This window comes from Mesorhizobium hawassense (assembly GCF_003289945.1).
In the GTDB taxonomy this organism is placed as follows: domain Bacteria; phylum Pseudomonadota; class Alphaproteobacteria; order Rhizobiales; family Rhizobiaceae; genus Mesorhizobium; species Mesorhizobium hawassense.
In genome coordinates, this window is the sequence record NZ_QMBP01000002.1 from 115,344 (window position 1) to 230,686 (window position 115,343).

At 62.3% G+C, this 115,343-nt stretch carries 100 protein-coding genes and 2 pseudogenes (2 of these 102 cut by a window edge); 47 read left to right on the top strand and 55 right to left on the bottom strand.

Going from position 1 to position 115,343, the window contains the following annotated elements; translation table 11 throughout:
- The 5 genes from DPM33_RS04790 to DPM33_RS37380 form a co-directional block, all read right to left on the bottom strand.
- Nucleotides 1-1,322, bottom strand: partial view of a xanthine dehydrogenase family protein molybdopterin-binding subunit gene (locus DPM33_RS04790; RefSeq protein ID WP_112096149.1) — the 5' portion only. The gene continues 886 nt to the left of window position 1, outside the view; only the first 1,322 of its 2,208 coding nucleotides appear in the window; the start codon lies at nt 1,320-1,322; the stop codon falls past the left edge of the window.
- Between the two features lie 4 nt (nt 1,323-1,326).
- Entirely contained in the window at nt 1,327-1,782 is a 456-nt protein-coding gene (locus DPM33_RS04795) for a (2Fe-2S)-binding protein (protein ID WP_112096150.1), read from the bottom strand.
- Nucleotides 1,783-1,869: 87 nt separating this feature from the next.
- Nucleotides 1,870-2,787 (bottom strand): NADP-dependent oxidoreductase, encoded by a 918-nt coding sequence (locus DPM33_RS04800; protein WP_112096714.1) that lies wholly within the window; start codon nt 2,785-2,787, stop codon nt 1,870-1,872.
- Nucleotides 2,788-2,851: 64 nt separating this feature from the next.
- Nucleotides 2,852-3,769 carry an NADP-dependent oxidoreductase gene (locus tag DPM33_RS04805; RefSeq protein ID WP_112096715.1) on the bottom strand — a complete coding sequence of 306 codons (918 nt, stop codon included), beginning with the start codon at nt 3,767-3,769 and terminating at the stop codon, nt 2,852-2,854.
- Between the two features lie 220 nt (nt 3,770-3,989).
- Complete coding sequence (locus DPM33_RS37380; protein WP_281004780.1) at nt 3,990-4,121, bottom strand: hypothetical protein; 132 nt, start codon at nt 4,119-4,121, stop codon at nt 3,990-3,992.
- A gap of 466 nt (nt 4,122-4,587) precedes the next feature.
- Between DPM33_RS37380 and DPM33_RS37720 the strand changes: the two are divergent.
- The 4 genes and pseudogenes from DPM33_RS37720 to DPM33_RS04825 all read left to right on the top strand — a co-directional run.
- A pseudogene (locus tag DPM33_RS37720) lies at nt 4,588-4,806 on the top strand (hypothetical protein); the annotation flags it as partial.
- An 89-nt stretch (nt 4,807-4,895) separates the two neighbouring features.
- Nucleotides 4,896-6,833 (top strand): FUSC family protein, encoded by a 1,938-nt coding sequence (locus DPM33_RS04815; RefSeq protein ID WP_112096153.1) that lies wholly within the window; start codon nt 4,896-4,898, stop codon nt 6,831-6,833.
- Nucleotides 6,833-7,036: a DUF1656 domain-containing protein gene (locus tag DPM33_RS04820; protein WP_112096155.1), complete on the top strand. Its 204-nt coding sequence runs from the start codon at nt 6,833-6,835 to the stop codon at nt 7,034-7,036. Before DPM33_RS04815 ends, DPM33_RS04820 begins: the two co-directional genes overlap by 1 nt.
- A gap of 10 nt (nt 7,037-7,046) precedes the next feature.
- The gene (locus tag DPM33_RS04825) at nt 7,047-8,216 is read left to right on the top strand and encodes an HlyD family secretion protein (RefSeq protein ID WP_112096157.1); all 1,170 of its coding nucleotides are present in this window, start codon (nt 7,047-7,049) and stop codon (nt 8,214-8,216) included.
- A 233-nt stretch (nt 8,217-8,449) separates the two neighbouring features.
- Here the strand turns inward: DPM33_RS04825 and DPM33_RS36105 are convergent, their stop codons facing one another.
- Nucleotides 8,450-8,596, bottom strand: a complete 147-nt coding sequence (locus DPM33_RS36105; RefSeq protein WP_167448948.1) for a cytochrome c family protein — start codon at nt 8,594-8,596, stop codon at nt 8,450-8,452.
- 412 nt (nt 8,597-9,008) lie between these two features.
- On the opposite strand from DPM33_RS36105, the gene DPM33_RS04835 reads away from it, so the two are divergent.
- The 6 genes from DPM33_RS04835 to DPM33_RS04865 all read left to right on the top strand — a co-directional run bounded on the left by DPM33_RS04835 (nt 9,009) and on the right by DPM33_RS04865 (nt 14,169).
- The gene (locus tag DPM33_RS04835) at nt 9,009-9,965 is read left to right on the top strand and encodes a LysR family transcriptional regulator (protein ID WP_112096160.1); all 957 of its coding nucleotides are present in this window, start codon (nt 9,009-9,011) and stop codon (nt 9,963-9,965) included.
- 368 nt (nt 9,966-10,333) lie between these two features.
- Entirely contained in the window at nt 10,334-10,786 is a 453-nt protein-coding gene (msrB, locus tag DPM33_RS04845) for a peptide-methionine (R)-S-oxide reductase MsrB (protein ID WP_112096162.1), read from the top strand.
- Nucleotides 10,787-10,788: 2 nt separating this feature from the next.
- Entirely contained in the window at nt 10,789-11,301 is a 513-nt protein-coding gene (msrA, locus tag DPM33_RS04850; RefSeq protein WP_112096164.1) for a peptide-methionine (S)-S-oxide reductase MsrA, read from the top strand.
- A 245-nt stretch (nt 11,302-11,546) separates the two neighbouring features.
- The gene (gene egtB / locus DPM33_RS04855; RefSeq protein ID WP_245442003.1) at nt 11,547-12,815 is read left to right on the top strand and encodes an ergothioneine biosynthesis protein EgtB; all 1,269 of its coding nucleotides are present in this window, start codon (nt 11,547-11,549) and stop codon (nt 12,813-12,815) included.
- A gap of 37 nt (nt 12,816-12,852) precedes the next feature.
- The gene (locus tag DPM33_RS04860; RefSeq protein WP_112096168.1) at nt 12,853-13,107 is read left to right on the top strand and encodes a DUF2171 domain-containing protein; all 255 of its coding nucleotides are present in this window, start codon (nt 12,853-12,855) and stop codon (nt 13,105-13,107) included.
- 15 nt (nt 13,108-13,122) lie between these two features.
- The gene (locus tag DPM33_RS04865) at nt 13,123-14,169 is read left to right on the top strand and encodes a transaldolase (protein WP_112096170.1); all 1,047 of its coding nucleotides are present in this window, start codon (nt 13,123-13,125) and stop codon (nt 14,167-14,169) included.
- Between the two features lie 184 nt (nt 14,170-14,353).
- On the opposite strand, the gene DPM33_RS04870 is transcribed toward DPM33_RS04865, so the two are convergent.
- From DPM33_RS04870 to DPM33_RS04880, 3 genes are all read right to left on the bottom strand, one after another.
- Nucleotides 14,354-15,358, bottom strand: coding sequence for a helix-turn-helix domain-containing protein (locus DPM33_RS04870; RefSeq protein WP_112096172.1), 1,005 nt, complete (start codon nt 15,356-15,358; stop codon nt 14,354-14,356).
- A 221-nt stretch (nt 15,359-15,579) separates the two neighbouring features.
- Nucleotides 15,580-15,759 (bottom strand): hypothetical protein, encoded by a 180-nt coding sequence (locus DPM33_RS36835; RefSeq protein ID WP_112096174.1) that lies wholly within the window; start codon nt 15,757-15,759, stop codon nt 15,580-15,582.
- A gap of 30 nt (nt 15,760-15,789) precedes the next feature.
- On the bottom strand, nt 15,790-16,593 hold the full coding sequence (locus DPM33_RS04880; protein ID WP_112096177.1) for a sensor histidine kinase: 804 nt from the start codon (nt 16,591-16,593) through the stop codon (nt 15,790-15,792).
- A 497-nt stretch (nt 16,594-17,090) separates the two neighbouring features.
- Between DPM33_RS04880 and DPM33_RS04885 the strand changes: the two genes are divergently transcribed.
- Nucleotides 17,091-17,294, top strand: coding sequence for a hypothetical protein (locus DPM33_RS04885; protein WP_112096178.1), 204 nt, complete (start codon nt 17,091-17,093; stop codon nt 17,292-17,294).
- A 535-nt stretch (nt 17,295-17,829) separates the two neighbouring features.
- On the opposite strand, the gene DPM33_RS04890 is transcribed toward DPM33_RS04885, so the two are convergent.
- Nucleotides 17,830-18,465 carry a response regulator transcription factor gene (locus DPM33_RS04890; protein WP_112096716.1) on the bottom strand — a complete coding sequence of 212 codons (636 nt, stop codon included), beginning with the start codon at nt 18,463-18,465 and terminating at the stop codon, nt 17,830-17,832.
- Between the two features lie 329 nt (nt 18,466-18,794).
- Between DPM33_RS04890 and DPM33_RS04895 the strand changes: the two genes are divergently transcribed.
- Nucleotides 18,795-19,184: a response regulator transcription factor gene (locus DPM33_RS04895; protein WP_112096180.1), complete on the top strand. Its 390-nt coding sequence runs from the start codon at nt 18,795-18,797 to the stop codon at nt 19,182-19,184.
- Here the strand turns inward: DPM33_RS04895 and DPM33_RS04900 are convergent.
- From DPM33_RS04900 to DPM33_RS04915, 3 genes are all read right to left on the bottom strand, one after another.
- Entirely contained in the window at nt 19,179-20,735 is a 1,557-nt protein-coding gene (locus tag DPM33_RS04900) for a PAS domain-containing sensor histidine kinase (protein ID WP_112096182.1), read from the bottom strand. The genes DPM33_RS04895 and DPM33_RS04900 overlap by 6 nt on opposite strands.
- A 40-nt stretch (nt 20,736-20,775) precedes the next feature.
- On the bottom strand, nt 20,776-20,964 hold the full coding sequence (locus tag DPM33_RS04905; RefSeq protein ID WP_245442004.1) for an IS3 family transposase: 189 nt from the start codon (nt 20,962-20,964) through the stop codon (nt 20,776-20,778).
- A 658-nt stretch (nt 20,965-21,622) separates the two neighbouring features.
- On the bottom strand, nt 21,623-22,000 hold the full coding sequence (locus DPM33_RS04915; RefSeq protein ID WP_112096186.1) for a c-type cytochrome: 378 nt from the start codon (nt 21,998-22,000) through the stop codon (nt 21,623-21,625).
- A 1,253-nt stretch (nt 22,001-23,253) separates the two neighbouring features.
- Here DPM33_RS04915 and DPM33_RS04920 point away from each other — a divergent pair.
- From DPM33_RS04920 to DPM33_RS04930, 4 genes are all read left to right on the top strand, one after another.
- Nucleotides 23,254-23,655, top strand: coding sequence for an SPW repeat domain-containing protein (locus DPM33_RS04920; protein WP_112096188.1), 402 nt, complete (start codon nt 23,254-23,256; stop codon nt 23,653-23,655).
- Nucleotides 23,656-23,794: 139 nt separating this feature from the next.
- Nucleotides 23,795-23,920 (top strand): thioredoxin domain-containing protein, encoded by a 126-nt coding sequence (locus DPM33_RS37385; protein ID WP_281004781.1) that lies wholly within the window; start codon nt 23,795-23,797, stop codon nt 23,918-23,920.
- A gap of 46 nt (nt 23,921-23,966) precedes the next feature.
- Nucleotides 23,967-25,265 carry an MFS transporter gene (locus DPM33_RS04925; protein ID WP_245442005.1) on the top strand — a complete coding sequence of 433 codons (1,299 nt, stop codon included), beginning with the start codon at nt 23,967-23,969 and terminating at the stop codon, nt 25,263-25,265.
- Nucleotides 25,266-25,382: 117 nt separating this feature from the next.
- Nucleotides 25,383-26,078: a glutathione S-transferase N-terminal domain-containing protein gene (locus tag DPM33_RS04930; protein WP_112096192.1), complete on the top strand. Its 696-nt coding sequence runs from the start codon at nt 25,383-25,385 to the stop codon at nt 26,076-26,078.
- A 199-nt stretch (nt 26,079-26,277) separates the two neighbouring features.
- Here DPM33_RS04930 and DPM33_RS37725 read toward each other — a convergent pair whose 3' ends face one another.
- Nucleotides 26,278-26,613 carry an MEDS domain-containing protein gene (locus DPM33_RS37725; RefSeq protein WP_112096194.1) on the bottom strand — a complete coding sequence of 112 codons (336 nt, stop codon included), beginning with the start codon at nt 26,611-26,613 and terminating at the stop codon, nt 26,278-26,280.
- A gap of 684 nt (nt 26,614-27,297) precedes the next feature.
- On the opposite strand from DPM33_RS37725, the gene DPM33_RS04940 reads away from it, so the two are divergent.
- The 3 genes from DPM33_RS04940 (at nt 27,298) to DPM33_RS04950 (ending at nt 31,775) form a co-directional block, all read left to right on the top strand.
- Nucleotides 27,298-28,992, top strand: a complete 1,695-nt coding sequence (locus DPM33_RS04940) for a thiamine pyrophosphate-binding protein (protein ID WP_112096196.1) — start codon at nt 27,298-27,300, stop codon at nt 28,990-28,992.
- A gap of 343 nt (nt 28,993-29,335) precedes the next feature.
- A complete protein-coding gene (gorA, locus tag DPM33_RS04945; RefSeq protein ID WP_112096198.1) occupies nt 29,336-30,838 on the top strand; it encodes a glutathione-disulfide reductase in 1,503 nt (500 codons plus the stop codon).
- Between the two features lie 229 nt (nt 30,839-31,067).
- On the top strand, nt 31,068-31,775 hold the full coding sequence (locus DPM33_RS04950; protein WP_112096717.1) for a glutathione S-transferase family protein: 708 nt from the start codon (nt 31,068-31,070) through the stop codon (nt 31,773-31,775).
- A gap of 1,030 nt (nt 31,776-32,805) precedes the next feature.
- Here DPM33_RS04950 and DPM33_RS04965 read toward each other — a convergent pair.
- Entirely contained in the window at nt 32,806-33,996 is a 1,191-nt protein-coding gene (locus DPM33_RS04965; protein WP_112096199.1) for an NADH-quinone oxidoreductase subunit D, read from the bottom strand.
- A gap of 869 nt (nt 33,997-34,865) precedes the next feature.
- On the opposite strand from DPM33_RS04965, the gene DPM33_RS04970 reads away from it, so the two are divergent.
- From DPM33_RS04970 to DPM33_RS04980, 3 genes are all read left to right on the top strand, one after another.
- Nucleotides 34,866-37,487: a bifunctional diguanylate cyclase/phosphodiesterase gene (locus DPM33_RS04970; RefSeq protein ID WP_112096201.1), complete on the top strand. Its 2,622-nt coding sequence runs from the start codon at nt 34,866-34,868 to the stop codon at nt 37,485-37,487.
- 676 nt (nt 37,488-38,163) lie between these two features.
- Nucleotides 38,164-38,373: a cold-shock protein gene (locus DPM33_RS04975; protein ID WP_112096203.1), complete on the top strand. Its 210-nt coding sequence runs from the start codon at nt 38,164-38,166 to the stop codon at nt 38,371-38,373.
- Nucleotides 38,374-38,480: 107 nt separating this feature from the next.
- Nucleotides 38,481-38,702, top strand: a complete 222-nt coding sequence (locus DPM33_RS04980; protein WP_167448960.1) for a hypothetical protein — start codon at nt 38,481-38,483, stop codon at nt 38,700-38,702.
- Nucleotides 38,703-38,802: 100 nt separating this feature from the next.
- Here the strand turns inward: DPM33_RS04980 and DPM33_RS35760 are convergent, their stop codons facing one another.
- The 4 genes from DPM33_RS35760 to DPM33_RS04995 form a co-directional block, all read right to left on the bottom strand.
- Nucleotides 38,803-39,504 carry a hypothetical protein gene (locus DPM33_RS35760; RefSeq protein WP_167448961.1) on the bottom strand — a complete coding sequence of 234 codons (702 nt, stop codon included), beginning with the start codon at nt 39,502-39,504 and terminating at the stop codon, nt 38,803-38,805.
- Between the two features lie 779 nt (nt 39,505-40,283).
- Nucleotides 40,284-41,225, bottom strand: coding sequence for a S1/P1 nuclease (locus DPM33_RS04985; RefSeq protein WP_112096205.1), 942 nt, complete (start codon nt 41,223-41,225; stop codon nt 40,284-40,286).
- 171 nt (nt 41,226-41,396) lie between these two features.
- On the bottom strand, nt 41,397-44,492 hold the full coding sequence (locus DPM33_RS04990) for an ATP-binding protein (protein WP_112096207.1): 3,096 nt from the start codon (nt 44,490-44,492) through the stop codon (nt 41,397-41,399).
- A 283-nt stretch (nt 44,493-44,775) separates the two neighbouring features.
- Nucleotides 44,776-45,042: a hypothetical protein gene (locus DPM33_RS04995; RefSeq protein WP_112096209.1), complete on the bottom strand. Its 267-nt coding sequence runs from the start codon at nt 45,040-45,042 to the stop codon at nt 44,776-44,778.
- A gap of 650 nt (nt 45,043-45,692) precedes the next feature.
- On the opposite strand from DPM33_RS04995, the gene DPM33_RS05000 reads away from it, so the two are divergent.
- Complete coding sequence (locus DPM33_RS05000) at nt 45,693-47,066, top strand: hypothetical protein (protein ID WP_112096211.1); 1,374 nt, start codon at nt 45,693-45,695, stop codon at nt 47,064-47,066.
- Between the two features lie 345 nt (nt 47,067-47,411).
- A complete protein-coding gene (locus DPM33_RS05005; RefSeq protein ID WP_112096213.1) occupies nt 47,412-48,851 on the top strand; it encodes an FAD-binding oxidoreductase in 1,440 nt (479 codons plus the stop codon).
- Nucleotides 48,852-49,172: 321 nt separating this feature from the next.
- Here DPM33_RS05005 and DPM33_RS05010 read toward each other — a convergent pair whose 3' ends face one another.
- Nucleotides 49,173-50,519 (bottom strand): IS5 family transposase, encoded by a 1,347-nt coding sequence (locus tag DPM33_RS05010; RefSeq protein ID WP_112096214.1) that lies wholly within the window; start codon nt 50,517-50,519, stop codon nt 49,173-49,175.
- 267 nt (nt 50,520-50,786) lie between these two features.
- Here DPM33_RS05010 and DPM33_RS36625 point away from each other — a divergent pair, with 267 nt between their 5' ends.
- Nucleotides 50,787-50,951: a hypothetical protein gene (locus DPM33_RS36625; RefSeq protein ID WP_208648364.1), complete on the top strand. Its 165-nt coding sequence runs from the start codon at nt 50,787-50,789 to the stop codon at nt 50,949-50,951.
- Here DPM33_RS36625 and DPM33_RS36630 read toward each other — a convergent pair.
- The 6 genes from DPM33_RS36630 to DPM33_RS05040 all read right to left on the bottom strand — a co-directional run bounded on the left by DPM33_RS36630 (nt 50,948) and on the right by DPM33_RS05040 (nt 58,626).
- Complete coding sequence (locus DPM33_RS36630; protein ID WP_112096217.1) at nt 50,948-51,613, bottom strand: hypothetical protein; 666 nt, start codon at nt 51,611-51,613, stop codon at nt 50,948-50,950. The two genes, DPM33_RS36625 and DPM33_RS36630, sit on opposite strands and share 4 nt — an antisense overlap.
- Nucleotides 51,614-51,686: 73 nt before the next feature.
- Nucleotides 51,687-52,373 (bottom strand): hypothetical protein, encoded by a 687-nt coding sequence (locus DPM33_RS05020; RefSeq protein ID WP_146770206.1) that lies wholly within the window; start codon nt 52,371-52,373, stop codon nt 51,687-51,689.
- 279 nt (nt 52,374-52,652) lie between these two features.
- Nucleotides 52,653-53,174 (bottom strand): hypothetical protein, encoded by a 522-nt coding sequence (locus tag DPM33_RS05025; protein WP_112096222.1) that lies wholly within the window; start codon nt 53,172-53,174, stop codon nt 52,653-52,655.
- 470 nt (nt 53,175-53,644) lie between these two features.
- Complete coding sequence (locus tag DPM33_RS05030; RefSeq protein WP_112096224.1) at nt 53,645-54,259, bottom strand: TetR/AcrR family transcriptional regulator; 615 nt, start codon at nt 54,257-54,259, stop codon at nt 53,645-53,647.
- A gap of 135 nt (nt 54,260-54,394) precedes the next feature.
- Nucleotides 54,395-57,511 (bottom strand): efflux RND transporter permease subunit, encoded by a 3,117-nt coding sequence (locus tag DPM33_RS05035; protein WP_112096226.1) that lies wholly within the window; start codon nt 57,509-57,511, stop codon nt 54,395-54,397.
- Between the two features lie 2 nt (nt 57,512-57,513).
- Nucleotides 57,514-58,626: an efflux RND transporter periplasmic adaptor subunit gene (locus DPM33_RS05040; protein ID WP_112096719.1), complete on the bottom strand. Its 1,113-nt coding sequence runs from the start codon at nt 58,624-58,626 to the stop codon at nt 57,514-57,516.
- Nucleotides 58,627-58,711: 85 nt separating this feature from the next.
- On the opposite strand from DPM33_RS05040, the gene DPM33_RS05045 reads away from it, so the two are divergent.
- From DPM33_RS05045 to DPM33_RS05060, 4 genes and pseudogenes are all read left to right on the top strand, one after another.
- Nucleotides 58,712-59,314 (top strand): TetR/AcrR family transcriptional regulator, encoded by a 603-nt coding sequence (locus DPM33_RS05045; RefSeq protein WP_112096227.1) that lies wholly within the window; start codon nt 58,712-58,714, stop codon nt 59,312-59,314.
- A gap of 349 nt (nt 59,315-59,663) precedes the next feature.
- Nucleotides 59,664-60,953 (top strand): beta-ketoacyl-ACP synthase II, encoded by a 1,290-nt coding sequence (fabF, locus tag DPM33_RS05050; protein WP_112096229.1) that lies wholly within the window; start codon nt 59,664-59,666, stop codon nt 60,951-60,953.
- Between the two features lie 104 nt (nt 60,954-61,057).
- Nucleotides 61,058-61,849 (top strand): alpha/beta fold hydrolase, encoded by a 792-nt coding sequence (locus DPM33_RS05055; RefSeq protein WP_245442006.1) that lies wholly within the window; start codon nt 61,058-61,060, stop codon nt 61,847-61,849.
- A gap of 75 nt (nt 61,850-61,924) precedes the next feature.
- A pseudogene (locus DPM33_RS05060) lies at nt 61,925-62,737 on the top strand (NADPH-dependent F420 reductase); the annotation flags it as partial.
- Nucleotides 62,738-62,785: 48 nt separating this feature from the next.
- Here the strand turns inward: DPM33_RS05060 and DPM33_RS05065 are convergent.
- The 3 genes from DPM33_RS05065 to DPM33_RS05075 all read right to left on the bottom strand — a co-directional run bounded on the left by DPM33_RS05065 (nt 62,786) and on the right by DPM33_RS05075 (nt 65,283).
- Nucleotides 62,786-63,541 (bottom strand): SDR family oxidoreductase, encoded by a 756-nt coding sequence (locus tag DPM33_RS05065; protein ID WP_245442007.1) that lies wholly within the window; start codon nt 63,539-63,541, stop codon nt 62,786-62,788.
- A gap of 22 nt (nt 63,542-63,563) precedes the next feature.
- Nucleotides 63,564-64,334, bottom strand: coding sequence for an SDR family NAD(P)-dependent oxidoreductase (locus DPM33_RS05070; protein ID WP_112096237.1), 771 nt, complete (start codon nt 64,332-64,334; stop codon nt 63,564-63,566).
- 115 nt (nt 64,335-64,449) lie between these two features.
- The gene (locus DPM33_RS05075) at nt 64,450-65,283 is read right to left on the bottom strand and encodes a GNAT family N-acetyltransferase (RefSeq protein WP_112096239.1); all 834 of its coding nucleotides are present in this window, start codon (nt 65,281-65,283) and stop codon (nt 64,450-64,452) included.
- Between the two features lie 419 nt (nt 65,284-65,702).
- Between DPM33_RS05075 and DPM33_RS05080 the strand changes: the two genes are divergently transcribed.
- Together DPM33_RS05080 and DPM33_RS05085 are read left to right on the top strand one after the other, a co-directional pair.
- Entirely contained in the window at nt 65,703-66,569 is an 867-nt protein-coding gene (locus tag DPM33_RS05080; RefSeq protein WP_112096241.1) for a hypothetical protein, read from the top strand.
- A gap of 121 nt (nt 66,570-66,690) precedes the next feature.
- Entirely contained in the window at nt 66,691-67,542 is an 852-nt protein-coding gene (locus DPM33_RS05085) for a hypothetical protein (RefSeq protein ID WP_245442008.1), read from the top strand.
- 15 nt (nt 67,543-67,557) lie between these two features.
- On the opposite strand, the gene DPM33_RS05090 is transcribed toward DPM33_RS05085, so the two are convergent.
- Nucleotides 67,558-68,760, bottom strand: a complete 1,203-nt coding sequence (locus DPM33_RS05090; RefSeq protein ID WP_112096245.1) for an ROK family transcriptional regulator — start codon at nt 68,758-68,760, stop codon at nt 67,558-67,560.
- A gap of 225 nt (nt 68,761-68,985) precedes the next feature.
- On the opposite strand from DPM33_RS05090, the gene DPM33_RS05095 reads away from it, so the two are divergent.
- From DPM33_RS05095 to DPM33_RS05120, 6 genes are all read left to right on the top strand, one after another.
- Nucleotides 68,986-70,224, top strand: a complete 1,239-nt coding sequence (locus DPM33_RS05095) for an extracellular solute-binding protein (RefSeq protein WP_112096246.1) — start codon at nt 68,986-68,988, stop codon at nt 70,222-70,224.
- A gap of 85 nt (nt 70,225-70,309) precedes the next feature.
- Complete coding sequence (locus DPM33_RS05100) at nt 70,310-71,194, top strand: carbohydrate ABC transporter permease (RefSeq protein ID WP_112096248.1); 885 nt, start codon at nt 70,310-70,312, stop codon at nt 71,192-71,194.
- The gene (locus DPM33_RS05105; RefSeq protein ID WP_112096250.1) at nt 71,194-72,039 is read left to right on the top strand and encodes a carbohydrate ABC transporter permease; all 846 of its coding nucleotides are present in this window, start codon (nt 71,194-71,196) and stop codon (nt 72,037-72,039) included. The genes DPM33_RS05100 and DPM33_RS05105 overlap by 1 nt, the downstream gene beginning before the upstream one ends.
- A 2-nt stretch (nt 72,040-72,041) precedes the next feature.
- Nucleotides 72,042-73,058 (top strand): SIS domain-containing protein, encoded by a 1,017-nt coding sequence (locus DPM33_RS05110; protein ID WP_112096720.1) that lies wholly within the window; start codon nt 72,042-72,044, stop codon nt 73,056-73,058.
- Nucleotides 73,058-73,996: a PfkB family carbohydrate kinase gene (locus DPM33_RS05115; protein WP_112096721.1), complete on the top strand. Its 939-nt coding sequence runs from the start codon at nt 73,058-73,060 to the stop codon at nt 73,994-73,996. The genes DPM33_RS05110 and DPM33_RS05115 overlap by 1 nt, the downstream gene beginning before the upstream one ends.
- The gene (locus DPM33_RS05120) at nt 73,983-75,059 is read left to right on the top strand and encodes an ABC transporter ATP-binding protein (RefSeq protein ID WP_112096252.1); all 1,077 of its coding nucleotides are present in this window, start codon (nt 73,983-73,985) and stop codon (nt 75,057-75,059) included. Before DPM33_RS05115 ends, DPM33_RS05120 begins: the two co-directional genes overlap by 14 nt.
- A 57-nt stretch (nt 75,060-75,116) precedes the next feature.
- Here DPM33_RS05120 and amaB read toward each other — a convergent pair whose 3' ends face one another.
- The 11 genes from amaB to DPM33_RS05175 all read right to left on the bottom strand — a co-directional run bounded on the left by amaB (nt 75,117) and on the right by DPM33_RS05175 (nt 90,416).
- Nucleotides 75,117-76,631, bottom strand: a complete 1,515-nt coding sequence (gene amaB, locus DPM33_RS05125; RefSeq protein ID WP_112096254.1) for an L-piperidine-6-carboxylate dehydrogenase — start codon at nt 76,629-76,631, stop codon at nt 75,117-75,119.
- A 186-nt stretch (nt 76,632-76,817) separates the two neighbouring features.
- The gene (locus tag DPM33_RS05130) at nt 76,818-78,092 is read right to left on the bottom strand and encodes an RNA polymerase sigma factor (RefSeq protein WP_112096256.1); all 1,275 of its coding nucleotides are present in this window, start codon (nt 78,090-78,092) and stop codon (nt 76,818-76,820) included.
- Nucleotides 78,089-78,463 (bottom strand): YciI family protein, encoded by a 375-nt coding sequence (locus DPM33_RS05135; protein WP_112096258.1) that lies wholly within the window; start codon nt 78,461-78,463, stop codon nt 78,089-78,091. The genes DPM33_RS05130 and DPM33_RS05135 overlap by 4 nt, the downstream gene beginning before the upstream one ends.
- Before the next feature lie 111 nt (nt 78,464-78,574).
- The gene (locus DPM33_RS05140) at nt 78,575-79,666 is read right to left on the bottom strand and encodes a DNA topoisomerase IB (RefSeq protein WP_112096260.1); all 1,092 of its coding nucleotides are present in this window, start codon (nt 79,664-79,666) and stop codon (nt 78,575-78,577) included.
- 63 nt (nt 79,667-79,729) lie between these two features.
- Complete coding sequence (locus tag DPM33_RS05145; protein ID WP_112096262.1) at nt 79,730-80,473, bottom strand: hypothetical protein; 744 nt, start codon at nt 80,471-80,473, stop codon at nt 79,730-79,732.
- Nucleotides 80,470-81,342 (bottom strand): glycosyltransferase family 2 protein, encoded by an 873-nt coding sequence (locus DPM33_RS05150; protein WP_112096263.1) that lies wholly within the window; start codon nt 81,340-81,342, stop codon nt 80,470-80,472. Before DPM33_RS05150 ends, DPM33_RS05145 begins: the two co-directional genes overlap by 4 nt.
- Nucleotides 81,342-82,277 carry a glycosyltransferase family 2 protein gene (locus DPM33_RS05155; RefSeq protein WP_112096265.1) on the bottom strand — a complete coding sequence of 312 codons (936 nt, stop codon included), beginning with the start codon at nt 82,275-82,277 and terminating at the stop codon, nt 81,342-81,344. The genes DPM33_RS05150 and DPM33_RS05155 overlap by 1 nt, the downstream gene beginning before the upstream one ends.
- A 112-nt stretch (nt 82,278-82,389) precedes the next feature.
- Nucleotides 82,390-83,274, bottom strand: coding sequence for a transglutaminase family protein (locus DPM33_RS05160; RefSeq protein WP_112096267.1), 885 nt, complete (start codon nt 83,272-83,274; stop codon nt 82,390-82,392).
- A 63-nt stretch (nt 83,275-83,337) separates the two neighbouring features.
- Nucleotides 83,338-85,749, bottom strand: coding sequence for a circularly permuted type 2 ATP-grasp protein (locus DPM33_RS05165; protein WP_112096269.1), 2,412 nt, complete (start codon nt 85,747-85,749; stop codon nt 83,338-83,340).
- Nucleotides 85,750-85,755: 6 nt separating this feature from the next.
- Nucleotides 85,756-89,115 carry a transglutaminase family protein gene (locus DPM33_RS05170; RefSeq protein ID WP_112096271.1) on the bottom strand — a complete coding sequence of 1,120 codons (3,360 nt, stop codon included), beginning with the start codon at nt 89,113-89,115 and terminating at the stop codon, nt 85,756-85,758.
- A 104-nt stretch (nt 89,116-89,219) separates the two neighbouring features.
- Nucleotides 89,220-90,416: an acyl-CoA dehydrogenase gene (locus DPM33_RS05175; protein WP_112096273.1), complete on the bottom strand. Its 1,197-nt coding sequence runs from the start codon at nt 90,414-90,416 to the stop codon at nt 89,220-89,222.
- Between the two features lie 107 nt (nt 90,417-90,523).
- On the opposite strand from DPM33_RS05175, the gene DPM33_RS05180 reads away from it, so the two are divergent.
- Nucleotides 90,524-91,435, top strand: a complete 912-nt coding sequence (locus DPM33_RS05180; protein WP_112096722.1) for a LysR family transcriptional regulator — start codon at nt 90,524-90,526, stop codon at nt 91,433-91,435.
- On the opposite strand, the gene DPM33_RS05185 is transcribed toward DPM33_RS05180, so the two are convergent.
- The 8 genes from DPM33_RS05185 to DPM33_RS05220 form a co-directional block, all read right to left on the bottom strand.
- A complete protein-coding gene (locus tag DPM33_RS05185) occupies nt 91,436-93,754 on the bottom strand; it encodes a Tex family protein (RefSeq protein ID WP_112096274.1) in 2,319 nt (772 codons plus the stop codon). It lies immediately after the preceding gene.
- Nucleotides 93,755-93,876: 122 nt separating this feature from the next.
- On the bottom strand, nt 93,877-95,055 hold the full coding sequence (locus DPM33_RS05190) for a serine hydrolase domain-containing protein (RefSeq protein ID WP_112096723.1): 1,179 nt from the start codon (nt 95,053-95,055) through the stop codon (nt 93,877-93,879).
- A gap of 25 nt (nt 95,056-95,080) precedes the next feature.
- The gene (locus DPM33_RS05195) at nt 95,081-96,277 is read right to left on the bottom strand and encodes a serine hydrolase domain-containing protein (protein ID WP_112096276.1); all 1,197 of its coding nucleotides are present in this window, start codon (nt 96,275-96,277) and stop codon (nt 95,081-95,083) included.
- A gap of 67 nt (nt 96,278-96,344) precedes the next feature.
- Nucleotides 96,345-97,373 (bottom strand): extracellular solute-binding protein, encoded by a 1,029-nt coding sequence (locus DPM33_RS05200; RefSeq protein WP_167448963.1) that lies wholly within the window; start codon nt 97,371-97,373, stop codon nt 96,345-96,347.
- Between the two features lie 40 nt (nt 97,374-97,413).
- Entirely contained in the window at nt 97,414-98,226 is an 813-nt protein-coding gene (locus tag DPM33_RS05205; protein ID WP_112096279.1) for an ABC transporter permease, read from the bottom strand.
- Nucleotides 98,219-99,166, bottom strand: a complete 948-nt coding sequence (locus DPM33_RS05210; RefSeq protein WP_112096280.1) for an ABC transporter permease — start codon at nt 99,164-99,166, stop codon at nt 98,219-98,221. Before DPM33_RS05210 ends, DPM33_RS05205 begins: the two co-directional genes overlap by 8 nt.
- Nucleotides 99,166-100,266 carry an ABC transporter ATP-binding protein gene (locus tag DPM33_RS05215; RefSeq protein WP_112096282.1) on the bottom strand — a complete coding sequence of 367 codons (1,101 nt, stop codon included), beginning with the start codon at nt 100,264-100,266 and terminating at the stop codon, nt 99,166-99,168. The genes DPM33_RS05210 and DPM33_RS05215 overlap by 1 nt, the downstream gene beginning before the upstream one ends.
- A gap of 143 nt (nt 100,267-100,409) precedes the next feature.
- On the bottom strand, nt 100,410-102,077 hold the full coding sequence (locus tag DPM33_RS05220; protein ID WP_112096284.1) for an amidohydrolase: 1,668 nt from the start codon (nt 102,075-102,077) through the stop codon (nt 100,410-100,412).
- Between the two features lie 146 nt (nt 102,078-102,223).
- Between DPM33_RS05220 and DPM33_RS05225 the strand changes: the two genes are divergently transcribed.
- The 4 genes from DPM33_RS05225 (at nt 102,224) to DPM33_RS05240 (ending at nt 105,971) form a co-directional block, all read left to right on the top strand.
- On the top strand, nt 102,224-102,982 hold the full coding sequence (locus DPM33_RS05225) for a TetR/AcrR family transcriptional regulator (protein WP_245442009.1): 759 nt from the start codon (nt 102,224-102,226) through the stop codon (nt 102,980-102,982).
- 41 nt (nt 102,983-103,023) lie between these two features.
- Nucleotides 103,024-104,055 carry a histone deacetylase family protein gene (locus DPM33_RS05230; RefSeq protein ID WP_112096288.1) on the top strand — a complete coding sequence of 344 codons (1,032 nt, stop codon included), beginning with the start codon at nt 103,024-103,026 and terminating at the stop codon, nt 104,053-104,055.
- Nucleotides 104,056-104,493: 438 nt separating this feature from the next.
- Nucleotides 104,494-105,204: a helix-turn-helix transcriptional regulator gene (locus DPM33_RS05235; protein WP_112096290.1), complete on the top strand. Its 711-nt coding sequence runs from the start codon at nt 104,494-104,496 to the stop codon at nt 105,202-105,204.
- On the top strand, nt 105,201-105,971 hold the full coding sequence (locus DPM33_RS05240; protein WP_112096292.1) for a helix-turn-helix transcriptional regulator: 771 nt from the start codon (nt 105,201-105,203) through the stop codon (nt 105,969-105,971). The genes DPM33_RS05235 and DPM33_RS05240 overlap by 4 nt, the downstream gene beginning before the upstream one ends.
- 63 nt (nt 105,972-106,034) lie before the next feature.
- On the opposite strand, the gene DPM33_RS05245 is transcribed toward DPM33_RS05240, so the two are convergent.
- The 6 genes from DPM33_RS05245 to motA are packed head-to-tail and all read right to left on the bottom strand — an operon-like array spanning nt 106,035 to nt 110,925.
- Nucleotides 106,035-106,472, bottom strand: coding sequence for a hypothetical protein (locus tag DPM33_RS05245; RefSeq protein ID WP_112096294.1), 438 nt, complete (start codon nt 106,470-106,472; stop codon nt 106,035-106,037).
- A 17-nt stretch (nt 106,473-106,489) separates the two neighbouring features.
- Nucleotides 106,490-107,572: a flagellar biosynthesis protein FlhB gene (gene flhB / locus DPM33_RS05250; RefSeq protein ID WP_112096296.1), complete on the bottom strand. Its 1,083-nt coding sequence runs from the start codon at nt 107,570-107,572 to the stop codon at nt 106,490-106,492.
- Nucleotides 107,573-107,596: 24 nt separating this feature from the next.
- Entirely contained in the window at nt 107,597-108,622 is a 1,026-nt protein-coding gene (locus DPM33_RS05255) for a flagellar motor switch protein FliG (RefSeq protein WP_112096297.1), read from the bottom strand.
- Between the two features lie 43 nt (nt 108,623-108,665).
- Nucleotides 108,666-109,046: a flagellar motor switch protein FliN gene (gene fliN / locus DPM33_RS05260; RefSeq protein ID WP_112096299.1), complete on the bottom strand. Its 381-nt coding sequence runs from the start codon at nt 109,044-109,046 to the stop codon at nt 108,666-108,668.
- Nucleotides 109,047-109,076: 30 nt separating this feature from the next.
- Entirely contained in the window at nt 109,077-110,015 is a 939-nt protein-coding gene (locus tag DPM33_RS05265) for a FliM/FliN family flagellar motor switch protein (protein ID WP_112096301.1), read from the bottom strand.
- 34 nt (nt 110,016-110,049) lie between these two features.
- On the bottom strand, nt 110,050-110,925 hold the full coding sequence (gene motA / locus DPM33_RS05270; RefSeq protein WP_112096303.1) for a flagellar motor stator protein MotA: 876 nt from the start codon (nt 110,923-110,925) through the stop codon (nt 110,050-110,052).
- A 147-nt stretch (nt 110,926-111,072) separates the two neighbouring features.
- Here motA and DPM33_RS05275 point away from each other — a divergent pair, with 147 nt between their 5' ends.
- The 5 genes from DPM33_RS05275 to flgB all read left to right on the top strand — a co-directional run.
- The gene (locus tag DPM33_RS05275) at nt 111,073-112,194 is read left to right on the top strand and encodes a DUF1217 domain-containing protein (RefSeq protein WP_112096304.1); all 1,122 of its coding nucleotides are present in this window, start codon (nt 111,073-111,075) and stop codon (nt 112,192-112,194) included.
- Between the two features lie 7 nt (nt 112,195-112,201).
- Entirely contained in the window at nt 112,202-112,924 is a 723-nt protein-coding gene (gene flgF, locus DPM33_RS05280) for a flagellar basal-body rod protein FlgF (protein WP_112096306.1), read from the top strand.
- A 4-nt stretch (nt 112,925-112,928) separates the two neighbouring features.
- A complete protein-coding gene (gene fliI, locus DPM33_RS05285) occupies nt 112,929-114,335 on the top strand; it encodes a flagellar protein export ATPase FliI (protein WP_112096308.1) in 1,407 nt (468 codons plus the stop codon).
- Complete coding sequence (locus DPM33_RS05290) at nt 114,316-115,113, top strand: hypothetical protein (protein ID WP_112096310.1); 798 nt, start codon at nt 114,316-114,318, stop codon at nt 115,111-115,113. The genes fliI and DPM33_RS05290 overlap by 20 nt, the downstream gene beginning before the upstream one ends.
- Before the next feature lie 86 nt (nt 115,114-115,199).
- A protein-coding gene (gene flgB, locus DPM33_RS05295) for a flagellar basal body rod protein FlgB (RefSeq protein WP_112096312.1) crosses the window boundary here: on the top strand, nt 115,200-115,343 show its 5' portion. It continues 237 nt past the right edge of the window; only the first 144 of its 381 coding nucleotides appear in the window; its start codon is at nt 115,200-115,202; the stop codon falls past the right edge of the window.

Genomic DNA, 115,343 nt, shown 5'->3' on the forward strand with positions numbered 1-115,343 from the left:
TCGCGGCTCCAGATCACCTTCACTGGGCCATCGACGTGCTTGGCGATCTTGACGGCCAGCACCGTGCCATCGGCCTCCAGCCTTCGGCCGAAGCCACCACCAATCAAATGATTGTGAATTTTGATCGCATCCTTTGACAGACCTGTGAGTTCGACCACCAGAGACTGCGTGCGCCCCATCGCCTGGGTCCCGACCCAAACGTCGCAACGATCCTTCTGCAGATGAACGGTGCAGTTCATCGGCTCCATCGCCGCATGGGCTAGGAAAGGCACCTGATAGATGGCGTCAAGCCGTTGCGCCGCTTCCGCGAGAGCCTTCCCCGCATCACCGTCGCTACGGGCAACCGCGCCCGGCTTTTTGGATTCCTGCTCCAATTGCTTGACAATATCGACGTTGCTGACCCTGCCATTCGGTCCGTCGTCCCATGTGATCGCGGCTGCCTCGAGCCCCTTCTTGGCCGCACCCATGTGATCCGCGACCACGGCAACAGCCTCGTCGATATTAACCACCTGCCGGACGCCCTTCACTGCCAGTGCGGCCTTCTCGTCGACCGTTTTCGCCTTGCCACCGAGCACAGGCGAGATAGCAACCGCCGCAACCTTCATACCCGGCAGTCGTGCGTCGATGCCGTAGAGCACGCGCCCATCGATCTTTATCGAAGAATCCACGCGCTTGGCACGCGTGCCGATCAGGGTGAAATCCTTCGGTTCTTTGAGTTTGACGTTTGCTGCGGGTGGCACAGGCAATTTCGCCGCAGCCTTCGCAAGTTCGCCGTAGCTCAGATGCTTCGAGCCTGACGCATCGAACACGACGCCGTTCTTGGCTTGGCAGGTTGCTGGATCAACATTCCACCGCTTGGCGGCAGCCGCAATCAGCAGATTACGACCTACTGCCCCTGCCTGGCGCAGTGGCGTCCAGAAGGCACGTACAGAGGAGGAAGCACCTGTAGTTTGAATGTGCAGGAACGAGTTGGCGTAAAGCACATCATTTGCGGGCGCATGCTGAACCTGAATCTGGTCAAGCCCCACTTCCAGTTCTTCAGCAAGAAGCATCGAGAGCGACGTGTAAACCCCCTGCCCCATCTCGGCCATCGGCATCACCAGGGTCACGGCGCCGGATGGATTAATCCGTATAAATCCATTCGGCGCGAAAGTACCCGCGACCTCGTTTTCGATCACCCGCGAAGCAGGCGCCGCGAAGACGGAGTCCGTGCTTGCACCGGTGAGCGCAAAACCAAGCAGCAAACCTGTGCCCTGAAGAAAGGCGCGCCGCGACACCGCTTTTTCATCGGCGATCTGCCCTCTCAGAATAGGCCCATCCATGATCTCAAACTCCCGCAGCGTGCTTGATCGCAGCGCGGATGCGCTGGTACGTGCCGCATCGGCAGACATTGCCCGACATGGCGGCATCGATGTCGTCATCCGTCGGCTTCGGCGTGTCCTTCAGCAGCGCCGCCGCCGACATGATCTGGCCGGACTGGCAGTAGCCGCACTGCACCACCTCCAGCTCCAGCCACGCCTTCTGCAAGGCCGCGCCCTGCGGCGCTTGGCCGATCGCCTCGATTGTGGTGATCGCACTATCACCGACGGAGTCGACCGGCGTCTGGCAGGAGCGGACCGCATGGCCGTCGACGTGCACAGTGCAGGCGCCGCACAGCCCCTGGCCGCAGCCGAACTTGGTCCCGGTCATACCGAGCACGTCGCGCAGCACCCACAGCAGCGGGATGTCGCCGTCGACATCGACCTCATGAGGTGTGCCGTTGATCTTTAGCGTGAAAGCCATGCATGCCTCTTTGTGGCTGGGGCTGATAGGACGCAGCCGGCCGATCTGGATAGCCGGCCAGCCGCGTGCATCACGGGCGCGTGTCGCTCACGGACGAACGCGGATGACAGTCTTCCCCGCGCGTCGCTCGGTCGCGTTGAAGGTGGCGACCGCACCCTCAAGGGCCGAGACTTTGCCGATGTTCGTGCGCACTCGTCCATCCCGCACCCGCTGGACGATCTCGCTCAGTTGGGCACGATCGGACTCGACCACAAAGTCGACCGCCAGGCCATCTGCGGGCCGCGCCTCGGCCGGTCCGACGACGGTCACCAGTGTTCCTCCGGCTCTAATCAGGGCTACGGACCGCTTCTGGATGTCGCCGCCGATGACATCGAACACCAGATCGATGCCGCCGACGTCTTCCAGGGCGTCCTTGTCGAGATCGACGAACTCGTTCGCGCCGAAGTCGAGCGCCTTCTGACGGTCGGCGGCGCGCCCGGTGCCGATGACGTAGGCGCCGGCCTCTCGTGCGAGTTGCGTCACCATCGACCCGACTGCGCCGGCCGCACCATGCGCGAGGACGCTCTGCCCCGCCTGAAGGCGGCCGTGCTGAAACAGTCCCTGCCATGCGGTCAGGCCTGAGATTGGCAGGCTCGCGGCCACCGTGAAGTCGACGTCGCCCGGCAGTGGCGCGAGGTTGCGTGCCTCCATGGCTATATACTCCGCGAGCGTGCCGTCGCGATACCAATCCGCGAGACCGAACACCCGCTGTCCGACCGACAGACCCGTCGTACCGTAGCCGAGGGCGGTGACCACTCCGGCCAGTTCGTGCCCGGGAATAACCGGCGTCCGGTCACAATCGCGGCGGTCGGCCCAGGTCGAGGGCCACGTCAGCTCAGTCGGGACGAATCCCGACGCATGAACCTGAACGACGACGTCATTTATCGCTGCCTGCGGCTCGGGCCGCTCTACCAGCTTCATCCCAGTCGTTCCCGCGGCCTGGTCCGTCACCACGATTGCTTTCATGATAATTATCTCCTCGGTCATTTGTCTGTTTGGTGGAAATGTTGCATCGATGGGCGCGTGTCGCTCACGGGCGAACGCGGATGATCGTCTTCCCCGCGCGTCGCTCGGTCGCGTTGAAGGTGGCGACCGCACCCTCAAGGGCCGAGACGTTGCCGATGTTCGTCCGCAGTCGTCCGTCCCGCACCCGCTGGACGATCTCATTCAGTTGGGCACGATCGGACACGACGACGAAATCGACCGCCAGGCCGTCGCCGGGCCGCGCCTCGGTCGGCCCGGCGATGGTCACCAGTGTTCCTCCGGCTCGAATCAGGGCTGCGGACCGCTTTTGGATGTCACCGCCGAAGACATCGAACACCAGATCGACTTCGCCAACGTCTTCCAGGGCGTCGTTCTCGAGGTCGACGAATTCTTTCGCGCCGAAGTCGAGCGCCGCCTGACGGTGAGCAGCGCGTCCGGTGCCAATGACGTGGCCACCGGCCTCACGTGCGAGCTGGGTTACCATCGAACCGACCGCGCCGGCCGCGCCATGCACAAGGACGCTCTGCCCCGCCTGAAGGCGGCCGTGCTCGAACAGTCCCTGCCACGCGGTCAGGCCCGGCATCGCCACGCTCGCGCCCACCGTGAAGTCGACATCGCCCGGCAACGGCGCGAGATTGCGTGCCTCGACGGCCACATACTCGGCCAAGGTGCCGCCGCGATACGAGTCCGTGACGCCGAACACCCGCTGTCCCACTGACAGCCCCCTCGTGCCATAGCCAAGGGCCGTGACCACTCCCGCCAGCTCTTGCCCGGGAATAACCGGCGTCCGGTCACGGCCGAGGCGATCGATCCAGGTTGAGGGCCACGTCAGCTCATCCCATGTGAATCCCGAAGCATGAACCTGAACAACGACGTCATTTATCGCTGCCGGCGGCTCGGGCCGCTCCACCAGCTTCATCCCGGCCGTTCCCGCCGCCTGGTCCGTCACGACGATTGCTTTCATGATAGTCATCTCCTCGGTCATTTGTTTCTTGGGCGGAAATATTGCGGGGACCGAAAGCCTTCGACATCTAATGCCAGCGGCAATCGCTGGTTTCCGAAAGCGAAGGTAGAACAGTGAGATCTCGCTTCCAGAACTGCTTGGTGCAGGGCAGCGGCTTGACGAGTGGCACATCAGTGTCCTCTACGTTCGCGGTCGGGCCGGCTAGAACCGCTGCGCTCATCTACGCGAGCGCCGCCGCGGTGACGGCGACCAGCGAGACGGTGACGCCCAGGCCGACAGTCTTCGGTGATTTCATTGTGGCGTCTCCTATGTTGCCCGCCCGCGGCACGGTGGCTCGGCGCAATATGTTCATTCAATGTCGTGGCGGCCGCGCCCGCCCGGTGGATCTCAGGATCGGACGCAGCCAACGGAATTAGAAATTCCCTTTGGACATGCTTTCGATAGGCGTGAGGTATCGTCGCCTAGCAGCGCTGTGCGCATTGTCGCCAAGGCGCATTTCAAACCGGTTCATTGCCGGTTTTGTCCTGGATACGATCGCGACAAGCGGGGCGAGCCGTGTGTGTCTGGACGAACGGCGACGGATTGTGGATTCGCGGTCCGATCCACGGAACTATCTTGCCACCACGGCGACGTGCGGCCCGCAGCACGCCCGTTCGGGACATTTGAGGAAACGCGTGTCGATGTACGATATGACTGCACCGCTGTCCTATGTCGTCTGCCTGGGCGCGCAGCGGATGCGGGTAGTCGATTCCATTCCCGGCACGCCATTCCTGACCGCCGCCGCGCTCGAAATCTCTGAACCAGCCAGGAGCTCAGCCAAGACCAAGGCGACGTTCGACGAGAGACAGTGCAGGGCAGCCCTTCACAAGCAGATGCCGACGATCCAGCGGGAGCTGGGGGAGGAGGACGGCAAGGCCGCCCAAGAGGTAGCAGAGCTGGCTGAGGCGATCGCGAAAGCGAACATGCCGGAAGAGGCGGAGGGCCAGGCGCTGAAGGAACGCCGGCGTTACGGGCGCGTGCCCGAGGTCGCTGCCGAAACTAAGAAAAACTTGCATTACAGAAGCGACCAACAGCGCTTCCTCTTCTTTCGTCGAGACGGGCAGTGGACATCGGGGAGTAGGTTTGTTTGACGCTGCCTAAACGACAAGTGACGTTCCGTCCGTCGGGTCTCCCCCTTACTTCCTGGGCTTTCGCAATCCGGACTTGGCTGGCTGCGATTCTGGCTTTGTATGTAAGCTTCTGGCTTTCAATCGAAATGCCGTCGATAGCGATAATTACGGTTGCGATCATCGCCGAACCAACCCGCGGCCAGGCGCTTGATAAGGCAGTCTTTCGTGTCCTGGCGACGGTCATCGGCGTTGCGGCTTCCATTGCCATAACAGGACTTTTCTCCCAGACGCGGGATCTTTCCCTGTTTGGCTATGCTGGCTGGATAGGTCTGTCTGTGTATGCCGCAGGAATGCTCGACGGGAATCGTGCTTACGCAGCGGTCCTCTCTGGCGCCACGGTGGGGTTTGCTTCGATCCAGGAGATCGACAATCCGGGGCACGTGTTCGAGACGGGTATGATGAGAGGTGCAGGAATCCTCATTGGAATCGCAGCACTTGCGATTGTCAATGATCTGCTATTGGCGCCCGACCGTCATACGAGGCTCGCAACGCAACTGACTGACATCCGTCGCCGGGTCGGCAAGTACGCGACATCGGCTATCCTTGGTGAGACCACGCAGCCAATGGAATCCGCCGCTCTGCTTGCCGAAATTTCTTCGCTTCACCCGGAAACCTCGAGCCTGGCCTTTGAGTCGAGCAGCGGCCAAGCCAGAAGCGTAGCCGGCCAAAACGCGGCCGCCGCGCTTGTGGCGCAGCTTCATGCTGCGCGTAGCCTCAATGTGCTTCCGGTCGCCGCCGATGAGGCGACATCGTTAAGGATTGTACGCGCGCTTGAGAACGAAAGTGAGATCCCTCCGCCGACGGTCGTGTGGCGTGTCGATCCGCAAGGGGTCCCAGGTACGACCGACTCGCTGGCCTGGACACTCAAGGAATTACTCGCAAGAGATGAGCAAGTTAGACAGAACCTTGTCGCCCTACGCACTGATGGACGTCCTCCATGGCATTGGCGCGGGCTGATCTATCGATCCCATCGAGCTGCTGTTGAGGCCGGTGTTCGAGCAGCGATCTGGGTTGCGTTATCGGGGTTATTCCTTGTGCATGCGGGCTGGCCCGCAGCGAACACTTCACTTGCCCTCATCGGAGCCTTCGTCGGGCTTGGAGCAATAACGCCCAATTCGCGCGCGACGACCGCCCTGGCGCTGATCGCGGCGCCCATCGCCGGTGTTCTCGCTGGGGTTCTTGAGTTTGTCGCCCTCGATGGCGTTGACGCCTTCCCGTTGCTCGCGATCGGACTTGCTCCCCTCGTGATCGGGGCCGGACTACTGATAGCGTCGTCCAATCGCATAGTGTCAGCCCTCGGTCGATTTATCCTTATCTACGCTGTGATAATAATCTCGCCGGCCAATCCGCAGACCTATGACGGACAGTCGTATCTTATTTACTTCCTTATTTCTTGTATTGCACCCGCCTTGTTGTTGGCGACGCAATTTCTTGTTTCTCCAGTCTCCCGAGAGCGGCAGAGACGATGGATTTTATCGTCGTCTCGCGACGACTTTACTCACGCGCCGCTCCGTGGTCGGCGGCATGCGGCCGAGGAGGAGATGTTTCGCGACGCGGTTAGGATTGGTCAGATCCTTTCCACTGGAGCGAACGCTTCGAACAACCCCGAAGCGGTCGACGAGGTTCTTTCCCATTTTGACCAATCTTCGATCATCCGGTTGTGCGACGACAAGCTGAAGATGCTCGCGGGCGGACCTTTAGCTGTACTGGTTGAGGAGGTCCGCGCGGCTTTCAAGACGCGCGAGCCGCAGGCAATTCGCGCGGCGGCCCACCTATTAAGCAAAGCGTCACCGTCGGATCATGTTGTGGCCGATCTCCGTGCCGCGCTGATGGTCGCGAGCTACCATATCGAGGCGGCGTTTGGACGACGTGTTCATTTTGGCGAGGCGGCGTGATGGCACACAGCTTCCGCGAATTGGTCATTGGCGGTGTCTTGGTCGCTCCATTTATGGCCTATGCGGTTGCGGCTCTATTCGTCGTGCTTCTGATCCGGCCGCTCTTAAGTTTTGTCGGCTTTTTGCGACTCTTCAGCAACGCTGCGATTGCCGAACTCAGCCTCTACGTCGCAATTCTGGGCCTGATTGCCTTGTTTTTCTGAGGAATATTTGATGCATGGCGCCACTCAAGACAAGGTGATCGATCAAGAAGAACTGGGGTCGGCCTCCTTGTCGGGATCGACCGAGAATAAAGTGTCGGTCGAGCTACGCGCGGTTGCGCGTGCGAAATCCGAGCCGCCTCAATCACGCGAGCAGAAACCATCCGCGGCGTTCACCTCACCACCCGTTGAATGGCGAACGGCCCTCGCGCAGGTTCTATTGTCGTTGTGGCGGAAACTTGCGACGTTGGCGATCTTTCTTGTCGCTGTGCTCATCTCACTCGTGGTGTGGGACCAGTACGTCGTTGCGCCCTGGACCCGCGACGGACGCGTACGTGTCCAGGTTGCGAGCGTCGCACCTCGAGTGTCTGGCCAGATTACACAGCTGCGAGTCGCGGACAATCAATTCGTCCGTAAGGGAGATGTACTCTATCAGATTGAGCCCTTTGATTTCGACGTTACATTGCGCTTGAGCAAAGCGCTGTTGGAGCAAAGGGAAGCCGACAGTTACGTGAAAAAGTTGCAGTCCGAACGCCGGAAGCAGCTGTCGGAACTATCCACCTCGCGAGAACAGCAACAGATATTCGAAGGCAGCTCCCGACAGGCAAAAGCCGCGGTCGACGCGGCTCGCGAACAGGTCGCCCAGGCAGACATTAATCTGAAGAGAACGGAGGTTCGTAGCCCGGCAAACGGCTATGTCACGAATCTTCTGCTGCGAGTGGGCGACTACGCCCACGAGGGGGTTAGCAACATTTCGATCGTCGATACCGATAGCTTCTGGGTGGACGGCTATTTCGAGGAGACAAAGTTGGCGCAGGTCTGCATCGGGGATCGTGCCGACGTCACGTTGATGGGTTATTCTGCGCCGCTCATCGGCCATGTGACGACGATAACCCGAGGCGTTAGCGTGTCCAACGCGGCGGCCGGCGCTCAGGGGCTCCCCAATGTTGACCCCGTCTACACGTGGGTACGGCTGGCGCAACGTGTCCCGGTCAGGATCGCCATTGATAGGGTGCCCCTCGGCATGCCGCTCGTCTCCGGCATGACGGCAACCGTAACGTTACGCGACGATTCCCGTCCCGAGGAGAAAACATGGTTATATCGCGCGAAGGCTGCGGTCGGGACGAGCCTCTCCCACATAATAAATGGAGTATCGCAGCGACCTCGCTGCGTCACATCCTAGAATTCGATGAGAACACATTTCAGTGGTGATATTTTTGGGGCGTGATCCAGTTCTACGGAGACGTTGATACGCACCAGGTGTGTATATCACCGAAACATAGTCTCGAGACGCTTCCGCACGGGACGGGAAGCGCATCGCGCAACCCCCGCTGCACTCGACGCGCACAGGCAGTCGCTCGTAACGGGCATCGCGATGAGGATGCCACAGAAAGGACCACGCGATTCGGCGCCTGATTAGCGCAAAGTAGCAAGATAGGCGACTTGGTCCGTCCACTCCGTCGGGTTCTTCAGCCTTGCGTAGGGCATGCTGTCTCGGCGAACCACCTCCGGCCACGATTCCAGATACGCGTCGAATATCTCCGACACGATGGCGTAGCTCAAGCTCGCGCGGGCTTTCGGACTGCGTTGGAAGGCGTCTGACGAACTGCGCGCCGTCGAGGCGGGCTGCGTTGATCTCGCGGCCTTCAACGGCGATCCGAGCTGGACGTTGACCATGCCCGCCCGATACGTCTTGGCGCCTAGCGGGACGATCGAGTACGCCGACATCAGCGTCGACTACACGCGGCGGGCGACCCGTCGGAACTGATCCCGGTCCTCGCTCATATCGCCGCGCGCCAGCCCGGCTCTCAGAGGCTCCAGAAAGCGTGTCCGTGCGTCCAAACCAATAGACCGGGCCATTCCAACGCATGCCTGCAAGTGGCATCCATGCGCCTCGATTACGGCGTGCGCCCTCACGCCGTCGAGTGCACGGCCTCGTCAGTATGGTCGGCGGCAACTTGACGGAGAAAAACACATGGAGCTTCATCAAGTTCGTTACTTCCTCGCCCTCGCGTCCACGCTCAATTTCACCCGCGCCGCCGAGCAGTGCAATGTCACGCAGCCCGCCCTGACCAAGGGGGTGCAGAAGCTTGAGGAGGAGCTCGGCGGCCAGTTGATCTACCGCGAGCGCCAGTTGACGCAGCTCACCGACCTTGGAAAAGAAGTCCTTCCGATGCTGGAACGCACACTGGCCTCGGCACAGGCGGTGCGTCGCAGAGCCCAGGAATTCCAACGCAAGGAGGTCGCGCCACTGAAGATCGGCCTCGCTCCCTCCATTTCGGCGTCGCTCGTCCTCGATCCGATCGCGGAGATCGCAAAGTTCGTCCCTGGCCTTCACGTCGAGCTGCGCGAGGGCTCGGCGGAGAAGCTCGTCGGCCTCTTGCTTGAAGGAGAGATCAACGCCGCAATGGTCGGAGACGTGCAGGACATACCCGCCCGCATCGACGACTGGTTGCTGTTCGAGGAGCGCTACGTCGCGGTTCTCGCGCCGACACACCAGCTTGCAAACCGCCCCTCGATCTCAATCGACGACCTCCGCGAGACCGTCTTGCTGGAACGCGCCGGATGCGACGTCGGCCCGAAGATCCTACGCTCGTATTTTCCCGAGGAGCCGCCCCCCCGCGGGCACCGCAGCGCTAACGACTTGCACCTGCAGCACATGGCCGCGGCGGGCTTCGGCTTGATGCTCGCGCCCGAGCACATGCCGCGCCTTCCGACACTCAAGACCATTCCCCTCGAAGGCAATCCGGTTTCGCGGGAGGTGCGGTTGCTGGCCGTGCAGGGGCGCCGCTACTCGCCGGCGCTGGACGCTTTCGTCAAGGTCGCGCGGCTTCGCGACTGGACGCTCGAAGTCCCCCACCAGGGCATACATTTGGAAAGTCGGACATACTCGAGAACAAACGCGACGACCTTCTCGATCGGCATTTCGTAGGGCCGCAAAAGAGCACCTCACCGGACCTCAGTCGGTGAAGGTTGAAGCTGACCACGTCGCCGCCGGCGAGCGCTCGCGCGAACAGGCTGGTCCGCTTTCCGTCGCGAGGCTTCCGCACGCTGACGCCGTACCGCAGCCCCGTACACGCCTTCTCGGTAACCACTCGTATCGCGGCGAGCGCCGTTTCGAAGTCGGGCTCCAGCAATCTCTGACCCCGTCGCTTCTACGGCAAGTGAATCCGCCCCCGCCAGATGCAAACACCTCGAGCGGCGGCGATCCACGTGGCATCGTTTCGATAGACGGAGGTGATTGGACGCTCGCCCGGCCCGTGCCTATCTTCAATGCAGAACAAAAAAGGAGCTCCGCGAATGCCGGCCTACAGGAAGAATCCAGAAGCGGTCTCGAAGTTGACTCCCGAGCAGTACCGCGTCACGCAAACTGACGGAACCGAGCGCCCATTCGCCAATGAATACTGGGACAACAAGGAACCTGGGCTCTACGTCGACGTGGTTTCCGGCGAGCCGCTCTTCGCGTCGTTCGACAAGTTCGACAGCGGCACAGGCTGGCCAAGTTTCACGCGGCCCCTCGAGGCAGCGAATGTCGTCGAGAACGTGGACAGCTCGCACGGCATGACGCGGACCGAGGTCCGCTCCAAGCACGGCGACAGCCACTTGGGCCACCTTTTCCCCGACGGGCCGCGCGACAAGGGCGGGTTGAGATACTGCATGAACTCGGCCTCCCTGCGTTTCATTCACCGTGACCAACTAGAGAGCGAAGGGTACGGCGAGTACGCAAAGCTTTTTGCGAAGCAAGAGGCCTGACGATGGCAACGACTACAGAGCACGCGATCCTGGCAGGGGGCTGCTTCTGGGGAATGCAGCAACTGGTGCGGCGCCTCCCCGGCGTCGTATCGACGCGGGTCGGATACTCCGGCGGTGACGTCAAGAATGCCACATACCGCAACCACGGGACGCACGCGGAAGCGATCGACATCACCTTCGATCCGAGCAAGACGAGCTTCCGCGATCTGCTGGAGTTCTTCTTCCAGATCCACGATCCGACAACTCCCAACCGGCAGGGAAACGACCGCGGCGCGAGCTACAGATCTGCGATCTTCTACGTCAGCGAGGAGCAGCACCGCGTTGCGCAAGACACGATCGCCGACGTCGAAGCCTCGGGGCTGTGGCCGGGCAAGGTGGTGACGGAGGTCTCGCCCGCTGGCGACTTCTGGGAGGCTGAGCCTGAGCACCAGGACTACCTGGAGCGCCACCCGAGTGGCTACACCTGCCACTTCGCCCGCCCGCAGTGGAAGCTTCCGCGCAGAAGCGCCGCCTGAGGGCGGCGCAGGGACGCGTCGACGGCGGTGCCCTGAGCTTTACTTCGCTTCCGTGAGACGGGTACTGCGACGCATCCTCGCAGTATCCCTGGAGCTACTCGGGTGTGGCCAGCTGGTGGGTTTGGACGGCCGGACACGGTTTCGAGATTCGCGAGCCAGGAATGTCCCATATCGTCGTGGATGCGCGGCGCCTAGCCCGTGCGGCTGCAGATCGGAAAGTCCCGTGAGGAATTGCAATGGTCCCTTTGCACCTTTTCCAGTCCGCGCTCGGGCTTAAAGACCTAGAGCGCTTTTATCTCGAGGTGCGGCAAACCAGCGAGGCCCTCGGCGAGCCCCTGTCAGACGCGGACGCAACGGTGCAGTCGATGCCGGACGCGAGCCCCGCAAAGTGGCACCTCGCACATACCACCTGGTTTTTCGAGGCGATGGTGCTCTCGCGCCACCTAGAGGGCTACAAGCCGTTCGACGAGAAGTTCACGTTCCTGTTCAACTCCTACTACGAGACGATGGGGGCGCGGCAGCCGCGTCCAAGGCGTGGCATGGTCACGCGGCCGGCGTTGGACGACATCTACGCGTACCGGGCCTATGTCGACCAGGCGGTCGCGAGGCTGCTCACCTCTCGCCCGACCCGTGACGCCGCCGAGCTGATCGAGCTTGGATGCCACCACGAGCAGCAGCACCAAGAGCTCTTGCTCACGGACATCCTTCATCTGTTCGCGCAAAATCCGATCCGGCCATCCTACCGCGCCCCTGCCCCGGTGTCGGCGGAGACCGCGGCGCTGCCTGCGCTCTCCTTCACCGACTTCGAAGGAGGAATCGTCGAGATCGGCCACGGCGGTGCGGGCTTTGCCTTCGACAGCGAGGGACCGCGACACCGCGTGTTGACGGAGCCGTTCCGGCTCGCCGACCGCTTGGTGACCAACGCCGAGTGGATGGAGTTCATTGAGGACGGTGGCTACACCACGCCCCTGCTGTGGCTGTCCGAGGGCTGGACGAAAGCCCTCGCTGAGGGCTGGTCGCGGCCGCTCTACTGGGAGACGCGCGACGGACAGCACTGGACCATGACGCTGAGGGGCTTCCAATCGCTCGACCCCACCACACCGGTCGCGCACGTCAGCTACTTCGAGGCTGATGCGTTCGCCACGTGGTCTGGAAAGAGGCTGCCGAGCGAGGCGGAGTGGGAGGTGGCCGCGCAAAGTCTCGACGTCGACGGCAACTTCCTCGACCTCAATCGCCTCAGTCCCGAGCCCGCGTCCCCGCGGAAAGTCGGGGTGCAGCAGATGTTCGGCGACGTCTGGGAGTGGACACGCAGCCCGTTCTCGCCCTACCCGCGCTTCCGCGCAGTCGCGGGCGCGGTCGGCGAGTACAACGGCAAGTTCATGTCCGGGCAGTTCGTTTTGCGAGGCGGCTCTTGCGCGACGCCGCCGGGACACGTCCGCGCGAGCTACCGGAATTTCTTCCCGGCGCACACGCGTTGGCAATTCGCGGGACTTCGCCTGGCGGACGACGCCTAGCTCCGCCGCAATCGGCGAAACCACAAGGAGAGACGAGATGGCCACGGACAAGATCGTTCAGAATATGGAAGTAATCGGCGCGGACGGCGTCCACGTCGGCACCGTCGACGGTGTCGCCGACGGGCGCATCAGGCTGGCGAAGCGCGACAGCGGCGAGGGCCAGCACAAGGGCCACACACACTTCATCGACCTCGGACTAGTCGCCGACGTCGAGGGCCAGAGGGTTCGCCTTTCTGCGAACGCGGCTGTGGCGGTGACATTCGAGGAAGAGAAGTCGGGAAAGCCCGTCTAAAGAAAGGAGGGGCCGATGACCCTGACCACACGTAAGGCGTCGAAGCTGGATCAACTACGCGCAATAACGACCATCGTGGCCGACACGGGCGATCTCGGAGCAGTGGCGCGTCTCAAGCCGGTGGACTGCACGACGAATCCGACGATCGTCCTGAAGGCGATCGATACTCCCGAGTACAGCGATGTCGTCGATGAGGCATTGGCATGGGGACGGAAGCAGAGCGGCGATGATGCACACTTGGCAGCTGCGACGGCCGACCGACTCGCAGTCTCCGTCGGCGTCGAACTCTTGCGACTCGTACCAGGGTTCGTTTCCACCGAGGTGGACGCGAACCTGTCGTTCAACATCAGAGCATCGGTCGCGAGGGCACGCCAAATTATCCACGCCTACAAGCTGCGAGGCATCGGGCCCGAGCGCGTGCTCATCAAACTCGCTTCGACGTGGGAGGGAATTCGCGCTGCGGAGATCCTCCAACGCGAGGGCGTGAAGTGCAACATGACGTTGCTGCTGAACCGAGCCCAGGCGATTGCGAGCGCTGAGGCGCACGCCTTCTTGATATCGCCATTTGTGGGCCGCATCTACGACTGGTACATGAAGTCTGGTGAAAGGGACTTCACCGCCGAGGAGGATCCAGGTGTCCGCTTCGTGCGGGACATCTACGGGCACTACAAGTCGAATGGCATCGAGACGATCGTCATGGGCGCGTCGTTCCGCAACACCGGCCAGATCGAGGCACTGGCCGGATGCGATCGGCTTACGATCGCACCATCCCTTATGGACGCGCTTGCGTCCGAGGGGGGCGATCTCAAACGCGTCTTGGCGCCAGCCGCCGCAGAGCCGCGCTCGCTCCGGACCGCGGAAGACGGGATCTGCCACTGGTTCGTGAGCGAAGACGCTGTCGACGTGAAACACCCGGACCCTGCGGGTCCGATGGACGAGACAATTTTTCGGTGGATCATGAACGAGGACGCGATGGCGACCGAGAAGCTGGCCGAAGGCATCCGCGTGTTCGCGAACGACCTGAAGACGCTCCGCCGCAGGATCGCCAAACGCCTCCAGTGAATTCCGCGCCATCGTCACTGAAAGCAACGCAGAGCCGTGCTGATGTTTGTGTACCGCCTAAACAACTCGAGGTCTCAAAGCGTCCCGTAACTGCTCGAGGAGCCGGGGGGCGCAAGTGCGTCCAGCGCACCTTACCGCGGTCGCGCGCGGCGGCGCCTGCGCTCTCGTGGAGTGATGACCTGAGTCAGGCTGCAGCGGATTCCTCGATCGCATCCTCGGCCGGTGCGGCGCTTGAGGACGCGGTGCGCTGCGCCCTGGCACGGTATTCTGACGGATCGCTGCCGTAGTACCTGCGGAAAGTGCGCGTGAAGCTGCTCCGGCTCTGGTAGCCGGCGCTGAGGGCGACCTGGTCGATAGACAGCGCGTTGGCTGCGAGCAGGTCCGCTGCATGGCGCATCCTCACCCGGCGGAGCAATGACATCGGGGACTCTCCGAAGGCGGCGGAAAACCGCGCCATGAAAGCCGAGCGGCTGAGGCCGACGGCGTGCGACAGACTCTGGACGGTGTGAGGCTCGGACGGGCGCGAGGCCATCTCGGCGAAAGCCCGTGCGATCGGCGGATCGCTCAAGATCGAAAAGCGCTCCACCCACGCATTCGTCGAGACCAGGCAGCGCCGGAGCAATGCGAGCAGAACGAGTTTCAGCAACGCCGCCGACATCGGCCCTCCACCAACGTCCTGGGCTGCGAGCTCGGCCATTGCGTAGGCCATCACCTGGTCAAGCTGGTCGTGCACGTCGAACCTCTCGACGATGGGCATTGCCAGGGAGGCGAACAAGTCGAGCGCCGGACCGTAGTTGGCCCGGAAGGACCCGCACGCAAGGACCAGTGTCGGCTCACCGTCTCCGACGGTGTGCCGCTGCGACGACCCGGCCGTGAAGCCGTCATTGTTGTGTTTGCGAGTGTTCCGTAGCGTGGTCGGGCGCTCCGTCGCGGTGATTGTCATCGCCCGCCCAGGCGGGATGATCACCAGCGTGTGGGGTGTCAGGCGTATGGGCGTTTCATCGTCAAGGAGGATGAACCCGGCGCCTCGAAGGCAGTAGTGGATGGTGGAGGCTGCAGCACGGGCAACCGCCAAGTGAGCATTCGCCGCGAGCGCGCACTCCGACAGCCTGACGAAGGTGACGTCCAACGTGGTCATCAACTTGTCGAGGTCTTGTTGCGATATACGCCAGATCGGGTCGCCTGCCATGTCCAGAAGCCTCTATAGTGCTCAGGCCCACATCAGCTCGCCCCGGGACAGCGGGGCGACGCCATCGGCGCGCAAGCAGCACATGACGTTCTCCGGCGAGGGGCCAGTCACCAGTCGGCCTGATGATGTTTATGGCCTTCGCGCATCTATCTGTCGGCATTCCGATGTGACCGACTGTACAGTACAAGGCACGTTCGGCCGGCGCGCCTGTCTCGCGAAGATCAACGATGTCGGGGCCGCGCACGCAGGATCTGCATCTCGCCTCTCGATTGGACCATCACAGGGCGTCGTGCGAAGGCTGGACCCGGACCGCGCATGTAGTGAAGCTCGGGTCGGTATCGCGGAGCCACGAAATCGCGAACCGCGGATACCCAGCCTACGATTAAAGCGCGGAGTTTCATCGTAATTGTTCCTTTCCTGTCTAGGCTGCGTCAGTCCGCAAAGCAGGCCAACGTTGCCGGCAACCAAAGATCGATCTTCGTGCCCCGGCTAGGAGCGCTTGTTATTGAGAGTCCACCACCCAAGCTTTCCATCAGTTGCCTGACGATCGCGAGGCCAAGACCGGTGCCATTGGTCCTCGTCGAGAAATTGGATTGTCCCGCCATCTTCAGCGTCTGGTGGTCCATCCCCACCCCGCAGTCGGCGACAGAAAGGCGGATCATCCGCTCGTGCCCGCCGGGGTGAGAGGCAGGCGGAAACTCCAACGCCGCTGTGATGGTGACGTCGCCGCCTTCGGGCATAGCGTCGCGCGCATTGAGAACCAGGTTGAGCAGAGCGCGCTCGACGAGCTGGCGGTCGATGAAGGCAGGCGGAAGCTCTTCGGCGCTGTCTAATTTGAGCTTGATATCTGGAGAGAGGACACTGGCGAGAGCCGGCTCGAGTAGCTCAAGTAGCTGGCGAATCAGCACAGGTTCAGGGCGCACCGGCCGCGGATTGGCGAAATCGAGAAGCTGGCGAGCGAGCACCTTGGCTTGAAATGCGCAGTATATTGCGCCATCGATCTTCTTCAGCTGCCTGGACGTAGCTAGGTGTCGAGCTTGCAGTTCCTCAAGAATAGTGACGATTGGCGTCAGTAGGTTGTTGAAATCGTGAACGATGGACGAAAGATGCAGCCGCGGGTCAGTCGCTGTAACGGTTGGGACCGCCTCCGAGCCGCGATAGCCTGATGTCAAAGGCGCTGGGGCCTGGTGGGCGGGCAAGCGACCCAAAGCCGTCTGGGATTCTGATGCGCGCATGCCAACCTCGCGAGATTGGAAGAGCCATTCGAGGCTACTTCGTTACTCGCAATTTGATGGTTTTGCATGCCGTGAGCTATTGCACGTGGGTGGTGCGCAATGATCGATACGTTGCAGCAAGTAAACCTAGATTTAGTACGAACGTGTAGGGCTTTCATGTTCGCACGTCGCGTCTGCCCCGGAAGCCTTGGCCGAGGCAAATCAGAGAAAGTCGGGTGGCGAATGTAGCTCGCCGGCATCTGAGCCGCGTCGAGTCGACACACGAAGGATTTGCTTCGATGCGAACGTATGAGTTCCCCGATTCCCCCCTGGGTAACGCTTCAATTTCGAAATCCCAGAGGCGCCCTTTTGCAACGTATGCCGTTGTGTGGAAGGTCCGGTCGAGTTCATGCAAAGTGAGGCCGGTGTGCATCAGGAAGACGTTGCTGGCGCCGTCGTCACGTGCATCTCGTGATAAGTCTTGCCCGCCGCCGTGACTTCAGCGGAAAGATGCCGGGATGGACGTGGACGCTGGGACCCGTTACGGCGCGATCGGCATCGAGGTTGGTTGTCCTGATGAACAGCCGTTGGCTTTTGACCGGCTCCTGCGCAGTCTACGCCAGAACGTCATTGGTGATTTATTTGTCCTCATTTTCGCGAGCGGTGCGTTGCTGGTGAAGTATCCGCTCGACAGTGCGCCAAGGAGGCTGTGGTTCCTGTAGATGTTAGCGTCCTTGACGGTGGTGGAGGCTTGTTTGAGCTGATCGTCATATGCCGGTCCGAGAAAGGCGAACGGCGCAATCAACGCACCGTCACCGATCCCAGTCCCTTTCACGATGTCGAACGCGGGCTTGGTTCCGGGCCTTCCCAGCCGGCAAGAAGGCTCTGGCGCCGAACGCCGCTGCTGCCGCCACCGGACAGGGTGAGTGTGTTGAAATTTTCAACTTTATGGATGGATCAGTCCTGGCCGCCTCCAAGCGCTAGGCGCGAAAAGCGACAAGCCGGCGAGCGGGATAGCCGGCATAGGAGTAGCCCCAAACGCGGATGTCGCCGCAATAGCCGCGAACCTTGGAGGCGGAGATCAATTGCGTAAGGACGCCGTCGCGCGGGGGTGCGGCAATGCACGCACTCAGCTGGGCCGCGTACACGCCAAGAAGGATCGTCTCCGCAAGACCTTTGCCATACCGTTGATGGCGGCGGACAATGACCTAACCAATCTGATGGACAGGAATAGTGCCTCGCCAAAAGCTATAGAGCTCAGGAGGTTTGCGGCTTGTCAGGCACCAGCTTGAGCTTGTCCGCCATTCGGCCCAGCTCGGGAAGCGAACCGGCCTTCATCTTCTGCATACCCCTGCTCCGATGCACCTTCACCGTGGCTTCGGCGATGCCGATATCATGGGCAATCTGTTTGCTCAGGCGGCCGCGAGCGACCTGAATCATTATCTCGCGCTCTCTCGGACTGAGCGAGCCGAAGCGCTCCCTAAGGTCGACCAATTCCTTCTCGTTTTCCCGGCGTGCGCGATCACGGAAAAGGCCGAGTTGAATGGCTTCGAGGAGATCCTGATCGCGATACGGCTTGGTCAGGAATTCGATGGCACCTCTTTTCATCGCCTGCACGGACATCGGGATGTCGCCGTGCCCGGTGACGAAGATGATAGGTAGTTCCCTGTTTGCCTCAGCGAGTTCGCGCTGCAAATCAAGACCGCTTTGCCCCGGCAATCTGACGTCGAGCACAAGGCAGGTCGGCCCATCCGGTGGATCGGACCTGAGAAATTCGGCAATAGACCCAAACAGCTGGACGGTGAGACCGACCGATCGCAATAACCGCCCGACCGAGGCTCGAAGCTCCGCATCGTCGTCGATGACCAAAACAGTGGAGCTTGCGTCAGGTATCGGTGTCCCATGGATCACGGCAGTGAGCCTTTTGTCTCGGTTTGCAGATTTGGCCCGACGCGCACAAATCTAGTCCGAATCCCTTTACCTGAACAGCCCTCCGTCTCTGAGGGCTGGACGGGATAGACCCGGGTTAGGTGCACTGGAAGAGTTCCCCGGCCATCTTCGGTGCCCAGCCTTCGCAATTCTCGCCCGGAGATAAACCAAAGTTTATGGGGCATCGTTGTTGGACCCGTGGCATTCTTCACGAGATCACGTAGTCCCCCACGGGGCGACGGCATCGTTGGGCTGCTTACACGGCAGTTCGAGCGAACCGCCAAAGGCGGCAGATGAAGAAATTATTGGTTTCGATCGTTGAAGATGATCGCTTTTTTCGCGAGTCCATGCGAAGGTTCATGAGGTCGCTCGGCTACACGGTCGAGGCATTTCCATCGGCCGCCGATTTCCTCGCGTCCCCTCATCTCGCCGAGACGACCTGTCTCATCGCCGACATCCATATGCCTGTGATGACCGGGCTCGAACTCTACCGACACCTTGTCGATGAAGGGCGAGCGATCCCGACAATCCTCGTTACGGCCTACCCCAATGATGCTGACCGGGCTCGCGCGCTGAACAACGGTGTCGTCTGCTATCTGCGCAAGCCGGTGGACGAGCACGATCTGAAAAGGTGTCTCGGCGCAGCTTTCACGTCCGCTGGAACGACACGAGGAGTTTCATGATCTCGCTTCTGCGCCGTGCAAGATGAACCGAAATACGGCACCACGAGGCTCGTTTGCCTGCACCCATAGCCGGCCCCCATGGGCATCGATGATGGACCGGCATATTGATAGCCCCATCCCAGTCCCGCTGGGCTTGGTGGTGTAGAACGCCTCGAAAACGTGCTTCAGATGCGTCGGATCGATTCCTGGCCCAAAGTCACTGACTGCCACCCCGATTTCTTTGCCGACTTGTTCCGTGCTAATCAGCAGGTCTCGTGATCCCATCTCGACCGCCTCGATCGCTTCGACCGCGTTCAGGATCAGGTTGAGGATGACTTGCTGTAATTGAACTCGATCCCCCTCAACGAGACACAATCCGTCGGCAAACCGGGTCTGGACCGACACCCCGTTTCTGTTGGTTACGCTTCGCGTCAATGCGATCACTTCCTCGACAGCAGCGTTGAGATCGAAGCGCTCTTTTCGCGGCGGTGCTTTCTTGATGTGCTCACGAATGCGGTCGATGATGTCCCCTGCTCGGTCGGCATCGGCGACAACGCAGGCGAGCGCTTCTCTGACCTCGCCCAAGTCTGGCTGCAGTACGTCAAGGAAATTCAGGGCAGCGCGGGCATTGTTCCGAGCACTGGCGATCGGTTGCGTGATTTCGTGAGACAGCGAAGCAGCCAATTCTCCCATCGTGCTTACCCGGTTCATGTGAGCGAAATCCGATTGCATCTGGTGCAATTGCGACAGCGCCTCTTCGGCACGCATCTGATCATCTATGTCGTGACAGAGGCCGTACCACTGGACGATGCGCCCGTCCTGATCCCGCAATGGCTCGGCGCGGCTCGACATCCAGCGATAGACGCCGTCAGCGCGGCGCAGCCGATACCGCATGGCGAAACTCTCGCCGGTGACGAGGCAGCGGTTGAGGGCGTCCCTAAACTTCGCTGCGTCGTCCAGATGGACGGTCTCTATGATCGCGTCCAGCCGGCTCATCCCCGGCCTGTCCGTATCCGCTAAGTCCAGGCCGAGGAAATCAGTCATGCGCCTGTTGAAGAAGGTCGGCTCGCCGTCCGGCGTCAGCCGCCAAAGGTGGCTCGGAACCAAGTCGACAAGCTGCGAGAGCTCCCGCTCCCGGTCGCGCAGCGCCGCCTCGGCCCGCTTCTGTTCGTCAATGTCTATTGTCGTGCCGTACCATTGGGTGATACGCCCCTGACTATCGCGTGAGGGGCGTCCCGAGTTTCGAAACCAGCGATACACACCATCGGCGCGGCGCAGGCGATGCTCTGTGTCATAGTGAGCGCCGGTTTCGAGGCAATGCCGCCATTTGGCGGCGACCCGATCATAATCGTCGGGATGGACGACCCGACGCCAGCCGAACTCATCCTCGTTGTCGGAAGTATTAAGATCTTCGCGCGCGTTACCGAGGAAAGCCAGGGTGCTTGGACTGACATACGTGAACCTTCCGGCGGCATCGGCCGACCATGCGTGGCCGGGCATGCTCTCGATAATTTGCAGCGCGCGCGTCGCTTCGGAGTCGGTTTGGCTAGGTGAATTGGAAAATGTCGTCATTGGCTACTCCATGGAGTGCGCCCCTGAGGGTGGACCGGGTTCAGGCTGCTGATTTGCCAGTCCGCCGGATGTGTTGATCCTCGAACTGCTGCGGGCTCGGATAGCCAACCGCCGAATGGAGCCTGCGCTTATTGTAAATCACCTCGACGAAGTGAGGAAGGTGGTCAGCGACGCCCTCGAAGCTCGCGAAGGCCGCGGGATAGACCGCCTCGACCTTCAACGCCTTCATAGAGTTCTCCACCTTGGCGTGGTCGTCTGGGTTGCCTCTGCAGCCCATCGCACCAGGCACGTTCAGGCTCCGTTTCCGGTGCGGTGGGCACGCCAGCCACCAGAACGACGTCGAAGCCGTCCGCAGCCTCCTCGAAGGTTAGGTCAGCCACCATTCGTATGCCGTTCGACGCGCGTTGCGAATTGCGGTGAGCGGCGGCCAATGCCGTTTCATAGCGATCCGTGCTTGTCGAGATAGCTGTTGGCCTCGCTGCACACGTCCGCCTGGCCCAGGGCTTCGACACCCTCATAGACCACAATCGCGACAGCTTGTAACGGCATTTCGCGCCGCCCCGCTGGGCCCGGGGATATTCCGCACGAACACGATCCGCTATTTGTTGACGACCTCCACGCCATAATCGGCAAGATCGATATGCACGAGGAAAGGCCGCTTGCCAGACAGCAGGCTATATGACCGAAAGCGGCCTTCGTCAGCGGTTCGATAGGCACGCAAGCGACCGCTGCAGCGCTCCAAGCGCGGGCAGCACACTCGTAAAGGGCATGGCGGTGTGGATGTCCGAAAGAGGATCAGGCAGTTCGGACGTCATACACATTAGCCGGCATTTCAGGTGCGAAAAGATGGCGTCCTGCTGACACCTCGCTCAACGAGGAACGAGCCGCTACTTCAACGTAGCAAGATAGCCAACTAGGTCCGCCCGGTCTGTCGGGTTCTTCAGTCCTGCGTAGGGCATTCTGTTTCCGGGAACTACCTTCTGTGGCGATTCCAGATACGCATCAACAATCTTCGCATCCCAGACAATGCCGGACTTCTTCATCGCATCGCTGTAGCGGAAGCCGGGAACCGTCCCGGCCGTCCTGCCGATGATACCTCCCAGGCCGGGCCCAACGCGATTGGCATGATCTGTCGCGTGGCATGCAGCGCAAGCTTTGAAGACGGTTTTTCCGTGCTCGGCGTCCTGTGCGTAGCCGGGATTTGCGGTTGTTCCCGCAAGTACAAGCATCGCGATCAACGCGCCAATCTTTCTCGGGTCTTTCATTGGGAACGTCCTTTCTTAGATTGGGATCAGAGGTGGCGTGGCCTTGCAACGCCAAGCCCCGCCTTGAAAAACTGCTCGGGGGTGAGGGCCGATCGATAGCCCAGTTCAGGCTTACCCTCTCGCCAAGGGCCGCGCATATAAAGGCGAGCGCCCTTACCGAAATCGCCTGCCAGTTGTCGGTCGATGTAGGCTGCAAGCCCGCAATGGACGCCGCCTGGTGTCAGCGCATCCGCAGGACACATAACGTTGACCAATTACCTCGACGAAGCCGGCTTCGTCCTGGCCGAATGATAGATAGCCCGGCCTCGGCGATGGCAACTTGGCGGCGATAGCACTCGCGGAAGCTTCTGCGGATTGGGAGGAGACCGGTCGGGATGCGTCCGCGAGAGCCTCAGTCGTTGCGGCGGTTCCTACCAGGACGCCCCGAGCCAGCGAAGCAGCGCCCGTGGCGGCGGCAACGCCGAGAAAGCCTCGACGGCTCGGATGGAAGGTCTTATCAGCCGGATCATTGGTCATCGGAGTTGCAGTCCACTTTTTTGGTCGTGGCAAAATCGCGTGAATCCACGGGGCTCCTTTGCGGCCAGGCGGGGCACGGCGGCACGCGCAATTGCTTCAATCAATGTCAAGGCGGCCGCGTGTGCTCGGCCGGCCCAACCAGACCCAAAGATCGGACGCAGCGGGCGAAATTAGAAATTCCCTTTGGACATGCTTTCGATAGGCGTGAGGTATCATCGTCCAAAAGCGCTGTGCGCACCGCCGCCCGGAGGCATTTCAAACCGGCTCATTTGCCGGATCGTCCGGGATACGGCGGCGGCAACCGGAGGCGCGCCGTTTGTCTGGACCAACGGCGACGGATTGTGGATTCGCGGCGCGATCCCAGGACCTACTTTTCCGCCGCGGCGGCGTGCGACCCGCGACACTCCCGTCTGGACCATCCAAGGAAACACGCGTCGATGCAACAGTCGGTCGTGCGCCTGAAGTTCACTCCGCCCTTGGACCGGCGGTAGACGATCGACGCCACGCTAACCAACCCCCTTCCATGGCGCGCCGGGGAGTGGAATGGAAACGATAACAAGCCGGCATTTCTAGTGGTTGGCCTATCAGCATAGCTTTTCTGTGCGACTAACCGGGCTGACCCGTGAAGGTTGTATGGAGTGCCTACCAGCATAGGGGCGGCTTGAACGCCCTCTTACATGGATGCGCTTTCCACGTCGCAATGACCCGCCGAAGCAAACAAATATATAGGAGTCATCATGTCGTTCCGCTTCATCACCAAGTCTATGCACGCCTACCTCATCGATTATCCGGTCGCTGTCGTCTTGATCGCAGCACCGTTCCTGTTGAAGCTCGGCCAGAGCGGGCCAATCGCACTGTGGCTTTCGGTCCTTGTCGGTGTCGCGGCGCTCCTCTTGCCCATCCTGACCGACCATCCCACCGGGCTCGTCCGTATCATTCCCTACTGGCTGCATCTTTGGGTCGATCGCGCCGTCGGGGTACTGTTTGTCATCGCACCGTTCGCCTTCAGATTCGCTGGGCTCGACGCCTGGTACTACTGGGTCCTGGCTGCCGCTGTCCTGCTCACGACGTCAGTCTTTAACGCGCCTGAGGAGCCGGCCGCTAGGCGTTTGGGATTGGACAAGCGCACAGCGGGTTGAAGGCGGCGACGGCGTCGTCGAGGATCGAGACGTTGCCGATGTTCGTCCGTGAGGACTCGGGGAGGGCGAGCGGTTCCGCCCTCCGTTACATCACCCATTGCGTAGCCATCGATGCCCTGCCCCCCTTTAGGATCAGGTGATGATCGTCGTCCGCCACCTGAACGAGTCGGGGTCGCAGCGCATCCTGTGGCTTCTGGACGCGGTGTGGGCCCCTTACAAGGTTGCGCTCTATCAGCGCGACGCAAACTGGGACGGATATTGCTGAATTACGTGGAACAAAAAGGCGGGGCTCGATGCAAAACGTGGCACCAGTGATCAACGAAGCTCGCCGGAGCGGAACGCTCCGGCTGGAATTCATATCCGCCGTGGTCTCGCTGGTGGCCTCTTTTGCTACTTCAGCCTCGCCGATCCCCCTGTACAACATCTACCGGGCAGAGGAAGGGTTCTCTAACTTCGGCATCTCGATGGCCATCGTCAGCTACTCCGTCGGCACCATCGCCTCACTGTTGGTACTGGGACGTCTGTCCAATCATCTGGGCCGGCGGCTCACTGCGATCACTAGCCTCGGCCTGCTCCTGCTGGGTTGTCTGCTGTTGCTGGATGTGCACGACATCAACATCCTGCTGGCCGGTCGGCTCCTGGTGGGCCTCGGTACTGGGTTGGCCAGCAGTAGCCTTACCTCCTACATTGTCGACGCCGCACCTGATAAGCCGGAATGGTTGGCCTCCGTCGCCTCCAGCCAAGGACCAATGCTCGGCCTCACCGTCGGGGCCATCGCCTCCGGCGCCCTGGTCCAGTTCGGCCCCTGGCCACGTGATCTCATCTACCTGGTTTGCGTCGGCTTCCTATTACTGTCTGCCGCACTCATCGCCATCAGCCCGGAAACCGCAACTCCGGCGCAAGGCGCTTGGCGATCACTGCTACCGCGAGTTCGCGTGCCGGCCCGGGTCAGGCATCTGCTCCCTGTCGCGGCAGCGGTGTTCTTGGCTACCTGGGCAACCGGTGCCTTCTACCAAGCCTTCGTGCCTGCGCTGGTCGAAGATCAACTCCACACCCGCAGCCCGCTCATCCTCGGATTGGTGTTCTCCGCCTATATGGCCCCCAGCGTTTTCGGCGCTCCCATCGGCGGCCGGTTCACATCCGCGGTAGCCCAACGCGTCGGCATGATCACCTTCCTGGCCGGAATGATCGGCATCATCACAGCGATCAACTCCGGCACACTCGCGTTGTTTATCATCGCAACCATAGTCGCCGGCGCCGGCCAAGGCATCGCTATCAGCGCCGCCACCCGTGGTCTGCTGCACGGCAGCACGTTAGCCGACCGCGCACCGATCTTCAGCGCGATCTACCTGCTCTGCTACAGCGGTGCCGCCTTCCCCAGCCTCATCTCCGGCGAACTTTCCAACACCTTCTCGCTGCCACAGATAGCCTTTGGATATGGGGTACTTGCCCTAGTCGCCACCCTGTTCACTGTCCTCGGTGCACGCAATCCGCACACTGGCGCGACCGGGAACAGCACCTGCGGCAGCTCTTCGACCTTCGACGATGCCGCCGCCTTCAACCCGGCCGAGCGACGCGCGGGGGAGACGATCGTCCGTGTTCGTCGGTGATGACTCAGGGGCACGACCGGTTCTCCCCTCCCCGTGGATCATCGTCGCCGCCCACATTCAGGTGGAAGATTCGACCATGTCCTGGCGCAGCTCGGCCAGCTTTTCTAGGAGAAGAAAGTGATACTCAATCATCCAATTTTTACGCGCTGGCCGGTGCAGTACCCTGATCGGCTGCAACTCTTTTCCCTCCCGACGCCCAATGGGGTGAAGGTCGGCATTATGCTTGAGGAAACGAGCCTCGCTTACGAGCCGCACCGGATCGACATCATGGCGGACGAAAGCCACGACCCGGCCTTTCTCGCGCTCAACCCCAACGGCAAGATTCCAGCAATCTACGACCCCGACGGGCCGAGCGGCACGCCGCTCGCGCTGTTCGAATCAGGCGCGATCCTCCTCTATCTTGCCGACAAGACAGGACAATTTATCTCGGCCGATCCGAACACCCGCTACGAAACATTACAGTGGTTGATGTGGCAGATGGGCGGAGTCGGGCCGATGTTCGGCCAGGTCGGCTTCTTCAACAAGTTCGCCGGCAAGGCCTATGAGGATAAGCGCCCGCGCGACCGCTACGCAACCGAGTCAGCGCGGTTGCTCGGTGTCCTCGACGAACGGCTCGCGGGCCGTGACTGGGTGATGGGCGCTGACTACAGCATCGCTGATATTTCGCTGCTCGGCTGGGTGCGCAACCTGATCGGGTTTTACGAAGCGCGCGAGCTCGTCGGCTTCGACCGCTTTGTTCATGTGCAGGCATGGCTGGACCGCGGGCTGGCGCGTCCGGCGGTGCAGCGCGGGCTGCAAGTGACGGCGGCCTAGGTGAGAATAATCGGCGTCGGCTACCTTGCAGTGCGGGTGATCGAATTCCCTCGGCCCTCCCACGTGGGTGTCCGCGAGCGCACAGTCCCGCCACAAACGCATTTCCGAGGCTTTGCATCGCTGATGCACGGCGGGCAATCAGCCGAGAGCATTTAGCGGCCGCGTTCGTCGCGGCCGCGCCGAGCAAAGGCACGAGCGCCTAGGGTCCACATTGCGTGTCCGGGAATATCCCGCAAATCGCGGGACTTTCTGATCTGCCGGACCGAGGTTGCCGGACACGAGCGGTCAGTAGTCTGAACTCTGGCGTGAAATCACGAGTGGCACCGATCACGTTTACTGGCACCGTTTCAGATTGGGGAGCTCCGCACGCCGCAAGCGGATAGGTGCATAGTACGGCGAGACGCCGATTGCCGATAACCTCGTTGAGACCGCCTTCGTAGTGGCAAAAGTGTCCCCAGTCCTCCTTTGCCAACCAGATCGTATCCCCCGTCAGTCTCATGCCGGGGTAACCTCGACACGAGCGCGAGCTTCTCATGCCAACCGCGTGTCACTCTCTCGCCATCAAACGTATCACCCTGGAGAAACCAGTCGCGGGCCGACGTAATCCGGTTCTTATCTTCTTACCCCATTCGAGAAGAACAGCTGCAAAACAGCCCCCCCTTGAAATCACCGGAGACTGTCGGCCTGGCTGTCACCGTCTCCCTGGTCGCCGTCACCATGGCGGCGCCCGCGTAGATGAGCGGAGCGGCTCCGCGCGGGCCGACCGCGAACGTGGTGGACGCTGATGGTGAGCGTCAAGCCGCAGCCCTGCACCAAGCAGTTCTGGAAGCGAGGTCACACGGTTCTACGCGCTGCTCCAGGCGGATGCCCTTCCTGTCCGACCGATATGATCCGCGGAGCACGAGTATTTTGAGCGGCACAGCGTTGACTCCCGCGATCGCGGCCGTCGGGGGCGACACGTCTCGGTTTACGGCACGCTCCGTTGTCGGCGTGTCCGGCGTCGTGCTGTGCACGGCGACTGAGTATATCCACCCGGCGCGCCAGACCCGAATACACAGGGCATGCTATTCATAACTCCCGGTTATCACCGTGCGGGCAAATCCTGCTGTACAACGAGCCACTTAGTGCCAAGAGCGCAAGGCTTTGGCAGTGACGTCGCGGGATTGGCTCGGACCCGGCGTGCATTTGGATGAAAGCGGGCCAACCGCGGAAGTGATCCATGTCTCGTACTGTCGCAGAAGCCCTCGTCGACGTCCTCGAGGAGGTCGGCGTAAGGCAGATCTTTGGCCTGATCGGCGACTCGCTGAACCCGTTGGGCGATGCCGTGCGGCAGAGCAAGATAGAATGGGTCGGCGTACGGCACGAAGAAGGCGCGGCGCTGGCCGCGGCGGGCCAAGCCAAGCTGACCGGCCAGCTTGCAGTGTGCGCCGGAACCACGGGGCCCGGCAGCACGCACCTCGTCGCCGGTCTCTACGAAGCCGCGCGCGACCACGCTCCCGTCCTGGCTTTATCGGGGGAAATGCCGCGACGCCTGAAGGGCATCGACTACCACCAGTCGACTGAGCCGGACCTGCTCTTTCGGGACGTGTCGCTTTACACCCAGACGATCACAGCGCCAGCGCAGGCGCCCGGCGTGATTCACCAGTCGATAGCGTCTGCGTATGCGGGACCCGGGGTCGCGCACCTGACCCTCCCCCAGGATGTGCTGTCCAGCAGGGTCGAGCACGCCGTTCCGAGCGTGGCGACTCTACGCGTGCGCGGCGAGATCGCGCCGGATGAGCACGAGATCGACGCGGTCGCCTGCCGCATCGACGCGGCAGACTCGGTTGCCATCCTCTGCGGGGCGGGGTGCCGAGGGTCGGCCGAGTTGCTCCGCGACCTGTCGGACCGTCTGAAGGCGCCGCTCGTCCACACGGTCCGCGGTAAAGAGATCATCGCCTACGATGACCCGCGCTGGATGGGCGGGCTCGGCATGATCGGTAGCAAGCCGGCCTACAATGCAGTGCAGGATTGCGACCTGCTGCTCATGGTCGGCACGGACTATCCCTATTCGAACTTCCTGCCGGCGCACGGGAACGTCATCCAGATCGACGAGCGGGCCGCGGCAATCGGCCGGCGTGCGCCAACAGCGATCGGCGTAATGGGCTCGGTGCGGCCGACGCTCTTCGCCCTCCTGCAGAGAGTGCGACAGAAGACCGGAAGCGCCTTCTTCGAGAAGGTCGCGCTCGGCCGCCGTGCTTGGGACGAACTCCTCGACAAGAAGTGTGACCTTATGCGCAGCCACGACAGGATCCACCCGCAAGCGGTAGCCCGCATGGTCAGCGACCTCGCGAAAGACGACGCCGTGTTCGTCTTCGATACGGGCCTCAACACGCTGTGGTCGGGCAACTGGATTCGACAGAGCGGCAAGCAGCGCATTGTCGGCTCCTTCAACAACGCCGCCGTCGGCACGGCTCTCGGACAAGCCAACGGCATTCAGGCGCTCGATCGGACGCGACAGGTGATCGTCCTCACCGGGGATGGCGGTTTCAACATGCTGATGAGCGAATTCCTCACAGCCGTACACCACCAGTTGCCCGTGAAGATTGTGATTTTCGACAATGCAGCTTTCGGGCTCATCACGCTCGAGGCGCAGAGCGTGGGAATTCTTCCGTTCCGGGAGGCAATCGAATTCACCAACCCGGATTACGCAGCGCTAGGACGCGCCTGCGGCGCGCAAGGTTTCACGGTGCGCGATCCAGCGCTGCTCGAGTCGACTTTGATCGAGGCGTTCGCGTGCCCGGGCCCTGCGATCGTCGCGTGCGGCGTGGTGCCTGACGAGATGCCGAACCTTCCCCACGTCGAACTCGAGCAGGTCGGCGGCTATGCCGTCGCGAAAATCAAGGAAGCGATCGCCGCTTTCACCGGTGGCTGATGGCTGCCTCGATGCGGCAGGCGCACAAGCTCTGCGACGAACTTGAGGACGCTGCCACGACAAGCCTTCTGGAAGGGTGCATGACGCTGCAGAGAAGAGGGCTTGGCTCCTGCGCGAGGCCGCACGGCCGCGCTGACCGTCGACGAATGCATTGTGCCGAAAGTCCAAAACAGGATGCCGCGAGTGCGAAGTAGCAGCGCCGGCGCTAGGACTCGTGGCTGTTCGAATCCAGAGTGAAGCAAAGTCTTGGGCGGGCGCTTGCTCCTGCGCGTTCGCGGAGAATGCGGTCGAGGCATGCATATCGCTCCCCGCACAAAATGGATTGGATGATGACTTGAGCGAGATGGATTTGATACAGGGGACGTCAGGCGCGTCGACACCGGCGGCCACGGCTTCTGCACTTTCCCGTGAGGCGGAGTTCGACGTCGACTTGTTCGTGATCGGGGGTGGGTCAGGAGGCATCCGCGCTGCGCGCGTGGCGTCGGGACATGGCGCGAAAGTGATGCTCGCCGAGGAGTACCGGCTGGGAGGGACGTGTGTAATCCGCGGCTGCGTCCCGAAGAAGCTGTTTGTCTACGCGAGCCGTTTCGGGAACACGTTCGACGAGGCCGCGGAATTCGGCTGGCGCTTGTCGATCCCGCGTTTCGACTGGCCGTCGTTGGTTGCCGCGAAGGACCGGGAGATCACACGCCTGGAAGGGCTCTATGGCACCGGCCAAGACAGTGCGGGCGTCGAGGTCGTGAGGTCTCGCGCTGTGCTCGAGGACGCGCATACCGTGCGCCTCGTCAAAGACGGCCGTCGCTTGCGGGCGCGGACGATCCTGATTGCGACAGGCGCACGGCCCGAACTCCCTCCCTTCGACGGCATCGAGCTCGGCATCACCTCGGATGACATCTTCGACTTGAAGACATTCCCGAGGAAGCTTGTTATCGGCGGCGCGGGGTACATCGCAATAGAGTTCGCTGGCCTGTTTGCCGCGTTGGGAAGCGACGTCACCGTCGTCTGCCGCGGAAGCAATGTCCTACGCGGCTTCGACGAGGACGTGCGCCAGGCGGTCACCGCGTCCTACACGAATCGCGGCATCAAGCTGATGCTTTGCGACAGTATCCGCCGCCTTGAGCGGCCGGAGGAGCACGTCGGCGGAGGCGACCGCGCGGGAAGAATCGACGTTACCACCGAACAGGGCGGAAGGCTGGTGGCCGACCAGGTGCTGCTCGCCTTCGGGCGCAGCCCGAACACGACCTCGCTTGGACTGGACCGCGCTGGGGTCAAGACTGGGACAGACGGCTCAATCGTTGTCGACGCGGGCTCCCGCACGAATGTCCCGAACATCTACGCCGTGGGTGACGTGTCGAACCGGTTCAACCTGACGCCCGTCGCTATCCGCGAAGGCCACGCGTTCGCTGACAGCGTGTTCGGCGAGAAAGCCTGGCAGGTCGACTACTCCAATGTGCCAACCGCGGTCTTCTCCAACCCGGAGATCGGCACCGTTGGGCTGACCGAGCTGGAAGCGAGGGCCCAATACCATGCTGTCGACGTCTACAAGGTACGCTTCCGGCCGCTGAAGGCCGCCGTGACGGGCGATTGCGAGGCCTCGCTTTTGAAGGTCATTGTGGATTGCGAGACGGACCGGATCCTCGGGATCCACATCTTCGCTGAGGAGGCCAGCGAGATGATCCAGGTGCTGGCAATCGCTGTCGGCAGCGGAGCCACCATGAAAGACTTCATGTCGGTCATGGCCGTGCACCCGACGGTCGGCGAGGAGATCGTCGCCATGCAGACGCCGACGGTGCGTTACGATCGGCGCGACGCTTCGACCCCGCACGTCCCAAGCGCAGCCCTTTGACACCACCGGCTCGCGCCCGAAAGGACCCGCTCGGAACATTGCGGGTCGCCGAGCCGCTCACTATAGGTTGCCGGCCTCATGCGGCCGGGAATGAAATCGATAACGCTGCGTCACTTCCGTAGCGGCGGAAGCGCTGGCAATGTCGCGCCGGTCGCCTCTATCAGCGGCCTCGTCGACCCGGCGCCCGGCCCTTGCGCGCCGTCAGTCTGAAATCCTGAAGGTGACCGCGTTGATCCGCTTCTATTTTCACCCGACGCCCAATCCAGCCAAGGTCGCCCTGTTCTTGGAGGAGTCCGGGCTAACGTATGAGCTGGTGCCGGTCGACACGAGCAAGGGCGAACAACATCGGCCCTCATTTCGCGCCGTCAATCCCAACGGCAAGGTGCCCGTCATCGTCGATACGGAAGGCTTGGGCGGCAAAGAGGCGCGGGTTTTCGATTCCAGCGCCATTCTGCTGTACCTCGCCGAGAAAACAGGCCGCTTCCTCGGGCGGCCCGCCGACCGGGGTGAGGTTTTATCGTGGCTTTTCTTCCTCGGAACGGGCCTCGGACCCTTCTCGGGACAGGCCGTGCATTTCCAATTTGCAGCTCCCGACGGCCTCGACTACGCCGTCAACAGATATCGCCGCGAAGCGGAGCGCCACTATCGCGTACTCGACAGTCAACTCGCCGGCCGCGACTATATCGTAGGGTCCGACTACACGATCGTCGACATGTCCGCCTGGGGTTGGATCGATCGTGCCTCCCGTGTGATGAAGGGGGCGGCCGACGCGCTGGCCGCCTTCCCTAACATCAAGCGGTGGTTCGCCGGGATCGACGCTCGCCCAGCGGTTGCGAAGGCTCGGGCAGTTGGGCAGGATCACGAATTCAAGAAGACGAACGACGAGGAAACGAAACGAGCTCTCTTCCCGTCAAACTACCCTGTAGCCAACAGCTAGGTGTGGAGCCTCAACAGGTTGTCCCCGGTTAGGGCGAGGCTTGCCAATCTAAGCCAATGAAAGCGTCGTATAGAATTCATGCCAGTCTGGAATATCTCAGCCTGCAAAGATCGCCGACGATCTTCGGTGAATCATGCTGCCGCTTGATGGCGGAGAAGCAGGGCTCGCGGCATCGAGTGCCAGTTCGCGGTCGCCAAGCTGCCGCTTGCAGATGGCATCGAGGACTTCGATTTTGTCGGCAAGCCTGTCAACGAGAGCCTGATTCGCAATCTCGCCGGCGACCGCATCGTTCTTCTGCCGCTCCAGATATGCTTCACGTACTGCGCCGGGAGCAGGCGCACATCATGACCTCGCGCGATGAGTTCTCTTACCCAGTAGTGCGATGAGCTGCAGGCCTCGATTCCGACGAGGCCTCGCGCCAGGCTCTCGAAGAACCCCAGTACACACCCGCGCGTTAGCTTCCGACGAATGACAGAAAGGGTGTCGCCTTCAGGATCGAGACGAAGTAGTTGCCGGCTACGGAACTGGCGAGCAAACACTGCCAGGGCCGACGCGCCTGGCTTCGACGCCGCACATCAAGCAATCGCTGGATTGGTCCGTGAAGCCTACCTTAAGGTAATTGTCACGACGAAATTTGATCGGCTCATGGAAAATGCGCTCAGGGAGGCGGTGTTGAACCGACTGTGGTGTGGTCGGACAGAACCGCTGTCCCACAGCTCATGCTACATCCTCAAGCTTTACAGCGACTACAAGGATGCGAGAATTCTGCACACCGATGAAGAACTTAGCGGCCACGGCATTGGTGCTGGAGGAGCGCCGCTCCAACCTCTCCGGCGACCAGCGACACATTCCCATTGCCCGGGCGCTGGTCACCAAGCCACGCCCTGCTCCTTGACGGGGCGACCAGCGCGCCTCGTTACTAGCCGGAATTGTCATCCCGCAGGAACGTCCGGCTGATGGCCAAAGGCCGCGCCGTCTGCATCATTACGCACCGCTCGGCTTCCCTTACCGATGACTGACGTATTCAATTTCACCTGTCCACTTCCCCAAAAACAATATCCAAAGATCCAAGTATAGCATTGATATCCGCCAGCATGTGGCCGCGGCATAGGAAGTCCATCGCTTGCAAGTGCGCGAATCCGGGTGCGCGCAGCTTGCAGCGGTAGGGCTTGTTGGTGCCGTCGGAGACCAGATAGACGCCGAACTCACCCTTCGGCGCCTCGACCGCCGCATAGACCTCGCCGGCCGGCACGCGGTAGCCCTCGGTATAGAGCTTGAAGTGATGGATCAGTGCTTCCATCGAACGCTTCATGGCCTGGCGCTTCGGCGGCACGACCTTGCCGTCGAGGTTCGACACAGGGCCGGCGCTTTCCTTGCCAAGCAGCAGGTCGACGCACTGGCGCATGATCTTGGCCGACTGGCGCATCTCTTCCATGCGCACCAGGTAACGGTCGTAACAGTCGCCGTTCTTGCCGATCGGGATGTCGAAATCCATCTCGGAATAGCACTCATAGGGCTGCGATTTGCGCAGGTCCCAGGCGGCGCCCGAGCCGCGCACCATCACGCCCGAAAAGCCCCAGGCCCAGGCGTCGGCCAGCGACACGATGCCGATATCGACATTGCGCTGCTTGAAGATGCGATTGCCGGTGAGCAGCGCGTCGAGATCGTCGATCGACTTCAGGAACGGATCGATCCACTTGCCGATGTCCTCGACAAGCTTCTGCGGCAGGTCCTGGTGCACGCCGCCCGGCCGGAAATAGGCCGCATGCATGCGCGAGCCCGAGGCGCGTTCGTAGAACACCATCAGCTTTTCGCGCTCGACGAAGCCCCACAGCGGCGGCGTCAGGGCGCCGATATCCAACGCCTGCGTCGTCACATTGAGGATGTGTGACATGATGCGGCCGATTTCGCAGTAGAGAACGCGAATCAACTGGCCGCGCTTCGGCACCTCGATGCCGAGGAGGCGCTCGACGGCGAGCGCGAAGGCATGCTCCTGGTTCATCGGCGCGACATAATCAAGTCGGTCGAGATAGGGCACCGCCTGCAGATAGGTCTTGTGCTCGATCAGCTTCTCGGTGCCACGATGCAACAGCCCGATATGCGGGTCGACGCGATCGACGACTTCGCCGTCAAGCTCCAGCACCAGGCGCAAAACGCCGTGCGCGGCCGGATGCTGCGGGCCGAAGTTGATGTTAAAATTACGGACGGATGTTTCAGCCATTTTGCGTCTCACATTTGCGGCCATCCGCGCTGGCAACCTCGGCCAGCTATCTTGGCAAAAAGAGTGTGCGAAAGCCGAATCCGATGCCAGCAAAGCCGGGATTGCTGACCCGGCCATAACGTCCACTGGATCATAACCGATAAGGGAATTCCCGCCTATTACCGATAGTTATCGATGTGATGCTCGGCGTGACGCACGTACCGGTGCACGCCTGTTCGACGATCCGTCCGATGCACGCCTCGATCTCATCCTTTTAATAGGTTCTGGGCCCAGTATACGGGCCCGCAAACGTCGCAACGCAGCGCCAATTTCAGGTAACCTGCGAATAGATGTCCCTGCTGGCACCGCCGACACAGGCCCTCGAGACCCGTCAGGACCGGATTTGTCGTTTCGTTTGACGGGCAACGCGAGGGCCTCCTCATAGTTCCGGCGCAGTCGCAGCAAGGTGAACCACGCGAAGGACAACCCAGTCTTACTTTGCGGATTTGGGTTCCGGACCTGAAACAAACTGCCCGCCTCGGCTTTAAGCGTTAACCGGCAAGCAACGATCCCTTCGCTGTCAGCAAGCAGACCGACAGACAACAGTCTGCGACTGAAGATCGTGCACGTTAGCTTTAGCGGACACGGCGCAACCTGGGCTCCTCTGTTGCAGTCGTCCGGCGTCGTTCCATCAATAATAGCCAGCCGGAAGAAAGCTTATTGGCCACCCCCCCAGTACCCGCCTGATCTGTCAAGCGACGCCTTTCTAAACTTTGAGTAGGCGAACCAAGATTCAATTAAGTCCGCTCTGATATCGTGGGCCGATCGGAAGCTAGGCCGACCGAGATTCCACCTTGCCAATTGCAGTACACCAGCGCTTCCGCACCTTGATGACCTGGACCAGTCTTCCGGCAGTGATTGCCCTTGTCGTGCTGCTCATCGCCGGATTCTTTGCCGACCATCAAAACGGCATCGTTGCCGAGCAGGCAATGCGCGTTGACGTTGCGAAGGAGGTGAACCTCATCCGCGCCAATCTCGAGGGCAACGTGAATGGAGACCTTCAGCTGGCGCGCGGCCTGGTCGCGACGATCGTTACCGAACCGAATATGAGCCAAGCCCGCTTTGCCAAGCTGGCGGAGAGCATCTTTCGCGAGAAGACACAGGTCAGAAACATTGCCGCTGCCCCCGGCCTGGTCATTTCGTTGATGTATCCGATGGAAGGCAATGAAAAGGCCGTTGGTCTCGACTTTCGTAAGGATGAAAAGCAGCGTGAAGCGGTACTTCGGGCACGCGATACCAAACAACTGGTGTTGGCCGGACCGGTAGAACTCAAACAAGGAGGTCAGGCATTCATCGGGCGATTTCCTGTCTTCCTTGACCGTGACCGCCCTACCGAGACGTTCTGGGGCATAGTGGCTGCGGTAATCGACATTCAAAAGCTTTACGAGGATAGCGGTCTTTTAGACACGAAACTGCCCATCGAGATCGCGCTGACGGGCAAAGACTCTCTCGGCCAAAGCGGCGCGCGATTTTACGGTCCCGCGCACGTGATCGAAAGCAACCCTGTCACGGCCGAGGTGCGGCTGCCGACAGGATCGTGGCAGATTGCCGCTATCCCCAAGGATGGTTGGAATGTCCCGCCCCGCAACGCCTGGATTTTGCGACTGGCAATGCTCATCGGCGGCGCTCTGGTCGTGGTTCCTATAATCATTGCAGGGCGGCTTCTCGAGCAACGACGTAAGCACCATGCCGATCTGCGCCGCAGCGAACGACGGCTTGCACAGCTTTCGGAGAGGCTGGAGCTTGCGCTTGACGCCTCGCAAATTGGCGTCTGGGAGCAGGATCTCGACTCGGACATCATATACTGGGACGACCGCCTGAACGAAATCTATGGAAAGCCGGCAGATGGCGAATTGAGGACCTTCGAAGAGTGGTCAAGATCGATCCATGCTGACGATCTTGAGCAGGCTAAGCGGGATTTCGCGCAGGGGATTGCGACTGGCACATACTCTTCGGAATATCGTGTAACACTTCCCAGCGGAGCTATTCGACATCTTCGCTCGCGCGCCAAGAGTTACAGGGATGGTACCGACCACAAAATGGTCGGAGCCGAATGGGACGTGACGGCGGATGTAGCCTTGACGCGGGAATTGGAACAGGCAAAGAACCTCGCCGAAACGAGGAACGCTGAGCTAGAGGCAGCGACGGCGCGCAATGAGTATACGGCGCTTCACGATTCGCTGACCGGCCTTCCAAATCGCCGTCACCTGGACTTGATGCTCGATAGCTACGCCACGGGTTCAACGGCTCGTAGCGGTGCCGCGCTTCTGCATCTAGATCTCGATCGTTTCAAACAGATCAACGACACACTCGGCCACGCCGTCGGCGACGCCGTGCTGATCCATACCGCGAAGGTGCTGATTTCGACTGTCCGGTCGGCAGATTTCGTTGCCCGAGTTGGAGGCGACGAGTTTGTCGTAGTCTGCAGCTGCGATATTTCAACTGACCAACTCAGCCAGTTGGCCGACCGCATCCTACAGAGATTGCGACAGCCGGTTCCCTATAAGGATCACCAATGTCGTATCGGGGTCAGCATCGGCATCGCGGTCGATGCGGACGGTCCCATCGACGGCCAACGCATGATGGTCAACGCGGACATAGCCCTCTACCGGGCCAAGAGCCGCGGACGCAATCGATATGAGTTCTTCACCCAAGATCTCCAGTATGAGATCGTTCGGACCAAACGGGTCGCCGATGAGATCCTGACAGGGTTGGAACGCAAGGAATTTGTTCCGCATTACCAGCTGCAGTTCGACGCAAAGACATTAGAGGTTGCCGGCGTTGAGGCGCTGGCGCGCTGGAACCATCCGACCCATGGTCTTCAAACGCCAGCCGGGTTCCTGAAGATTGCGGAAGAGTTGAATGTCGTTTCGACTATTGACCGCCTGATACTCGAACAAACGCTCCACGACTTTGATCAGTGGCAGAGGGCCGGGCTGCTGGTTCCGCGCGCTTCGGTGAACGTCTCTGCGAGACGGCTGCAGGACGAGGAGCTTATCAACAGCCTAACGTCGCTTTCAATAAAACCGGGAACCGTTTCGTTCGAGCTTCTGGAGTCCATTTTCCTCGACGACAATGATGAGCTTATGGTCTGGAACGTCAACCAGATCAAGGAACTCGGAATCGACATCGAAATTGACGATTTCGGCACCGGCCACGCCTCGATTGTCAGCTTGATGAAACTCCGGCCGCGACGGCTGAAAATTGCACGCCAGCTAATCGGTCCAGTCGCCGAATTAGCCCAACAACGAGAGGTCGTACAGTCGATCGTGCAGATTGGCAGGTCCTTGGGGGTGGAAGTCATCGCCGAAGGTGTCGAAACGATGCAGCAAGCCAGGATCCTCAGGGAATTGGGCTGCGACATCCTGCAAGGCTATGCGATGAGCCGGCCGATGATCGCACAAGACATCATGGAGTTCTTAAGCAGCCGCAGAAGACGCACAGCATCCTGAGATCGGCGCACGCGGAGGACAAGCACGTCGCCGGAAAGGGCAACGGCAGCCGGTGTCGCATCCATCGATCAGATAGATACACGGAGCCGGTATGGTGTGTATCATTTTAATACAATCCTCAATTTGTAGACTCCTGCGGCGCATTGGCGGCTAGTGGCTCCGTCAGATCAGGGGAGGATGAGGCCGGAATCGGGAGGAAAGCTGGACTTTGTGATCGCCGCCATGCAGCGCCGATCGGCGCTCCGTATGAACCGCAAAGAGATCGCGGGCGAAAAGAACTCTTCGTAGACGAGAGATTCGCGAACCGCCAGGTTGGGTCGCAAATCCATGCGAAAGTCTGGCTAGACGGGGAACGACGTCGCGCGGCTAGTCACGGACAAGGCGTCCAGCCCTTCTCCGGAGCCGCCACATGGTTCGTGAAATGCAGGCTGCAGTCGTCTCGGCTTGCGCCGTGGCAAAGGCCATCGAAACTTGCACTATCGCTGCAATGGTGCCGGCCACCAATGGTGCTCGCCATACAGATGAGAAGTCGCTACAATTCCGAGCGTCGATCTTGTTGAACGAACGTTGTTTCCGCGCTTTGGCGCTTTGACGATTTTTCCTCTCAATTTCGAAAACTGGCTCGTTTGGCAGTCGGCCAGACTTGCATGAACGCGTTAATATGAAAGGAAGTCGTATGACTACGGGAACAGTAAAGTTCTTCAACGCCGCCAAAGGTTTTGGCTTCATCGAACAGGGCAATGGACAGCCGGACGTGTTCGTCCATATTTCTGCTGTGGAGCGGGCTGGCATGCGAAGCTTGGTTGAGGGTCAAAAGGTAAGCTTTGACATCGTAAAGGATGAACGCAAGGGCAAGAGTTCCGCAGAAAACCTGCAAGCCGCATAGTCGCAGCGCCTTGGGGTCGCCTGACCACGGATTTACGACTCTTGGCCACAGACGCGCGTTTGAGAAGGTCGGGCTTTGCTCGGCCTTTTTGATTGAGGAGAACTCTGATGAAATCACTTCCGGATATGGGCCTGTTCAAGCCGGTTCCATCCCGAACAGAGGCCAAGACTGATATGACCAGTCGTGTCGCTCGGCAAATCGTCGGCCTTGAAGAGGCGGCAAGGTCAGCCAAGACGGAACGTTTGCGCGCCGCCAGGCTGGCACAAGAATCCAAAGCCCCTGCGGTTCCAACGAAGCCCGTGCGAAAGCCCAAAAGCCCCGCGCGGTAGGCCGCTGCAACGAGCGTGGGCTCGTTTTGATGCCTCCAAGCCATCTTCCTATGCTGTCGCGAGTAAGGGGATGCTATGAAGGCTTCTCGGCGCGGAAAACCTACTCTTTGTTTCCCCACCCCTTGAGCAGTTGGGCGAGCATGCCCTTTTCAATGGCATGCTTTCCCTCCGAATTGAAAATTTTAATGGCTCGCTTCGGAATCCCGAACGTCGTCGCCATAGCTGATTTCAGATCACCCACTGTCGCGGAGGCATCCTGGAGTAGTGCGGCTCCATCCGTTGGAATTGGCTGAAAATCGCCTCCTGCAGCTTTGATGGCGTCGTAAACCTCTTGATGTGTATTTCCAACCGGTAGCGAAATTCGACCGCCGATAGTAAGGCGGGAATGTATCCCATCCTTGACCTCAGATTGGCTTACCGGGTATGGGCCGGCGGCCGCTTTGGCGTTGATCCAAATTGGAACTCCGCTCCGCGAGTGCATCTGCACCAACGTCGTAAGTTCTGTTTTTACAGCTTTGACCACATCTGCCAGTGACTCCATCGCGTAATAGTCGTGATCGGCATCCAATCGAGTCGTGCCGGGTAAATCTGGCGCAGATAAAGGGTTTTTGTCGGAATAAACTGCCTCTCGCACCCGCAGAACGGATTTACCTTCAATCGAAAAAGTCTGGCCGTCCCTTCTGGTAAAGGTAAGCATAGCATTCCCCCGCGTTGAAAAGGCATTATGCGCAATTGTAGACAAACAGAGAAAAAAGCGTCTAGCAATAGCGCTCATACCTGCGCGTGAAATAAAGAAGTTCAATCACGCGGATGTGATCGCCCCCTGGCACTTCATTTGAAGTTAACATCATTTGCTTCGGAGGCGTGCAGGGCAATTGGACGGGATGAAAGCAATCCCTGAGGCTCTAACCTCGCCCTTCCACCCCAGCCTCATTCCAACTCCGGCTCTCAGGCGTCTTGCATCCTTGGATGCGTCCACTCCTCCAGGCTCAAATTCTGGTGGTTGCTGAGCCGCAAAATATACTTCGAGCTGGATGCGGAATGGGATGGCATCGTTAACACTTAGCCCGTGTTGGTCGATTTCCACCACAGCTAACAACGTGTAAGATGCCCGCCATTTCGATTGGGCGGAGGGTCGGCATGAAACACGGGTCTTTTGCAACGGCAATAGTATTCATTGCGCAACTACTCCTGAGCTGCACATATGCGCTGGCGCAATCAAACGAGCCACCCTTGGTAGGAACCGGGGCGGTCGCTAAATTCATTCTTGCGCTGAGAGAATCAAAAGATATTACGCTTTCGACACTCGGAAAGGTCGCTATCGCAGCCTCGCCGCAGTTTATATTCGTTCCTGGGATTCTAGGCTCCAAAATTTCAATTAAGCGCCAAGGGCAGCAGACCTTTACCGACGTGTGGGGTGGGAGCAACGACATCTTTTCGGCCGGAGACCTGAGCACCCAACCTGGTGATATTGTTGAAACAAAACGCGTAGTGCCAACTGCTTTGCGCCAGAACCGCATATCAAGCTGCCGATCTGGACCGGTTGCAGAGCGCCCTGAGCCTGAGCCTCGCGGCTTGCGTTCAGGGGAATGCCTTATTGATCAAATTAGCGAGTCGTTGTGCGGCTAGAGCAGCCTGAGCGCGGGCGATGTCGCGCGCAGCAGTTTCATAAGCGCGCGTGAGCTCGGCTGTTCCCGTCGCTGACAACACAGGTTCGGAGTAGGCAAATTTCTGAGCAAGCTCAGCACTTTCCTTCAACCAAATCTCCGGATTATCCTCGTTGGCCTTGGTGGTATCGACCGGCACACTCTCCAGCCCGCTGTCCTTCAGGTCCAACATGGCGCCCTTGGTGGTGGTATAGCCGCCAAACATCCCGTCCCAGTAGGCGTGCAGCTTCAATGTGTCGCCTTTCGCCGGCTTGGCCAGAACCAAGTTACCGCCTTGGTCGCCGCCTGGATGAGCCTCAGAAAATCTAGCCGTGGCGTGAAGCGGCTGGTGGGCGTCGCCGATCAAATGCAGCAGCCAGACCAGGTCGTAAGAGCGAAGTTCGTCAGTAGCGCCTGAGTCCGCCGGAAGCATCGCAGTCAGTGCAATTATCTGGGTCACCGCGTTGACGGGGTCGGCCGGCCTCACCTCTGTGTTGTCGGTCGTGAAACCGACATCCGTGAAATGCCAGTATTTGTGCATGCGCATGTCGCTGTAGCCGATGTTGTCTCCGGCGCCCGGGACAGTGCCAGAATTGCCGTCGTCATGATATTGTGGCTCCATCTTGATATCATCCGCCCAGACAGAGGCCCTCATGACTGCAGCCTTGCCAATGTCGGCGTCGGGGGTACCCAGAATCCAGTCCTTGTAGTCAGGGTTCAACCTGAGCAGCGCATCGACGCGGGCGCGGGCAGGATCTTTGAGTTTGTTATAAGCCATGAGCGCGATCTGCATGTGGCCCTCGTCCCACCATGCCGATGCCGTTGTTGACCAAGCGCAAAGTGATGCAATCGCGATGGCCGAGACCACAGTACGCATTGAATTTCCTCCTTTTTTGGTCTGTTTGCTCTCCCATGAAGTCCATCATTTGTTGACCCACGATTAGGTGATCACGGGGGCCGACGATAACAGGCGAGTTCGAAATCCCGCATGTGAACTCGCCTTCTGCAGGGGCCTGCGCGGAGAAGGACATATCAAACCGACTGCGCTCTAGTGTCCAAACTGGCTCTCTGGATGATAGTCCAACCACCGATTCATACCCATTTTTGCGTATAGTACATGAGCCTGGTCGAGAAGCCGGGAGGCGGCAGACGTGTTGCCTTTCATTCGCTCCAAACCGCTCCGGATGCGGAGCAGGTGGGCGAGATCAGGCTGCATATCTAACTCAGTTGCCAGTTCATAGGCGTCCTCGATCGTTGGGGATAAGCCCGTCATGCTGTGCAGTTGTGCCAAAATCCCCTGGTTTCGTAGCGACCAGACCATCACGCTTCGAAAGCCGCCGGCTTCAGCGGTCTCCAAAGATCTGCGGGCAAACGTTTTGGCACGGCTAAGGTCGCCTGAAAGGGTGTAGGCGCTAGTTAGAGAGGTCTCTAAATACGCTTGGAGGATGCCCGTTTCATTAGCAGGCAGTTCTCGGTAGATCCGCTCCGAAACTTGGATGGAGAGATCGATCTTGCCTACAATCTGGTATATGAAGCCCAGGTGGCATACCAGAAGCCCAGTCTCAAGAGATCGGCTATGATGTCGCCCATTCCGCAGGACTCTAATTAGATTATGAATAGCATTGTTTAGTTCACCTTGATGGGTCAGCACGTATTGGCGGTAGAACTCAGAGAACATTCCGATAGCTGTGTTGCTTGACTGCTTTGCAATGCCAGCGGCAGTGTTCGCCAAGCTGCGAGCCTCCTGAAAGTTTCCGAGTTGTGCATTGCCCATCGCATAGTAGCCCAGCAAATGGACCACGCGCTCCAGATTCGGCGGCATCTGATCGCGCTCGATCGTAGCAATGGCGGCCTCAACCTCCGCTTTGACCGAGGCGAAAAGCCCCGCAAAATCACCGGAGAAGAAATATCCCATAAAGCCGTAGGGGCTCTCGGCAAATTGACTTGGGTTCCTACCAATCTCTCCTGTAACAGCGGATGCGAAATCGAAGATAAGCCTGTGGTCACGGCCTGCGTCGAGTCCGTGAACAGCCCTCAACTTCGCTATCGACTGGAAACGCGCCTGATGTAGCAGGCTATTTAACATCGTTAGTCTTACCCTTCTGTCGGATTGCAATCCCTCTTGTCCCATTGCCGACTCGAAAAAACGTCCTAGAAGTTCAAACTTTTCTGATTGCTCCAGGGTATCGATAAATGGGTATATCCAAGGTTCGTATTTCTTAGTTCCGCAATTGTTAACGATATAGGTCCCAATGTTTATCTTTTCAGGTTGCAACAGCGTCGCTATCTCAACTGGTAAAATCGATTCTTGAATCTCGTCAAAATCAATAGTTGAGATCACAACATCCGAGGTCGTAACGTGAAACAATTCAATTTTGTCGCGTCTAGCCCTGTCGCCTCTGATCAAATTGACCGCGGCCATCTCATTGAGGACAGCCTCATCCAGTCGCCCAAAAAGGTCTTCGTATCGTTTTCTCGCGATCGCCCCACCTAGTATTGCTACCCGCACCGCGACTAAGCGAGCTGCCTTGGAGCTTTGGAAAAACAGGCGAAATACCGTCGCTTCATAGCCTGGATATCTGCCGGCGCGGATCAGATCCCTAGCGTCCGGTCGATCGAGCGATTTCGGCCCTCCCGGACGTGTGTCGGTATCTAATAGCTGATTAATCAGCAACGGTATCCCGCGAGTAAGCTCGTTCATCGTCTGGACATAGGTCTCACTCACAACCTCACCCGAGAATCTCTGTTCAATCAACGCACGGATTTCGCCAAGCTCAAGTGGCTCTAGCGAAATATGATCGTCGAAAAAATCCTGCGCGAGCTCCAGTTCTTTCCTGCTGCTAATGACGAGCAGGACAGCGGCGTCTTTAACCGTCGAGAACCACTCAAACAGTGCCGGTACATGAAAGGCATTAAAGCTGTCAAAGTCGTCTAGTAAAATAACCGTCTTTCGATACTCCGATACCTGAAATAGCAACATATCCGATTGATAATCACCGGACGGTATTCGTATGTTGCGTCGTTCGATCTTCAATCCACCTTTTGGAATGGCCATAGTTACAGAATAGTCCCCGCTAACCTTCATCGGAGAGCCCAAGAGGGCTGACATTGGATTTCTAACATTTTCGTTTTGCTCGATAAGATCGTGACATAGTCGGCGAACGAGTTCGTCTGGCCCCGAGGTTGCCAGGACAGTTCTGTCATACTTCACCGAGATGCAATCCTGACTTGCCAATTGAGCGACAAAGTTGTCGATTAGATGCGTTTTCCCAATCCCGGCCGAACCTGTCACCAACACAGCCTTTCCGTTGAGAAGGCTGGCGCGATCGGCCATGCTCGCCAGACGCTTCGCGGCTGCAGCGCGCAATGGCACGTTGATGCCATAGGCCGCCGATAGCGCGCCCTTCCTCTGGCTAGCCGCTCGGATCTGGTCGAACAGCGCCCTGATGTTTGCTGGACATTCGATGCCTAAGTCCTGCGCCAGCCGACGCTCATAGCGCTTAAGCATCTCGGTTGCCGACGCGGTTCGATCTTGCTGGATGCGTGACGCAATTATTGTCTTAATGGCGGCCTCGTTATAAGGATCCAAGGAGAGAAGATTGTTACATATCAACTCTATCGCGTCAGGACGATCCAGTGGCAGTGAGACGACCAGTTTGGCGATCCGGTCAGACAGTCTGTTCTTTATTTCTAGTCTTGTGTAGTACAACCACTCATCGAACATTGGATCGAGACCGTCGAGATCATTGTACATCTCGCTTGAAAAGTTTACGCTATTTAACTCCTCCTCGCCAGGAGACGATGGAGTTAGAAGCCTATCCAAGTCGGTTCTAACGTAGCGCTTGTTTATCAAAACATCTGTTTCGCGAGATTCCAGTACGTCAAAGCCGTCGACATTTAAGCTCTTCCGAAGTACCGAGAGAGCGGATCGAAAGCTTGTTGACGCTTGCTCCTGCGGGGAGCGACTCCATAGTAGAGACCACATTTTTGGCCGAGTTTCCCGTTGGTCCTTGCTGGCCAGCAGGATTGCCAATATGGCCTTGGACTTGCGGTTCTTGAGGGTAATTTCGAGGGCATTTTTGCCCAGGAGCCGAAAGGAACCGAAAAGGTTTACCTGAAAGCGGGGTACGTAGTGCTCTTCCATGTAGGTGCCCCTCAGCAGTCATCCTCTGGCGTGACAAAAGTTGGGAATTCGCATCCTGCCTCAGTTGCCGTGAGCCCGCTGTTCAATGAGTAAGAGGTGACGCCACCGATTTTTCGGGCACGTGACCGAGCCACCCGAAGTAGCGCGCTATATTAGCACAATCGAAAAGTCGCGGCAGGCTCATTCGTATGTTGGCTTTTTGCCAACAGTGCAGAAGCTGACGGTTACTCCAACACACTGAAGCAGGGGCGGTGGCGATAACCACCGCCCCTATATCTGAACCTCAGTTCCGGCAGTCGGGACTGACGGGGTCGTACATTCTGGGGCTGACCCCGAGGCACTTGGAGGTCGAAACCGTGCCCGTGCTCCCGTTCGATCCTGTCTGGATGGCGTCTACCAGACCGAATGATTGTGGAGTCTTGACCGCATCCGCGCCCCAAGTGTCGAAATCGCCGTTGTCGGCACGAAGGCTGTGGACGCCAGCAAGTGCCAGCGAAGGCGCGGTCAGGGCAACAAATGCCGACGCCGCTATGATGTTGAGAGTCTTCATGATTATTCTCCCTCTGGTTGAGTTGGTGTGAGCATTGCTCGAATTGTTTGCTTAGGATCGAGCAAAGTCACTTTCTCACCCAACCGTGGGCCCAACGCTTCGTCGTCGTGAAGCGAACGTGAAATCGACAAGAATTATGCGCGAAACTGGGCCTCGGCCGTTTGGCTGCCGGGTCGCCCTGCTGGCCAGGCCTGCCGCTAGCTAAATCCCGCGACCACCGGCGCCGCAACAACCCGTGCTGGAGGAATGGGATCGTGGGAACGTCGCGCCCGACCTAAAGCCGGTCGAGATCCAGTACCATGGCGGCTCCGCCGCCAGCCGACTTGCCATCCAGTCCGGCCGCGCAGATGGCTAATTCAGTTCCAACGCCATACGCCTCCGCCGCGAGCAGCAAGGCGAAGCTGGTCGCATCCGAGGACGCCTGGAACGCGACACCCGCTGTCCGACGTCGGCGAGGCGAGACTAGGTGCGCCTGGGGGGTTAATGGGATAGATCGTTTACCGGCTCCATCCGAGGGATACTGTCAGATCGCGTTGGACATTCGGAAGCGAGACAACCCAGTGCGAAGGCGCATCTATTCGCAAAAAAATGATGACTATCAATGTTTCTAGTGCAAAATATCCCAGGATCGATCACGGGGGGCAACGGCAATGAAGCTGAAAGCTATCGTCAGTGCATCCATACTGTTCTTTGTATCTCCCTCTATCGGCACTGCCCAGGAAGCGACTGGTTGTGCGTCTGGGACGCGCTGCCTAAAGGTTACAAAAGACGGAAAAGTTGACGCTGCGGGAACCTTTGTCGCTCAATGCAGCGGCCGGTTTCCTGATTTCATTGCGCCGCAGGCGCGCATCAATGGTTGGGCCGGCGAGCGGTTTCGTTTGTCCCAGAATTATCCGCCAGCAGATGCGGGTACAGACGCGCCGTGGCGAACGATCGACTTCCGGACACCCGAGGGCGCCGATGCCTATGTTTTAGCGCTGCGGGACTATGCGTATGAAGGGATGATAGAAGCTGATTTCCGGCCGGAAGCCAGCGCCGGACGCCGTTGGTATCACATGCCAATGATGAATTTTGGGTCGGGCAGCCGGGAATTCGTCCACGGATTAACCGAGGAGCGGCCAGTCACAGGGCCAGAATTGGGACTCAAGTCTGGCGTTCGAATCCGAGATTTTGCTGTTGGGTTCTACAATGCCGCTGCGGCGACCACTATTGCGAGGGTCTGGGCGGCCGATGACCCAAGTCTGGTCAACACTGCCTTCCCGCCCGGGTCGATGTCGTTCAAGGTCTTGTTCTCGACGGCCCAAGCTGCAGACTTTGCCGACGGTATCGACCGTCTTGCCGGCGCACCAACTTGGCAGATCTACGAAAATGGGCAGACCATTGACGTGCGACTGATGCAGATGGATGTCGCAGCAGCCGCGCCCGACACACAAACAGGTTGGGTGTTCGGTACCCTCGCCTATGATGCGAGCGCGGCGGACACTTCAACATGGCGGCGCATGCGCCCGGTTGGGCTGTCGTGGGGCAATGACGTGGGCGTCAAGCCTAGTGAAATAGCTGCTGGCACGAAGAAGCTCCAGGAAACGATAGTCAGTAGCCTTGCGCCGGCCTTTGCGGCCCAGCACCTCGGTTGGGCTGGACGAATGAATGGCCCTGTCGACAATCCTGTTTCTGGGTGCCTGAGTTGCCACGGCACTTCCCAATCTCCGCGCGCGCCGCTTATCCCAATGAATAGCTGCACCACCGAAGACCAGAAGCTGTTCTGGTTCCGCAACGTTCCAGGATCAGTTGCGTTTGGCCAGGTCGATCAGAGCACCTGTCAACCGTCATCGTCCGGCAACCCTATGGCCGCCTTGGACTATTCGTTGCAAATGGCTGTCGCGGTGCAGAACGTCTTGCAATTTCGCGAGGTCAATCCGTGCGCTGGGGCAGACCCAATGAGAACTCGGCTACTTCGTGTTTGGAAGGGTGATTTCGCCGTCGACGACCAGATCCCGCCGGAAAGCGACCGCATTCAGCGGTGAAGTGATTGATGTCGTGGCCTCGTGGCCGACAATGGGTCGACCACTTTCGCCCGTGGCCCTGAAAGCCGGATGTCTGCTTTCAGGAAACGGCGACGCTGATCTCAACGTTCGACGTTGAGGCGCAGAGCTGCCATGTGGTCTTTGGGCCGGAAGCGAAAGGTCAACTTGCCGCTGTCGAGAACGGAGAGCGGACCTCAGCTCCACCAGCCAGCTTGCCTAGCATGTGAAACACCATCGCTTTTCGTAGCTGCGTTTGCCACCCCCACGATAATTTGCCTGATATCTAATATAAGCGCACACTAAGATAGGAGGAGGGGCCACAACAACAACATTGGGAGGAAAATCATGGATGCTATGAGCTTCGCTACCCTCGATGGCGGGAAGACGACGATCGAGGTCGCGGCCCTGGAGGCGCTCTCGGCGCAAGTCCGCGGCACAGTACTGCGGGAAGGAGACGCCGCCTACGATGACATCCGTGGCGTCTGGAATAGCATGATTGACCGGCGGCCAAAGCTGATTGTGCGTTGCGTCGGCGCCTCCGATGTTGTCGCGGGTGTGAATTTCGCCAGGGAAAATAGGCTTCTGGTCTCCGTGCGCGGTGGCGGCCACAACATCGCCGGCAGCGCAGTCTGCGATGGCGGCCTGATGATCGACCTGTCTTCGATGAAGTCGATACGGGTCGATCTCGCGGCAAGGCGAGCCTGGGTCGGACCGGGCGCTACGCTTGCCGATGTCGACCAGGAAACGCAGGCGTTCGGACTGGCGCTGCCGACCGGCATTAACTCGACCACGGGTATCGCGGGCCTGACGCTGGGTGGCGGCTTCGGCTGGATCACCCGCAAATTTGGGCTGACCATCGACAATCTCATCTCCGCCGACGTGGTAACCGCCGACGGCCGGCTGCGACGCGCCAGCCATAGCGAAAATCCCGACTTGTTCTGGGCGTTGCGCGGTGGCGGGGGCAATTTCGGTATCGTCACGGCTTTCGAGTTTCAGCTGCATCAGTTCGGGCCGCAAGTGCTGTCGGGACTTGTCGTCCATCCCTTCGCCGATGCCGAAAAGGTGCTGCGCGAATATCGCAAGGCGCTCGAAACCGTGCCGGACGAACTGACCTGCTGGGTCGTTATGCGGCAGGCGCCGCCGCTGCCGTTCCTGCCGGACGAATGGCACGGCAAGGAGGTGCTGGTGTTGGCCATGTGCTATTGCGGCGACATCCAAGACGGCGAAAAAGCGACTCGGACGCTTCGCGCCATCGGCACGCCAATCGTCGATGTCGTCGGCCCCAATCCGTTCACAGGCTGGCAGCAGGCCTTCGACCCGCTGCTGGCGCCTGGCGCCCGCAACTATTGGAAGAGCCATGACTTCACCGAGCTTTCCGACAGCGCGGTCGAGATCACCACGGCGGCGATATCCCGGCTTCCGGGTCCCGAATGCGAAATATTCTTCGGCCATGTCGGCGGGGCGGCGGGGCGCGTCAAGGCGGATGAAACGGCGTTCCCACAGCGCAGTTCGCATTTCGTCATGAACGTCCACGCCCGCTGGCGGGAACCAGCAATGGATAGAGCCTGCATCGACTGGGCTCGCGGCATCTATGAGGCAGCGAGGCCCTATGCCGCGGGCACGGCCTATGTGAACTTCATGCCGGAGGACGAGGTCGAACGGGTCGAAGCTGCGTATGGCGGCAACTATCACCGGTTGCTGGAAATCAAGCAGCGCTACGACCCGCTAAACCTATTCCGCATGAACCAGAACCTGCGTCCGAGGGAGGGCTTGCGGGCCGCCTAATGGCATCAAGCTGCAGGGGCGGCGCGTTCAGCCGCGCCTTCTCCTTGATCTCGCATTCGTAGGATTGAGAGAAACAGGCGTAAGCTTTCGCTGCGACAACAGGATCTTACATCCGACCGGCGCGACCTCTGCGCGCTCGCCTGCCGAGTCAGCTTTAGGGAACGGCAAAGCTGATCTATAGGACCGAGATGAAGTGCAAAGCGCCCATGTCGGCTTTGGGCTGTAGGCTGCCTGTCAGCTTTCCCCATCTTCGCCCGCGCATCGCGTGTTCGGCTCTGTAGTAGCTGAGATCAAATAGTCGCCCGTGAACAATGAAGCTGGTCAGGCTGCGAGCGATTTCGGCCGGCTTTGAAGCGCGGCGAGGAGCAGCCACAAAAGCTGCCTGAACCAGTTGAGCAGCAGCGAGAAGTTGTAGCCGGCGGCGGCCAGGATGGCGTTGACGGCGTCGCCCTGCTCGCCGGCGAGGTAGTTGCGGTCCATCCGGTGCTCGGCCTTGATGTGGCCGATCACGGGCTCGATCGCGGAGCGGCGGCGCATCTGCCGCTTGATGGCCGATGTGACGCGCCGCTTCTGGCCAGCGGTGAAGACCCTGAACTTGTGGCTCTCAGGTGCATTGTGGCCGCGGTATCCGGCGTCGGCGAGGATGCGGCCGATCTCGTTGCCGATGGTCTTCTCCATGTCGGGGATGATCGCTGCGAGCGTGTGGCCGTCATAAGGATTGCCCGGCAGTGCCTTCGCGTGCAGGGCGAACTGGCCACCTTTCGAGCGTTCGAGCGTGGTGGCGAGGGAGACCTTGACGCCGAACTCGTAGGGGGCATGCGCCTTGCCCTTGCCGATGCACTCGACCTCGGGCGCATGCAGGCTCCAGATCTTGCGGCCGCGCTGGCGCTGACGGTGCTCCAGAACCGCTGAAGCCTGGTAGAGTGGCCACCTGAAGATCATCTCGAGCTCTTCTTGGCCGGCGATGTGGCGAGCGATGTCGCGAATGGTCCGGCTGAGATAGGTCTTGAGCTTGCGCAGCGCCCTGTTGGCCCGCTTGAACTGCTTGGCGTGCGCATAACGCTGGTGCTTGATCAGCGCCAGCTTGCCGACCCGCACATAGGTCTGGCGCAAATCCACACCCATCTGCTTGGCCAGCCGCACCAGCCGCTCGCGCGCCCGATGAATGAGCTTGGCGTCGGTCGGGAACATCACGTTCTTCGGCTGCACTGTCGTGTCGACGATCACCCGGCGCGTGTCGGCTGGCTTCATCGCCCCGCTCTTGATCGCAACCGCGAGGCTTTCCTGCAGTAGAGCCGTGATCGGCTCCTCGCCCATGCGCTGGCGCCAGCGCGTCATCGACGAGCGATCGAAGGGCAATTCGTGGCGCAAGAACTCTTCGCCAGTGAGATACTGGAAGTAGGGGTTCTCCACCCAGCGGGCGCACAGCTCCTCGTCCGACAGGTTGAAGGTGTGCTTCAGGATCGCAAGCCCCGCCATCAGCCGCGTCGGCAGCGGCGGCATGCCCGGTCCATCCGAATAGATCGCGCCGAACCGCTCTTCCAGCACCGGCCAGTCGATCGCCTGCGCCAGCCGCACCAGATCATGCTTCATGTTGATGATCTGATCGAGCCTGGAGCGGAACAGGTCCTGCTCTCCCGTCTCGCGCTTCTCGCGTGGCCTGGACACCGCCGTCCCCTCGATTCGCCTCGCCTAAACGAGTGAATCACGCATTGGCGCACAATGGAATCGGCAAATCGAATTGCAAGAAAACAGCGGCCAAACACCGCAAATCCTGCAATGCCTAATCCACAATTTTCCTCAATCAGCGAGCCAGATCAATGGCTTGCCGATAGTTCACGGGCGACCAAATAAGGATTGAAGCACAAGCCGCAGCCAAGGAAATGAGGAGGGTTGCTAGAAGGCGGAGTTCGCCCGCCACAGACCTAACCCTAGATGGAAAAGATCGATTTGATCGGCGAAAGGCAAGGCCCGCAACCTTTCGAGTTTCAGACGCGCGGCCCTCGGATTGTAGTCGATGAGGGCAATGACAGCTCTCACGTCTTCGATCCTATCGGAAATGGCGAGACGTTGGATTTTCTGCTGTGCACCCTTGCTTAGCCCAGATAATAAACCCAACCGAGCCTTTTGGCGGAGCTGCTTCTCCAGCTGACTGACGAACACAGGCAGAATGGTACGCATATCCTCGAAGTAGCGTCCGATCTGATCTGCGACATCCTCGATGCCACCCTTGAGACCATATTGACCTCAATAAGCGCTGGAGCGAGACGGTCTCCCGAACCACGCCTGTTACCTGGCCAGTAGACACCGACCACATCGGTCCGGCCCCTTCCTTCCTCGCTGATCCCCTGCCGGTCCACCGCGATGTAGTCTGTGTTGAGCGTCTCCAGATTGTTAGCCCGAACCAGGAGCTGTTCGAATTCAATCTCCAGTCCGCGCGCGCCATGCTCAGCGATTCGCTGCTTAATGAAGGGCACGTTGTCCCTGCAGAAACTGGCTACCGACTCCGCAGTGGAGAACTTCAGCCCCCTCTGAGGCCAAAACTTTTCATGTGACTCAAACAGATAGGAGCCCTGTCTCGTCGGCCTGATACTGACGAGCCGCTGACCCTTACAGTAAACGTCGAGAAGGTCACTTCTAATCTCGGCGATTAGGTCCCGATCGCGCTGAATCAGCTCGAGAAATGGCTTCAGTGGGCCGGCGAGGAGGTCGTCCTCAAAAGCCTTATCAAGAATGCGAGGTGGCCGAACGGCAATAGTCACGACGTAGCCCCTGGCCAGAAGGAATTCAGCGCGCCAATTCGCACTACGCTAGCAGCGGACAGGAGCAAGCCGCTTAAAACAGCTTGTTGCAATCGATCTCTTGGATACTGGTAATGGGGTGGACCTCCCAAAGTGTCGCACGCCATATGTTCTTGCCAGCGATGGGCGTGTTCCTGGCCTCGCCCTGATGCGCGTCGTCCCAGAAAAGATCACCCTCAATCTCCAAGCAGGAGCCTTCATAATGCTTTAGGTTTCCATGGCTCCAATCCAGTCCATTCAGTCCGGCGATATACCGAAGGCGAGGAGTCACCTCAACGATCATCCGATTCTCAGGTTTGACGTTCTCTGCTGAGTTCGTGAGGGCCATATTGATGTGGGTATCAGTGTTCACGTCGTCGGTAGCATTGCAATTGCAACTTTCACCGTGTGAGCCGCCCGATTTGAAAACCTCCGAAAAATATCCCTGAATTCTCACGGCTGTCCCCACCTTGAAGCGGTCGTGGTCGTCGCCGGGAGCCAGTACATCTGTGAGAGTAACCTTCGTGTCTATGTCCATGTCGTTTGGAATTGCCCACTGGTTCTTCTCTTTGTTGGACTCTGCTTTGGCCGGCGTTTTCGCGCTCCCCTCGGGTGGACAATTGTTGAACGTGTCGATGCTTATATCCTGCGGCAACTGAAGCCGCTGCGTCTTTCGCATCGTCGCTTCAGGAATCAGAATCTTGTTCTGGACTGCCTGTGAGGCCGAGATCGGCAATTTCATAGGGCTTGCCTGGACTGGCATTCGCTCATCTTGATCCGTCTCATCTTCCTGCGCCCAAGCACTGCTAACTTGGCCCGACAGCAATATCGCCGCTGTCACTAGGCATGATAACGAGTGTCGCGACATCAGATCCCCCCGTTGTGAAGTACTGAACAGCGTTCCAGTTAGCTTGCAAAGGTGTCTCGAATAACACCCTGATTCCTTAGCCGACCATCAAATAGCAGTGATATAGACACTACTGCTCGTAAAAGTCTGGTCATAAGGTCTCGACATTGTCAATTAGGCCTTACTAATTTTTCTACCCGGATCGACAGATTTCGGTGTTAGAAATTGGGCGCTTTCCTCGGAGCTAACAGCGTGCAAGCCTTTTTCAATAACATGAAGGTCTGATTTCCTCAGACCCCGACAATCCTCCCGGTCCGAAGCCGTTGTCCATATGTGGTTTCCAGATGAAAGGCGGACTATCAGCAGATAGCCGGCATGGATCGAACGAACCCGTTGCTCAACCATAATCAGTCGGAGCCGTCGATTGTGGACCTTGTGGCGCCACAAAATAGCGCCCAGGTTCATTTGATTTGGCAGAAGCTTGTCGATGAGCTCATTCCAGACCGACACGATGGAATCGACAATGCCATTGAAGGCGTCTACGGCGGCTTGCTGCCGGTCGCTGAAGGCTGCGACGACGCTCTCCCATAGGCCCGTGGCGCCGTCGACAATCGATTGCCAAGCGCCGGCAGCCGTCTGTGACAAGGCGGCAGCGGCGCCGGCCTTGATATCCTCCCAGAAGACCCCAATCGCCACGCCGGCCGCTACGGCCGCGGTAGCGATGGCCAGGGGAATGTCTCCCTATGCCTGTCACCACGGCCGCTATTGTTGATCCAAGCAGCGTCCGCAGGGGCAAGCGAAGCATGCGCGATGACCTAGCCTTGCAGCACCGAGACAGGTCATCATGCGCAACACCGTAGAAAATATCGCATGCTCTCCGAGTGGGGGGAAAGGCGGTAGCGCTCTCCCGCTACCAGTCTCATCATAAGTCATTGAAATCATGGCTAAAACACGGGTTGATGGTAGCGCGTCCAAAGAATCTTGAGTGATTTCAAAGGCTGAGGCCATACGTATCTGCACATTGTGCGCCGACGAACGTCGCAGACGCCGCCGGCTCCCCGACACCGGTAGTCAGCTTCGCGAGTGTCACAGCGACTGTCGGATATATCGCAAGACCGCGTCGGCCTGGTTGCTGCATATTGCGTGACTTTGTTTCGGCACGCCGCTTAGTCCGACTTGGCAAGTGCTTTCAGGATAAAGCGAATCTGCTCACGCAGGCTCGCATCGGTGTCTTCGCCGTGTTTGACGCAGTGTTCGATCAGAACCGGATGGAAGAACGGCATGAACGCGGTCTTGACCGCGCGCGCCGCCTCTGCCGGGTCGCCGACATCGAGTTCGCCTGCCTCGATGCCCTCGCGAATGATCGCCTCGAAGATCGCCACCATCCACTCGATATGAGCTTTGACGATCGCCCAGTTCTCCTGCATGACCGCGACAATCATGTCGTGCATATGCTTCTGCTCGATCAGTGTCGCCCTGCCATGCTGGTGAACAGCGATCAAAAGCCGACTGAGTTTTTCCGGAGCCGTGGCGTTGGTGCGGGCGATCGCAAAAGCGATGTCGGCAGCCTCGTTCAGGGTGCGTTCGCAGATAAACCCGGTGATCGCATCCCTGGAGGGAAAGAAGCGGTAGACATTGCCCCGGCTCATGCCGACATCGGAGGCAATGTCGGCCATCGAGGTCTTATGGTAGCCGATGCGGCGAAAGCGCTCCTCCGCCACTTCTAAAATACGGGCGCGCACCTCGTCGAGATCCGTTCGCATTCCGATCGGGTGATGCATCGATGTCTCCGGAATTGATCGATCAGACACGCGAGGCTTATGGCCGACGGTCGGTCTGCAAACGCGTAAGATCGGTCCGCCCGCAGGCACATCCTGCGGGTGGGAACTTGTGACCGCTCCTGCAGCGACCGAGCCCTATTCCGCGGCCATTGCCAGCCGCAGTTCTGGTTCCGGCTCCTGCTTCGGAGCTTCATGGGTCTGAACCGCTTCCGGCTTGATCCTGAACCACGTGGTGTAGAGCGCGGGAAGGAAGAGCAGGATCAGCACCGTGCCGACCGCCGTGCCGCCGATCAGCGTGTAAGCCATCGATCCCCAGAAGACGGAGTGCGTTAGGGGTATGAAGGCCAGCACCGCGGCAAGTGCCGTCAAGATCACCGGCCGCGCGCGCTGCACCGTGGCCTCGATCACGGCGTGATAGGCATCCAGGCCGGCGGCTTGGTTTTCCTTGATCTGTTCGGTCAGGATCAGCGTATTGCGCATCAGGATGCCGGCCAATCCTATTAGGCCCAGAATGGCGTTGAAGCCAAAGGGCTGATGGAAGGTGAGTAGCATCGGCACGACGCCGACGAGGCCCAGCGGCGCCGTCAGCACGACCATCAACATCGTCGAGAATGATCGCACCTGGAGCATGATGACGATCAGCATGGCGGCGATCATGGCCGGGAAGATCTTCCCCAACGCAGTGTTGGCCTTTTCAGCCTCCTCGATCGATCCGCCCATTTCGATGCTATAGCCGGCCGGAAGGGACGCGATCAGCGGCTGGAGGGCTTTCATTATCTGCTTTGAGACCTCCGGAGGCTGGGTCGCTTCGTTTATGTCGGAGCGGATCGTGATGACGGGCGTGCGGTCGCGGCGCTTCAGGATCGGCTCTTCAAGACGGATTTCGGAATGGCCGATCTGGTCGAGCGGAATCTGCCGGCCGTCCCGGCTCATCAATGAGAAATCCGCCAGGCGCGCCGGGTCCAGCCGCTCGCCGCCGGCGCTGCGCGCCACGATGGGAACATTGCGGATGTCCTCGCGGACCTGCGTGACAGGAACGCCGGTCAAGAGAAACTGGAGCTGCTGGCCCACCTCCGCCGGGGAGAGGCCGATGAGGTTCAGCCGATCCTGGTCCGGGACGAAGCGAAGCACGGGCGTGCGATTGCCCCAGTCGCGGTTGGCCTGTCGCACGTCCGGGACACCCCGCATGATGTCGAGGGCCTTCTCGGAGATGCCGTACAGTTGTGCCGGATCAGGCCCCATGACCCGGAACTCGACCGGAAACGGCGTGAAGGGGCCGAACACGAGCTGCGCGACGCGCACGTTGGCTTCCGGCGCGAGCCCCTGTGCCACCGCCTCCCGAAGCCGATGCTTCAATTCCTCGCGCGCCTCGGCGTTCGGGGTCAGAACGACGATCTTGGCAAAGGCGGGATCGGGCAGTTCAGGCGCCATCGCGAAGAAGAAGCGTGGGGCGCCCTGACCGACATAGCTCGTGACGATCTTGGCCTCGGGTTGGCCGTCCAGCCAATGCTCGAGCTTCTCGACCGTGGCGGTCGTCGTTTCGATGCTGGTGCCTTCCGGCAGGCGAACCTCCACCAGCACTTCCGGGCGGTCGGATGTGGGGAAGAACTGCTGCTTGACGGCGCCCATGCCGACAACGGAAAGCGCGAAGGCGATGCCTACGATACCGGAGGTCACGAACTTGTGGCGCACGGCAAAGGTGATGAGACGCCGCAGGCGCCGATAGTTCGGTGTGTCGTAGATCGCGTGGTGACCGCCTTCGATCGGTTTGATCGCGGGCAGCATCTTGACGCCGAGATAGGGTGTGAAGACCACGGCGACGATCCAGGAGACGATGAGGGCGAACCCCACGACCCAGAAGATGTTGCCGGCATATTCGCCGGCCGTCGAGCGAGCAAAACCTACGGGCAGGAAGCCCGCGATCGTCACCAGCGTTCCCGACAGCATCGGCGCTGCGGTGTGGCTCCAGGCATAGGCCGCCGCCTTGATGCGGTCCATGCCCTCTTCCATCTTCACCACCATCACCTCGATGGCGATGATGGCGTCGTCGACGAGCAGACCGAGCGCCAGGATGAGGGCGCCGAGCGTGATGCGGTCGAAGAACCGGCCGGTTTCCAGCATGATGAGGAACACGGCGGCGAGCGTCAGGGGGACGGCGGCCGCCACGACGATGCCGACGCGCCAGCCCATGCTGAGCAGGCTGATCAGCAGCACTACGCCGAGCGCCATCGCGAACTTCATCATGAACTCGTCGACCGCCGAGGTGATGTTGACGGCTTGGTCGGACACCTTGTCGAGCGTCATCCCGAGCGGCAATGTCCGTACGATGGCCGCCGTCCTGTCCTCCAGCGCCTTGCCGAGCGCGCGACCATCCCAGCCCTCCTGCATAACGGCCGCGAGCATGATGGTTGGCTCGCCCTGGCGCCGGATGAGGTATCTGGGCGGATCTTCATAGCCGCGACGGACCTCGGCGACGTCGGAAAGCTTCAGCGTCCGCCCCGCGGCGGCGATCGGCGTGTCGGCGATTGCCTGGACGCTGTCATACGCGCCATCGACCCTGATGAAGACCTGCGGCCCTTGGGTGTCGATCGAGCCTGCCGGCGTGACAGTGTTCTGCCGCTGCAAGGCGGCGACGATATCCTGGGCCGACACGCCGAGCGTGGCCAGCTTGGCATAGGAGAACTCGACGAAAATCTGTTCGGGTCGTTCACCGAGGATGTTGATCTTCTTGACTCCGGGCACGTGCAGGAGGTCCTGGCGGATCGTCTCGGCCTGCCTCGCCAGCTCTCGCATCGGCATGCCTTTGGCCTTGAGCGCATAGAGGGCGAAGCTCACGTCCGAATATTCGTCGTTGACGAACGGGCCGTAGACGCCGGGCGGCAGGTTGCGGGCTTCATCCCCGAGCTTCTTGCGGGCCTGGTAGAACTCTTCCTGTACGGCGGATGGCGGTGTGCTGTCCTTCAGCGTGACCGTCATATACGCATAGCCCGGCCGGGTGGTCGTCTCGACACGGTCGTACCAGGTCAGTTCCTGAAGCCGCTTCTCCAAAGGTTCGGCGACGAGGTCCTGCATCTCGCGCGCTGTCGCGCCCGGCCACGCGGTCGTGACCGTCAGGGTCTTGATGGTGAAGTTGGGGTCCTCCGCCCGGCCAAGCATAAGGAAGGCGTAAGCGCCGGCAGCCACCAGCAGTAGGATGAAGAACAGGGTGACGGCGCGTTCGCGAACGGCGAGCGCTGAAAGATTGAGGTTCATGTTCAGTTGCTCCCGCTTTCGGAGGCGGTCCTGACACGAGCCCCCTCCTGCAGGAGATGAGCGCCGAGCGACACGATGGGAATGGTGGAGCTCAGTCCGGAGATCACGGCGGTTTCGCTGCTGACGCGAACGAGCTGAACCGGCTGAAAATGTACGGTTGAGGTGGCGCCGTCCAAGACCCAGACGCCGGTCTTCTTGCCGTCGTCGAGCACGGCTCCCAGCGGCACCTGGACCTCCGGCCGACTGGCCTGGCTTGCGACCCGAATGGTCACCGTCGCGCCAAGCGGTGCCGCGGCAGCCTCACCGTCGAGCACATAGCGGGCCTCATAAGTGCGGGTCTGGGCATCGGCCGAGTTGGATAATTGTCGCAGATGCGCCGTATGAAGGTGCCCATCGCCACCGTACACGCTAGCCTCGGCTGCCGAGCCGATCGCCGGCCGGATCGTTTCGGGAAGCGCGACAATTGCTTCGCGCGGGCCGGCCTGGGCGATCCGGACCACTGTCTGGCCGGGGGAGACGACCTGACCCGGCTCGCCGAGTGTATCGACCACCGTTCCATCGGCGTCCGCCACCAGGACCGCGTATGTTGCCTCATTCTCCGCGACCTTGGCTTCGGCTTCGGCGGCAGCGAGCTGGGCCGAAGCGGTATCCAACGCGGCCTTTGCCTGTTCGTACCGCTGCGGAGTTGCAGCCAATCCGTCTTTCACCAAAGCCGCATAGCGCTTTTCGTCTGCTGCTGCCTGGACCAGGACAGCGTGCGCCGCGGCGGCAGCGTTGCGCTTTGCCGTGAGCGCAAGTTGCAGATCGGTCTCGTCAATGCGCATGAGCGGCTGGCCGGCCTTGACCTGATCGCCGGCATCCACGAGGCGCTCAACAACCTTGCCCGGCACGCGAAAACCTAGGTTGCTCTGCACTCTCGCCGCCACAATGCCGGTAAAGCTGCGCGCGGAGCCGGTGACTTGCTCTCCCGTCACCAGTCTGACGATCGGGGGTTCCTGCCTCGGGTCGGTAGCGACGGCGGCTGCCTGCGTCCGATCGGAAAGTGTCACGAAAGCCAGCGCCCCTGACCCAGCGATCAGGATGCTGCCCAGCACAATTAGCGGTCTCTTTTTCATGCCCATCGCCTCACGTCAAAATAGATTGCGTTCGAACTCTATATCTGTTATAGATTACGAATGCAATCTAAAAAGGAGATCGGTGATGCGCGTCAGTCGCACTCAGGCTGCCGAAAACCGCGAGATGGTAATCGACGTGGCAAGCCGCCTTTTCCGGGAGCACGGTTTCGACGGCATCGGCCTTAAGGATCTGATGAAGGGCGCTGGCCTGACCCAAGGCGCCTTTTACAAACAGTTCGCATCAAAGGAGGATCTGGAGGCGCTGGCGTCCAGGCGGGCGCTGGAGCACGCATCGCGCCGGTGGTCGGACGCGGCTGCGAAAAATCCCAAGGACCCTCTTGGTGCTGTGATCGCGTTTTACCTTAGCGCCGGTCATCGCGAAGAAAGGATGGACGGCTGCCCGGTCGTGGCGCTGGGCTCGGATGCCGCCAGGCAGGGCAGCGACGTAAAAGCATCGTTCGAAGCCGGAATCAGGGAATATCTCGGGCTGCTCGGTGGGTGGGTTGGCGATGCCCACGGCGAGGATCCCGATGGAAAGGCCATGGCCGTTCTTTCGACGATGGTCGGTGCGGTCGTCCTTTCGCGGGCCGTCAACGACGAGCGACTGTCGAAGCAATTTCTGCAAGCAGCCGCCGAGAGCATACAGGCGGGGCAGGCCGCTGATCGCCAAAGGGGATCGGCCCAATGACAAAGGCTTCTCCAACCAACGGACGACGGGTTCGACCGAATTTTCGGCGGCTATTTTCTCGGGCGTCTTGGCACAACTGGCTGGAAGGGTTGCGCCGGTTTGAGGAGGCGATCGACACCACCGAACTGGACCTCCTCGAAAGGCGAGTCAGAGGCCTCGAAGCGCAAGTCTCGGAGTTGCGCACAAGGGCGAGGCAGCCGTGATGCTCACATCTTCGATTACGAACTTTTCGGTCGTTTGCACTCTGAGCGGCGAAACGGTCACCCAACTCGGCTGGCTGCCCCCGCCGCGCCAGCCCCAAGCCATGCCAGTTGGCATCGGCGGAGTGCAGGAAGCGAAAGGACAATAGATGCGGCGGATTGTTGTTACGGGCATGGGTGCGGTGACCCCCCTTGCCGCCAATGTCGAAACGTCCTGGTCGCGCCTCCTGGCCGGCCGCTCGGGCATCCGGAGGCTCGCCGACGAGGTTGTTGGAGACTTGCCTGCGAAGATCGGCGGCGTGGTTCCCACTCTGGAAGACGATTCCGAGGCCGGCCTCGATGCCAATGCCTTTCTGGCTCCGAAGGACCAGCGCAGAATTGACCGCTTCATTCTTTTCGCTTTGGCCGCGGCGGAGGAGGCGCTGGCCCAGGCGAGATGGAAGCCGAGTTCAGAGAGCGATCGGGTTCGCACCGCGACGATCATCGCTTCAGGTGTCGGAGGGTTTCCGGCTATCACCGAGGCGGTGCGGACGGTCGACCAGCGCGGCGTTCGGCGTCTTTCGCCGTTCACGGTACCGTCTTTCCTGGTGAACCTCGCGGCTGGCCACATCTCGATCCGCTATGGCCTCAAGGGCCAGATCGGCGCACCGGTGACGGCGTGCGCTGCGGGTATTCAGGCAATCGGCGACGCGGCTCGTATCATTCGCGCCGATGAAGCCGATATCGCAGTGTGCGGTGGCACTGAAGCTTGCATGAACACCGTCAGTCTGGGTGGCTTTGCGGCGGCACGCTCGCTTTCAACATCCTTCAACCACCGCCCCGACCAGGCCTCGCGTCCGTTCGATATGTCGCGGGACGGCTTCGTCATGGGCGAAGGCGCCGGCATCCTGGTTATCGAGGAATTGAGCCATGCGCTGGCGCGCGGCGCGGAACCACTCGCCGAGGTCGTCGGCTACGGCACGACGGCGGATGCGCACCACGTGACTTCCGGTCCCGAGGACGGCGATGGCGCGCGCCGAGCCATGGAGATTGCAATCGCTCAGGCCGGGATTTCGCCGCGCGAGGTGCGTCATCTCAATGCCCACGCAACCTCCACGCTGGTGGGCGACCTTGGTGAGATCGAAGCGATCAAGAGCGTGTTCGGTCACGATTTCGGGATAGCCGTCAGCGGAACGAAGTCGGCGACCGGACACCTGCTCGGCGCCGCCGGGGGGCTTGCCGCGATCTTCACGATCCTGGCGCTCAGGGATCAGATGGCACCGCCCACCCTCAATTTGAGCACTCCTGACCCAGCAGGCGGAGGGATCGACTTCGTCGCAAACCGAGCCCGGCCAGTGGAGATGGAGTACGCGATCTCCAACGGTTTTGGCTTCGGAGGGGTCAACGCGAGCGCTTTATTTCGGCGCTGGGACGGAGAAGGTGCTCGGTGTGCCGACTGAGATACCCCTTTCCTCATTTATCGTCATAAACAAAGAAGAGATATGAAATGCTGGCCTTATCGAAACTACAACCGAGCCTTCTGAAAATATCGAACGCGCTTAGCATGCGCTACGAAAAGTCTGGCGAGGGGCCACCACTCGTCCTTATGCATACGATCCGCACTCAGCTCGAATATTTTCGCAGTTTGGCACCCATTCTCGCCAAGTCGTACACGGTTTACGCTATCGATCTGCCCGGACACGGTCATTCGCCGATCGATCCGCCCGCGCCTTTCGACGAGCCGTATTTCAGGCGAAGCGTCATCGGCTTCATAGAGAAGTTCGACCTCACCGGGGTCACGCTGGTAGGCGAATCGATTGGCGGTGCGTTGGCTCTCACGGTTGCTGCCGCAATTCCGCAACGCATCGAGCGTGTCTTCTCGATCAACCCGTATGACTACGACACGCGTTATGGAGATGGGCTGCGACGTGGCAACTGGTTCGCGAATCTCATCATCGGAAGTTTGCAGATACCTGTTCTGGGGGCATTCAATGCCGCGATAGAGAACAAGATGGTGCTCGGCAAGATCATGGGCGGCGGCTATCACGATCCGCGCAAACTGCCGTCCGACCTTCTTGCCGAGTTCGGCCGGGTGGCGAACCGCCCCGGGTACAAGCGCATCGCACGCAAGGTGCTGGCAGGTTGGCGCTCCTGGAGCGAGGCGCGGGACCAGTATCGGCTCGTCTCAGCACCTGTGACCCTCGTCTACGGCGACAGCGATTGGTCGCGCCCCAACGAACGAGAGCGCACCCGGGCACTTCTCCCTGATGCGCGCATGTTCACACTTAGAAATACCGGACATTTTTCAGCGGTTGAGAATCCATCGGAACTGGCGAGCATCATATTAGGAGGCTAGGGCTTTGGCAGTTCTGCTTCTGAACCCACGGCGCGCCGCCCCCGCGACTGAGGCGGCCGCTCTTTCACATCGACGAAGGTACATCCCATGAAGATTGCAATCATCGGCGCTGGAAACATCGGCGCCACGTTGGCCCGCACGTTTGCCGCTAGCGGCCATGAGGTGAAGCTCGCCAATTCGAAAGGGCCGCACACCATTCGCGATCTCGCCCTCGACGTTGGAGCTGCCGCCGAGACGAAAGAGGATGCCGTTCAGGGCGCTGAGGTGATCATTCTCTCGATTCCCTTTGCGAAATATCCCGATCTCGCCAGTCTTTTCAAGGAAGTGCCTGCCAACGTCACCGTGATCGACACCTCCAACTACTACCCGTTCCGTGACGGTTCGATCGGCGAGGTCGATGGCGGCAAGCCCGAAAGCGTTTGGGTGGGCGAGCAAATCGGCCGGCCCGCCGTCAAGGCATGGAACGCCGTTCTGGCTGCGACGCTGGCCGAGCGCGGCCAGCCGAAAGGGGCATCCGGACGAATTGCAGTCCCAGTCGCCGGCGACGATGGAAAAGCCAAGGCCATTGCCATCCAATTGATCGAGGTCACCGGCTTCGACGTGGTCGACGCTGGAAGTCTCAGCGACTCCTGGCGCCAACAACCTGGCAGCCCGGCCTACTGCACGGAATTGACTGCAGACGAGTTGAAGTCAGCGCTGCAGTCGGCGAAGCGGTCTCGCGCTGCCGGCAATCGTGACGCCCTTCTGAGGGAGTTCATGGCGGCCGGCGGTAAGCTGAGCCACGGCGAAATCGTGGCCCGCAACCGGGCGGACTGCGTGATCACCGAAACCTACGATCGACAATGGAGCAGGAACCGTCGATCTGATAGGTGGGGGGAAAAGCAGTAGCGCTCTCCCGCTACCATCGCCCGGCATTTCTGACCTTCGCGCTCGCGGTCAGCCCTTGCGTTCCTGCAGGATGTTGCCGCCATCCACGACCAGGACGGCGCCATTGACATAGCCGGCTGCGTCGGATGCCAGGAACAGCACGGCCGCCGCGACTTCCTCGGGACTTCCGGCCCGGCCAAGCGGCGTGTTGCGAGCAGCGGCAAGTTCTTCCGGCGTCGAGGCGCCGGTCGCGATCCAGCCCGGCGCGACCGCGTTGACGGTGACGCCGCTGCGCCCGACCTCCAGAGCAAGCGCGTGCGTCAGCCCGATCATGCCGGCCTTGGCTGCGGAATAGGCGGCCTCGCCTTCGTTGGACACGTAAGGCCCGGTCACCGAGGCCATGTTGACGACGCGCCCATGGCCGCGCCGCACCATGCCGGCCAGAAATTCGCGCGTGCTCAAGAACGCGGTCTTCAGGCTGACATCGATGCCGCGGTCCCAGTCGCTCTCGCTGAGATCGATGAATCGCCGACGCAACGCCGGCTGCGCGACGGTCCCCATCCCGGCATTGTTGACGAGGATGTCGATCTCGCCAGCGTCGGAGCGCAGACGCTCGACATCGCCCGAAAGCGTGAGGTTGGCCACCAGGGCGCGGACATCGAGCCCTTCCGCCCGCAATTCCTCTGCCCGCTGCTCGACGCGCGCGGACGAAGCGGTGATGACGACCGAAAGACCGGCCCCGCCCAGCGCTCGCGCGGTCGCGATGCCGATGCCGTCCGCGGCGCCCGCGCCGGTCACCAGCGCCCTGCGCGATTTGCCAAACACGATCATTTCCTCTCCACGACGTTCAGTAGCCGGCGCTGACGCCGAAATCGATCGAAAGCGCGGCCCCGGTGATTGGCGCCGCGCCCGGCTGGCAAAGATAGTGGATGAACGAAGCGATCTCCTCCACCTGGATGAACCTTGCTCTGTCGCCTTGCGGATAGTGCCCCAGAAGCCGGCGCTTGTAGCCGTCGGGATCATCTCCCCCATAAGTCCTCGCCTGATATTCGATCATCGGCGTTGCCGTGTCGCCGGGACACACCGCGTTCACCCTGATGCCTTGCGGGGCGAGTTCCGGGGCCAGAGCCTTCGTCAAAAGCACCAGTCCGCCCTTCGAGGCGCAATAGACGGACGCCCCGTCGTTGCCGACGATGCCGGCATCGGACGCGATGTTGACGATCACGCCTTGCACTGCCGACAGATGCGGAACGGCCGCCGAGATCAGGAAAAACGCTCCCTTGAGATTGACGTCCAGCACCAGGTCCCACTGGTCTTCCGTGACCTCGCTCGTCGGTCCCTCGAGCCAGACCCCGGCGGCATTGACGAGAATGTCTGTGCCGCCGGCCCAGTCCCTGGCCGTGCCAACCACCTCGCGGCAGGCAGCGACGGAGCGTATATCGAGCGGCAAGCCGATCGCGTCCGCTCCGGTCACGGCAATCTTTGCCACGGCGGCGTCGAGTTTGGGGCCGGGAAGGTCGGCCAGCGCGATCCGCTCGCCGTCAGCTGCGAAGCGCAGCCCGGTCGCAAGACCCATTCCGCCAGCGCCACCGGCGATCAGCACCGTCCTGTCAGCCATTCGACAACCTCCACGAAACGCCATGCGGACACAGGCAAATCATGCATTCGGGGCATGCCGCATGGACGAGGCCGGCAAAACAATGGTCTCAGAAATTCCGACCGGCCCGTCTCGATCAACCCAGCTCGAGCGTCGTGATGCCGAAGACCATCGACCGGGCATTGCCGGGCTTACCGCCTTTGTACATGCGCGTCGTCGCAAAACCTGGAACCATGCCAGCGGCTTCGAGAATGGCGGTGAATGCGCTCTGGCCGGCCGGCGCGTCGATATGCAATGCCTCGTCGCCTATCCTGCCCGAGAGGCCCGCCAGCAATGCCAGGGCCGCCTCCGTCCCATCGGCGAACAGCGGCCCGATCTTGAAGCCCTCCCGGCAACGGCGCGCCACGCCGTAGCCGGCAATGCCGGTTGATCCGGCCATTAGCTGCGCAATCCGCGGCTCCTGCAGCCACTCCCGAAGGAAGGTTTCACGTGGCGCCGGGAAGGACTTGCGGTCATAGGCAAATATCTGAGCCATGTCGGCGGCGGTCACGGGCCGTATGTCGCCGCCGTCAGGCAGTCCGACGGGCCGGCCACTGTAGCGGACGGTCTCATAGGCAGGCAAGAAGCCCATGCGCTGGTAGTTGTCCCGCTGCTCGGCCACGCCGTCGAGACCGATGACGCGATTGCCGAGGCGCGCCATGCCGGCATCCCAGACCGCCTTGCCGTGGCCTTCGCCGCGCCGGTCCGGCCGACAGATATAGAGGCCGATGAAGCCGAAGCCCGGGCCGTAGGCGACGGCCGAAATGCCGGCCACCATCTGGCCGCCGACAAAGGCGCCGATGAACCCCTCGGGATCGGCTGTCCGCAAAACGGCGGCGTCACCGAGCCCGGGATTCCAACCCTCCCCCGCCGCCCAGTCGACGAGCGTTTCGACCTCACGGGCCGTCAGTGTCCGGATCGTTCTTGGCATCGTCTGACTCGGGGCTGCCTTAGTAGGGGACCTCAAGCCGTCAGGATAGGTCGCCGCTTGCAGGCTGCAAAGTGCACACGAAGCTTCCGAGCCCCATTGACCGCCGCCAACCTATTTAACCGACGCCACCGCGCACACGGCGGAAATCGCTCCCATGGCCCGGCAGAACGCGCCTTCGTCGAAGCGTGGATCCTCGACGATCGTTTGCGGATCGACGCCGGGAACGGCCCCTGGGCGCAAGGCTGCGGACCGGACTATTATTGGGACGGGTTTCCCGAGCCGATGCAAGGAGTTAGCAAGGAATGCACCGGTTGATCGGCCTTGATCGGTCGTTGTTCCAAAGGGCAACTGGACACAACCGACGAAGATTGGGAATCTTCACTTGTCGTTGCTTGGAATCGCATGGAGTACCGCAGGAAATGCCGCTGAGTGCCGCAGAGATCGCCCGTCATCCGGCAGCGCTTCGCGGTGTCCAGGAACAGGCCAAGGCGCTCATCCATATTTATGAAACGAGCCCGCGGCTGGCAGCCGTTTTTGCCACCCAGCAGCGCTGGCTGCTCGCTCATGCCGGCCTGGCTCTGCATTTCCGGCGCGACCCCAACGACCGCCGCACCGAAATGACGATGGCGCGTTTCATCGAGGTCGTGCGCCGCCATTCCGTGGCCAGCCGCAACACCGCCGAAGCCTTCGTCAAGGAGATGCTGCACTACAACATCGCCGAGTATAGTTCGGCCAGCGGTGATGGCCGCGCCCATCCCATGCGGGTCACCGAGGGCACCATCCAGACCTTCACCGGCTGGATCTATGCGCATCTGACAACGCTCGACCACATCGACGGTGGGAACCGACTGGAACACTTCCTCGAGCGACCCGAGATGTTGCCGATCCTGCAGCCTTTGATCGCCGACGGATTGCTGGCCAGCGACGTCGTGCGGGAGCCTGGACAGACTTTCTCGTTGTTTATCTGGCTAAACAACGGCGGTATCGTCATGGATTGGCTGATGTCCGGCATCGATCCCGAGGACGTCCATCTCGACAGGATTCCGACCGGCGTCATTTCAGTCAGCGAGTTCGCGCATTGGCTGAAGCTCTCACGCACCCATCTGGCGCGGAAACTCCAGGATGCCGAGTCGCTCGGCAGCATCGGCTGGGTCGGCCAGCGCGGCCACTCCGTGATGTGGGTTTCGCGCCAGTTCTTCGACGAATACATGGCGGTCCAGGCAGCCAAGCTGGCCGTCGTCGACGAAGCTTTCGAAGCCTGCATCTCAGCCCCGCAGGGGCGCTGACCACCGGAACTCGGCGCAACGTCGCGCAAACGGCCTTCCGGCGCTGGCGGGTGTTGGCCGAAACTGCTATCCGCAACTTGCGAGCATTACAGCATCTTTGGGTGGAAGCTGGGAGGGTGCGTTGACCTACGAGGACATTGCCGGTCACCCGGCACTGCATGCTTGCGTGCGCGCGCAGGCCACGGCGATGCAGCAGGCCTATGAAGCAAACCCGCGGGCATCCTCGGTCTTTGCCACCCAGCAGCGCTGGCTGATGGCGCATATCGGTCTAGCCCTGCATTTCCGCAGGGATCCCAGCGACTACCGAAAGGAACTGACGGCGGCGCGTTTTGTCGACGTCACCGTTCAACACGCGGTGGCAAGCCGAAACACGGCCCATGCCTTCATCAAGGAAATGCAGCACTACAATTTCATCGAGGCCGGGCCGGCGGGCGATGACGGCCGCATTCGCCCCCTGCACCTGCCCGCCATGACCTTGGAGCCGTTGACCGGCTGGATTCATATGCATCTGAGCACGCTTGATGCTCTCGACGGCGCGAACCGGCTGGAAACATTTCAGACAAGGCCGCAAATGCTGGCCAAGTTGCAGCCGCTGATCGCGGACGGCCTGATTTCCTCGGTGCCGGTGCGCGAGCCGCAACAGACTTTTTCGCTGTTCACCTGGCTCAACAATGGCGGCGTCGTCATGGACTGGCTGATCGCTGGCGTCGACCCTCGAAATGCCGGCCAGGAGCGCATCCCGACCGGCGTGCTGTCGGTCGGTGATTTCGCCAAATGGCTGAAGCTGTCGCGGACCCATCTTGCGCGCAAGCTGCGCGACGCCGAGGCGCTCGGCAGCGTCGGCTGGCTCGGGCAGCGCGGCCATTCCGTCATGTGGATATCGAAGGAATTCTACGGCGAATACATCACTGCGCAGGCGGTCAAGCTCGCCATCATCGACGCGGCCTTTGCCGCCAGCATGGCGACCAACTGAGCGTCTTCCGCTTTTCTATCCGGCCTTCAGAATGGCGGAAAAACGCGGATCGAAGGCCCGGCTGATCGGCTCGGCCGCGGCGCCCACGGCGATCGCCCAGGGATCGGTGGTGCCGAGTTGCAGCCGCGGCAGGCGGCGCGCGGGACGATCCGCGATCGACGGCAGCAGCGGATGCATGGCCTGGAGCAGAAGCCGGGCCAGCGCTTCGGGTGCGCTGCTGGTGAGGATGACCGTCTGCGGATCGAAGATCGTCTCGATCAGATGCACGCTCCAGCGCAGGTCGGACGCGGCTCTTTCGACCCAGCCCAAGACCCGCGGGTCCTGCGCAAGCGCCAGCGCGCCGAGCTTCTCGTAAAGCCCCTTCTCGGCGGGGTCGAGGCCGAGATGCTGGTAGAGCGAGGCGAGCGAGGCGCGGTGCTCCAACGGCGTCGAGCCTGGACCGGCCGGCGACAGCAGCGCCCTGCCGATCTCGCCGGCATTGCCGTTACCGCCATTGTAGAGCTCGCCGTTCAGGATCAGCCCCGCGGCGATGCCGTAGCCGACATAAAGGCAGACCGCGTGATCGACGCCATGCGCGGCGCCGACGATCCGCTCCGCCGTTGCACAGGCCGCCGCATCATTCTGCAGCCCGACATTCAGTCCGGTGCCGGCGGCAAGCGTCTGGAGCAGCGGAAATTGCTGCCAGGCGGGCATCATCCATTTGTCGTCGGCTTCCTTTAAGCCGAACGGCCCCGGCATGGCGACGCCAAGACCGACCAGCCGCCGTTCGGACTGGGCGGAAATGCCGGCCAGCTCGCGCCTGACATCCGCGACGAGACCGAGGATGGTCTGAACGCCGGGAGACGGTTCATCGAGCGGCAGGTTGGCCTCGGCGCGTGCCGTCACGCTGCCGACCAGGTCGACCACCACCACCCGCGCCAGATGCCGGTCGATCTGCAGCCCGATGGCGAAGGCACCCTCGGGCACCAGCCGGTAGGGCGTGAAAGGCTGCCCCCTGCCCTTGCGCACCGCATCCAGCGCAACGACAAGGCCGTCCCGCTCGAGATCCTCGATGATATTGGAAACCGCCTGCTTGGTAAGCTGCGTCGCCCGCGCCAGGTCGGCGCGCGACAGCGCGCCGTTGAGCCGCAGCGCCTCGATCATGACGCGGCGGTTATGCGCGCTGGTGCCTTCCTGGTTGGTGCCGCTTTTGGCACGGATCTGGCCGATGTCGTGCACTGTTCGTTTCCCCTCTTGACTCCATTAAAGGATTGATCGACTAATTAAGTCAAGCGAATTGACTTAATGGATGAAACCCGGGCGGCTCTACAAAAAGACGGCAAAAGCCTCGAGCTCTCGCCGCGCGCCGTTCAGGGCAGATCCGGTCACACGCGATTGCGAATTCGAGGAGGCGGTGCAGCCTTTGCCGCCCACTCGCAGCTGTCGAAAATGGGAGAAAGACAAATGCTGAAATCGATCGGTAAGACACTTCTGGGCGCGGTGTTCGTCGGCGGATTGTTCGTCCCGCACGCCTTCGCCGAAACCACGTTGAACGCGCTCTTCATGGCCCAGGCAGCTTATAGCGAGGCCGATGTGCGCTCCATGACGGACGCTTTCACCAAGGCCAATCCGGACATCAAGGTCAATCTCGAATTCGTTCCCTATGAAGGCCTGCACGACAAGACCGTGCTCGCTCAAGGGTCGGGCGGCGGCTACGACGTGGTGTTGTTCGACGTCATCTGGCCGGCCGAATACGCGACCAACAAGGTGCTGGTCGACGTCTCGTCGAAGATCACCGACGACATGAAGAAGGGCGTGCTGCCCGGCGCCTGGACCACCGTCCAGTATGACGGCAAGTACTACGGCATGCCGTGGATCCTCGACACCAAATATCTGTTCTACAATAAGGAAATCCTCGAAAAGGCCGGCATCAAGGCGCCGCCGAAGACCTGGGAAGAGCTTGGCGAGCAGGCCAAGATCATCCAGGACAAAGGCTTGCTGAAGACGCCGATCGCCTGGAGCTGGGCTCAGGCCGAGGCCGTGATCTGCGACTACACCACGCTGGTCAGCGCCTATGGCGGCGACTTCCTCAAGGATGGCAAGCCGGATTTCCAGAACGGCGGCGGCGCATCGGCGCTGAAATACATGGTCGACAGCTACAAGTCCGGCCTTACCAATCCGAACTCCAAGGAATTCCTGGAAGAGGACGTCCGCAAGGTGTTCGAGAACGGCGATGCCGCCTTCGCGCTGAACTGGACCTACATGTACAACATGGCCAACGATCCGAAGGACTCGAAGGTAGCCGGCAAGGTCGGCGTCGTGCCGGCGCCGGGCGTTGCCGGCACGAGCGAGGTGTCGGCCGTCAACGGCTCGATGGGCCTCGGTGTCACCGCGGTCTCGAAGCATCCGGACGAGGCCTGGAAATACATCGAGTTCATGACCTCGCAGGCGACGCAGAACCAGTATGCCAAGCTCTCGCTGCCGATCTGGGCTTCGTCCTATGACGACCCGGCGGTGACCAAGGGTCAGGAAGAGCTGATCGCCACCGCCAAGCTGGGCCTGGCTGCCATGTACCCGCGGCCGACCACGCCGAAGTATCAGCAGTTGTCGACCGCCCTGCAGCAGGCGATCCAGGAATCGCTGCTCGGCCAGACAACGCCGGAGGACGCGCTGAAGACAGCCGCGCAAAACAGCGGCCTCTGATCTGACGTTCCTCGACGCGGGCGGCCTCATGCACGAGTGCCGCCCGTGCTATTTCTGACCGGATGAAGGAAGAGAGGCGCCTCGGATGTCAGGCACCTGGATGACGACTCGCGCGTGGCTGTTGATGCTGCCGCTTCTGGTGATCATGGTCGCCGTTATCGGCTGGCCATTGGTCGATACCGTCAGGCTTTCCTTCACCGACGCGCAACTGGTCGGCACGGCGGGCAATTACGTCGGCTTCGACAATTACACCAACATGCTGACCAGCTCGAACTTCAGCCGCACGCTGGTGACCACCACCTGGTTCGCGGTCGTCTCAGTCGCCGCCGAGATGGTGATCGGCGTGCTGGCGGCACTTCTGCTCAACCAGGAATTCCGCGGCCGCGCCGTGCTGCGCGGGCTGATGATCTTGCCCTGGGCGCTGCCCACCGTCGTCAACGCGACGCTCTGGCGGCTGATCTACAACCCTGAATATGGCGCGCTGAACGCGGCGCTGACGCAGCTCCATATCATCGGCGACTACCGCTCCTGGCTGGGTGAGCCGGGAACGGCTCTCGCCGCGCTGATCGTTGCCGACTGCTGGAAGAATTTTCCGCTGGTTGCGCTGATCGCGCTCGCCGCCCTGCAGGCGGTTCCGCGCGACATCACCGCAGCGGCATTGGTCGACGGCGCCGGCCCGTTCAACCGCTTCCGCTTCGTCATCCTGCCCTATCTCGCCGGTCCGCTTATGGTGGCGCTCGTGCTGCGCACCATCGAGGCCTTCAAGGTCTTCGACATCATCTGGGTGATGACGCGCGGCGGCCCGGCCAACAGCACGCGCTCGCTGTCGATCCTCGTCTATCAGGAGGCCTTTTCCTTCCAGCGCGCCGGCTCCGGCGCCTCGCTGGCGCTGATCGTCACTTTGCTCGTCACCGTGCTCGCCGTCGCCTATGCGGCGCTGGTGCGGAAGACTGCGGGGAGTGCCGCCTGATGGAACGCAAGAACCCGGTCTTCACCGCCTTCGTCTATGTCTGCGCCATCCTGCTTGCCGCCGTGATCCTTGCGCCGCTCGCCTGGCTCTTCGTCATGAGCATATCGCCGGCCGCCGATCTCGCCGCCAAGCCGCTGCGCTGGTGGCCGCAGGCGGCCGACTTCTCCCGTTACGCGCAGCTTCTGTCGACGGCCGAAAACAGCGCCGGCGCGGCCTTCACCGCATCGCTGCGCAACAGCCTGGAAGTCGCCGGCATGGCGACGCTTGCCGCGATCCTGCTTGCCGTGCCCGCCGGCTGGGCGGTCTCGCGCACGCCTTCGGTCGGCTGGTCGCTGTCGATGGTGATCGCCACCTACATGCTGCCGCCGGTGGCGCTCTCCGTGCCGCTTTATATGGGCCTGTCCTATCTCGGCCTGCTCAACAACGTCTTTGGCTTGGCGATGATCTATCTGACCATTCTTGCGCCTTTCACCACCTGGCTGATGAAATCGGGATTTGATTCCATCCCGCGCGAGATCGAGGCCGCGGCGATGATCGACGGCGCCGGCCTGTTGCAGACCTGGCGCATCATCACCTTGCCGCTGGCCGCGCCCGTGGTGGCGACATCGGCGCTGTTTGCCGTGCTGCTGGCCTGGGACGAATTCTTCTATGCCCTGCTGTTCACCTCGGACCAGCGGGCAAAGACGCTGACGGTCGCCATCGCCGATCTCGCCGGCGGCCGCGTCTCCGACTACGGACTGATCGCCACCGCCGGCGTGCTCGCGGCCTTGCCGCCGGTGCTGATCGGCCTCGTCATGCAACGCGCGCTGATCTCGGGCCTCACCAGCGGCGGCGTGAAAGGATAATGATGACTGCAGAAAAATCCCGCCCCTCGGGCCTCGTCGCGATCGACCGCGAGATGGCGCGCCAACATGAGGACGCACTCGCTTCCTTCGAGAGCAACAAGGCGGCAGCGGACAAAGTCGCCGCCTCGATCAGGCGCAGCGGCAGGCTCGTCCTGCTCGGCATGGGCGCCTCGCATGCCGTCGCGCGCGCCGTCGAGCCGCTCTATCGCGCGCACGGCAACGACGCCATCGCGCTGCCGCTGTCGGAGCAGCTTGGACAGCCGCTGCCGCTGGCCGGCAAGACGGTGATCGTCACCTCGCAATCCGGCGAAAGCGCCGAGGTGCTGCGCTGGTTCGCCGAGACCGGTCATCACGCCGAAACCTTCGGCCTGACGCTGGAAGCCGGCTCGTTCCTGGACCGCGCCGTGCCTTGCCTCGTCGGCGCCGGCGGCACCGAGCTGGCCTTTGCCGCGACCCGCAGCCTGACCGTGACCTTCGCGCTGCATCTCGCCGTCCTGGCCGCGCTGGGCGAGGATCCTGCCACGGCACTCGCCGCGCTCAGAGCCCCGGAGACGGTTGCGATCGATGCGGCGCTTGCAGCGCTCGGCAGTGTGGCGACCGTGGTCACATCGGGCCGCGGCCTGCAAGGCGTGGCCGAAGCGCTGGCGCTCGGCCTCACCGAACTGTCGCGCCTGCCCTGCTATTCCCTCGAAGGCGGCCAGCTTCGCCATGGGCCCATGGAGATGTTGGGCCCGAAAATCGGCATCGTGCTCTTCCGCGGCAAGGACCCGACCGCCGATCTCGTCACCGCGATGGCCCTGTCCGTCGTCGAAGCCGGCGCGCCGTTGATCGTTTTCGACGCTTCCGGCATGCCGCCGGTCGCGGGCGCCGTCACATTGACCTTCAAGCCAGCCTCGGGGCTGGCGGCGGTCTTTGCCATGCTGCCTATCGCGCAGCGCCTGATGATCGCCTTTGCCGATTCCCGTGTCGAGAATGCAGGAACGCCGGTGCGCACCACCAAGATCACGCGGAGCGAATGATGCGGCCGCTCGCGGTGATCGGCAACGTCAATGTCGACCTGATCGTCGGCCCGGTCGCGCCCTGGCCGAAGGCAGGCACCGAAACCGTCGTCGACCATGACGACCTGCGCGTCGGCGGCCAGGCCGGCAACACGGCGCTTGCCTGGCAGGCGCTCGGCATCGACTTCGAGATTGCCGCCAATCTCGGCGATGACCAGTTCGGACGCTGGCTGCGCAAGGCGTTCGGACGCCGCGCGCAAGAATGGCCGGTTCGTCCCGAAGGCACGACATTGTCCGTCGGCATGACCCATCCCGATGGCGAGCGCACCTTCTTCACCACGCGCGGCCACCTGCCCCGCTTCAGCCTCGACGACGTGCTTTCGGTGCTCGATGGCAATCGGCTTTCCGGCGGCTATGCGCTGCTCAGCGGTTCCTTTCTGACCGACGATTTTACGCGCGACTACGGCGCGTTTTTCGACTGGGCCGAGGCGCATCGGATATCCGTCGCGCTCGACACCGGCTGGCCGATCGAAGGCTGGACGGAGGCAAACTGCACGGCGGCGCGCGGCTGGCTGTCGCGCTGCGAACTGGCCCTGTTCAACGAGGTCGAGACGACGACATTGGCCGGCCTTGCAAACCCGGCTGAAGCGGCGCGCAAGATCCGCGACGGCATGCGGGACGGCGCGACGGCCGTCGTCAAGCGCGGACCGGACGGCGCGATCGCGATCGGCGCCGACGGCGAACTCATCGAAGTGCCGGCGCCCCGCGTCGCGGTCGTCGACACGATCGGCGCCGGCGATGTCTTCAACGCCGCCTTCCTGGCCGCATTGGCACAGGAGCGGCCGCTGGAGAACTGCCTGTCCGCCGCTGTCCGGGTGGCGTCGCGCGCCATCTCAACCTTGCCCCGCGACTATGGCGGGCCGATCCAATTCGAGGATGCCGACCATGAGCGCGCTTGAAATCCGCGACGTCCGCAAGAATTACGGCAGCGTGGAAACGCTGAAGGGCATCGACATCGCGCTCGAGAGCGGCGAGTTCCTGGTGCTGCTCGGCTCGTCCGGCTGCGGCAAGTCGACCTTGCTCAACATCATTGCCGGCTTGGCCGAGGCGACCAGCGGCGACATCAAGATCGGCGGCCGCTCGGTGCTTGGCGTGCACCCGAAGAACCGCGACATCGCCATGGTCTTCCAGTCCTACGCGCTCTATCCGAACCTGACCGTTCACCGCAACATCGGCTTCGGACTGGAGATGCGCAAGGTTGCCGCCGCCGAGCGCGACGAGGCGGTGCGCGAAGCGGCGAGGCTGCTGCAGATCGAGAACCTGCTCGACCGAAAGCCCGGACAGCTTTCCGGCGGCCAGCGCCAGCGCGTCGCCATCGGCCGGGCGCTGGTGCGCAAGCCGCAGGTGTTCCTGTTCGACGAGCCGCTCTCCAACCTCGACGCCAAGCTGCGCCTGGAAATGCGCACCGAGTTGAAGCGCCTGCATGAGATGCTGCAGACGACGGTCGTCTACGTCACCCACGACCAGATCGAGGCGATGACGCTGGCGACCCGCATCGCCGTCATGCGCGACGGCCGCATCGAACAGCTCGGCACGCCGCAGGAGATCTACAACCACCCGGCGACGCTCTATGTCGCTGGCTTCGTCGGCGCGCCGGCGATGAACATGCTGGAAGCGGTCGTCGAAGGCGGCAAGCTCGCCATCGCAGGCGCGGAAGCGCGGCTGGAGCTGCCGGGCCACTATGCAAACGCGGCCCGCAACGGCGCAAAAGTGGTTGCAGGGATCAGGCCCGAGGCACTTCGCCTCGGATCCGGCAGCGGTACGGAACTGTCGCTCCCTGTCGAGATCGACGTCGTCGAATTGACCGGCCCGGAACAGGTCACCACCGCCCGGGTTGGAACGCAAAGACTGACCGCAACCCTGCCGCCGCAGGTTCGCGTCGCCAAGGGCGGACGATGCGCCTTTGCCTTCGACGTGGAAGCGCTGCGCCTGTTCGATCCGGCGACCGGCAAAGCTTTCTGAGGAACGGTATGCCGCGAAGGCTGCGGGCGCCGCGGCTCGCGGCGCCTGATAGCGTCCTCAGTCGATGTCGAACGACACGCCCTGCGCGAGTGGCAGCGCCTTGGAGAAGTTCACCGTGTTGGTGGCGCGGCGCATATAGGCCTTCCACGCATCCGAACCGCTCTCGCGTCCGCCGCCGGTTTCCTTCTCGCCGCCGAACGCCCCACCAATCTCGGCGCCCGAGGTGCCGATATTGACGTTGGCGATGCCGCAATCCGAGCCGTCGACGCCGAGGAAGCGTTCCGATTCCTGCAGGTCGCGGGTGAAGATCGACGACGACAGGCCGGCGCCGACCGCGTTGTGCAGGTCGAGCGCTTCATCGAAATCGGAATATTTCATCACATAGAGGATCGGCGCGAAGGTCTCTTCCGTCACCGGTGAAACCTGCTTCGGCATCTCGACCAGTGCCGGGTGCACGTAATAGGCGTCCGGATGGCCGTTCTCGACGCGCGCGCCGCCGGTCACCTTGCCGCCATGCGCCTCGGCCTCCTTCAGCGCCTTCTGCATGCCGTCGAAGGCGGCCTTGTCGATCAGCGGACCGACCAGCGCCTTGCCTTCCAGCGGATTGCCGACCGAGACGGTCTGATAGGCCTTCTTCAGCCGCGGCAGCAGCGCGTCATAGACGCCGTCATGCACGAACAGGCGCCGCAGCGTGGTGCAGCGCTGCCCGGCCGTGCCCATCGCGCCGAAAGCAATGGCGCGCAGCGCCATGTCGAGATCGGCGGTGGGCGTGACGATGCCGGCATTATTACCGCCGAGTTCCAGCACCGCGCGGGCAAAGCGCTTGGCGAGCCTGGGACCGACCTCGCGGCCCATGCGGGTCGAGCCGGTAGCCGAAACCAGCGGCACCTTCGGATGGTCGACCAGCACCTCGCCGGCGACGCGGTCGCCGATCAGCACCTGCAGCAGGCCGTCCGGCGCGTCGGCGCCGAAACGCTTGGCGGCGCGCTTGAAGATCGCCTCGCAGGCAAGTGCGGTTAGCGGCGTCTTTTCCGACGGCTTCCACACCACCGCGTCGCCGCAGACAAAGGCGAGCGCCGAATTCCACGACCACACCGCAACCGGGAAGTTGAAGGCCGAGATCACGCCGACCACGCCGAGCGGATGCCAGGTCTCCATCATGCGATGTCCGGGGCGCTCGGTGGCAATGGTCAGGCCATAGAGCTGGCGGGAGAGGCCGACGGCGAAATCGCAGATGTCGATCATCTCCTGTACTTCGCCGAGGCCCTCGGACGGGATCTTGCCGACCTCGATCGACACCAGCCGGCCGAGTTCGTCCTTATGCGCGCGCAATTCCTCGCCGAGCAGGCGAACCAGTTCGCCGCGCTTCGGACCCGGCACCAGGCGCCAGGTCTGGAAGGCCTTGTGCGCGGCATCGATAGCCTTGCCCGCGTCGGCGGCCGAAATCGACTTCAGTGCCGCGATCTGCTCACCCGTTACCGGGCTGCGCACGATGAGATCGCCTCCGACAAGTGCCTCCTTGGCGACACCGAGTCTCTCGAGAAGTGAGACCGTTTCCTTCGCTAACGTCATTTTTATCCCTTTCAGGTCCCGCCCTTCATGAGGTGGGAATTGAGCCATGCGCCATCTCTTCGGCGTGCCGACGGGCACACCCGGGCGCTTTGATGGCGTGGCATTACTCGTTTCAGGGAAAAACCGCCACCCCGGCATGGTCCAAGGCCGGATCGCGAAATTGGGCCAGACCGCGAGGGTTTGCGATCAACGTGCCTTCTGAATCGACGACTTCTCGGCGCTCTCCTTGATCAGCCGGTCGATATGCATGCGGATATGCGCTGCCTCTGCCGCCGTGTTGGCCAGAGCGATGGCGCGATCGAAGGCGACGCGCGCCTCCTCGTTGCGGCCAAGCTGCATCAGCAGCCCGCCCCTCAGCCCGAAGAAGTGGAAATAGCCCGCCAGCCGGTCCTCCAGAGGCTCGATCATGGCAAGTGCGGCTTCCGGTCCGCGCACCTTGCTCACGGCGACCGCCCGGTTCAGCGTCACCACCGGCGACGGCTGCATCTGCTCCAGCAGGCCGTAGAGCAGGTCGATCTCGGTCCAATCGGTATCCTCGGCGACAGTCGCCCGCGCATGCAGCGCCGCGATCGCCGCCTGCACCTGGTAGGGGCCGGGCTTGCGGTGGCGCAGCGCCTTGTCGACCAGCGCCAGGCCCTCGTCGATCATCTTGCGGCTCCACAGCGAGCGGTCCTGGTCCTCGAGCAGGACGATCTCGCCATTGGCGTCGAAACGCGCCGGCGCCCTTGCATGCTGCAGCAGAAGCAGCGCCGTGAGCCCCATGATCTCCGGCTCGGCCTGGAAGAGCCTGAGCAGCAGGCGGGCGAGACGGATCGCCTCCTCGCAAAGCGGCGCCCGGGCCGGCGCCTCGCCGCCATTGGTCGAGTAGCCTTCGTTGAAGATCAGATAGACCATCGCGGCGACTGCAGCGAGCCGCTCCGAACGTTCGACGGCGCCCGGCGTCTCGAACGGCACGCCGGCATCGGCGATGCGCGCCTTGGCGCGGGTGATGCGCTGCTCCATGGCGCTCTCGCCGACCAGGAAAGCGCGCGCGATCTGCTTGACTGTGATGCCCGAGACGATGCGCAGCGCCACCGCGATCTGCTGCGTTGCCGGCAGATCCGGATGGCAGCAGATGAACAGGAGCCGCAGGATATCGTCGCGGTAGTGCTCGCCGTCGAGCCGCTCGGCCATGTCGCTCTCGGCGTCCTCCAGATCGGAGATCTGGTCCTCTTCCGGCATCGGTGCCTGCTTGGCGCGCTTGCGCACGGCGTCGATGCCGCTATTGCGGCCGACGAAGATCAGCCAGGCCGCCGGATCGCGCGGCGGCCCATTCTTCGGCCAGTTCTTGAGTGCCCTCAGGCACGCGTCCTGGAAAGCCTCTTCCGCGGCGTCGAGATCGCGGAAGTAGCGCAGCAGCGCGCCCATTGCCTGCGGGCGGGCGTTGCTGATCGCGGTGCTTATCCAGGCAAGCTCGGTCATACGGCGACCTTTGTCGGATTGAAGACCGAGACCGGCCGGATCTCGTAGGAACCGCCGCTCGGATTGACCTCGGAGAGTTCGCGCGCAAATTCGACGGCCTCGTCGAGGTCGCGGCATTCGAGCGTGTAGAAGCCGAGGAATTGCTCCTTGGTTTCGGCGAACGGCCCATCGAGCACGATCGCTTCGCCCTTGACCTTTCTCAGCGTGGTCGCCGCGGTCGTCGGCAAGAGACGCGCAACCGGGCCGAGGCGGCCAGCCTTGGCGTATTTGTCCTGCACGTTGAGGAGCTTCGCCATGACCTCGTCGTCCTGTTCCTTGCTCCAGGAACAAACAACGTCTTCGGAGGCGTAGCAGAGGATGGCGTAGAGCATGGCAGGTCCTTTCCGTATCAAAGGACGCGACAGTAGGACCCTACCCGACACGCGGTCGATAAAAAAATTCGGCGTGCGATCACGGGCTTGGCAGCCTTTCGCGCCAGACCTTCAGGCGCCATGCGCCTGCAGCCATCTGAGCACCAGCGTTTCTTCCTCGTCGAGCCCGGATATCAGCCGTTTGCGCTTGTTGGCCTCGGCCATTTCGTCAAGCAGGCGCCCCTCGGTCCACGCCTCGAACACCAGCGGGTGGATATAGCATTTGCGGCAGACGGCCCGGGTATTGCCCAGCCGCTCGGCGACCTTGTCGACCACGCTGTTCATTACCCGCTTCCGCGCAGTCTCACTCTCCGGCAGCTCGGTCTGCTCAAACAGCGACGCCGCATGGATGGTGCCGCCCCAGGTGCGGAAATGCTTGGAGCTGAATTCGGCGCCGGAACCCGCGCGAATGTAGCGGTTGACGTCTTCGGACCGCACCGGCCGCCGGTTGCCATCCTCATCGAGATACTGGAATAGCTTCTGCCCGGGCAAATCCTGGGCGCCGCGCACGATCTTGGCGATGCGGCGATCGGCCAGCTTCAGCTTCCATTCCTTGCCCGACTTGCCCTTGAAGGCAAAGCGCAGGCTGGCGCCGGTGATCTCGACATGCCGGTCGCGCAGCGTGGTCAGCCCGAAGCTCCTGTTGTCGCGTGCATAGGCCGCGTTGCCGATGCGGATCATGGTGTTGTCGAGCAGCCAGACCACCGAGGCGACGACGCGCTCCAGAGGCAGCCCGTGCCGGCGCAAATCGGCATCGATCTGCCGCCTGAGCGCGGGCAGGCTTTCGGCAAAGGCAACGAGGCTGGAATATTTGACGCCGTCGCGTTCCTCGACCCATTGCGGGTGATAACGATACTGTTTGCGGCCGCGCTGGTCCCGGCCGGTTGCCTGGATGTGGCCGTCCGGATCGGGCGATATCCAAACATCCGTCCAGGCCGGGGGAATGACGATCGCCTCGATGCGGGCAAGCGTCGTCTTGCCGAGGGCTTTTCCGCTGGGCCCCGAATAGGAAAACCCGACGCCTTTCCGCAATCTGCGGATCCCGGGATCGGCATCGCTCACATAGCTGAGTGACGCACGCTCGGCGGAACTCTGCGCGCCGTTCCTTCCGGCTTCCTCGTCCCGCGCTGAACGGTTCGAGGACAAGTGTGAGTGCTGCAACATGCCGGCTCCGCGAAATTATCCGTAGATAAAGCCGCACGTCGGTGACTGGTTCCGAAACGGCTTTCAGCGCGGCGGGTGGACTGATAGATCCGCCATCCAGAGCCCGCCATCGTCTGCATGGGCGGGAAAATAGTCGCGTCCCGCCGGTACGGCCTCGAGCACAATTCCCCGCTCGTCCGCCAGATAGTCGTAGCCTATCTCCTGCAACTGGCGATCCGGATCGAGACGGTTGTAGAGGTCACGGCGCGCCGCGCGCCGCTTTGGCTCTATCATCTTCAGATGATAGAGATTGAGACCGCTGTCCTTAAGCCTGAAGCCGATGTCGTCGGGAAACCAGGCGCCATGCATGTCCTTCGACCGATAGCGGTCGGGGTGATAGGCGCTGAAAAGCCTGTGCTGCATTTTCCGGCCCCAGGCTCCATCGATCCGGTAGCTGGCCGGCGTATACATCTCCCGACAATGGAACCCCCATGCGACATGCCTGGACCCGCTGGTCAGTCGGCCGATCCGGCCGGCCACGGCATTTTCCAACCTTTCGTCGGGATCCATGGCCAGAAGCCAATCGGCGCCCGCCTCGTAGGCCGTGGCGATAAGCGCGCGCCGCCTTCCCGGCTCGCTGCTGAAAATCCCGTCCGAGGCGCGATCGTCATAGGCTATCCAGCCGTCGACGACCGGATCGAGGTTGGCGATAAGGTCGGGCACGAGATGCTGATCGTAGCGATAGCTGAAGATGGCGACGATTTTCTGCCGCGACCAAAGCCATCGACCGCGCCGCCGTCGCGGCGCTTTCATCTCGAGCGTGATCATCGGCGGCAGCCCGCCCCGTCGCCATACCGGGCGCCGACGGATGCCCCGAGCGATTTGGCGAATAGTGCCAGCCATACGATCGGCAGCGACAGCCTCGCGAAAGTCCTGTCCTTGCCAGACAGCCCCTCTCCGATCAGCTTGCCGACACTGCGCCGGTCCCGGAACACCTTGCGGAACGGGTGCAAAGGTTTTCCGGCTTCGATGGAGGTGAGATAGGCGCCGTAGCGGCGTCCGCGTCGGTACTGGTCCGCGAGCAATCCAGATAGACTCGTCTCATTGCGATGAACGGTCAGGACCCGCGGTTCCCAGACCGGCTTCAAGGCCTCCGGCAGCCTGGCCATGAATTCGGTGTCCTCCCCCGACGTCATCCGCTCGTCGAACGGCCCGTATCGATCGAACAGTGTCCGGTCGAACGAAACGCCATAGCGCAGCGCTTTCTCGGCCGAAAGGCCGGGCAGGCGCCGCATGGATGTGACGAGATGCGCCGCGCAGGCGACCAGATTGCGCGGATGGCTGTTGACGATGGCGCTCGCTACCGCCGCGGCGCCCCCCCGGTGACGCAGCACGCGGACTTCAGCCCATTGCGGACAGGCAAGACAATCGTTCGCGAGAAAGGCGACGAACGGAGCCTGCGTCGCCGCGATGCCGCGATTTCGCGCGGCGCCGGCAAACAGCCGGTCCTCGACATCGATGACCTTCACGTCGATGCCGCCGTCGGCAAGCAGCGCCTTGGCGTTGCCGCCGCCGGAATTCACCACCACGATCTCGAGCGGAATATCCTGGTCGAGCACCGATCTTACCGCGGCCACCAGTTCGGCCGGTGCCCGAAAACCGATCACCACGACCGCAAGCTCGGGCCTATCGGCCATCAGGCGCGTTGCAACTGGGCGGCTGGCGTCGAGAGCCGGCGCCACAGCGTGATCTTCAACCGGTAGCGCATGCAACGCCAGACATCGGCAGCCGCCCGCGGCGCGGCCTCGGCCACCGTGAGGAATTTTGCCGCCATGTCGAAATCGCCGCGCATATAATGAACACGCGCGATCTTCAGGGCGACGAGGCCCTCCCTCATCTTCAGGGACCGCTCCGCGATGCCGCAGGACGGGAGCCGGCGCAGCGCCCGGCGCCATTCGAGAAAGCGCGCGGCTGGCCTGATCGTGAACCGATCGTCGGAGCGCTCCGCCGACACGAAATAGATGAAGATGGGTTTTGTCACGACCGCAAGCGAAGCCTTGGCCATCACGCGCGCCCAGAACAGCGTGTCCTCGTCATAGGCAAGCCCGACCGGGAACCTTGTTTCGCCGATGACCCGCCGCGACACCAGCGCGCTGCCGACCGCAATCGACCGTATCCGCCCGTCGAGATAGGCGCAGGCGTTCGCAAGCCCGCTTGCTGTGTAGACGCCCGGCATCTTGGTCGACCGCTCCTCGCCATCAACCCGCCGACGGAAGGCGCCGACCACCATGTCTACCCCTGATCGTGCCCTGGCCTTGGCCAGCAGCGCGCGCAGGCCACCTTCCAGATGAAGATCGTCGGCATCGATCATATAGATCCAAGGGCAGCGGGCCTGCTCCAGAGCCAGATTCCTGGAGCCGCCGGCGTCGCGGCAGCTCGATTTGATGACGCGCATCGGCAAGGCAAACCGCAACGCCGTTTCCGTGGCGACGGCGGCGGTGGCGTCGGAGGACGAATCGTCCACCAGCAGCACCTCGCCGATGACTTCCTTTTCCGAAACCAGCGAGGCGAGTGTTCGGGCAATTGTCCGAGCCGCATCGTGTGCCGGAATGATGATACTGACCGCTTCCAAATCCCGTCTCCGCGCGCCATGCCCACGCAGGCGCGCGCCCCCAGTCAATCCCGTGCCCAGGTTACCGACGGCAGGCGCACTTGAGAAGCGTCCACGAGCAATCGGTTTGTCGTCACACCTTTTCGACGGCGACCGGAATGACGTCGACCGCCTGCTCGCCGACCTGGCCGCCGGTCGTCTTCAGCACGCCGACGATCGGCGCCACGTCGGAATAATCGCGGCCGTAGCCGACGGTGATGTGATCGTTGCTCGCCCGCATGCCGTTGGTGGGGTCGAATTCCTGCCAGCCGGCATCGCGCCCACACCAGGCCTTGACCCAGGCATGCATGGCGTCCGCGCCTTCGAGCCTCGGCTTGCCCTTGGGCGGGATCGTGCGCAGGAAGCCGCTGACATAGCCGGCCGGAATGCCCAGCCCGCGCAGGCCGGCTATCATGATATGGGAAAAATCCTGGCAGACCCCACGCCTCAGCGCGAAGGCGTCGCTGGCTCGCGTCTGCACCGTCGTCGCCTTGCCGTCATAGGTGAAATCGCGGTGGATGCGATTGCAGAGATCGACCGCCGTGGCCACGGCAGAACCGGCGAGGCTGTCTCGCGCATAGGCAGTGATCGCCGTATCGATGCCGACATGATCGCTCGCGCCGAGGAAATGATGCGGCGCCGAAGGCGCCAGCGAGCGCACCGAGCCGAGTTCATCTTTGAGCCGCTGTAGATCTGGCGAAACGTCGAGTCCAGGCTCCGGACGCGACACCGACACACGCGCGCTCATCCTGATGTCGAGCCCGTCATGGACATCGCGAAAGGCGATCGCGGCGACGTTGTTGCCGAAGAAATCGGAAAAATCCGTGCGCTCAGACGGGGTCGGCACAAATGACAGCGAGGCGGCGACGACGCGCTGCACGCCCGCAATCGTCGGCGGCAGCACCCGCACCTGATGCCGGCTGCCACCGGCCGCGGCGTCATAGTCGTAGCTGAGGTGAAGCCTGATATCGTAGAGCATGCCTTACTTTGTCTTTCCGCAGGTTCTTACCGCAAAACCGTGGGACACTTTTGCGGAACCCGCTTAGCCAAAATAGGCTTTGGCGAGGCTGTTGTAGAGATTGCCGATCTCAGTGGCGAGGTCGTCAAGCACATCCGCGGTCATGTCCGATGGCTCCATCACGGCGATCGCCGTGTTGAGCTGCAGGATTTCCTTGGCGGCCGGCGACATGTGCCCTTCGCCGCCGACCGAGGGCAACATGCCGATTTCCGCCTTCAGCCGCTCGAGCTGGAACAGGATCGAACGCGGATTGAGCGGGTCGAGCGCCAGCAGGTCGATGACCGTGCGCCGCCCGGCCTGCACCGGATATTGCCGGCGATGGGTCATGACGCTGTCGCCGATCTCCAGCATCATGTCGAGCGCGCCTTCCGGCGCCCCGTTCCTTGTCAGCTGGCTGAGCGTGCGGGCGATCTGAATGCCACGTTCCAGCCTGCGGCCGATCTCCAGGAAACGCCAGCCGGTGAAGCGGTACATGTTCTCGTGCAGCAGGCCGGAAAAGCCGGCGAGCTTGCGCAGCATCACCGTCATCGCCCGCGTCGCGTCGTCTCCGGGCGCGACCGTTTCGGCGAATTTGTGGATGGTCTTCGACAGATCCTTCAGCGCCAGCCAGCCGTCGGGCGAGAAACGGTCGCGAATTTGGCCGGCGCTGTAGACCGCGCTATCCAAAGTGCCGATCAGCCCCAGCGGTATCGCGGTTTCGACCTCGATGCCGAACGGCTCGAGATAGTCCCTGATATCGGCAAGCAGTGGCATGTCCGGATCGGATGTCTCGGCAAGCCGCACGTGATAGGCGCGCAGCACGCGCACCGTATCCTCCGAGCGCTCGATATAGCGCCCGAGCCAGGTCAGGTTCTCCGCCGCGCGGCTGGGCAGGCTGCCCGGCATGGTTCGAGTAAAACCGTCACGCTCCTGTGGCAGCAGTGTCTCGCGCTCGACCGGCCGGTCGCTCACCACCCAGACATCCGCCGCCTGGCCGCCGCGCTGCATGGCGATCGCCGTCGGATCGAGCGAGAAGCCGATGCGGGCGAAGCCGCCGGGCATCACCGTCCAGCCTTCCGGCGTGCGCGCCAGGTAGACGCGCAGGCTGGCGGGCCGAGGCTCCAGCAGGCCGCCGACGAACACCGGCGTGGTCGACAGCGTCACCGCTTCCTGGCCGACGAAACCGGCGCCGTCCGCCTCGATGCGCGCGACGAGCTCGGCCCGTTCGCCCGCCGACAGCGACGATCCTAGCCGGGTCGCGCCGTCATCCTCGAAGGCAAGCCGGGTCGACAGCGCCGGGCCGACGACCATGCGGTCGATGTTGGCAAGCACATGGGCGCGTTCGGCCTCCTGCCCGCACCACCAGGTGGCGATGCTCGGCAGCTTGAGACCGTCGCCCTGCAGTTCCCGCGCGATCCTGGGCAGGAAGGACAGCAGCGCCCGCGTTTCCATCAGCCCTGAGCCAAGCGCATTGACCGCCGACACCGTGCCGCGGCGGATCGCCTCGACAAGGCCGGGCGTGCCGATCTGCGAGTCCGCCCTGAGCTCCAGCGGATCGGCGAAGGCTGCATCGAGCCGGCGCCACAACACGCCGATCGGCATCAGGCCGGAAACGGTTCGCACCATCAGCCGGCCGCCGGAGACCGTAAGGTCCTCGCCCTCGAGCAGCATGATGCCGAGATAGCGGGCGATATAAGCATGCTCGTAGTAGGTTTCGTTGAGGGGTCCGGGCGTCAGGATGGCGACGCGGCCGCCGGACTCCTTTGCCATGCCGTTCAGCGCATCGCGGAAGCGGCGGAAGAAGCCGGCAAGGCGATGCACATGCATCTCGCCATAGATGTCCGACAGCGCGCGTGTGGTGGCGACGCGGTTCTCAAGGGCGAAGCCGGCGCCCGACGGTGCCTGGGTGCGGTCGCCCAGCACCCACCAGCCGCCGTCCGGGCCACGACCGAGCTCGAAGGCGACCATGTGCAGGAAATGCCCATTACCCGGACGGATGCCGGCAACGGGGCGCAGATACTCAGGGCTCGCCGCGATCAGCCCGGCCGGCAGGATGCCCTTCTCGATCAGCCGGTTCGGCCCGTAAATGTCGGCCAGGGTCGCCTCGAACAGGTCGGCGCGCTGGATCAGCCCGGCGCTGATCTCGGCCCATTCCTTCTCGTCGATGAGCAGAGGGACATGCGCCAGCGGCCATTCGCGCTCATTGGCGCCGGCTTGTTCGTAGACGCGGTAATAGACGCCGGCATCGCGCAGATACTGGTCGGCTCGGGCAAAACGCTGCCCAAGCCGCTCCGCTCCGAGCTCGTCGAGCGCGTCGATGAAGGAGCGCCAGGCCGGGCGCGCATTGCCCGAGGCATCGACCATCTCGTCGGCGATGCCTTCGATCGGGCGGTAGCGTTCCAGCAGGCTTTGCGCCCGCGGCCTTCCGCCCGCCCGTTTGTGATTCCCCTTGGCCATTGTCGATCAGAGTCTCGCCGGCCGCCTGAGGTCAAGGGTCATGGGGAACTCTTCAGAGGCTTCTTCGTCACGCAGCACATAGCTGCCCGGGGTATGGCCGCGCGGCTCGAAGCGGGCAAGCCGCCGCGCCTCGGCCTCGTTGCCGTTGACCGGGAAGGTGTCGTAGTTGCGCCCTCCGGGATGCGCGACATGGTAGACGCAGCCGCCGACCGAGCGGCCCGACCAGCGGTCATAGATGTCGAAGACCAGTGGCGTGTTGACCGGGAGGGCCGGATGCAGGCCGGAGGCCGGCTGCCAAGCCTTGAAGCGCACGCCGGCCACCGCGATCTCGCGGTTGTCGGTCACCTTCATCGGCACGATGCGGCCGTTGCAGACGATGGCGTGACGCTCCGGATTGAGGCCCTCGGTCCGCACCTGCAGCCGCTCGACCGACGAGTCCACGAACCGGACAGTGCCGCCGATCGCGCCCTGCTCGCCCATCACATGCCACGGCTCCAGCGCTTGTCTCAACTCCAGCTTGACGCCGGCATGCTGAACCTCGCCGCAGAAGGGGAAACGGAATTCGAGTTGAGCTGCGAACCATTCAGGACGGAAATCGAAGCCGTTGAGTTTCAGATCCTCCAGCACGTCGAGGAAATCCGCCCAGACGTGGTGCGGCAGCATGAAGCGGTCATGCAGCGAAGTGCCCCAGCGCACGAGGCGGCCGTCGAGCGGGTTCTTCCAGGCCCGCGCGATGATCGCGCGGACCAGCAATTGCTGCGCCAGGCTCATGCGCGCATTGGGCGGCATCTCGAAGCCGCGGAACTCGACCAGCCCCAGCCGCCCCGTCGGGCCGTCCGGCGAGAACAGTTTGTCGATGCAGATTTCGGAGCGGTGCGTATTGCCGGTCACATCGGTCAAGAGATTGCGGAACAGCCGGTCGACCAGCCACGGCAAGGGTGCCGCGCCCTTGTCCGGATGCGGCACCTGCGCCAGCGCGATCTCCAGTTCGTAGAGCGAATCGTGCCGCGCTTCGTCGAAACGCGGCGCCTGGCTGGTCGGGCCGATGAACAGGCCGGAGAACAGGTAGGACAGCGACGGATGGCGCTGCCATTGCAGCACCAGGCTCTTCAGGAGGTCAGGCCTACGCAGGAACGGACTGTCATTGGGCGTCGCCCCGCCGACCACGACATGGTTGCCGCCGCCGGTGCCGGTATGGCGGCCGTCGATCATGAACTTGTCGGTGCCGAGCCGCGACTGCCGCGCTTCCTCATAGATCGCCGTGGTCGTGGCGACGCATTCCCGCCAATTGGCGGCCGGATGGATGTTGACCTCGATGACGCCCGGATCGGGTGCCACGCGGATGACGTTGAGGCGAGGGTCGTGCGGCGGGGCGTAACCCTCGATATGCACCGGCAGGCCGATCGCCTTTGCCGCGTTCTCCGCCGCCGCCACCAGTTCGAGATAGTCTTCCAGCGCCTCGACGGGCGGCATGAACACGCAGAGCCGGCCGTCACGCGGCTCAACGCTGAGCGCCGTGCGCACCGCACCGCCGATCTCGGTGATCTCCTGCTCGACACGGTCCTGCTGGCCGGTCGCGGCCGTGAAGGACACCGCCTGCTGGCGGCGCGCCATTTCGTCGGCGCCTTCAGGCTCTGCCGGAGCGGCGTCCGGCAGGATAGCCTCGCGCGACGGCAACGGCCCGCGTGGCACGGATGGATCGACCGGCACGATGTAAGGGAACTGCGCCGGCGGCACATAGGGCAGCGTGCCGAGCGGCAGGCGATAGCCGACGGGAGAATCGCCGGGCACCAGGAACAGGCGGCCGCGCCGCGTCTTCCATTTTTCCGAGCGCCAACGCTGCCCCGCGGCCTGGCTGTTCCAGCGCTGCACCGGCAGCACATAGCCGGACGGCTTGGTCAGCCCGCGCTCGAAGACGCGCGCCATGCGGCTGCGCTCTTCCGGGTCTTCCAGCTTCGAATTGGACGGGTCGACATTGTCCGGCAGCTTGCCTTCCTTGAGCAGCCATTCGCCAGGATCCTCATAGGCTTCGCCGACCATAGCCTCGTCGATGCCGAGTTCGCCGGCGATCGCCTTGAGCAGGCTCTCGGCCTGCTCCGGTCCGATGGCTGATTTGCCCGTCTCTCGCGCGATCAGCGACGGATCGCGCCAGACCGGCTCACCGTCGGTGCGCCAATAGAGCGAGAAGGTCCAGCGCGGCAGGCTCTCGCCCGGATACCATTTGCCCTGGCCGTAATGCAGAAAACCGCCCGGCGCGAAGCGCTCGCGCAGCCGGCGGATCAGCTGGTCCGCCTTGTCGCGTTTGGTCGGACCGACGGCCGCCGTGTTCCATTCGGCGGATTCGAAATCGTCGATCGAAACGAAGGTCGGCTCGCCGCCCATGGTGAGCCGCACGTCGCCGTCTCTCAGCGCCGCATCGACCTTTTCGCCCAGCGCATCGAGCGCCTCCCAGCTTTCGTCCGAGAACGGCTTGGTGATGCGTGGATGCTCGGCGATCCGGTCGACCCGCATGTCGAAGCCGAAATCGACATTGGCGAAGCTCGCCATGCCGGAAATCGGCGCCGCATTGCGGAAATGCGGCGTCGCGGCGAGCGGCACATGGCTTTCGCCGGTGAGCAGCCCGGAGGTCGGGTCGAAGCCGATCCAGCCGGCGCCCGGAATATAGACCTCGCACCACGCATGCAGGTCGGTGAAGTCGACGGCAGTTCCCGGTGGTCCGTCGAGTGAAACCAGATCCGGCTTGAGCTGGATCAGATAGCCGGAGACGAAGCGTGCGGCGATGCCGAGATTGCGCAGGATCTGCACCAGCAGCCAGCTCGAATCGCGGCACGAGCCTTTGGCCGCGGCCAGCGTTTCCTCCGGCGAATAGACGCCGGTCTCCATGCGCACGATATAGGCGATCTCGCGCTGCAGCCTTGCATTGAGGTCGACCAGGAAATTGACGGTGTTTGTCGGGCTGCGGTCGATGCTTTCAAGGAACTTGGACAAAAGAGGCCCGGCCCGCTCCGGCGTGCGGTAGATGGCGAGGTCTTCCCTGATCTCTTCGGGATAGTCGAACGGGAAGGTCTCGGCACTCTCCTCGACGAAGAAGTCGAACGGATTGTAGACGGTCATGTCGGCGACGAGGTCGACCTCGATCTTCAACTCCGTCACCGGCTCCGGGAAGACGAAGCGGGCGAGGAAGTTGCCGTAGGGATCCTGCTGCAGGTTGACGAAGTGGTTTGCCGGCTCGACCTTCAGCGAGTGGCTGAGCACCTTGGTGCGCGAATGCGGCGCCGGCTGCAGCCTGATCACCTGGGGGCCGAGCACCACCGGCCGGTCATATTTGTAATGGGTCAGATGATGGACGGCTGCCAGAATTGCCATGGTGCCCCGGAGAATGGCGTTTTACCGCCAGACCCTGACACAAATCCTGGCCACTCTCCAAGCAGAGATGTTGCGTTGCACCTAATTTAAGCAGCGTTGCCGGCTTAGAAAAACGCCTGCAGCCCGGTCTGCGCCCTTCCGAGGATCAGCGCGTGCACGTCATGCGTGCCCTCATAGGTGTTCACCGTCTCCAGGTTCTGCGCGTGGCGCATCACGTGGTAGCCGATCTGGATGCCGTTGCCGCCATGCATGTCGCGGGCCTGCCGGGCGATGTCGAGCGCCTTGCCGCAATTGTTGCGCTTGACGATCGAGATCATCTCCGGCGCCATCTTGCCGTCGTCCATCAGGCGGCCGACCCGCAGGCTGCCCTGCAGGCCAAGCGCGATTTCGGTCTGCATGTCGGCGAGCTTCTTCTGGAACAGTTGCGTGCCGGCAAGCGGCTTGCCGAACTGTTTCCTATCGAGGCCATACTGCCGCGCCCGCTGCCAGCAATCCTCGGCCGCGCCCATCGCGCCCCAGGAAATACCGTAGCGCGCCCGGTTGAGGCAGCCGAACGGACCGCCGAGCCCCTTGGCGTTGGGCAGCAGCGCCTCCTCGCCGACCTCGACGCCTTCCATCACCACCTCACCGGTGATCGACGCGCGGAGGCTGAGTTTCCCCCCGATCTTCGGAGCCGAAAGCCCCTTCATGCCCTTTTCCAGCACGAAGCCCCGGATCTCGTCCTTGCCGTTCTCGCCCTTCAACTTCGCCCAGACGACGAAGACGTCGGCGATCGGCGCGTTGGAGATCCACATCTTCGAGCCGGAGAGCCTGTAGCCGTTCGCCGTCTTCTCGGCGCGCGTCTTCATGCCGCCCGGATCGGAGCCGGCATCCGGCTCGGTGAGGCCGAAGCAGCCGATCCATTCGCCCGAGGCGAGCTTCGGCAGATATTTCTTGCGCTGCGCTTCCGAGCCATAGGCATGGATCGGATACATGACCAGCGACGACTGCACGCTCATCATCGAGCGATAGCCGGAATCGACGCGCTCGACTTCACGCGCGACCAGGCCGTAGGTCACGTATCCCGCGCCGAGACCGCCATATTCCTCCGGAATGGTGATGCCGAGCAGGCCGGCCTCACCCATCTCGCGGAAGATCGACGGATCGGTCTTCTCGTCGGCGTAAGCTTCCTCGATACGCGGCGCCAGCTTGTCGGCCGCGAAAGCCGCCGCGCCGTCGCGCACCATGCGCTCGTCCTCGGAAAGCTGGTCCTCGATCAGGAAAGGATCATTCCAGACGAACGCGTTCTTATCGGCGGCCATGGCCTTGGACTCCCGGAATATTTTTGAGGTTGTCCGGCTTATCCGCCTCAACAGGGGAAAAATCAAACAAAATTGCATCACGGATCAATGAGCGTTAGTAATTGATCATGAGGGTCCAACGCCGCCTTTTGCCGAACACGGCCGCCCTTGCCGCCTTCGAGGCGGTGGCGCGTCTCGGCTCCTTCACCGCCGCCGCGCGCGAGCTCGATCTGACCCAGGGTGCCATCAGCCGGCAGGTGACTTTGCTGGAAGAGCAATTCGGGCGGCGGCTGTTCGAGCGCGACAGCCGCAATGTCCGCTTATCCGCGGCGGGCGAAATCTATGCCGAGGCGGTGCGTTCGGCGCTTGGCCAGCTGCGCGACGCTGCGCTCGGATTGATGAGCAATCGGCATAGCGGCGTTCTCAACCTTGCCATCCTGCCGACCTTCGGCACACGCTGGCTGATGCCGCTGATCCCGGATTTCGTCGCCCGGCATCCGGATATCACAATCAACTTCGCCACCCGCATCGGCCGGTTCGACTTTGCCCGCGAGCGGCTGGACGCCGCCATCCATCACGGCATGCCCGACTGGCCGGACGCCGACAGCACGCTTTTGATGCGAGAAACCGTAATGCCGGTGGTTTCCCCCGAATTCCTCGCCAGCCGCGATGTCGCCGCGCCGGCCGACATCAGCCGCCTGCCGCTGCTGCATATGGCGACCCGCCCCGGCGCCTGGAGCGAATGGTTCGAGCATCAGGGCCTGGAGGCGCCGACCGGTCCAGGCATGCAGTTCGAACAGTTCGGCACGGTCGCTCAGGCCTGCATGGCGGGGCTCGGCGTGGCGCTGCTGCCGGAAATCCTGATTGCCGGAGAATTGCAGCGCCGCCAGCTGATGCCTGCGCCCGGCCAGCCGATGCAGAGCCGCAGCGCCTATTACCTGGTCGTGCCGCATGACAAGCGCGGGCATCCGCCGGTCGCGAGTTTTCGCGACTGGCTGCTGGGTCAGATCGGCAAGGAGCCCGCCGTCCTGGCGTGGTAGCTACTTGCGCTTCATCGCCTCGGCGAGCGCTGCGCCGAACGCGCCTTGTGACGGCTTGTCCGACTGGCGCTGCGGCGCCGGCGAGCGCGGCGCTGGCTTGCCGCCGCCCTGGTCGCGCTGACCGCCGCGAGGCGCGCCCTCGCCGCCGTCCTTGCGCATCGACAATCCGATGCGCTTGCGCTTGATGTCGACATCGACGACGCGCACCTTCACCACGTCTCCGGCCTTCACCACCTCATGCGCATCCTTGATGAAGCGGTCGGCCAGCTGCGAGACATGCACCAACCCGTCCTGGTGCACGCCGATATCGACGAAGGCGCCGAAGGCGGCGACATTGGTGACCGTGCCTTCGAGCAGCATGCCGGGCTTCAAATCTTTGATGTCGTCGACCCCTTCCGCGAAGGTCGCCGTCTTGAAGCCGGGGCGCGGGTCGCGTCCGGGCTTTTCCAGCTCGGCGATGATGTCGCGCACCGTCGGCAGGCCGAAGCGCTCGTCGGCGAAGACACGCGGATCGAGCGCCTTGAGCGCGGCACTGTCGCCCATCAGCGAGCGCACGTCGCGGCCGCAGGCGGCGACGATCTTCTTCGCCACGCCATAGGCTTCCGGGTGCACCGACGAAGCATCCAACGGCTCGGTGCCGTTCGGGATGCGCAGGAAGCCGGCGCATTGCTCGAACGCGCGCGGCCCGAGGCGGGCAACATTCAAAAGGTCGCGGCGCCTCGCGAAGGGGCCGCCGGCATCGCGATGTGCGACGATCGCTTCGGCAAGCGATGGTCCAAGGCCGGAAACCCGCGCCAGCAGCGGCGCCGAGGCGGTGTTGAGGTCGACGCCGACGGCGTTGACCGCATCCTCGACCACCGCTTCCAGCGAGCGGCCGAGCCGATACTGGTCGACGTCGTGCTGATACTGGCCGACGCCGATCGATTTCGGCTCGATCTTGACCAGCTCGGCCAGCGGATCCTGCAGGCGCCGCGCGATCGACACCGCGCCGCGCAGCGAAACATCGAGTCCGGGGAATTCGGCGGCGGCCGTCGCTGACGCGGAATAGACCGAAGCGCCTGCTTCGCTGACGATCACCTTGAGCGGTTTCGGTCCGGCCCCCGCCGGCAGGTCCGACAGCATGTCCGCGACCAGTTTCTCGGTCTCGCGGCTGCCGGTGCCGTTGCCGATCGAGATCAGCTCGACCTTATGCTGGCGGATGAGGGCGGCAAGTTCGGCCTGCGTGCCGCGCACATCGTTCCTCGGCGGAAACGGATAGACGGTCGTCGTCGCCACCAGCTTGCCGGTGCCGTCGACCACCGCCACCTTGACACCGGTGCGGATACCCGGATCGAGCCCCATGGTCGGCCGCGAACCGGCGGGCGCCGCCAGCAACAAATCCTTCAGGTTGCGGGCAAAGACGTGGATCGCCTCTTCCTCGGCCCGCTCGCGAAGATCGCGCATCAGATCGAGCGTCAGATGCAGCGACTGTTTTATCCGCCACGTCCAGCCGGCGACGTCCATCAGCCAACGATCGCCCGGCAGTTTGCCGCCGATCGCATAGGCATTGGCGATCATGCGCTCGACCGGCTTCACCGGCGAGGCATCATCCGCGTCGACCTCGATGTCGAGCGACAGCACCTCTTCGTTGCGTCCGCGCAGCATCGCCAGAGCGCGGTGGCTGGGCACGCCCGCCCAGCGCTCGACATGGTCGAAATAGTCGGAGAATTTCGCGCCGGCCTCCTGCTTGCCGTCGACGACGCGGGCTCGCAGGAAGGCGCGTTCCTTCATATAGGCGCGCAGCTTGCCGACCAGATCGGCATTCTCGGCGAATTGCTCCGACAGGATGTCGCGCGCGCCTTCGAGCGCCGCCTTGGCGTCGGCCACCTCTTCGGTGACAAAGGCGAGCGCGAGCTCGGCCGGCACCGCCGTCCGGTCGGCGAGGATCGCCTCGGCCAAAGGCCCGAGCCCGCGCTCCCTGGCGATTTCGGCCTTGGTGCGGCGCTTCGGCTTGTAGGGGAGATAGATGTCTTCCAGTTCCGCCTTGGTGGCGGCCGCAGCGATCTTGGCCTCGAGCGCCTCGGTCAGCTTGCCCTGCTCGCGGATGGAGCCGAGGATCGTCTCGCGCCGCGCGTCGAGCTCGCGCAGATAGGCGAGCCGCTCGGAAAGGTCGCGCAGCTGCGTATCGTCGAGCCCGCCAGTGACCTCCTTGCGGTAACGCGCCACGAACGGCACCGTCGCGCCCTCGTCCAGCAGCCCGATTGCCGCCGCCGCCTGCTCCGGCCGCGCGCCGATCTCGGTCGCGATGATTGCTGCGATGCGCTTGATGTCCGATGCCATGCCGATCCCTGTCGAAAAGAGCGGCGACCATAGGCCCGGAGAACCGCTACGCCAACCGCGCCGGTTTCATCATGCGCCTAAGGTCCACAGAAAACAGCCCTTGGAACCAACCTCGGGTCGGCTCAAACCATGCCACTTAGCGCCTCGAGGAACGCCACGATCTCCGCGTCGAGCCTATCATCCACCGGCTCCGGCTGCGACGACATCTTGACGATGACCACTTCCGTCTTCGGATTGACGTACAGCCACTGGCCGTGGATGCCGATGCCGCAGAAGGCGCCGCTGTCACGGCCGGTCTGATACCATTTGTTGCGGTAGCGCCCCTTGGGGAAGAGGAACGCCATGGTGCCGCGCTGCCACGCCTCATGGCTGCCGCCGGTCGCGACCGTGTCGCGCACCCAGGCTTCCGGGACGATGCGGCGGCCGTTCGCCATGCCGCCCTGCCGCATCATCTCGCCGATGCGGGCAAGGTCGCGCGGCGTCATCGACATGCCGCCAGCGGTGCGCGCCGTGCCTTCCATGTCGACTGTCACCGACATTTCGCTGGCGGCACCAAGCGGCAGCCACAGTTTTTCGCTGAGCAACTCGGTGACACGCATTCCGGAGGCGCGCTCGACGAGGATACCGAGCACATCGGAATTGGGCGAACGGTAGCGGTAGGTCTGCCCATGCGGCTCCGCGAGCCGCTGGATCGTCATCAGGAATGCCGCGAGGCTTTCCGAGCCGCCGCCGGGATTCCACAGCGTCGAGCGGCGGTAGCGGGCGAAGGCGCTTTCCGGATCGAGATAGGCCTCCTCGAAATCGAGGCTGACCGTCATGTCGAGCACGTTGCGCACGCTGGCGTCGCCATAGGCCGAGCCTTTGGCCTCGGGGATGTATTGCGTCACCGGCGCGTTGGGGTCGAACACCCCCTCGCCTTCCAGTATGCCGGCAAGGACCGCCGTCACCGACTTGCTGATCGAAAAGATGATGTGGCGGGCGCCGAACGGCATATGCGGCGCCGACCAGTCGCCGACCGGCTTGCCGGCCTTCAGGATCGTCAGCCCGTCCGTGTCGGAACGCTTCAAGAAGCTCTCGGCGGTCTCACTGCCTCCGGCGAGCGAAACCTTCTCCGCGAGCAGTGCACCGAGCGATTTCGCCTGCTCCTCGACGCCGGGCACTGCCGCGACATGCGCTCTCGGCACAAGCTCGCCGACATTCTGGAATGACCATCGGTTGAACGGCGCCAGCCGCCAGGTTTCGAGCCGCACGTCCTTGCGGGCAAAGCCATATCTGGTTTCGAACGCGGTCCTGCCGGTCACGATGTTCTCCCGGTTATCTTGGATTTCAGGCCAGCGCGGCGGCGATGGCATGCACCGCCTTCTGCGTCGCCACCGAATAGGCTAAGTTGAGGAAATCCGGATAGGTCGAAAGCTTGACCACGACCATCCTGTGTTCCCAACTCATGTGGATCATCTGGCCGAACACGCCGCGGCACATCAGCGAGCGTGAGCGCGAATCCTCGATCCAGAACTGGTTGCGGTAGCTGCCGTCCGGAAGGCTCGGGCTGAAATTCGGCCCGTGCTTGCCGGTGCGCGTCGCCTCGATCCAGTCGGCCGGGATCACGCCGCCACCATTGTCGAGGATCAATTGCCCGAAGCGGCCATAGTCGCGCAGCGTCGCGTTGAAGCCGCCATCGGCCAGCGCATAACCGGCGCTGTCGACGGTGAAGCAGGCGCTCTCGTCGGCACCGAGCTTTTGCCAGAGTTCCTCGGAGACAAGCTGCGCCAGCCGCTTGCCGCTTGCCCGTTCCATGATAAAGGCAAGCACGTCGGTCTCGATCGAACGGTATTCGAAAGCCTCGCCATGCGGCCGGACCCTGTCCTTCAGCCGCAGGATCAGCTCGAACAGATGCGTCGGCCACGCGAAATCGGGATCGCTGCCCGGCGGGATCGGCTTCCAGCCGGTGGCGACGTCGACCTGGCCGATTTCGGAATAGCGATCGGTGTATTCTTCCGAAAAGCGCACGCCCGTCGTCATGTCGAGCACATGCTGGACAGTGGCGCCGGCCCAGCCGGTCTCGCCGAGCTCCGGCAGATAATCGATCACCAGCTTGCCTGGGTCGATCAGCCCTCGCCCGACGAGGATGCCGCACACCGATCCGGTGACCGACTTCGCCATCGACTGCGACAGGTGCAGCGTGCGCTCGTCCATGCCGTTGAAATAGCGCTCATAGGCGATCTTGCCGTCCTTCAGCACCAGGAAGCCGTCGGCATAAGTTTCGTCGAGCAGTCCGGCGAGCGTCGTCGGCGCTCCGTTGCTGTCGACCACCGGCAGGTTGTCTAGATCGACCTCCGCCCGCTCGAGGCGATGGCGATGGCCGTTGCCCCGCCACACCTCGGCGGTCGGCAGGAATTCGCGGATGTGCTGGAACGCCCAACGGTTCCATGGCGGCCGGTCCCAATCGAGCTTCGGCGGCACCAGCCTGGGCGGCGAGCCCTGCATGATCGGCGGCCGCGGATCGGAATTGCGGTAAGACGACAAGATTTCCTCCCTGGACAAATAAGAAAGGGAGGCCGGAGCCTCCCCTCCTCGCATGCGTTGCGCTGATTTATTTGCGCAGGTTGGTCCAGATCTTGTTGTAGATCTCCACCACGTCCGGCGGGCATGGCGGCACGAATTCCGGCGTCGGCGAACCTGCCGGCGGGCTGATTTCCGGGGAGTTGGCGAACTCCGCCGCCAGGAACTTGTGACTGCCGGCTATGCCGTTGTCGTAGCCGGCGAACTCGGAGATCAGCGCGGCGTTCTCTGGCGCCATTACGAAGTCCTGGAACAGCTTGGCGTTGTCGAGGTTCTTGGCGCCCTTCAGCACCGCGACATTGTCCATCCAGCCTTCGATGCCTTCCTTCGGATAGGCATATTTGATCGCCGGGACTTTCTGCCGCGCGCGGTAGCTGGCGCCATTCCACTGCTCCGATACGATGACGTCGCCGGAGGTGATCTTGGCGATGGTATCGTAGCTGAAGGTCTTCCACGACGGCTTGGCGGCCATCAGGATATCGTTGACCTTCTTCAAATTGGCCTTGTCGGCGCCGCAGCGCGGCACGCCGGCATAGCGCTCGGCGGCATGCATCACGGAGTTGACGTCGTCGAGCACGTTGATCTGGCCCTTCAGGTCGTCCGGCGGATTGAACAGGATCGCAAGCGTGTCGATGTCGCCCTTGAACTTGTCCATATTGACGGAGAACGCCGTCGTCCCGAACTGCCACGGCGCGGTATAGTGCCGCCCGGAGTCCCAGTAGACGTCGACAAAGCGCGGGTCGATGTTCTTGCCGTTCGGCATCGCGTTGGGTTCTGTCTTCTCGAGCAGGCCCTCTGCAACCATGATCTTCACGGTGTAGTCGGACGGCACCACGATGTCGTAGCCGGAATTGCCGGCGCGCACCTTCGAGAGCATGGTTTCGTTGGAATCGTAGTCGTCCAGCGTCACCTTGATGTTGTATTGCTTCTCGAACTTCTCGATCAGCTTCGGATTGGTGTAGTCGCCCCAGTTGTAGATGTGCAGTTCGCCGTCGGCGAGCGCCGGCACTGCCCACAAAAGCACGGCCGCGGAAACGGCCGCCATCAGTCTTCCAGACATTTTATGTTCTCCTTGCCTTCCCATTGTTATGTGTTGGAGCTCATTTGGCGCGTCGGCGCGCAATCAGGAACGAGACCGAGACGAACAGGATCGACACCATCAAGAGGATGGTCGAGATGGCGTTGATCTCCGGCGTCATCGGCCGCCGGATCTGGTTCCAGATATACAGCGGCAGCGTCGTCTGGCCGGGGCCGGCGACGAGCTGCGTGATGGTGAAATCGTCGAACGAGACGATGAAGGCGAGTGCTGCGCCCGACATGATGCCCGGGACCAACAGCGGCAGGGTGATGCGCTTGAAGGCGTTCCACGGCGTCGCGTAAAGATCGGCCGCGGCAGTTTCGAGCGTCAGGTCCATGTCCTCCAGCCGCGCCCGGATCGGCATATAGGCGAAGGGGATGCAGAACACGGTGTGGGCGAGGATCAGGTTGCCGATGCCGAAGTTCAGCCCGAATGCGCCGGCGATCAGCGCGAAGAAGGAGAGCGTCGCCACCGCTGTGATGATCTCGGGCACCATCAGCGGCAGGTTGATGACCATGAAGGCCGCCGCCAGTCCGCGCCACGGCTTCACCCGCGTCATGCCGATCGCGGCAAGCGTCGCGCAGATGGTCGAGACGATCGTCGCGGTCACCGAGATGATCATCGTGTTCTTCGCGGCAGCGTGGAATTCATCGTTGAGGAACGCCGTGCCGTACCAGCCGAGCGTGACGCCTTCCCAATGCGTGACCAACGAGCCGCTGTTCAGCGAGAAGATCATCAGGATCAGCACCGGTATGTAAAGCACCAGCAGGCAGATGACGGCGACGGTCCGGAAGCCCGGCTGGTCCTTTATGTCCATCATGCGGGGCTCAGCCATGCTGCACCTTGCCCGAGGTGTTGCGGACATAGAGGAACAGCGCGACCAGCACCGCCGCCATCAGGATCAGCGCCTGCGCGCAGCCGAGCGGCCAGTTTCGCCCGGAGCCGAACTGCTGCGCGATGAGGTCGCCGATCATCAGGTGGATGCCGCCGCCCAGGATCAGCGGCGTCACATAGGCGCCGAGCGCCGGAATGAAGACGAGCAGGCAGCCGGCGATGATGCCGGGCTTCGACAGCGGAATGATCACCCGCCACAGCACCTGCCGGCGCGTCGCATAGAGGTCGTAGCCCGCCTCCACCAGCCGGAAATCGAGCTTTTCCAGGCTCGAATAGAGCGGCAGCACCATGAACGGCAGGAAGGCGTAGAGCAGGCCGAGCTGGATGGCGAAGTTGGTGTAGAGCATGGTGATCGGCTTATCGATCACGCCGAGCCCGATCAGCGCGTTGTTGATCAGCCCTTCGTCGCGGATGATGAACATGATCGCCAGCGTGCGCACCAGAAGGTTCGACCAGAACGGGATGGTGATCAGGAGCACCCACCAGTTGCGCTGCGCCGGCGGCCGCGTCGCCATGAAATAGGCGGTCGGGAAACCGAGCAGCAGACAGATCACCGTCGTCACCACCGCGAACAGGAACGAGCGCAGGTAGATGATCAGGAAGTCCGGCGTGAACTGCAGCGTGTCGTCGAAAATGTCGCGCTGGAACAGGAAGTTCAGATAGGCATCGGTCGAGAACTGCCACTGCACGCCGCCATAGGGCGCGGCGACGAGGAACGAGTAGACGCAGATGATGACCAGGGGCAGCACGCCGAAAATGCCGATGATGATCAGCGCCGGCAGCGACAGCAGCCGGTTGCGCCGCGCGCTGGTTTTCACCGCCTGGGCTTCGAACAACGCGGCCTTGGAGAGCGTGGTCGGGGAGAGTGCGGCTGTCGTCATCAGTCTTTCAGGACGCGAGCGGCGTCCTCCTCGAACTGGATGCCGACCTTGGCGCCGGTGGCGTAGGTCACCGGCGCCGAGCGGCTGTTCTGATGGCGCACGATGAAGTTTTCGCCGCCGTCGAGCTTGACGTGATAATGCGTGTCGGTGCCGAAATAGACGATATTGGCGAGCGTGCCTGCGACGGTGCCCTTCGCCGGGTCAGGCACCAGATCGGCGTGCTCGGGGCGCACCACCAACGTCACCTCGCCGGTCGGATCGAAGCCTTCCGGATAGCCGGCGGCGATCGTCGCATTGCTGGCGAATTTGACCGTCGCGACGCCCGACTTTTTCGAAACCACCGTACCGGGGAGAAAATTCGTTTCGCCGATAAAGTCGGCGACGAAGCGCTCGGCCGGCCGGTCATAGATGTCGCGCGGCGAGCCGACCTGCAGGATCTTGCCGGCCGACATCACCGCGATGCGATCGGACATGGTCAGCGCTTCTTCCTGGTCGTGGGTGACGAAGATGAAGGTGATGCCGGTTTCGTGCTGCAGCCGCTTCAGTTCGATCTGCATTTCCTTGCGCAGCTTGTAGTCCAGCGCCGACAGCGGTTCGTCGAGCAGAAGCACCTTCGGCTGCGGCGCCAGCGCTCGGGCAAGCGCCACGCGCTGCTGCTGGCCGCCGGAGATCTGGCTGGTGCGGCGCGCCTTCAGCGCCTCCATCTTGACCAGCTTCAGCATCTGGGTGACGCGCGCCTCGATTTCGGCCTTGGGCTTGCCGAGCATTTCCAGCCCGAAGCCGATATTCTGCGCCACCGTCATATGCGGGAACAGCGCGTAGCTCTGGAAGACGGTGTTGACGGGGCGTTTGAAGGGTGGCAGCGGCGCGATGTCCTGGCCGTGCAGCAGGATTTCGCCGGCGGTCGGAAAATCGAAGCCGGCAATCAGTCTCAGCAGCGTCGTCTTTCCGCATCCGGACGGGCCGAGCAGTGTGAAAAACTCATTCTCGCGGATCGACACCGACACCGTGTCGAGAGCGGCTACCTGGTTTTCGCCGGTTCCAAAGACCTTGCGAACACCGCGAACTTCGATCGCGTTCTTACCCGGTTGTTCCGGCACGATTACCCCATTGAGAGAGCCTGCTCTTGTCGGCAGGTGTGTTCCTGTTTGATTGTCACCATAAGCCGGGCGGCTTGGCAACTGCGGCGCTGTTACTCGATTTTCAAACGCAATTCCCATGCCACACCTCGGGCCTGGCGCTCTTAGGCTTGGTAAGTAATCTTCCCACCGCAGATGGTGGTCAACGGACGCACCGTGTGCAACGCTTCCGGCGTCGCCGCCTCGATATCAGCCGACAAGACGACGATATCGGCGAGGTAGCCGGCCTTCAGCCTGCCCTTGCGGTCTTCCATGAACTCGGCGTAAGCGCCCTCGACCGTGTAGCCCGCTATCGCCTCTCGCAGCGAGAAGCTCTGGTCCGGCAGGCCGTCTGCCCAAGGCTTGCGCATGACTGCTGCCTGGATGGACAGGATCGGATCCACCGGCGAGACCGGCCAGTCGGATGCGAACACCACGCGCGCGCCGGCGTTCTTCAGCGTGCGCCAGGCATAGCTTAATGGCCACTTGTCGCGGCCGATGCGCGAGATCGTCGGCTCCATCGGGAAGTTCAGCGCGCCCGGCGGATGCGCCGGCTGCATCGAGGCGAGCACGCCGAGCTCGGCGAAGCGCGGCACGTCGGAGGCCGTGGTAACCTCGATATGCTCGACGCGGTGCCGGCTGTCGCGCCTGCCGTTCTTCTTCTGCGCCGCCTGGTAGCCGTCGAGCACAGCCCGCACGGCGCCGTCGCCGATCGAATGCACGGCGATCTGCAGCCCGCGCCTGTCGGCCTCGACCGCGACCTCGGCGAAATGTGCCGGCGAAAACAGCGGCTCGCCGCGCCAGCCGGGCCGGTCGGCATAGTCGTCGACCATTACCGCCGTCCAGGAATCCAGCACCCCGTCATAGAAGACCTTGACCATGCCCGACGACAGCCACTCGGACTTGTAGGTCGCGGCCATTCGCGAGGCTTTTTCCAGCATGTCCAGCTTCATGAAGTTCTTGAAGTGGAACGGGATTTTGGTACGGCAGATGAGCCGCCCTTCCTTTTCCAGCCCGGCCAGCAGCTCGAGCTGGTAGAGATTGCCGTCCATGTTCTGGATCGACGTGATGCCGTGCTTTGCGCACCACTGCAGCCCACGATGCATCAGGTCGCGATCAGCTGCCAGCTCCTTCGCCGAAGGATAGGGATCCGGTTCGGCGCCTTCGAGGCCAAGCCGCGTCCGGTTCGCTCCGTAATGGTCGAGGACCGGCCCGAACGCCTCGCCCTCGCGCAGCTCGCCGGCGGCAAGCCCATCCGCGCCCATGACGATCTCATTGCCCTGCCCGACCTGCCTGCCGTGCAGCAGGCCGGCCTCTTCCAGCGCCTTGGTGTTCGCCCACATCGTGTGATGATCGGACGCCGACATGGCGAAGGGCCGGTCGGAAATGATGCGGTCGAGATCGTGGCGCGTCACCGGCTCCGGCAGGATGGCGTAGTCGACGCCGGCGCCGATCAGCAGCCTGGCGTCCGGGCGCTTCGCCGCGAAATCCTGGATCGCATCGCGCAACGCATCGAACCCATGCACGCCCGCCAAGTGCAGATTGTCGAGTTCGGCCGCGCCGCCGAAGAGATGCATATGCGCCTCGATGAAGCCCGGCAGCACCGAGCCGCCCTGGGCATCGACAACCTTCGTCGCCGGTCCTTTGAGGTCTTCGATAGAAGCGCGGTCGCCGATGGCAATGATGACGCCGTCCTTGACGGCAACGGCTTCGGCGGCGGGATTGTCATCGTCCATGGTCAGCACTCGGCCGTTGACGACCACCAGATCCGCACCACCACCCGCAACCGACATCGCGACTCCACATTTTGCTGAGGGACCGACAACGTCACATCCAACGAACGCTGCTCCACCGGGGCGACGCCATGGAACAAAAGTCGATGCCGATGCGCCGTCTTCGAAATTCCCCTTGTTATCGTTGAAGACAGCGTGGATAAAGAATGCGACTGTTTATTCGCGTTTGTCAACAGCCGGAATTTGGAATGTATAGTGGACTGCACCGCGCGCCGACGGTGAGGCCGGGCGGGGAACGGGGGCAACGAGCAGTGAAGCGCAGTCTCGACCGCAAGACCAAGATAGCGCTCGAACCGCGCAAGCAGCCGCGGCAGCAACGGTCGAGCAAGGTGGTCGACAGAATTCTCGACGCTGCGCTGATCCTGACCCGCGAGCAAGGAACCAAGACCCCGACGACGCTCGCCATCGCGCAGCGCGCGGGCCTATCAGTCGGTTCGGTCTACCAATATTTCCCCAACAAGGAAGCTATCCTTCTCGAACTCGGCAGGCGCTGGCTGTCGTCCTTTCCCGAGGTGATCGCCAAGCGCATCAAAGTCGCCCCACCCACCAACCGTGAAGAGTTTCGCCGCGAAGTGCGCAAGCTCTTTATCGACACGTCCCGGATCTATCTCGACAACGCGACGCTGATGCCGGTGATCGAGGCGATCTCCGGCAACGCCGACCTCAGGCCGATCCAGGACGAATACGACAAAGACATCATCGCTCTCTACGCAGCCTGGCTGCAGCATGTGAACCCGGCCCTTGAAGAAAAGTCCGCCAAGCGGTTGGGCCTGGTAATGATGGAGGTCGGGCACGCCTGCAGGCTTGTGGGACTGAAGAGAGATCGCAAGACATTCGACCTTATCGAGGACGATGTGGAAGCCATGTGGCTGGCTCTTGTGACCCCCTATCTCAACCTCGACTGATTTCGCGCTTCCAACTGATTTCGCACTCCAAGGGGGTTCCTATGAAAACTGTCTTCTCGCCGCTCCACGCCGGCCATTCAGGCCAAATGGAACTCGTCACCAGCGCCATCGTGCCGGGTTTCGAGAAGCCGTCGCGGGCCGAATTCATCAGGGCGCGAGTGGAGAGCGAGAAGCTCGGGCCGATCATCGGGCCGGTCGAGCATGATCTCGCCGCCGCCAAGCGCGTGCACGAGGCCCACTATATCGATTTCCTGCCTACTGTCTGGCCGGAATGGGTGGCCGCCGGCTTCAAGGGCTCGGCCATGGGCTTCACCTGGCCGACGCGCGGCCTGCGCGGCGACGTGCCGCCGAAGCGCGTCGACGCCTTGCTCGGCTATTATTCCTTCGATGCCGGCGCGACCTTCGTCGAAGGCACCTGGGCGGCGATCAAGGCTTCCTACGACGTCGCTCTGACCGCCGCCGCCCTGGTCAAGAACGGCGAGCGCACCGCCTTCGCGCTCTGCCGCCCGCCCGGCCATCACGCGGGCGCCGCCTTCATGGGCGGCTACTGCTTCATCAACAACGCCGCCGTCGTCGCGCAATGGTTCCGCGACCAGGGCGCCAAACGCGTCTCGATCCTCGATGTCGATTACCACCACGGCAACGGCACGCAGGAGATCTTCTACCGCCGCGGCGACGTCCAGGTGCTCAACCTGCATGGCGATCCGATGGTCGAATACCCCTTCTTCCTCGGCCATGCCGACGAGCGCGGCGAGGGCGACGGCGAAGGCTTCAACATCAACTACCCGATGCCCTTCGGCACCATCTGGGAAGGCTGGGGTGCGTCGCTGGAAGACGCCTGCGCCAGGCTCGGGGCCTACGCCCCGGACGTGGTCATCGTCTCGCTCGGCGTCGACACCTTCGAGAAGGACCCGATCAGCCAGTTCAAGCTGAAGAGCGAGGATTACCCCAAGATCGGCCGGCGCATCGCAAAGCTCGGCTTGCCGACGCTGTTCGTCATGGAAGGCGGCTACGCCGTCGAGGAGATCGGCATCAACGCCGTCGGCGTGCTGACCGGCTTCGAGGATCGCTAAGCCATACCGGATCGAAGAATAGGCTCCCTCGGCTGCGGACAGGGGGCGTATTCTCTTGTAACGCGTCGGAAAATCATCGGCTCAGTTCGATTGTGAAATCACCGCCAAGCAACGCGAAGATCGACCGCTGAGTCGCAAAGCGAGTCCATCAGATTCGATTTTGTCAAATCGCGTTTGATGTCGGATTCATCTGCGGGTAGATTAGACCCGAATCAGCCGGTCCACGGGGGGCGCGGCGACCACCCAAAGTCTCAAGTTCCGGCGCCAGGCCGGCACCTGACGCGGACGGTTTCGCGTTCCCTAGAAGGATTCGGCGCGGTTGGGCGCCGTTCGCGCCCGCGAGTGTGTCTTCGTAAACGTGACGTGTTTCGGGTCCGGCCGCTGGCTTCGCCAGCACCGGGCGCAAGGATCGATTCCGGCAAGAATCCAAGCATTAAAATGAGCAGTCCCGCCGCGCTTCTCCAACCCGATGTTTCAGGCCCGCACCTGACGTCCCGCGGCGATCTCACCAGTTTTTTCATGCAGCTTGCCGCCGGTATCGGCGCCGACAGCTACATGCTCGTCGCCATCGTGCATGACCAGGACCGCAACGATGCGCGCATCGTGTCCTCGAACTGGATCTTCGACGCCATAGAGCTGATCGGCAAAAGGCTGATCGCCAACCTGGCCCTAGGTCCCCTGACCGTGGCGCCAGGGGTGCGCCCAAAGCCATTGGTGGCGGCGCACGCGCCCGACGCCGGCGCGTTGCTGACCGGCGAGGAAGCCCGCCTGCTCGACGTGCTTGGCCACGCCGAAATCTATTCACTGCGGCTGAATGTCGGCCGGCAGCGCCTGTTCGTGCTCTTCTCCGCCGCCGAGGCGGAGAAGATCGACTTGACCGCCCTGATGAAGGCGCAGCTCAAATGCTGCTACGCGCTTTCCAGCATTCCGCAGCTGATCGCGGCTGCGTCCATGCAGGATCCTCTCTCTGACCGCGAGCGCGAGTGCCTTTTCTGGGTCTCGGAAGGCAAGACCACGGATGAGGTGGCCGTCATCCTCGGCGTCTCGTCGAACACCGTCAACAGCTACATCACGCACGCCATCCAGAAGTTCGCGGCCAGCAACCGGGCGATGGCGATCGCGACGGCGATCAGGAGCGGCATCATTTGAAGCACGCACAGGCCAGAGAGGCGGCCGCCGCCCTTTTCAACGACCAGCGCAATCCATTCGGCGCTTTTTCGCTCGGCTCGGAGACCCATCACGCAGCCACGATTCCCGATGCCGTGCGCCGTTGCCGCTGGATCGCCGTCGATATCAATGCCTCCGCCTTCGGCCTCTATTTCGTCAGCCCCTCACCCGAGCGCGCACGCCTGGTGGCGTGTTTCGATTCCGATTATCCCGGCACGGCGATCGCGACCAAATTCATCTCCGGCGCCAATGGCGAGGACGTGGTGCGCCACAGCCGCATCTCGACGGCGCCGCGCTGGTGGAACGACGACGGCATCGCCGGGTCGCGGCAGATCTTTCAGTCGCTCGCCTGGGCCGAGCAAACCGCGCCGCTGGCGCCCGGCACCAACGGCATCGCCTTTCCCGTGCATGCCGATCGCGGTCAATGCGGGCTTGTCGTCTTCCTGGGCTCGGAGATCGCGCTGTCCGACGACACGCTCTGCGAGATCCACGCCCGCTCTTTCGCGCTGTTCGCGGCGGTCGCCCGCATCCGCCCCAACGACACTGGCAAGACGCGTTCTATCTCCAAGCGCGAGCTCGAATGCCTGAAGCTGACCGCCAACGGCAACACCAGCGAAGAGATCGCCAAGCTGCTCAAGCTCTCGGTGCACACCGCCAACCAGTATCTCACCCAGTCGACGCAGAAGCTCAACGCAGTCAACCGCAACCAGGCGGTCGCCAAGGCGTTACGGCTCGGCCTGATCGAATAGCCGCGCCAAGCCCGCGGCGCTGGAACGCGCCGCTACGAGTTTCGCTCGTCTGCAATCAAACTATCAAGGAAATGCCAGCGGCTCGGTCCTGCGGATGCGCGCTTCGTCGATCGCATCCTCGAGCAAGGCAGTGTTGTGCTCGGGCGTCTCGCCGGGCTTCTCGAACGACACGTAGTTGACCACCACCGAAGGCCCGCGCTCTGTCAGCGTCAGCTGGAAATAGACCGTCACGCCGCGCGGCCGCAGCTCGAGATCGAGCACGATGCGCGGGCTGCCGCTCCAGTCGACATGCGCCTCGCCGCCATGGCCGAGCCGCAGCGTGCCCGGCCGGAAGTAAAGCTCGGCGGCCGAGTCCACCAGGTCCGACAGGCAGGCAAAATGCTCGAGCCGGATGAAGGCGATATAGTCGGCAACGTCGATCAGCCTCAACTCGCCCACCACGCGCTCGATGGCGCTGGCGACGATCAGCTCGCGGGAATTGGCGTGTGGTTGCCGGTCCATGGATTAGCGGCGTCCGTTCATTGGGTTGCTTTGCGCGCGGCCTTCTTCGAGTAGACGATCCGCACCAACTCGGCGACCGCCTGGTAGAATTGCGACGGGATCACGCTATCAACCGAAACTTGCTTGTACATGGAGCGCGCGAGCGCCACGTCCTCGAAGATCGGGATGTTGTTCTCCCTGGCGATCTCGCGGATCTTGAGCGCGATCAGATCCTGTCCCTTGGCCAGCACGATCGGAGCGGAATCCTCCTCGCGCACATATCGCAGCGCAATCGAATAGTGCGTCGGGTTGGCAATCACCAGCGTCGCGCGCGGCACCGCCGTCATCATGCGTTTGCGCGCCCGGTCGCGCGCCAGCGAGCGCAGCCGCGACTTGACGATCGGATCGCCTTCCGACTGCTTCATCTCGTCCTTGACTTCCTGCTTGGTCATGCGCAGGTCGCGCCGCCAGTGGAAACGCGACCAGACGATGTCGACCACCGCGATCAGGCCCATGACGAAGACGATCGCCACCAATATGTCGACGAAGATGCCGCGGATGACCAGGCCGAACGAGACCGGGTTGGTGATCATGCCGGCAAGCAGCTTGCGGTGATCTTCCGAGAGCGTGAAGCTCAGCACCGCGATGGCGAAGCCGAGCTTGGCAAGCGACTTCAGGAATTCGACCCATCCCTGCACGCCGAACATGCGACTCCAGCCCTTGGCGATCGAGATGCGCGACAGCTGCGGCCTGATCCGTTCGCCGACGATTTGCGGCAGGTTCTGGAAAACCGAGGCGCCGATGCCGGCGACCGTCAGCAGTACCAACAGGCTGACGACGGCGCGACCGATCTCGGTCATCACCTGCTTGTAGAGCGAGATGACGTCGGTCTCGGTCTCCATCGGCCAGGCTTCCGGCTTTTCCAGGAACGTCGACAGGAACATGCCGAGATCGACGATCGCGTCCTTGGCGTAGAAGACGGCGAAAACCAGTATGGCGAGGAAGGACGCAAAGATCGCGGTCTCACGCGAGTGGGGCAGCTTGCCCTGCTCGATCGTATCGCGGATCTTCTTTTCTGTGGCTTCCTCGGTTTTGGAATCCTTGTCGACCGCTTCAGCCATGGCGTCCTGACCGGGTAGCTATCGTCAGGCGGCTTCGGCGGCGGTCGCGGTCTGCGTCGAAGGCAGCTCGAAAGCCCCTTCGCGCGACAGCCGGATCGCGGCGACCGATATGCTCTTACGCGCCGCCATGATGTCGGCGAGCGCGACGCCTTCCGATCCTTGTCCGAGCTCGGATTCGATCATGCGGCGAGAGCGCGCGCCGATCGCCGACAGCGCGGATTCGGCCAGTTCCGGAGACGCGCCGCGCAGCGCCAGCGTGACGAGTTCGGTCGACAGCCCGTCGAACAGCAAAACCCGGGCTTTCTGCGGCAGCAGCGGCAGATCGTCGAAGGCGAACAGCCGCGACTTGACGCCGGCGAGATCGGGTGTGCCGGCCTGTTCCAGGTCCTGCATGAGGTCGTCCAGTTCCGGCTTCGCCATTTCGTTGAGCATGCTGGCGACTCGTTCCTGGCCGGCCGAGGTGTCTCTGCTTGCCTTCTGCGACAGCACGCTGACGCGCAGCTGGTTTTCGACGATCCGGGATGCCGCGTCCGGTACGTTGGCTATCGCCACCATGCGCTTGATGATCTGGCTGCGCATCGGCTTTTCCATGGCGAGCAGCACATTGGCGGACGTCTGCGGCGCGAGCTTCGACAGCACCATGGCCGCGGTCTGCGGATGTTCACCTGCCAGGAAGGTGCCGAGCCGCGCAGGCTCCAGCTTTTCGAGGTCCGGCCAGATCGGCGCGGGCCCTTCCGCGACCGGCTCGAACTTCTTCTCGCCCATGATGGCGCTCATCTCCTCTGGCGACAGCGACTCGTTGAGGATCGTATCCATGCGATCGGCCGAATCGAGCAGGCCGGCGCCCTCGGTGAACTCGGCTTCGAACTCGGCGACGATGCGCTCCAGATCGGCCTGCGGAATGGTGCGCAGCAAGCGCGCGCCCTCGATCAGCGCCTTCAGCTCATCCTGCTTGAAGAATTTGAGCAGCCGGCTGGCTGCGGGCTTGCCCATGGCCACCAGTATGGCCGCCGCCTTTTGCGGACGTGTCAGCGCCAATGCCGTCGTCATGCGTATTGCCCCCGCTGCCGATATGTCCGCCCGTCGACCATTCTCAGGCGCCCTTCGTCGCCGCGATGATCTCGGTGAGCCTGATGCCGAAGCGCGTCGGATCGTTTTCCAGCACGGTGATCTCGCCGCGCGCGATCTTGCGACCGTTGACCACGACGTCGACCGGCTCGCCGATGCGACGGTTGAGCGCGACCGTGGAGCCTTTCTGCAATGCCATCAACTCCGACACCGGCATCTCCGTGCTGCCGAGGATGATCTGCACGTCGACCGGAATGGTCATGATGATGGAGGAATTGGCGCCCGACTGCAGGGCGGCATCCGGGCGCGCCTCCTCTTCCCGCAACACGCCGCGCAGTTCCTCGATGGCGCGGTCGAGCTGTTCGTTCGGCTGGTCGGGTTCGGCTTCCACCTTGGTTTGTGCCATCTGTCGTCTCCATAAATCCCGCGCCTGGCGTCAGCCCGGCATCAGTCCGTCGATGAAATCCTGCCCGGCATCATGCGGACGGCTGACGCGGACGGTGTAGTTCTGCCCCAGCTTGCCGAACTCGCAGACAAACAGGGTCTTGTCGCGGGTGCTGAGCCTGGCGTTGAGCTGTGCATTCTCCTCGAATTCGATCACCTGGCCGGGCGCGAATGCGGCAAGGTCGCCGAGCGTCAACCTGGCGAGCGGCATCGCCGCTTCGAGCCGGACGGTCGAACGCATGACTTCTTCCGAGAAGCGCGCCCGCCAGTCGAGCTCCGTGGCCTTGCCATCCTTGCCTGCGGCGGCCTCGCCGTCGCGCGAGGTGAGCAGCAGGCGCTGCGGGATCATCACCGTCAGCGTGCCGCTGTCGGACGGTGTCGACAGATTATAGACGATGCCTACGGCGGCGCCGTCGCGCAGCACGCGCCGCCTCGCCTCGTTGCCGGCAATAGCCTTCGGCACCGGCAGGCGCAGGTCGAGCGAGCGTTTGCCGGATCCGTTGAGCGCCGCCGCGACCTCCTGGAACACGGTGGTTGCGACATCGGCTTCGATCGGCGACAGGTCTCGCTCGATCGGCGCGACCGGCTGGTCGGGATCGCCGCCGAACAGCGCGCTCACCATGACGGCGACCGCCTGCGCATCCATCACCAGCGTCATTGCGTCGGCCGAAGAAGGCGACGGCACGACGGTCAGCGCGAAGGCCTCGCCGGCGCGCGAGCGCGCCTCGGGAACGCGGCCGACCTCCACCGTCTGCAGATCGACCGCCACCGGCGCGCCGAGTTCGCCGGCAAGCGCCTTCTGCAACAGAGGCAGCGCCCGCTCCGCCATGGCGCGCCCGACGGCGATCACCTGATCCGCCTCGCCGCTGTCGCCGACGAGACGTTCGATGATCAAGGCCCGCGTTTCTGACGGACTGCCCGGACTTGTCATGACGGCAAGCGGTCCTGTCTGGGATCGAGCATGCTCAGGCCGCCTTCTTCTCGGCGGCGCCGGCGTTCATCGTGCTCTGCTCCACCGCGTCGATCGTCGGACGCTCGTAGGAGGATATGGTCTTGCGGCCGAATTCGATCGCCACCTGCGGCAGGGCGCCGTTCATATACGCCAGCAGCGTCTGCTTGACGATGATGTAGAGGCGGTTCTTCTTTTCGCGCACCGTCTTGATCTTGGTGGCCACCGGACCGACCACCGCATAGGACAGGAAGATGCCGAGGAAGGTTCCGACGAGCGCCGCGCCGATCAGGCCGCCGAGGATTTCCGGCGACTGGTCGAGCGCGCCCATCGCCTTCACCACGCCGAGCACGGCCGCCACGATGCCGAGCGCCGGCAGGCCGTCGCCGACCGCCACCATAGCGTGATAGGCCTTCAGCTTGTCGGTGCGGATCGTCTGGATTTCTTCGTCCATCAGCGCCTCGATCTCGTGCGAGCGGGCGTTGCCGATGATGATGATGCGGCAATAGTCGCAGATGAAATTCGTCAGGTCGTGGTTCTTCAAGACTGTCGGGAAAGCCTGGAAGATGGCCGACTCTTCCGGATTGTCGATATGCGCCTCGACCTCGCTGCGCGACTTGGAGCGCAGTTCGCGCATCAGGCTGTGCAGCACGCCGAGCGTCTCCAGGTAGTCGCGCTCCTTCGGCACCGCCTGCTTGAAAGCTTCGAGAATGCCCTTGCCGGTGTCCTTGACCGTCTTCATCGGATTGGCGACGAGGAAGGTGCCGAGCGCGGCGCCGCAGATGACCACCGCTTCCCATGGCTGCAGCAGCACATGCAGATGGCCGCCCATGGCCATGAAGCCGCCAAGAACGCAGCCGAGCGTCACCACAAGTCCGATCAGAATGCCCACGACAGGTCCTTCCGCATGTCACGTCGTGGATCAGGGATAGTCCCCGTGCCTTGTGTGAGGCTTGAATCGAAGGCTATGGATGCGATTCAGCTTCGCGCAAGGAAGTGACGCTATCGTGCAGGGATAGCTTCGGCCGGAGGCGTATCCTTGCTCAATACCTACACCAGCTACCAGTTGATCGCGAAAGATATAAACAAATCGATCACCCAGGTCGAGCAACAGCCGACGGTCGATCGTGATACGCAATATTACCTGGCCAATATCGGCAAGGTTACATCGATCGACGATTTCGTAAACAATGACCGCCTGTTCAAATATGCCATGAAGGCTTACGGGCTGGAGGACATGGACTACGCCAAGGCCTTCATGGTCAAGGCGCTGAAGGAGGGCATCTCCGACGCCGACAGCTTCGCCAACAAGCTGACCGACAAGCGCTACGCCCAGTTCGTCGCTGCCTTCAACTTCGCGGCCGATGGCACCAATGCGACGGTCTACAACCCGACACAGCAGCAGGTTACAGCAAACTACGCCACACAGGCACAGATCGCCGGCCTCGACCCGAATTCGGACTATGTGAAAGGCGAGACGACCTACTATCTCGCCAACATCACCAAGGTGAAGTCGATCGACGACCTGATGTCGAACGACCGGCTCTATACTTACGCGCTGGCCGCCTTCGGCCTGGATTCGGCCACCGAGGACAAGGACCTGATCAAGTCCGTCCTGCAAGGCGGCGTGAAGGATCCCGACAGCGTCGCCAACCAGCAAACCAATAAGGCCTATGCCGGGCTCGCCGCTGCTTTCAACTTCGCGCAGTACGGCGATACGACCACCACTCGCGTTGCGGCACAGCAGCCGACCGTCGACATGTATCTGCGCCAGACGTTGGAAGAGAATGCCGGCCAGACCAACGAAGGCGTCCGGCTGGCGCTCTATTTCCAGCGCAAGGCGCCCGACATCACCAGTTGGTACGATGTGCTGGCCGACACCGCTCTAGCCAGCGTGGTTCGCAGCGCGCTCGGCCTGCCCGATTCCTTCGCCACGGCCGACATCGACAAGCAGGCGCAGCTGTTCGGGCAAAAGCTCGACATCAAGGACTTCAGCGATCCTGACAAGCTCAGCAAGTTCCTGACCCGCTTCACCAGCATGTACGAGATCGCTCATCCGACCTCGACGGCCGTGACATCGGTCAGCGTGCTTTTTGCGCAGCCGACCACCATCGGCATCTCCACCGACCTGATGATGGCCATGCAGCAGTTGAAGTTCTGAGAAGATCATGCAGGACAGCCTATACGTCGCCCTTTCCTCGCAGATCGCGCTCGAGCGCCGTCTCGACACCATCGCCGACAACGTCGCCAATGCCTCGACCATCGGCTTCCGCGCCACCGGTGTGAAGTTCGAGGATGTCGTCTCCGGCACCGGACCCAAATCGGTTTCCTTCGCTTCCTCCGGCAAGACCTATCTTTCCGGCGCGCACGGCGCGCTGACCGAAACCGGCAACCCGTTCGACTTCGCCGTCCAGGGCGACGCCTGGTTCGCCATCGACACGCCGGCCGGCACGGTGATGACGCGCGACGGCCGTTTCTCCATGAACGAGAACGGCGAACTGATGTCGATCGAAGGCTATCCGGTGCTCGACGGCGGCGGCGCGCCGATCCAGCTCGATCCGCGCAACGGTCCGCCCAAGGCAGGCGCGGACGGCTCGCTGCGGCAGAACGACCAGTTGGTCGGAGCAATCGGCCTCTACAATTTCGATCCCGGCGAGAACTTCGTCCGCTACGGCAATTCGGGCGTCGTTCCAGCGCGCACACCCGAACCCGTCACCGATCGCTCGGATGTCGGCATCGCACAGGGATTTCTGGAAGAATCGAACGTCAACCCGGTGCTGGAAATGACCCGGCTGATCCAGGTTCAGCGCGCCTTCGAGAACACGGCGGCGCTGATGCGGCAGACCGATTCCTCCACCGACGACGCGATCAAGACGCTCGGCTCGAAGTGACGGCATGACGACCGGCTCGTCCTTGTTGCGCGCTTCCGAGGGCCTGGCGGATACCGGACGAACGGACAGGCTTGCCGCGCTCGAACGCGTTTGGCGGCGGTTCGACGATCCGCAGGCGCTGCTTGCGCGCGGCGGCCGCGTCGCCGAGATATCGCCGACGCATTACAAGGTTCGCGGCCTGTCCGGAATTGCCAGGCTGGGCGACATCGTCGAGCAGCGCGGCAGGGCCGGCGCGCGACGCGGCGAAATCGTCAAGATCGGCAGCGACGAGGTGGTGGTCGCGCCCTTCGAACGCAGCGCCGATGCCGGCATCGGCGACGCCGTCTTTCGCCGCGGCCCGCTCGCGGTCACGCCGCATGTCTCCTGGCGCGGGCGCGCCATCGACGCCTTGACCCGCGCCATCGATGGCGGTCCGCCGCTGATCAGGCCGAATGCGGCCGATACCGCGCACGGCGCGACGCCCGGCGCCCTGTCGCGCCAGCGCGTCGGCACCGGCTTTCTCACCGGCGTCAGGGTGATAGACATCTTCACCCCGCTCTGCTTCGGCCAGCGGCTCGGCATCTTCGCCGGTTCCGGCGTCGGCAAGTCGACGCTGCTTGCCATGCTTGCCGGCGCCGAAGCTTTCGATACGGTGGTCGTGGCGCTGATCGGCGAGCGCGGCCGCGAGGTGCGCGAATTCCTCGAGGATACGATCGGCGCCGACAGCATGGCCAAGACCGTCGCCGTCGTCGCCACCAGCGACGAGAGCGCCATGATGCGCCGGCGCGCGCCCGACACCGCCATGTGCGTGGCCGAGCATTTCCGCGACCAGGGCCATCGCGTGCTGCTGGTGCTGGACTCCATAACCCGCTTTGCGCACGCGCTGCGCGAGGTGGCGACCGGAACCGGCGAGCCGCCGGTCGCGCGCGGCTATCCGGCCTCCGTCTTCACCGACCTGCCGAAGCTGCTCGAACGCGCCGGTCCCGGCGCTGAAGGCAAGGGTTCGATCACCGCCATCATTTCCGTGCTGGTCGACGGCGACGACCACAACGATCCGGTTGCCGATTCGGTGCGCGGCATCCTCGACGGCCATGTCGTGCTCGACCGCGCGCTTGCTGAGCAGGGCCGCTATCCGCCGGTCAATCCGCTGTCGTCGATCTCGCGCCTTGCCGACAAGGCCTGGAGCCCGGAGCAGCGCATGCTGGTGACGAAGCTGAAATCGATGATCGCGCGCTTCGAGGATACGCGCGACATCCGTCTTTTGGGTGCTTACCAAAGCGGCGCCGATGCCGAACTCGACAACGCGGTGCGCCAGGTGCCGCTGATCTACGAGGCGCTCACACAGTCGCCGAGGGACCGCGCGTCGGCCGATCCGTTCGCCGACCTCGCCCGCCATCTCAAGGGGAAGCTGAATGGCGATCAAGGAGACTGAGCTCCAATACACCGAGCGCATGTTGCGCGACATGCTCGCGGAAGCCGAGGCGGCGGAAAAGGCCGAGGCCGACAGAGCAAGGCTTGCCAGGGACAATGCCGCGCGCGCCAAGACGGACAAAGCGACGGCGCTTCTCAACAGAGCCGACAGGCCGCATCCGCCGAGGGCATCCGTCGCCAAGACAGTCGATGTTGCAGAGGCCAGCCGCGATTCGTTGCTCGACGGACTTTTTCCGCGCGCCGAGTGGCCGCAGCCGCCGAAAGCCCAGTTCCCGCGCCTGGTCGACAGAAGCGCCGACCGCCGCAGCGATTTCGTCATCGCCGCGCTCGGCATTACGCTCGGCCTGATCTGCGCGCTGTTTCCCTGGTACATCTTCTTCAATCAGGAGCAGTTCGGCGTTCAAGCGATCACGTTCGGCGGCAGCGGCACCAATGCCGGACGCGTTTCCGGCGGCCCGCAACTGGTGAATTCGAGTTCTGCCGACGCGCCGAAGACCGTTCCCGATCTCGACCTGTTCGCCACCGGCACCTTGCCGGACGAGCAGGAGGACCCGAACAAGGCGCCGGGACTCGACCAGCAGCCCTTCCCCGCCGCCTCGGAATTCAAGATGGTGCATGTCGCCAACGGCCGCGCCATGATCGAGGACGATACCGGCCTGTGGATCGTCCAGCGCGGCTCGGTCCTGCCGGATTCCAGCCGCGTTGCCTCGATCGAGCAGCGCGGCGGCAAGTGGGTGATCGTCACCAGCGGCGACAGGGTGATCACGCTCTCGAAGTAGCTAAGCCGGCAGCACAGCCCCACCCCGCGCAAGGTCCGCGCAAGACTGGCCGCCTAGTCTTGTGCGTACTTGCCCGGGAGATTCCCATGGAACCGGTAAACCTTTTTGACCTCGCCACACGGCAGTCGCAATGGCTGGCCGTGCGCCAGTCGGCGATTGCATCCAACATCGCCAATGCCAACACGCCCGGCTACACGGCCAATGACGTCGAGCCGTTCGAAAAGGTCCTC

Excerpts from the sequence above, each read along its gene's own strand:
- DPM33_RS04795 (WP_112096150.1), bottom strand. The coding sequence starts at position 1,782 with ATGGCTTTCACGCTAAAGATCAACGGCACACCTCATGAGGTCGATGTC.
- DPM33_RS04800 (WP_112096714.1), bottom strand. The coding sequence starts at position 2,787 with ATGAAAGCAATCGTGGTGACGGACCAGGCCGCGGGAACGACTGGGATG.
- DPM33_RS04805 (WP_112096715.1), bottom strand. The coding sequence starts at position 3,769 with ATGAAAGCAATCGTCGTGACGGACCAGGCGGCGGGAACGGCCGGGATG.
- DPM33_RS37380 (WP_281004780.1), bottom strand. The coding sequence starts at position 4,121 with ATGAACATATTGCGCCGAGCCACCGTGCCGCGGGCGGGCAACATAGGA.
- DPM33_RS04820 (WP_112096155.1), top strand. The coding sequence starts at position 6,833 with ATGGCACACAGCTTCCGCGAATTGGTCATTGGCGGTGTCTTGGTCGCT.
- DPM33_RS04825 (WP_112096157.1), top strand. The coding sequence starts at position 7,047 with ATGCATGGCGCCACTCAAGACAAGGTGATCGATCAAGAAGAACTGGGG.
- DPM33_RS04835 (WP_112096160.1), top strand. The coding sequence starts at position 9,009 with ATGGAGCTTCATCAAGTTCGTTACTTCCTCGCCCTCGCGTCCACGCTC.
- msrB (WP_112096162.1), top strand. The coding sequence starts at position 10,334 with ATGCCGGCCTACAGGAAGAATCCAGAAGCGGTCTCGAAGTTGACTCCC.
- msrA (WP_112096164.1), top strand. The coding sequence starts at position 10,789 with ATGGCAACGACTACAGAGCACGCGATCCTGGCAGGGGGCTGCTTCTGG.
- DPM33_RS04860 (WP_112096168.1), top strand. The coding sequence starts at position 12,853 with ATGGCCACGGACAAGATCGTTCAGAATATGGAAGTAATCGGCGCGGAC.
- DPM33_RS04865 (WP_112096170.1), top strand. The coding sequence starts at position 13,123 with ATGACCCTGACCACACGTAAGGCGTCGAAGCTGGATCAACTACGCGCA.
- DPM33_RS04870 (WP_112096172.1), bottom strand. The coding sequence starts at position 15,358 with ATGGCAGGCGACCCGATCTGGCGTATATCGCAACAAGACCTCGACAAG.
- DPM33_RS36835 (WP_112096174.1), bottom strand. The coding sequence starts at position 15,759 with ATGAAACTCCGCGCTTTAATCGTAGGCTGGGTATCCGCGGTTCGCGAT.
- DPM33_RS04880 (WP_112096177.1), bottom strand. The coding sequence starts at position 16,593 with ATGCGCGCATCAGAATCCCAGACGGCTTTGGGTCGCTTGCCCGCCCAC.
- DPM33_RS04885 (WP_112096178.1), top strand. The coding sequence starts at position 17,091 with ATGGACGTGGACGCTGGGACCCGTTACGGCGCGATCGGCATCGAGGTT.
- DPM33_RS04895 (WP_112096180.1), top strand. The coding sequence starts at position 18,795 with ATGAAGAAATTATTGGTTTCGATCGTTGAAGATGATCGCTTTTTTCGC.
- DPM33_RS04900 (WP_112096182.1), bottom strand. The coding sequence starts at position 20,735 with ATGACGACATTTTCCAATTCACCTAGCCAAACCGACTCCGAAGCGACG.
- DPM33_RS04905 (WP_245442004.1), bottom strand. The coding sequence starts at position 20,964 with ATGAAGGCGTTGAAGGTCGAGGCGGTCTATCCCGCGGCCTTCGCGAGC.
- DPM33_RS04915 (WP_112096186.1), bottom strand. The coding sequence starts at position 22,000 with ATGAAAGACCCGAGAAAGATTGGCGCGTTGATCGCGATGCTTGTACTT.
- DPM33_RS04920 (WP_112096188.1), top strand. The coding sequence starts at position 23,254 with ATGTCGTTCCGCTTCATCACCAAGTCTATGCACGCCTACCTCATCGAT.
- DPM33_RS37385 (WP_281004781.1), top strand. The coding sequence starts at position 23,795 with ATGATCGTCGTCCGCCACCTGAACGAGTCGGGGTCGCAGCGCATCCTG.
- DPM33_RS37725 (WP_112096194.1), bottom strand. The coding sequence starts at position 26,613 with ATGAGAAGCTCGCGCTCGTGTCGAGGTTACCCCGGCATGAGACTGACG.
- DPM33_RS04940 (WP_112096196.1), top strand. The coding sequence starts at position 27,298 with ATGTCTCGTACTGTCGCAGAAGCCCTCGTCGACGTCCTCGAGGAGGTC.
- gorA (WP_112096198.1), top strand. The coding sequence starts at position 29,336 with ATGGATTTGATACAGGGGACGTCAGGCGCGTCGACACCGGCGGCCACG.
- DPM33_RS04965 (WP_112096199.1), bottom strand. The coding sequence starts at position 33,996 with ATGGCTGAAACATCCGTCCGTAATTTTAACATCAACTTCGGCCCGCAG.
- DPM33_RS04970 (WP_112096201.1), top strand. The coding sequence starts at position 34,866 with ATGACCTGGACCAGTCTTCCGGCAGTGATTGCCCTTGTCGTGCTGCTC.
- DPM33_RS04975 (WP_112096203.1), top strand. The coding sequence starts at position 38,164 with ATGACTACGGGAACAGTAAAGTTCTTCAACGCCGCCAAAGGTTTTGGC.
- DPM33_RS04980 (WP_167448960.1), top strand. The coding sequence starts at position 38,481 with ATGAAATCACTTCCGGATATGGGCCTGTTCAAGCCGGTTCCATCCCGA.
- DPM33_RS04985 (WP_112096205.1), bottom strand. The coding sequence starts at position 41,225 with ATGCGTACTGTGGTCTCGGCCATCGCGATTGCATCACTTTGCGCTTGG.
- DPM33_RS04990 (WP_112096207.1), bottom strand. The coding sequence starts at position 44,492 with ATGGAAGAGCACTACGTACCCCGCTTTCAGGTAAACCTTTTCGGTTCC.
- DPM33_RS04995 (WP_112096209.1), bottom strand. The coding sequence starts at position 45,042 with ATGAAGACTCTCAACATCATAGCGGCGTCGGCATTTGTTGCCCTGACC.
- DPM33_RS05000 (WP_112096211.1), top strand. The coding sequence starts at position 45,693 with ATGAAGCTGAAAGCTATCGTCAGTGCATCCATACTGTTCTTTGTATCT.
- DPM33_RS05005 (WP_112096213.1), top strand. The coding sequence starts at position 47,412 with ATGGATGCTATGAGCTTCGCTACCCTCGATGGCGGGAAGACGACGATC.
- DPM33_RS36625 (WP_208648364.1), top strand. The coding sequence starts at position 50,787 with ATGGAAAAGATCGATTTGATCGGCGAAAGGCAAGGCCCGCAACCTTTC.
- DPM33_RS05020 (WP_146770206.1), bottom strand. The coding sequence starts at position 52,373 with ATGAAATTGCCGATCTCGGCCTCACAGGCAGTCCAGAACAAGATTCTG.
- DPM33_RS05030 (WP_112096224.1), bottom strand. The coding sequence starts at position 54,259 with ATGCATCACCCGATCGGAATGCGAACGGATCTCGACGAGGTGCGCGCC.
- DPM33_RS05035 (WP_112096226.1), bottom strand. The coding sequence starts at position 57,511 with ATGAACCTCAATCTTTCAGCGCTCGCCGTTCGCGAACGCGCCGTCACC.
- DPM33_RS05040 (WP_112096719.1), bottom strand. The coding sequence starts at position 58,626 with ATGAAAAAGAGACCGCTAATTGTGCTGGGCAGCATCCTGATCGCTGGG.
- DPM33_RS05045 (WP_112096227.1), top strand. The coding sequence starts at position 58,712 with ATGCGCGTCAGTCGCACTCAGGCTGCCGAAAACCGCGAGATGGTAATC.
- fabF (WP_112096229.1), top strand. The coding sequence starts at position 59,664 with ATGCGGCGGATTGTTGTTACGGGCATGGGTGCGGTGACCCCCCTTGCC.
- DPM33_RS05055 (WP_245442006.1), top strand. The coding sequence starts at position 61,058 with ATGCGCTACGAAAAGTCTGGCGAGGGGCCACCACTCGTCCTTATGCAT.
- DPM33_RS05070 (WP_112096237.1), bottom strand. The coding sequence starts at position 64,334 with ATGGCTGACAGGACGGTGCTGATCGCCGGTGGCGCTGGCGGAATGGGT.
- DPM33_RS05075 (WP_112096239.1), bottom strand. The coding sequence starts at position 65,283 with ATGCCAAGAACGATCCGGACACTGACGGCCCGTGAGGTCGAAACGCTC.
- DPM33_RS05080 (WP_112096241.1), top strand. The coding sequence starts at position 65,703 with ATGCCGCTGAGTGCCGCAGAGATCGCCCGTCATCCGGCAGCGCTTCGC.
- DPM33_RS05095 (WP_112096246.1), top strand. The coding sequence starts at position 68,986 with ATGCTGAAATCGATCGGTAAGACACTTCTGGGCGCGGTGTTCGTCGGC.
- DPM33_RS05100 (WP_112096248.1), top strand. The coding sequence starts at position 70,310 with ATGTCAGGCACCTGGATGACGACTCGCGCGTGGCTGTTGATGCTGCCG.
- DPM33_RS05105 (WP_112096250.1), top strand. The coding sequence starts at position 71,194 with ATGGAACGCAAGAACCCGGTCTTCACCGCCTTCGTCTATGTCTGCGCC.
- DPM33_RS05110 (WP_112096720.1), top strand. The coding sequence starts at position 72,042 with ATGACTGCAGAAAAATCCCGCCCCTCGGGCCTCGTCGCGATCGACCGC.
- DPM33_RS05115 (WP_112096721.1), top strand. The coding sequence starts at position 73,058 with ATGCGGCCGCTCGCGGTGATCGGCAACGTCAATGTCGACCTGATCGTC.
- DPM33_RS05120 (WP_112096252.1), top strand. The coding sequence starts at position 73,983 with ATGAGCGCGCTTGAAATCCGCGACGTCCGCAAGAATTACGGCAGCGTG.
- amaB (WP_112096254.1), bottom strand. The coding sequence starts at position 76,631 with ATGACGTTAGCGAAGGAAACGGTCTCACTTCTCGAGAGACTCGGTGTC.
- DPM33_RS05130 (WP_112096256.1), bottom strand. The coding sequence starts at position 78,092 with ATGACCGAGCTTGCCTGGATAAGCACCGCGATCAGCAACGCCCGCCCG.
- DPM33_RS05135 (WP_112096258.1), bottom strand. The coding sequence starts at position 78,463 with ATGCTCTACGCCATCCTCTGCTACGCCTCCGAAGACGTTGTTTGTTCC.
- DPM33_RS05140 (WP_112096260.1), bottom strand. The coding sequence starts at position 79,666 with ATGTTGCAGCACTCACACTTGTCCTCGAACCGTTCAGCGCGGGACGAG.
- DPM33_RS05145 (WP_112096262.1), bottom strand. The coding sequence starts at position 80,473 with ATGATCACGCTCGAGATGAAAGCGCCGCGACGGCGGCGCGGTCGATGG.
- DPM33_RS05150 (WP_112096263.1), bottom strand. The coding sequence starts at position 81,342 with ATGGCCGATAGGCCCGAGCTTGCGGTCGTGGTGATCGGTTTTCGGGCA.
- DPM33_RS05160 (WP_112096267.1), bottom strand. The coding sequence starts at position 83,274 with ATGCTCTACGATATCAGGCTTCACCTCAGCTACGACTATGACGCCGCG.
- DPM33_RS05165 (WP_112096269.1), bottom strand. The coding sequence starts at position 85,749 with ATGGCCAAGGGGAATCACAAACGGGCGGGCGGAAGGCCGCGGGCGCAA.
- DPM33_RS05170 (WP_112096271.1), bottom strand. The coding sequence starts at position 89,115 with ATGGCAATTCTGGCAGCCGTCCATCATCTGACCCATTACAAATATGAC.
- DPM33_RS05175 (WP_112096273.1), bottom strand. The coding sequence starts at position 90,416 with ATGGCCGCCGATAAGAACGCGTTCGTCTGGAATGATCCTTTCCTGATC.
- DPM33_RS05180 (WP_112096722.1), top strand. The coding sequence starts at position 90,524 with ATGAGGGTCCAACGCCGCCTTTTGCCGAACACGGCCGCCCTTGCCGCC.
- DPM33_RS05185 (WP_112096274.1), bottom strand. The coding sequence starts at position 93,754 with ATGGCATCGGACATCAAGCGCATCGCAGCAATCATCGCGACCGAGATC.
- DPM33_RS05200 (WP_167448963.1), bottom strand. The coding sequence starts at position 97,373 with ATGTCTGGAAGACTGATGGCGGCCGTTTCCGCGGCCGTGCTTTTGTGG.
- DPM33_RS05205 (WP_112096279.1), bottom strand. The coding sequence starts at position 98,226 with ATGGCTGAGCCCCGCATGATGGACATAAAGGACCAGCCGGGCTTCCGG.
- DPM33_RS05210 (WP_112096280.1), bottom strand. The coding sequence starts at position 99,166 with ATGACGACAGCCGCACTCTCCCCGACCACGCTCTCCAAGGCCGCGTTG.
- DPM33_RS05220 (WP_112096284.1), bottom strand. The coding sequence starts at position 102,077 with ATGTCGGTTGCGGGTGGTGGTGCGGATCTGGTGGTCGTCAACGGCCGA.
- DPM33_RS05225 (WP_245442009.1), top strand. The coding sequence starts at position 102,224 with ATGCGACTGTTTATTCGCGTTTGTCAACAGCCGGAATTTGGAATGTAT.
- DPM33_RS05230 (WP_112096288.1), top strand. The coding sequence starts at position 103,024 with ATGAAAACTGTCTTCTCGCCGCTCCACGCCGGCCATTCAGGCCAAATG.
- DPM33_RS05235 (WP_112096290.1), top strand. The coding sequence starts at position 104,494 with ATGAGCAGTCCCGCCGCGCTTCTCCAACCCGATGTTTCAGGCCCGCAC.
- DPM33_RS05245 (WP_112096294.1), bottom strand. The coding sequence starts at position 106,472 with ATGGACCGGCAACCACACGCCAATTCCCGCGAGCTGATCGTCGCCAGC.
- flhB (WP_112096296.1), bottom strand. The coding sequence starts at position 107,572 with ATGGCTGAAGCGGTCGACAAGGATTCCAAAACCGAGGAAGCCACAGAA.
- DPM33_RS05255 (WP_112096297.1), bottom strand. The coding sequence starts at position 108,622 with ATGACGACGGCATTGGCGCTGACACGTCCGCAAAAGGCGGCGGCCATA.
- fliN (WP_112096299.1), bottom strand. The coding sequence starts at position 109,046 with ATGGCACAAACCAAGGTGGAAGCCGAACCCGACCAGCCGAACGAACAG.
- DPM33_RS05265 (WP_112096301.1), bottom strand. The coding sequence starts at position 110,015 with ATGACAAGTCCGGGCAGTCCGTCAGAAACGCGGGCCTTGATCATCGAA.
- flgF (WP_112096306.1), top strand. The coding sequence starts at position 112,202 with ATGCAGGACAGCCTATACGTCGCCCTTTCCTCGCAGATCGCGCTCGAG.
- fliI (WP_112096308.1), top strand. The coding sequence starts at position 112,929 with ATGACGACCGGCTCGTCCTTGTTGCGCGCTTCCGAGGGCCTGGCGGAT.
- DPM33_RS05290 (WP_112096310.1), top strand. The coding sequence starts at position 114,316 with ATGGCGATCAAGGAGACTGAGCTCCAATACACCGAGCGCATGTTGCGC.